119 protein-coding genes and 1 riboswitch (1 of these 120 running past the window's edge) are annotated in these 115343 nt (G+C 34.5%); of the genes, 33 read left to right on the top strand and 86 right to left on the bottom strand.

The features are described 5' to 3' along the window. The 7 genes from ABEG63_RS14390 to ABEG63_RS14360 all read left to right on the top strand — a co-directional run. A protein-coding gene (locus tag ABEG63_RS14390; protein ID WP_346585702.1) for a DUF4292 domain-containing protein crosses the window boundary here: on the top strand, nucleotides 1-19 show its end. It extends 827 nt beyond the left edge of the window; 19 of the gene's 846 nt are visible here — the last part of the coding sequence; the start codon falls outside the window, past its left edge; the stop codon is at nucleotides 17-19. Next, complete coding sequence (locus ABEG63_RS14385; RefSeq protein WP_346585700.1) at nucleotides 16-1581, top strand: peptidoglycan DD-metalloendopeptidase family protein; 1566 nt, start codon at nucleotides 16-18, stop codon at nucleotides 1579-1581. The genes ABEG63_RS14390 and ABEG63_RS14385 overlap by 4 nt, the downstream gene beginning before the upstream one ends. A gap of 31 nt (nucleotides 1582-1612) precedes the next feature. Next, a complete protein-coding gene (locus ABEG63_RS14380; RefSeq protein WP_267405869.1) occupies nucleotides 1613-1828 on the top strand; it encodes a twin-arginine translocase TatA/TatE family subunit in 216 nt (71 codons plus the stop codon). Between the two features lie 18 nt (nucleotides 1829-1846). Beyond that, nucleotides 1847-2458: a DUF4254 domain-containing protein gene (locus tag ABEG63_RS14375; protein WP_267405867.1), complete on the top strand. Its 612-nt coding sequence runs from the start codon at nucleotides 1847-1849 to the stop codon at nucleotides 2456-2458. Beyond that, on the top strand, nucleotides 2455-2907 hold the full coding sequence (locus ABEG63_RS14370; RefSeq protein ID WP_267405865.1) for a hypothetical protein: 453 nt from the start codon (nucleotides 2455-2457) through the stop codon (nucleotides 2905-2907). Before ABEG63_RS14375 ends, ABEG63_RS14370 begins: the two co-directional genes overlap by 4 nt. A 20-nt stretch (nucleotides 2908-2927) precedes the next feature. After that, complete coding sequence (ribA, locus tag ABEG63_RS14365) at nucleotides 2928-3524, top strand: GTP cyclohydrolase II (protein WP_312396610.1); 597 nt, start codon at nucleotides 2928-2930, stop codon at nucleotides 3522-3524. Nucleotides 3525-3677: 153 nt separating this feature from the next. Then, the gene (locus tag ABEG63_RS14360; protein WP_346585697.1) at nucleotides 3678-4634 is read left to right on the top strand and encodes a hypothetical protein; all 957 of its coding nucleotides are present in this window, start codon (nucleotides 3678-3680) and stop codon (nucleotides 4632-4634) included. A 67-nt stretch (nucleotides 4635-4701) separates the two neighbouring features. Here ABEG63_RS14360 and ABEG63_RS14355 read toward each other — a convergent pair whose 3' ends face one another. Next, nucleotides 4702-5223: a hypothetical protein gene (locus ABEG63_RS14355; protein WP_346585695.1), complete on the bottom strand. Its 522-nt coding sequence runs from the start codon at nucleotides 5221-5223 to the stop codon at nucleotides 4702-4704. A gap of 116 nt (nucleotides 5224-5339) precedes the next feature. On the opposite strand from ABEG63_RS14355, the gene ABEG63_RS14350 reads away from it, so the two are divergent. From ABEG63_RS14350 to ABEG63_RS14330, 5 genes are read left to right on the top strand one after another with little or no spacing between them, the layout of a single operon-like run. Then, nucleotides 5340-7031, top strand: a complete 1692-nt coding sequence (locus ABEG63_RS14350; protein ID WP_346585693.1) for a glycoside hydrolase family 3 N-terminal domain-containing protein — start codon at nucleotides 5340-5342, stop codon at nucleotides 7029-7031. A 46-nt stretch (nucleotides 7032-7077) separates the two neighbouring features. Further along, on the top strand, nucleotides 7078-8226 hold the full coding sequence (bshA, locus tag ABEG63_RS14345; RefSeq protein WP_267405861.1) for an N-acetyl-alpha-D-glucosaminyl L-malate synthase BshA: 1149 nt from the start codon (nucleotides 7078-7080) through the stop codon (nucleotides 8224-8226). Nucleotides 8227-8252: 26 nt separating this feature from the next. Further along, a complete protein-coding gene (locus ABEG63_RS14340; protein ID WP_346585690.1) occupies nucleotides 8253-9530 on the top strand; it encodes a DUF2851 family protein in 1278 nt (425 codons plus the stop codon). Beyond that, nucleotides 9520-9741 (top strand): PspC family transcriptional regulator, encoded by a 222-nt coding sequence (locus tag ABEG63_RS14335; RefSeq protein ID WP_267405859.1) that lies wholly within the window; start codon nucleotides 9520-9522, stop codon nucleotides 9739-9741. The genes ABEG63_RS14340 and ABEG63_RS14335 overlap by 11 nt, the downstream gene beginning before the upstream one ends. Nucleotides 9742-9743: 2 nt before the next feature. Continuing rightward, nucleotides 9744-10256 (top strand): GNAT family N-acetyltransferase, encoded by a 513-nt coding sequence (locus ABEG63_RS14330; RefSeq protein ID WP_346585688.1) that lies wholly within the window; start codon nucleotides 9744-9746, stop codon nucleotides 10254-10256. Between the two features lie 67 nt (nucleotides 10257-10323). On the opposite strand, the gene ABEG63_RS14325 is transcribed toward ABEG63_RS14330, so the two are convergent. The 5 genes from ABEG63_RS14325 to ABEG63_RS14305 form a co-directional block, all read right to left on the bottom strand. Next, complete coding sequence (locus ABEG63_RS14325; RefSeq protein ID WP_267405857.1) at nucleotides 10324-11058, bottom strand: SIMPL domain-containing protein; 735 nt, start codon at nucleotides 11056-11058, stop codon at nucleotides 10324-10326. A 78-nt stretch (nucleotides 11059-11136) separates the two neighbouring features. After that, nucleotides 11137-11913: a carboxypeptidase regulatory-like domain-containing protein gene (locus ABEG63_RS14320; protein WP_346585686.1), complete on the bottom strand. Its 777-nt coding sequence runs from the start codon at nucleotides 11911-11913 to the stop codon at nucleotides 11137-11139. Between the two features lie 51 nt (nucleotides 11914-11964). After that, nucleotides 11965-12774 (bottom strand): carboxypeptidase-like regulatory domain-containing protein, encoded by an 810-nt coding sequence (locus ABEG63_RS14315; RefSeq protein WP_346585684.1) that lies wholly within the window; start codon nucleotides 12772-12774, stop codon nucleotides 11965-11967. Between the two features lie 6 nt (nucleotides 12775-12780). Beyond that, complete coding sequence (locus ABEG63_RS14310) at nucleotides 12781-13572, bottom strand: hypothetical protein (protein ID WP_346585682.1); 792 nt, start codon at nucleotides 13570-13572, stop codon at nucleotides 12781-12783. 29 nt (nucleotides 13573-13601) lie between these two features. Continuing rightward, a complete protein-coding gene (locus tag ABEG63_RS14305) occupies nucleotides 13602-14345 on the bottom strand; it encodes a hypothetical protein (protein WP_346585680.1) in 744 nt (247 codons plus the stop codon). 180 nt (nucleotides 14346-14525) lie between these two features. Here ABEG63_RS14305 and ABEG63_RS14300 point away from each other — a divergent pair, with 180 nt between their 5' ends. Both ABEG63_RS14300 and ABEG63_RS14295 read left to right on the top strand, forming a co-directional pair. Continuing rightward, on the top strand, nucleotides 14526-17666 hold the full coding sequence (locus tag ABEG63_RS14300; protein ID WP_346585678.1) for a UvrD-helicase domain-containing protein: 3141 nt from the start codon (nucleotides 14526-14528) through the stop codon (nucleotides 17664-17666). 45 nt (nucleotides 17667-17711) lie between these two features. Beyond that, on the top strand, nucleotides 17712-18473 hold the full coding sequence (locus ABEG63_RS14295) for a hypothetical protein (RefSeq protein ID WP_346585676.1): 762 nt from the start codon (nucleotides 17712-17714) through the stop codon (nucleotides 18471-18473). A 66-nt stretch (nucleotides 18474-18539) separates the two neighbouring features. Here the strand turns inward: ABEG63_RS14295 and ABEG63_RS14290 are convergent, their stop codons facing one another. From ABEG63_RS14290 to folE, 8 genes are all read right to left on the bottom strand, one after another. Beyond that, nucleotides 18540-19049: a ferritin gene (locus ABEG63_RS14290; RefSeq protein ID WP_346585674.1), complete on the bottom strand. Its 510-nt coding sequence runs from the start codon at nucleotides 19047-19049 to the stop codon at nucleotides 18540-18542. 127 nt (nucleotides 19050-19176) lie between these two features. Continuing rightward, nucleotides 19177-19638, bottom strand: a complete 462-nt coding sequence (locus ABEG63_RS14285; RefSeq protein WP_267405847.1) for a hypothetical protein — start codon at nucleotides 19636-19638, stop codon at nucleotides 19177-19179. 180 nt (nucleotides 19639-19818) lie between these two features. Further along, a complete protein-coding gene (locus ABEG63_RS14280; protein WP_312396686.1) occupies nucleotides 19819-20835 on the bottom strand; it encodes a hypothetical protein in 1017 nt (338 codons plus the stop codon). 138 nt (nucleotides 20836-20973) lie between these two features. Next, nucleotides 20974-23625 carry a 4-alpha-glucanotransferase gene (locus ABEG63_RS14275; RefSeq protein WP_346585671.1) on the bottom strand — a complete coding sequence of 884 codons (2652 nt, stop codon included), beginning with the start codon at nucleotides 23623-23625 and terminating at the stop codon, nucleotides 20974-20976. Nucleotides 23626-23749: 124 nt separating this feature from the next. After that, nucleotides 23750-24916 carry a T9SS type A sorting domain-containing protein gene (locus tag ABEG63_RS14270; RefSeq protein ID WP_346585669.1) on the bottom strand — a complete coding sequence of 389 codons (1167 nt, stop codon included), beginning with the start codon at nucleotides 24914-24916 and terminating at the stop codon, nucleotides 23750-23752. 247 nt (nucleotides 24917-25163) lie between these two features. After that, nucleotides 25164-26630: a cysteine--tRNA ligase gene (gene cysS, locus ABEG63_RS14265; RefSeq protein WP_346585667.1), complete on the bottom strand. Its 1467-nt coding sequence runs from the start codon at nucleotides 26628-26630 to the stop codon at nucleotides 25164-25166. A 148-nt stretch (nucleotides 26631-26778) separates the two neighbouring features. After that, nucleotides 26779-27210 carry a DinB family protein gene (locus ABEG63_RS14260; protein WP_346585665.1) on the bottom strand — a complete coding sequence of 144 codons (432 nt, stop codon included), beginning with the start codon at nucleotides 27208-27210 and terminating at the stop codon, nucleotides 26779-26781. An 11-nt stretch (nucleotides 27211-27221) separates the two neighbouring features. Continuing rightward, a complete protein-coding gene (gene folE, locus ABEG63_RS14255) occupies nucleotides 27222-27890 on the bottom strand; it encodes a GTP cyclohydrolase I FolE (RefSeq protein ID WP_267405838.1) in 669 nt (222 codons plus the stop codon). Nucleotides 27891-27988: 98 nt separating this feature from the next. On the opposite strand from folE, the gene ABEG63_RS14250 reads away from it, so the two are divergent. After that, complete coding sequence (locus ABEG63_RS14250) at nucleotides 27989-29143, top strand: hypothetical protein (RefSeq protein WP_346585663.1); 1155 nt, start codon at nucleotides 27989-27991, stop codon at nucleotides 29141-29143. Nucleotides 29144-29209: 66 nt separating this feature from the next. Here the strand turns inward: ABEG63_RS14250 and ABEG63_RS14245 are convergent, their stop codons facing one another. From ABEG63_RS14245 to ABEG63_RS14215, 7 genes are all read right to left on the bottom strand, one after another. Further along, complete coding sequence (locus ABEG63_RS14245; protein WP_346585661.1) at nucleotides 29210-30901, bottom strand: hypothetical protein; 1692 nt, start codon at nucleotides 30899-30901, stop codon at nucleotides 29210-29212. A gap of 212 nt (nucleotides 30902-31113) precedes the next feature. Continuing rightward, a complete protein-coding gene (gene metF / locus ABEG63_RS14240; protein ID WP_267405835.1) occupies nucleotides 31114-32073 on the bottom strand; it encodes a methylenetetrahydrofolate reductase [NAD(P)H] in 960 nt (319 codons plus the stop codon). 31 nt (nucleotides 32074-32104) lie between these two features. After that, nucleotides 32105-34771 (bottom strand): methionine synthase, encoded by a 2667-nt coding sequence (gene metH / locus ABEG63_RS14235; protein WP_346585658.1) that lies wholly within the window; start codon nucleotides 34769-34771, stop codon nucleotides 32105-32107. 91 nt (nucleotides 34772-34862) lie between these two features. Next, nucleotides 34863-35873: a homocysteine S-methyltransferase family protein gene (locus tag ABEG63_RS14230; protein ID WP_346585656.1), complete on the bottom strand. Its 1011-nt coding sequence runs from the start codon at nucleotides 35871-35873 to the stop codon at nucleotides 34863-34865. Between the two features lie 64 nt (nucleotides 35874-35937). Further along, on the bottom strand, nucleotides 35938-37137 hold the full coding sequence (locus tag ABEG63_RS14225) for an O-succinylhomoserine sulfhydrylase (RefSeq protein WP_346585654.1): 1200 nt from the start codon (nucleotides 37135-37137) through the stop codon (nucleotides 35938-35940). Between the two features lie 138 nt (nucleotides 37138-37275). After that, complete coding sequence (locus tag ABEG63_RS14220) at nucleotides 37276-38814, bottom strand: ACT domain-containing protein (protein ID WP_267405831.1); 1539 nt, start codon at nucleotides 38812-38814, stop codon at nucleotides 37276-37278. Further along, complete coding sequence (locus ABEG63_RS14215; protein ID WP_346585652.1) at nucleotides 38811-39755, bottom strand: alpha/beta fold hydrolase; 945 nt, start codon at nucleotides 39753-39755, stop codon at nucleotides 38811-38813. Before ABEG63_RS14215 ends, ABEG63_RS14220 begins: the two co-directional genes overlap by 4 nt. A gap of 64 nt (nucleotides 39756-39819) precedes the next feature. Then, nucleotides 39820-39927: riboswitch (SAM riboswitch) on the bottom strand. Nucleotides 39928-40115: 188 nt separating this feature from the next. On the opposite strand from ABEG63_RS14215, the gene ABEG63_RS14210 reads away from it, so the two are divergent. Both ABEG63_RS14210 and ABEG63_RS14205 read left to right on the top strand, forming a co-directional pair. Beyond that, the gene (locus ABEG63_RS14210) at nucleotides 40116-42731 is read left to right on the top strand and encodes a glucosidase (protein WP_346585650.1); all 2616 of its coding nucleotides are present in this window, start codon (nucleotides 40116-40118) and stop codon (nucleotides 42729-42731) included. A gap of 220 nt (nucleotides 42732-42951) precedes the next feature. After that, nucleotides 42952-44640 carry a T9SS type A sorting domain-containing protein gene (locus ABEG63_RS14205; RefSeq protein ID WP_346585648.1) on the top strand — a complete coding sequence of 563 codons (1689 nt, stop codon included), beginning with the start codon at nucleotides 42952-42954 and terminating at the stop codon, nucleotides 44638-44640. A gap of 74 nt (nucleotides 44641-44714) precedes the next feature. Here ABEG63_RS14205 and ABEG63_RS14200 read toward each other — a convergent pair whose 3' ends face one another. The 8 genes from ABEG63_RS14200 to ABEG63_RS14165 all read right to left on the bottom strand — a co-directional run bounded on the left by ABEG63_RS14200 (nucleotide 44715) and on the right by ABEG63_RS14165 (nucleotide 52138). Further along, a complete protein-coding gene (locus ABEG63_RS14200) occupies nucleotides 44715-45134 on the bottom strand; it encodes an OsmC family protein (RefSeq protein ID WP_267405824.1) in 420 nt (139 codons plus the stop codon). 134 nt (nucleotides 45135-45268) lie between these two features. Beyond that, nucleotides 45269-46591 (bottom strand): DUF58 domain-containing protein, encoded by a 1323-nt coding sequence (locus ABEG63_RS14195; protein WP_346585645.1) that lies wholly within the window; start codon nucleotides 46589-46591, stop codon nucleotides 45269-45271. Between the two features lie 50 nt (nucleotides 46592-46641). Next, nucleotides 46642-46992, bottom strand: coding sequence for a four helix bundle protein (locus tag ABEG63_RS14190; RefSeq protein ID WP_346585643.1), 351 nt, complete (start codon nucleotides 46990-46992; stop codon nucleotides 46642-46644). A gap of 79 nt (nucleotides 46993-47071) precedes the next feature. After that, complete coding sequence (locus ABEG63_RS14185) at nucleotides 47072-48016, bottom strand: MoxR family ATPase (protein WP_346585812.1); 945 nt, start codon at nucleotides 48014-48016, stop codon at nucleotides 47072-47074. A gap of 232 nt (nucleotides 48017-48248) precedes the next feature. Continuing rightward, the gene (locus tag ABEG63_RS14180; RefSeq protein WP_346585641.1) at nucleotides 48249-49406 is read right to left on the bottom strand and encodes a DUF4350 domain-containing protein; all 1158 of its coding nucleotides are present in this window, start codon (nucleotides 49404-49406) and stop codon (nucleotides 48249-48251) included. 15 nt (nucleotides 49407-49421) lie between these two features. Then, nucleotides 49422-50216: a DUF4129 domain-containing protein gene (locus ABEG63_RS14175; RefSeq protein ID WP_346585639.1), complete on the bottom strand. Its 795-nt coding sequence runs from the start codon at nucleotides 50214-50216 to the stop codon at nucleotides 49422-49424. After that, nucleotides 50209-51171 (bottom strand): DUF4013 domain-containing protein, encoded by a 963-nt coding sequence (locus ABEG63_RS14170; protein ID WP_346585637.1) that lies wholly within the window; start codon nucleotides 51169-51171, stop codon nucleotides 50209-50211. The genes ABEG63_RS14175 and ABEG63_RS14170 overlap by 8 nt, the downstream gene beginning before the upstream one ends. Beyond that, nucleotides 51155-52138 (bottom strand): stage II sporulation protein M, encoded by a 984-nt coding sequence (locus tag ABEG63_RS14165; RefSeq protein ID WP_346585635.1) that lies wholly within the window; start codon nucleotides 52136-52138, stop codon nucleotides 51155-51157. The genes ABEG63_RS14170 and ABEG63_RS14165 overlap by 17 nt, the downstream gene beginning before the upstream one ends. Before the next feature lie 27 nt (nucleotides 52139-52165). Between ABEG63_RS14165 and ABEG63_RS14160 the strand changes: the two genes are divergently transcribed. Together ABEG63_RS14160 and ABEG63_RS14155 are read left to right on the top strand one after the other, a co-directional pair. Continuing rightward, complete coding sequence (locus ABEG63_RS14160) at nucleotides 52166-52918, top strand: RDD family protein (protein WP_346585633.1); 753 nt, start codon at nucleotides 52166-52168, stop codon at nucleotides 52916-52918. Nucleotides 52919-53087: 169 nt separating this feature from the next. After that, complete coding sequence (locus tag ABEG63_RS14155) at nucleotides 53088-53378, top strand: GNAT family N-acetyltransferase (RefSeq protein ID WP_346585631.1); 291 nt, start codon at nucleotides 53088-53090, stop codon at nucleotides 53376-53378. On the opposite strand, the gene ABEG63_RS14150 is transcribed toward ABEG63_RS14155, so the two are convergent. From ABEG63_RS14150 to smpB, 5 genes are all read right to left on the bottom strand, one after another. Beyond that, nucleotides 53367-54338: a glycosyltransferase family protein gene (locus ABEG63_RS14150; protein WP_346585629.1), complete on the bottom strand. Its 972-nt coding sequence runs from the start codon at nucleotides 54336-54338 to the stop codon at nucleotides 53367-53369. The genes ABEG63_RS14155 and ABEG63_RS14150 overlap by 12 nt on opposite strands. Further along, a complete protein-coding gene (locus tag ABEG63_RS14145; protein WP_346585627.1) occupies nucleotides 54335-55162 on the bottom strand; it encodes a UDP-2,3-diacylglucosamine diphosphatase in 828 nt (275 codons plus the stop codon). Before ABEG63_RS14145 ends, ABEG63_RS14150 begins: the two co-directional genes overlap by 4 nt. 281 nt (nucleotides 55163-55443) lie before the next feature. Continuing rightward, nucleotides 55444-56184, bottom strand: coding sequence for a YebC/PmpR family DNA-binding transcriptional regulator (locus tag ABEG63_RS14140; protein ID WP_312398157.1), 741 nt, complete (start codon nucleotides 56182-56184; stop codon nucleotides 55444-55446). Nucleotides 56185-56278: 94 nt separating this feature from the next. Then, nucleotides 56279-57772 carry an OmpA family protein gene (locus tag ABEG63_RS14135; protein WP_346585625.1) on the bottom strand — a complete coding sequence of 498 codons (1494 nt, stop codon included), beginning with the start codon at nucleotides 57770-57772 and terminating at the stop codon, nucleotides 56279-56281. A gap of 77 nt (nucleotides 57773-57849) precedes the next feature. Then, nucleotides 57850-58308, bottom strand: a complete 459-nt coding sequence (gene smpB / locus ABEG63_RS14130) for an SsrA-binding protein SmpB (protein ID WP_267405810.1) — start codon at nucleotides 58306-58308, stop codon at nucleotides 57850-57852. 118 nt (nucleotides 58309-58426) lie between these two features. On the opposite strand from smpB, the gene ABEG63_RS14125 reads away from it, so the two are divergent. Next, nucleotides 58427-60049 carry an ATP-binding cassette domain-containing protein gene (locus ABEG63_RS14125; protein ID WP_267405809.1) on the top strand — a complete coding sequence of 541 codons (1623 nt, stop codon included), beginning with the start codon at nucleotides 58427-58429 and terminating at the stop codon, nucleotides 60047-60049. A 91-nt stretch (nucleotides 60050-60140) separates the two neighbouring features. Here ABEG63_RS14125 and ABEG63_RS14120 read toward each other — a convergent pair whose 3' ends face one another. Further along, entirely contained in the window at nucleotides 60141-60956 is an 816-nt protein-coding gene (locus tag ABEG63_RS14120) for a M48 family metallopeptidase (protein WP_346585622.1), read from the bottom strand. A 137-nt stretch (nucleotides 60957-61093) separates the two neighbouring features. Here ABEG63_RS14120 and recJ point away from each other — a divergent pair, with 137 nt between their 5' ends. The 5 genes from recJ to ABEG63_RS14095 all read left to right on the top strand — a co-directional run bounded on the left by recJ (nucleotide 61094) and on the right by ABEG63_RS14095 (nucleotide 67411). Then, the gene (gene recJ / locus ABEG63_RS14115; protein ID WP_267405805.1) at nucleotides 61094-62806 is read left to right on the top strand and encodes a single-stranded-DNA-specific exonuclease RecJ; all 1713 of its coding nucleotides are present in this window, start codon (nucleotides 61094-61096) and stop codon (nucleotides 62804-62806) included. A 36-nt stretch (nucleotides 62807-62842) separates the two neighbouring features. Further along, entirely contained in the window at nucleotides 62843-63427 is a 585-nt protein-coding gene (gene nadD, locus ABEG63_RS14110) for a nicotinate (nicotinamide) nucleotide adenylyltransferase (protein WP_346585619.1), read from the top strand. A 100-nt stretch (nucleotides 63428-63527) separates the two neighbouring features. Further along, nucleotides 63528-63866: a DUF3817 domain-containing protein gene (locus ABEG63_RS14105; RefSeq protein WP_312398182.1), complete on the top strand. Its 339-nt coding sequence runs from the start codon at nucleotides 63528-63530 to the stop codon at nucleotides 63864-63866. A 323-nt stretch (nucleotides 63867-64189) separates the two neighbouring features. Beyond that, nucleotides 64190-66478 (top strand): TonB-dependent receptor, encoded by a 2289-nt coding sequence (locus ABEG63_RS14100; RefSeq protein WP_346585617.1) that lies wholly within the window; start codon nucleotides 64190-64192, stop codon nucleotides 66476-66478. A 147-nt stretch (nucleotides 66479-66625) separates the two neighbouring features. Next, nucleotides 66626-67411 (top strand): alpha/beta hydrolase, encoded by a 786-nt coding sequence (locus ABEG63_RS14095; protein WP_346585615.1) that lies wholly within the window; start codon nucleotides 66626-66628, stop codon nucleotides 67409-67411. Nucleotides 67412-67431: 20 nt separating this feature from the next. Here the strand turns inward: ABEG63_RS14095 and ABEG63_RS14090 are convergent, their stop codons facing one another. From ABEG63_RS14090 to ABEG63_RS14070, 5 genes are all read right to left on the bottom strand, one after another. Beyond that, on the bottom strand, nucleotides 67432-68646 hold the full coding sequence (locus ABEG63_RS14090; protein ID WP_346585614.1) for a serine hydrolase domain-containing protein: 1215 nt from the start codon (nucleotides 68644-68646) through the stop codon (nucleotides 67432-67434). Between the two features lie 245 nt (nucleotides 68647-68891). Further along, nucleotides 68892-70646, bottom strand: coding sequence for a discoidin domain-containing protein (locus ABEG63_RS14085; RefSeq protein WP_346585613.1), 1755 nt, complete (start codon nucleotides 70644-70646; stop codon nucleotides 68892-68894). A gap of 546 nt (nucleotides 70647-71192) precedes the next feature. After that, entirely contained in the window at nucleotides 71193-72116 is a 924-nt protein-coding gene (locus ABEG63_RS14080) for an arginine deiminase-related protein (protein ID WP_346585612.1), read from the bottom strand. A 103-nt stretch (nucleotides 72117-72219) separates the two neighbouring features. Next, complete coding sequence (locus ABEG63_RS14075) at nucleotides 72220-72621, bottom strand: four helix bundle protein (RefSeq protein WP_346585611.1); 402 nt, start codon at nucleotides 72619-72621, stop codon at nucleotides 72220-72222. An 89-nt stretch (nucleotides 72622-72710) separates the two neighbouring features. Further along, nucleotides 72711-73625, bottom strand: a complete 915-nt coding sequence (locus ABEG63_RS14070; protein ID WP_267405797.1) for an arginine deiminase family protein — start codon at nucleotides 73623-73625, stop codon at nucleotides 72711-72713. 313 nt (nucleotides 73626-73938) lie between these two features. Here ABEG63_RS14070 and ABEG63_RS14065 point away from each other — a divergent pair, with 313 nt between their 5' ends. Next, nucleotides 73939-74100 (top strand): hypothetical protein, encoded by a 162-nt coding sequence (locus tag ABEG63_RS14065; protein WP_267405796.1) that lies wholly within the window; start codon nucleotides 73939-73941, stop codon nucleotides 74098-74100. 62 nt (nucleotides 74101-74162) lie between these two features. Here ABEG63_RS14065 and ABEG63_RS14060 read toward each other — a convergent pair whose 3' ends face one another. The 7 genes from ABEG63_RS14060 to ABEG63_RS14030 all read right to left on the bottom strand — a co-directional run bounded on the left by ABEG63_RS14060 (nucleotide 74163) and on the right by ABEG63_RS14030 (nucleotide 82983). Beyond that, nucleotides 74163-74984 (bottom strand): hypothetical protein, encoded by an 822-nt coding sequence (locus ABEG63_RS14060; protein WP_346585610.1) that lies wholly within the window; start codon nucleotides 74982-74984, stop codon nucleotides 74163-74165. Nucleotides 74985-75250: 266 nt separating this feature from the next. Beyond that, nucleotides 75251-76537, bottom strand: coding sequence for a citrate synthase (locus tag ABEG63_RS14055; RefSeq protein WP_267405794.1), 1287 nt, complete (start codon nucleotides 76535-76537; stop codon nucleotides 75251-75253). An 89-nt stretch (nucleotides 76538-76626) separates the two neighbouring features. Next, nucleotides 76627-77919 carry a phosphopyruvate hydratase gene (gene eno / locus ABEG63_RS14050; RefSeq protein ID WP_267405793.1) on the bottom strand — a complete coding sequence of 431 codons (1293 nt, stop codon included), beginning with the start codon at nucleotides 77917-77919 and terminating at the stop codon, nucleotides 76627-76629. A 147-nt stretch (nucleotides 77920-78066) separates the two neighbouring features. Continuing rightward, nucleotides 78067-78855 carry a histidine kinase gene (locus ABEG63_RS14045; protein WP_346585608.1) on the bottom strand — a complete coding sequence of 263 codons (789 nt, stop codon included), beginning with the start codon at nucleotides 78853-78855 and terminating at the stop codon, nucleotides 78067-78069. Between the two features lie 637 nt (nucleotides 78856-79492). Further along, nucleotides 79493-80281 carry a hypothetical protein gene (locus tag ABEG63_RS14040; protein ID WP_346585606.1) on the bottom strand — a complete coding sequence of 263 codons (789 nt, stop codon included), beginning with the start codon at nucleotides 80279-80281 and terminating at the stop codon, nucleotides 79493-79495. Nucleotides 80282-80287: 6 nt separating this feature from the next. Next, a complete protein-coding gene (locus tag ABEG63_RS14035; RefSeq protein WP_267405790.1) occupies nucleotides 80288-80920 on the bottom strand; it encodes a response regulator transcription factor in 633 nt (210 codons plus the stop codon). Nucleotides 80921-81126: 206 nt separating this feature from the next. Next, on the bottom strand, nucleotides 81127-82983 hold the full coding sequence (locus ABEG63_RS14030; protein ID WP_346585604.1) for a beta-galactosidase family protein: 1857 nt from the start codon (nucleotides 82981-82983) through the stop codon (nucleotides 81127-81129). Between the two features lie 67 nt (nucleotides 82984-83050). Here ABEG63_RS14030 and ABEG63_RS14025 point away from each other — a divergent pair, with 67 nt between their 5' ends. After that, nucleotides 83051-83473, top strand: a complete 423-nt coding sequence (locus ABEG63_RS14025; RefSeq protein ID WP_346585603.1) for a hypothetical protein — start codon at nucleotides 83051-83053, stop codon at nucleotides 83471-83473. 46 nt (nucleotides 83474-83519) lie between these two features. On the opposite strand, the gene ABEG63_RS14020 is transcribed toward ABEG63_RS14025, so the two are convergent. From ABEG63_RS14020 to ABEG63_RS13875, 30 genes are all read right to left on the bottom strand, one after another. After that, on the bottom strand, nucleotides 83520-85406 hold the full coding sequence (locus tag ABEG63_RS14020; protein WP_346585601.1) for a beta-galactosidase family protein: 1887 nt from the start codon (nucleotides 85404-85406) through the stop codon (nucleotides 83520-83522). A 144-nt stretch (nucleotides 85407-85550) separates the two neighbouring features. Beyond that, complete coding sequence (rplQ, locus tag ABEG63_RS14015; RefSeq protein WP_267405786.1) at nucleotides 85551-86072, bottom strand: 50S ribosomal protein L17; 522 nt, start codon at nucleotides 86070-86072, stop codon at nucleotides 85551-85553. A 6-nt stretch (nucleotides 86073-86078) separates the two neighbouring features. Continuing rightward, a complete protein-coding gene (locus ABEG63_RS14010; RefSeq protein WP_267405785.1) occupies nucleotides 86079-87074 on the bottom strand; it encodes a DNA-directed RNA polymerase subunit alpha in 996 nt (331 codons plus the stop codon). A 33-nt stretch (nucleotides 87075-87107) separates the two neighbouring features. After that, nucleotides 87108-87716, bottom strand: a complete 609-nt coding sequence (gene rpsD, locus ABEG63_RS14005) for a 30S ribosomal protein S4 (RefSeq protein ID WP_326982010.1) — start codon at nucleotides 87714-87716, stop codon at nucleotides 87108-87110. Nucleotides 87717-87735: 19 nt separating this feature from the next. Next, nucleotides 87736-88125, bottom strand: a complete 390-nt coding sequence (gene rpsK / locus ABEG63_RS14000) for a 30S ribosomal protein S11 (RefSeq protein ID WP_034694697.1) — start codon at nucleotides 88123-88125, stop codon at nucleotides 87736-87738. Between the two features lie 12 nt (nucleotides 88126-88137). After that, entirely contained in the window at nucleotides 88138-88515 is a 378-nt protein-coding gene (gene rpsM / locus ABEG63_RS13995) for a 30S ribosomal protein S13 (protein ID WP_007839478.1), read from the bottom strand. 9 nt (nucleotides 88516-88524) lie between these two features. Then, nucleotides 88525-88641, bottom strand: coding sequence for a 50S ribosomal protein L36 (rpmJ, locus tag ABEG63_RS13990; RefSeq protein WP_007839480.1), 117 nt, complete (start codon nucleotides 88639-88641; stop codon nucleotides 88525-88527). 64 nt (nucleotides 88642-88705) lie between these two features. Continuing rightward, nucleotides 88706-88921 carry a translation initiation factor IF-1 gene (gene infA, locus ABEG63_RS13985; protein ID WP_034684855.1) on the bottom strand — a complete coding sequence of 72 codons (216 nt, stop codon included), beginning with the start codon at nucleotides 88919-88921 and terminating at the stop codon, nucleotides 88706-88708. Between the two features lie 3 nt (nucleotides 88922-88924). Continuing rightward, the gene (gene secY / locus ABEG63_RS13980; protein ID WP_267405779.1) at nucleotides 88925-90304 is read right to left on the bottom strand and encodes a preprotein translocase subunit SecY; all 1380 of its coding nucleotides are present in this window, start codon (nucleotides 90302-90304) and stop codon (nucleotides 88925-88927) included. 9 nt (nucleotides 90305-90313) lie between these two features. Next, nucleotides 90314-90763 carry a 50S ribosomal protein L15 gene (gene rplO / locus ABEG63_RS13975; RefSeq protein WP_267405778.1) on the bottom strand — a complete coding sequence of 150 codons (450 nt, stop codon included), beginning with the start codon at nucleotides 90761-90763 and terminating at the stop codon, nucleotides 90314-90316. A gap of 19 nt (nucleotides 90764-90782) precedes the next feature. After that, nucleotides 90783-90959 (bottom strand): 50S ribosomal protein L30, encoded by a 177-nt coding sequence (rpmD, locus tag ABEG63_RS13970; RefSeq protein WP_029297759.1) that lies wholly within the window; start codon nucleotides 90957-90959, stop codon nucleotides 90783-90785. Nucleotides 90960-90969: 10 nt separating this feature from the next. Then, the gene (rpsE, locus tag ABEG63_RS13965) at nucleotides 90970-91491 is read right to left on the bottom strand and encodes a 30S ribosomal protein S5 (protein WP_045491132.1); all 522 of its coding nucleotides are present in this window, start codon (nucleotides 91489-91491) and stop codon (nucleotides 90970-90972) included. A 20-nt stretch (nucleotides 91492-91511) separates the two neighbouring features. Further along, on the bottom strand, nucleotides 91512-91865 hold the full coding sequence (gene rplR, locus ABEG63_RS13960) for a 50S ribosomal protein L18 (protein WP_267405776.1): 354 nt from the start codon (nucleotides 91863-91865) through the stop codon (nucleotides 91512-91514). A 15-nt stretch (nucleotides 91866-91880) separates the two neighbouring features. After that, nucleotides 91881-92426: a 50S ribosomal protein L6 gene (gene rplF / locus ABEG63_RS13955; RefSeq protein ID WP_346585598.1), complete on the bottom strand. Its 546-nt coding sequence runs from the start codon at nucleotides 92424-92426 to the stop codon at nucleotides 91881-91883. Between the two features lie 17 nt (nucleotides 92427-92443). Beyond that, the gene (rpsH, locus tag ABEG63_RS13950; protein ID WP_039364085.1) at nucleotides 92444-92842 is read right to left on the bottom strand and encodes a 30S ribosomal protein S8; all 399 of its coding nucleotides are present in this window, start codon (nucleotides 92840-92842) and stop codon (nucleotides 92444-92446) included. Between the two features lie 151 nt (nucleotides 92843-92993). Next, nucleotides 92994-93263, bottom strand: coding sequence for a 30S ribosomal protein S14 (gene rpsN, locus ABEG63_RS13945; RefSeq protein ID WP_027387207.1), 270 nt, complete (start codon nucleotides 93261-93263; stop codon nucleotides 92994-92996). 3 nt (nucleotides 93264-93266) lie between these two features. Then, nucleotides 93267-93818: a 50S ribosomal protein L5 gene (gene rplE, locus ABEG63_RS13940; protein WP_267405768.1), complete on the bottom strand. Its 552-nt coding sequence runs from the start codon at nucleotides 93816-93818 to the stop codon at nucleotides 93267-93269. A 13-nt stretch (nucleotides 93819-93831) separates the two neighbouring features. Beyond that, a complete protein-coding gene (gene rplX / locus ABEG63_RS13935; protein ID WP_072953568.1) occupies nucleotides 93832-94158 on the bottom strand; it encodes a 50S ribosomal protein L24 in 327 nt (108 codons plus the stop codon). Nucleotides 94159-94178: 20 nt separating this feature from the next. Further along, complete coding sequence (rplN, locus tag ABEG63_RS13930; protein ID WP_007839504.1) at nucleotides 94179-94547, bottom strand: 50S ribosomal protein L14; 369 nt, start codon at nucleotides 94545-94547, stop codon at nucleotides 94179-94181. Between the two features lie 2 nt (nucleotides 94548-94549). After that, a complete protein-coding gene (rpsQ, locus tag ABEG63_RS13925) occupies nucleotides 94550-94804 on the bottom strand; it encodes a 30S ribosomal protein S17 (RefSeq protein WP_034678021.1) in 255 nt (84 codons plus the stop codon). A gap of 12 nt (nucleotides 94805-94816) precedes the next feature. Then, a complete protein-coding gene (gene rpmC / locus ABEG63_RS13920; RefSeq protein WP_027381309.1) occupies nucleotides 94817-95002 on the bottom strand; it encodes a 50S ribosomal protein L29 in 186 nt (61 codons plus the stop codon). A gap of 12 nt (nucleotides 95003-95014) precedes the next feature. Continuing rightward, nucleotides 95015-95440: a 50S ribosomal protein L16 gene (gene rplP, locus ABEG63_RS13915; RefSeq protein WP_029297776.1), complete on the bottom strand. Its 426-nt coding sequence runs from the start codon at nucleotides 95438-95440 to the stop codon at nucleotides 95015-95017. Between the two features lie 97 nt (nucleotides 95441-95537). Continuing rightward, nucleotides 95538-96287 (bottom strand): 30S ribosomal protein S3, encoded by a 750-nt coding sequence (gene rpsC / locus ABEG63_RS13910; RefSeq protein ID WP_267405757.1) that lies wholly within the window; start codon nucleotides 96285-96287, stop codon nucleotides 95538-95540. Between the two features lie 8 nt (nucleotides 96288-96295). Beyond that, nucleotides 96296-96694: a 50S ribosomal protein L22 gene (gene rplV / locus ABEG63_RS13905; protein WP_007839512.1), complete on the bottom strand. Its 399-nt coding sequence runs from the start codon at nucleotides 96692-96694 to the stop codon at nucleotides 96296-96298. A 2-nt stretch (nucleotides 96695-96696) separates the two neighbouring features. Then, nucleotides 96697-96975 (bottom strand): 30S ribosomal protein S19, encoded by a 279-nt coding sequence (gene rpsS / locus ABEG63_RS13900; protein ID WP_002983209.1) that lies wholly within the window; start codon nucleotides 96973-96975, stop codon nucleotides 96697-96699. Nucleotides 96976-96977: 2 nt separating this feature from the next. Continuing rightward, nucleotides 96978-97799, bottom strand: a complete 822-nt coding sequence (gene rplB / locus ABEG63_RS13895; protein WP_103246794.1) for a 50S ribosomal protein L2 — start codon at nucleotides 97797-97799, stop codon at nucleotides 96978-96980. A gap of 22 nt (nucleotides 97800-97821) precedes the next feature. Then, nucleotides 97822-98112, bottom strand: coding sequence for a 50S ribosomal protein L23 (gene rplW / locus ABEG63_RS13890; RefSeq protein ID WP_042720941.1), 291 nt, complete (start codon nucleotides 98110-98112; stop codon nucleotides 97822-97824). A gap of 3 nt (nucleotides 98113-98115) precedes the next feature. Further along, nucleotides 98116-98745, bottom strand: a complete 630-nt coding sequence (rplD, locus tag ABEG63_RS13885) for a 50S ribosomal protein L4 (RefSeq protein WP_172284542.1) — start codon at nucleotides 98743-98745, stop codon at nucleotides 98116-98118. Continuing rightward, nucleotides 98736-99359: a 50S ribosomal protein L3 gene (gene rplC / locus ABEG63_RS13880; RefSeq protein ID WP_267405751.1), complete on the bottom strand. Its 624-nt coding sequence runs from the start codon at nucleotides 99357-99359 to the stop codon at nucleotides 98736-98738. Before rplC ends, rplD begins: the two co-directional genes overlap by 10 nt. A 251-nt stretch (nucleotides 99360-99610) precedes the next feature. Continuing rightward, nucleotides 99611-100375 carry a DeoR/GlpR family DNA-binding transcription regulator gene (locus ABEG63_RS13875; RefSeq protein WP_267405750.1) on the bottom strand — a complete coding sequence of 255 codons (765 nt, stop codon included), beginning with the start codon at nucleotides 100373-100375 and terminating at the stop codon, nucleotides 99611-99613. 114 nt (nucleotides 100376-100489) lie between these two features. On the opposite strand from ABEG63_RS13875, the gene ABEG63_RS13870 reads away from it, so the two are divergent. The 6 genes from ABEG63_RS13870 to ABEG63_RS13845 all read left to right on the top strand — a co-directional run bounded on the left by ABEG63_RS13870 (nucleotide 100490) and on the right by ABEG63_RS13845 (nucleotide 109127). Next, nucleotides 100490-102091, top strand: coding sequence for a glycerol-3-phosphate dehydrogenase/oxidase (locus ABEG63_RS13870; RefSeq protein ID WP_346585593.1), 1602 nt, complete (start codon nucleotides 100490-100492; stop codon nucleotides 102089-102091). Nucleotides 102092-102098: 7 nt separating this feature from the next. Further along, nucleotides 102099-103595: a glycerol kinase GlpK gene (glpK, locus tag ABEG63_RS13865; protein WP_346585591.1), complete on the top strand. Its 1497-nt coding sequence runs from the start codon at nucleotides 102099-102101 to the stop codon at nucleotides 103593-103595. A gap of 23 nt (nucleotides 103596-103618) precedes the next feature. Then, a complete protein-coding gene (locus ABEG63_RS13860) occupies nucleotides 103619-104350 on the top strand; it encodes an MIP/aquaporin family protein (RefSeq protein WP_312399976.1) in 732 nt (243 codons plus the stop codon). A 443-nt stretch (nucleotides 104351-104793) separates the two neighbouring features. Beyond that, entirely contained in the window at nucleotides 104794-105216 is a 423-nt protein-coding gene (locus ABEG63_RS13855) for a hypothetical protein (RefSeq protein WP_346585589.1), read from the top strand. Next, complete coding sequence (locus tag ABEG63_RS13850; protein ID WP_346585587.1) at nucleotides 105213-106199, top strand: hypothetical protein; 987 nt, start codon at nucleotides 105213-105215, stop codon at nucleotides 106197-106199. The genes ABEG63_RS13855 and ABEG63_RS13850 overlap by 4 nt, the downstream gene beginning before the upstream one ends. A gap of 207 nt (nucleotides 106200-106406) precedes the next feature. Beyond that, the gene (locus ABEG63_RS13845) at nucleotides 106407-109127 is read left to right on the top strand and encodes a hypothetical protein (RefSeq protein ID WP_346585585.1); all 2721 of its coding nucleotides are present in this window, start codon (nucleotides 106407-106409) and stop codon (nucleotides 109125-109127) included. A gap of 130 nt (nucleotides 109128-109257) precedes the next feature. Here ABEG63_RS13845 and ABEG63_RS13840 read toward each other — a convergent pair whose 3' ends face one another. The 9 genes from ABEG63_RS13840 to ABEG63_RS13800 form a co-directional block, all read right to left on the bottom strand. Beyond that, complete coding sequence (locus ABEG63_RS13840) at nucleotides 109258-109605, bottom strand: hypothetical protein (RefSeq protein WP_346585583.1); 348 nt, start codon at nucleotides 109603-109605, stop codon at nucleotides 109258-109260. Nucleotides 109606-109645: 40 nt separating this feature from the next. Further along, complete coding sequence (locus ABEG63_RS13835) at nucleotides 109646-110281, bottom strand: RHS repeat-associated core domain-containing protein (RefSeq protein ID WP_346585581.1); 636 nt, start codon at nucleotides 110279-110281, stop codon at nucleotides 109646-109648. A 252-nt stretch (nucleotides 110282-110533) separates the two neighbouring features. Then, on the bottom strand, nucleotides 110534-111007 hold the full coding sequence (locus ABEG63_RS13830) for a hypothetical protein (protein ID WP_346585580.1): 474 nt from the start codon (nucleotides 111005-111007) through the stop codon (nucleotides 110534-110536). A 17-nt stretch (nucleotides 111008-111024) separates the two neighbouring features. Then, a complete protein-coding gene (locus ABEG63_RS13825; RefSeq protein ID WP_346585578.1) occupies nucleotides 111025-112317 on the bottom strand; it encodes an RHS repeat-associated core domain-containing protein in 1293 nt (430 codons plus the stop codon). Between the two features lie 65 nt (nucleotides 112318-112382). Continuing rightward, on the bottom strand, nucleotides 112383-112799 hold the full coding sequence (locus ABEG63_RS13820) for a hypothetical protein (RefSeq protein ID WP_346585577.1): 417 nt from the start codon (nucleotides 112797-112799) through the stop codon (nucleotides 112383-112385). 19 nt (nucleotides 112800-112818) lie between these two features. Further along, nucleotides 112819-113112 (bottom strand): hypothetical protein, encoded by a 294-nt coding sequence (locus ABEG63_RS13815; protein WP_346585575.1) that lies wholly within the window; start codon nucleotides 113110-113112, stop codon nucleotides 112819-112821. A gap of 26 nt (nucleotides 113113-113138) precedes the next feature. Then, nucleotides 113139-113924: an RHS repeat-associated core domain-containing protein gene (locus ABEG63_RS13810; protein WP_346585573.1), complete on the bottom strand. Its 786-nt coding sequence runs from the start codon at nucleotides 113922-113924 to the stop codon at nucleotides 113139-113141. 130 nt (nucleotides 113925-114054) lie between these two features. After that, nucleotides 114055-114555: a hypothetical protein gene (locus ABEG63_RS13805; RefSeq protein ID WP_346585572.1), complete on the bottom strand. Its 501-nt coding sequence runs from the start codon at nucleotides 114553-114555 to the stop codon at nucleotides 114055-114057. Nucleotides 114556-114559: 4 nt separating this feature from the next. After that, the coding region (locus ABEG63_RS13800; protein ID WP_346585570.1) for a hypothetical protein at nucleotides 114560-115343 on the bottom strand (784 nt) is incomplete at its 5' end.

The raw sequence follows: 115343 nt of genomic DNA, 5'->3' as shown, positions 1-115343 counted from the left end.
GAAAATTGAGATTAAATGATTAAAAAATTTAGCTTTTTAATAGGTATTTTATTGTTTGGACTGAACCACGCACAAAGTGGCAGGAAAGAGCAATTACAAAAACAAAATGCTGATCTTAAAAAACAAATTGCACAAATAAATACGGATTTAGCGAAAACAAGAAGCGAATCTAAACTTTCGGTTGCCTATCTTGACAATGTAAACAAGAAGTTGCAGCTTAGAGAAAAGGTATACAATAATACCCAAAAGGAAAAGAGATTTATCGAAGACGATATTTATCTTAAACAACTTGAAATCAACAAACAAAATAAAGAATTAGCGGTTCTGAGAAAGAACTACGCTGACGTTTTGGTGAAAGCATATAAAAATAAAGGGGTACAAAATAAAGTAACCTTTATTCTTTCGGCTAAAAATATGGGTGAAGCCATCAGAAGAGTACAATATCTAAAGCAATATTCTGATTATCAAGATAAAAAAGCGGCTGAAATTTCGAATGCAGCAGCTCAAATCAAGAAGACCATTGCTCAGAGACAAAACTCAATGAAGGAGAAAGAAAATCTTTTGATAAACCAACAGAAAGATTTGAAAACCATTAGTTTTGAAAGAGTTCAAAAAGAACAATTGGTCGCTGAATTCAAGAAAAACGAAACAAAATTAGCTGGAGAATTAAAGCAGAAGCAAACTCAGTCTAAAGCTTTGGAAGGACAAATCAGATCCATCATTGCTGAAGAAATCAGAATTGCAAAAGCTGAAGAAGAAGCAAGAAAAAAGGCAGAAGCTGAAAAAATTCGTTTAGCAAAAATCGCAGCTGAAAGAGAAAAAGCTAGAATTGAAGCAGAAGCAAAAGCAAGAGCGGAAGCTTTAGAAAAAGAAAGATTATTGGCAGAAGCAGAAGCGAAAAGAGCAACCGAGCTAGCAGCGAAAAGAGCTGAAGAAGAAAGAAAAAGAAATGAAGAGGCAAAAAAAGCTGAAGCAACTGCAAGAGACGAAGCAAGAAAAGTAGCCGCCAAAAAAGCATCTGATGAAGCTAACGCAAGAGCTAAAGAAGCAGCGGATAAATTGGCTTCGGCAAGAGCAGCAGAAGCGGCATTGGCTAAGAAAAAAGAAGATGATAAAAAAGTAGCAGAAACAAAAGCAATGACAAGCTACGGAGTTACAACAGTAGCAGGAAGCAACTTTGCAGATGCAAGAGGAAGATTGGGCTATCCGGCAGATAAAGTAGGGCAAATTACCCACCGTTTCGGAAGACAGCCACACCCTGTATTTAAAAATATCTACGAAGAAAATAACGGTATAAAAATATCAGTGCCTTCAGGTACACGTGCAAAGTCTGTATTCCCGGGAACAGTATCATCTGTATTAGCCAACAGCGACGGAACCAAAACGGTTATGCTAAAACATGGTAACTATTTTACCATCTATTCCAACTTGGGAAGTGTAAGCGTTTCTAAAGGTCAGCAGGTATCGGCAGGTACTCCGGTTGGGGTGATTGGTCAGGATTTCGACGGATCATATACCCTTGATTTCCAGGTATGGAACGGAACTACGCCAGTTGATCCATTAGGTTGGGTTTCTTATTAAAAAAAGGTTTAACTTTGCAAAAAAATCAGCAATGAATACATTAACAATACTTGCCTTATCTTGGCAACATATCTTAATCGTGGCAATACTTCTTGTATTACTTTTCGGAGGTAAAAAAATTCCGGAATTAATGAGAGGTGTGGGGTCTGGGATTAAAGAATTCAAAGATGCAGTAAAGGAGGAAGACAAACCTGGCGCTGAGAATAAAAATTCTTCAACGAACAATAACAATCCTACTAGCAACTAAAAAAATTCTTTTTACCCGATGAATTTTACTGAGACTGCATGGAAAGTCTTCAATCAAAGTATTGAAGATTATCACGTGTCTGATGACGTTAATACTCTAATTAATAACCCGTTCGAAAAAGACAGTTTGGAACGAATTTTGTATGCAAAGAACTGGATTGATACCGTTCAATGGCATTTGGAAGATATTATTAGAGATGAGAACATAGATCCTACTGAAGCTCTTGCATTAAAGAGAACCATTGATGCCTCTAATCAGAAAAGAACTGATTTGGTGGAATTTATAGACAGTTGGTTTCTGGAAAAATATAAAAATAGTACTCCTAAATCTGAAGCAAAGATTAATACGGAAACGCCTGCATGGGCTGTTGACAGATTATCGATACTTGCATTAAAGGTTTATCACATGTCATTAGAAGCAAATAGAGAATCTGCTTCAGAAGAACATCGTGCCAATTGCCAGGCAAAGCTCGATGTACTTTTAATGCAAAAAGAAGATCTATCAACTTCTATTAATCAGTTGCTTACTGATATTGAGAACGGTGACGTTAAGATGAAGGTATACAAACAAATGAAAATGTATAACGATGAAAGTCTTAACCCAATCCTTTATCAAAAGGGGCAAAAATGAAACGAATACTTTTTCTCGGAATATTATTAATACTCAGTTATTCTTGTGCATCGGAAAAACCAAATTTTTCTCCGTTGTCGAACAGCTTTTATAGTGAATCTAAAGGAGACTCCAACAGCGGCAAGAAAAGCATTAATATCAATATTAAAGAAAATGTAAATGCTTCTGAGATTTCTAATCTGATCTCTACTTTTCCCAAATTTAAAAATGGCGACGTAAACGAAGAAGTAACAGGCTTAAAATATAGCCTGCAAAATTATCTTTATGCAATCGATGCCGGAAACGTTTCAGGAAAAAACAGAGCAATTAAAAGTTTCGAAAAATCTTATAAAAAGATTCAAAAAATAAGACAGCGTCTTAACAAAGATGACGATGAGGTTCTTAATAGATATTTGGTGAGATTAAAAACCAATATCAATGTTATTGAAGATTCTTTAAAGGGAAATTAAAAACTAATTTAGGCTAATTAATGATTAAAATTCAGGCGGAGGCTAACGTTCCTACGGAACATGGCACTTTCCGAATGATTGCTTTTTCCGAAGACGAAACTGACTGGATGCCGCACATGGCAATTATCGCCGAAAATACAGATTTTTCTAAACCTGTAAATGTACGCTTCCATTCAGAATGTATTACCGGAGAAGTTTTCCATTCAAAAAAATGTGAATGTGGGCAGCAATTAGACGCTGCTATGAAATATATCCATGAAAATGGAGGGATTATCATCTATCTTCGTCAGGAAGGGCGAAATATCGGGATAATAAATAAATTGAAGGCGTATTCATTACAGGAAAAAGGATTTGATACTGTAGAAGCCAATTTAAAATTGGGACTTCCTGCAGATGACAGAAACTTTGGAGTAGCTATTGAAATTCTAAACCTTTTGGACGTAAAAGACATTAATCTTTTAACCAACAATCCTGAAAAGGTAAAGTATGTTACAGAAAGTAATGTACATCTTAATTCAAGAGTTCCGCTGCAAATTCCGGCTAATGAAATAAGCAAAGGATATTTACAGACAAAGAAAGATTATTTTGGTCATTTACTGGATGACAATGATAATTAAAAATAATAAAAAGCAAAAAAGCTCAAAAAGATCAACTTTTTGAGCTTTTTTATTGGAAAGGCTTAGTATAATTTCATTATCACTGCATATATCACTAAATAGTGTTTATTTTTAAATTATTAATTTTGTGCCTTAAAACATAAACGTTAAAAAATGAAGAAAACATTATTTTTATTATCAACTCTTTTAACAGTAGGCTGTTCAACTAGTGATCTAGTAAGCGCACATGAAGAAGAAGTGACTAAAGAAATCTTAACCAAAAAAGCAAAAAATAGCTCATTAAGTAAATCAACAAATGAAAATGTTGTGATGGACTTATCATTTGAAACTGGCATAATTAGTGAAGGAGGAGGGTGTTCCTTTGAATATTTATCCTCTCTTAATAGCCCTGCTCAGACTTCAACACAGTGCTATGGCCCAGATCCTATTACTCAAAACGGATACTTAATAAGAGGATATGGAAAGCCTCGAAGAGCATCAGCATTGCGCTATGATACATGGTTTGGGGTAAAACTGGAGGCTAAAAATGATTCCAAAGTAACTATAAATAGAGGTCGTGAAGAATTAAGCAATATCCAAGAATCTAATGCAATATCTATCGAGTTTCCTTTTGAAGCCAATGTAACTTATGAAATCACCCTAAAAACACAACTCACCGATTATGTTAAAGTTATAAAAAGCCCTAGTAGTGGAATGGCTAATTCAGTATTAGCTGAAAGATATAAAGGGATAGATGCAAGTGAAAAGTTTTCGAGTATAAATCTTCAATTAGTAGATTCTCCAATAATACCTGGTTCTGACCCATGCTCCACCAAACCAGTAGTATCATCTGAATTTCCAGGACCAGCTAACTATGGTAGAATGCAAAAAACTGAAAAAACTACATTTTGGGCTAGTGAAGATAAAGATTATACATTCTATTTTTCTACAAGAGAAGCTAAAAATGCATTATTAATAAAATTCTTACCTGGTATTAGTGAAGATAGAAATCCCTCTTATGCTCCAAGAAGTTGGTTTTGGCTAGATATTAGGAATATAAAAATTGTTCAAAAGCCTTTCAATCCATCATATATTGTAAATGGTCCTTGTGGATTTAGACATCCATGCTGACAAAACAAACCCCTTGAAAATAATTTTCAAGGGGTTTTAATTATAAAAAACTGAAAAGATATACTAATTAATTTGCTTTAGTAATCGGTACATTAGAATCATTTAATCCGTAGTACTTAATTACAGCATTGTAATCATTTGTATCAACTGTATTTGTGCCTTTACCAGCACTTGCAGGAACTAATACAATTCTAAAAGTCTGGTTATTTAAATATTGATTTGCCTCTGCAGAGGACATTGAAGCCTGATTAAAATTTGCTGATGTTCTAATGTTCACCTCTTGCGTATTAAAATCAAAACTATAATCTAATTCTCGTCCTGTATTAGGAGCCGTAACATTATCTAAGTAATAAGTTTTTGGAATACTTTGCCATAAATTATTTACTCTTCTATATACTAAAACAACATCATTATTTCCAATACCAATATCCATAGAAAGAGTATAACTGTCAGCGCTTGTAAATGTTCCTGTAGCATCTCTCACTTTAGAATAAGTATCACCATCTCCAACCACATTATCATCATTATCACAGCTAAATATAAATAAGCTTACAAAAGCTAGTAGTAAAACTGGAAGAAATTTTTTCATTTTATAAAAGTTTTATTTATTATTTATAAACCGTATTCAAATCATATACCAAAAGTTTCAAAAACATTGTTTTCATCAATTTTTTTAATTGTATTTTTGTTCTTATTCAAAAAATTATGAAGAAACTGGTTTATACTTCCCTCTTTATTTTCTTATTGGTAGGTTCAAAGATCAATGCTCAATATCAGCCCAAAAACATTTCTGAAGAAGATTTGAAAAAGGCCAATCAATGGGTAGATACAACATACAAAAATCTATCTCAAGACGAAAAACTGGGGCAGCTCTTCATTGTAGCTCTTTACACTAACAAAGGTGAAAATGAGATCAATACCGTAAGAAACATCGTTGTCAACGATAAAATCGGTGGATTGATTCTGATGCAGGATGATGCCGCAAGAGAAATCAATTTGGTGAATGAGTTTCAGCAAAAATCCAAAGTTCCGTTAATGATCGGGATGGATGCCGAATGGGGCGTTTTCCAGAGAATTGCAACGGCTCACAAATATCCTTGGGCAATGACGTTGGGAGCCATTCAGGATAAGAATTTAATCGAGCAGATGTCTGCCAAAATAGCAGAAGACTGCCACAGAATGGGCATCAACTGGGATTTTGCGCCAGTTGTTGATGTTAATACAAACCCCAACAACCCGATTATCGGAAACAGAAGTTTCGGTTCTCAAGTAAATAACGTGATCAGTTCTGCCCTATCCTACTCCAATGGACTTCAAAATAATAATATTTTAGCGGCAATTAAGCATTTTCCGGGACACGGTGATACAAATACAGATTCTCATTTAGATTTACCTGTAGTTTCGCATAATTTAGAAAGATTAAATGATATAGAGATTGCGCCTTTCAAAGCTTTAATGGATAAAGGCATCGGTGGTGTAATGGTTGCTCATTTATATGTTCCGACTTTGGAATCAGGAAAAGGAATTCCGGCTTCGGTTTCTAAAAATATTGTTACGGGTTTATTAAAAGATCAGTTAGGTTATAAAGGATTAATTATTACCGATGCCCTAAACATGGGCGCTGTAGCCAATAAATACAATCCGGGCGAATTGGATGCAATAGCTTTCAAAGCGGGAAATGATATTATGTTGTTCTCGCAAGGTGTAGCAAGTGGTAAAAAATTAATTCAAAAAGCAATTGACAACGGAGAAATTTCACAATCAAGAGTTGAAGAAAGTGTAAAGAAAATTCTTTTAACCAAATATTATTTAGGTTTAAATCAATACACACCGAAAAATCCTGAAAATATTAATTCAGATTTAAATAATGATTCTCATAAAGTATTGGTTCAGAACTTATATTCAAATGCTTTAACTTTATTGAAAGATGAGAAAAAACTGCTTCCATTAAAAGGAAAACAAATTTATTATGTTCCTTTGGAAGAAGCACCTTATCAAACTTTCGCGAATCAATTAGGTTCAAATATAATTATTAAAAAAGCGAATGAAATTAATACAATTCCGGCTAATTCTACGGTAATTGTAGGTTTACACAAGGATAATTCTACGGCATACAAACCTTACAAAGTCTCAGATGCTTCAAAAAAAGTTTTACGCGATTTAACCAAAAGACAAAATATTATTCTAAACGTTTTCGGCAGCGCTTATGCTTTGAAGGATATTGATATTTCAAAAATTTCAACCGTTTTGGTTTCTTATGAAAACAATGACGACTCTATGAATGCAACAGCCGATGCATTGAACGGAAAAACAAAAATCTGGGGCAGACTTCCTGTCTTGGTAAATGATAAATTAAAGGCAGGAATGGGAATCGATTTGAATCCAACTGCCAAATAACGTGTAAATTCAAAAGTATTTAACACATCAAAACAACAGTAAACTAATGAAAATAGGCATACTTTGCTATCCAACATACGGCGGAAGCGGAATTGTGGCAACCGAACTGGGAATGTCGCTGGCCAATAAAGGCTACGAAGTGCACTTCATCAGCAACGCACTTCCTGCGAGATTAGACATCACCAACCCGAATATTTTTTTCCACAGAGTAAATGTTCAGACGTATCCGCTTTTCCAATATCAGCCTTATGATATTGCGTTAAGTTCGATGATTTATCGTGTTGTGAATCTTTATAAGCTTGATTTACTTCACGCACATTACGCGATTCCTTATGCTTATGCGGCGTTTACGGCAAAGCAAATGTTGCAGGAAGACAACAACGATATTCCTTTGGTGACGACACTTCACGGAACAGACATTACCTTGGTTGGTCAACACCCAAGTTACAAACATGCAGTAGAATTCTCAATCAATCAATCAGATGCAATCACTTCTGTTTCTGAAAGTTTGAAAAGAGATACGTTGCAATTCTTTAAAATCAAGAAAGAAATTCAGGTGATTACCAATTTTATTGATAATTCTGAATTTGACGAATGCAATGAATGTCAGAGAACACAATTTGCCAATCCGGATGAAAAAATCTTAATTCACGTTTCGAATTTACGTCCGGTAAAACGTGTGGATGAAGTTTTACAGATTTTCAAAAATGTTGAGAAAAAGGTAAAATCGAAATTAATCATCATCGGTGAAGGTCCTGATATGGAAAAAATCAATCAGTTTTTGGAAGAAAATCCTGAATTGATTTCAAAAATCCGTTTGCTTGGAAAAGTAAATGATCTTTATAGAATTCTTCAGCTTTCAGATGTATTTCTATTGCCTTCTGAGCAGGAAAGTTTTGGTTTGGCGGCGTTGGAAGCGATGGCGGCAAATACTCCGGTTATCAGTTCAAATGCAGGTGGAATTCCTGAGGTAAATATCCAAGGAGAAACCGGATTTTTGGCGGAAATAGGAAACGTAGAGGCAATGAGTAATTATTGTATCAAATTATTGAGCAATGAAGAACTTTTAACCGAAATGAAGAAAAACGCGAAAGAACAAGCGATAAAATTCGATTTAAAAAACATTCTTCCTATATATGAAGAAATGTATAGAACAACGATCGAAAACTTTAAAAAAGAGTTGACAAAAGTATAGCAGTTCCGCTATATTTGTGTTAACTCATGACGGAAAAATTACTTCAATATCTTTGGAATTTTAAGATTTTCAAACATTTTGACTTCAAGGATATTGAAGGGAATTCCGTTGAAATATTAGATTTCGGCAAATGGAATACCAATTCCGGTCCGGATTTTCTATCAGCAAAAATTAAAATCAACAATATTATTTTCGCTGGTAATATTGAACTTCATGTAAAATCTTCCGACTGGATTTTTCACAATCATTCTCTCAATCCGAATTATCAAAACATTATTCTTCATGTTGTTTTTCTAAATGATTGCGAGATTGATGAACTCAACAATAAAAATATTCCTACGTTAGAATTAAAGGATCATATTGATGAAAAGGTTTTTTGGAAATATGAGAAATTGATAAGCGGAAATCAGTTTATTCCTTGTGAAAATATTTTTGAATCCAATAAAATTCCTATCAACTTTCATGAAGAAAATGTCCTGAAAAAGCTGGAAGAAAAATCGCTGGAATTTGAGAGTAATTTAAAACACTTTAAAAATAATTTTGAAGCCGTTTTGTTTCATTCTCTCGCCTACTCTTTTGGTTTAAAAGTTAACGCTTTAATTTTTAGACAAATTGCGGAAGGCATCGATTTTAATATTATTCTAAAAATTCAACAAAATCAAACTCAGCTTGAAGCTTTATTTTTCGGAATTTCCGATTGGTTGGAAAATCCTCAGGATGAACAAATGAAAATCTGGAAACGCGAATTTGATTTTATTAAAGCTAAATTCAATATTTCCGATTTAAAAATTCGTCCTAAATTTTTACGATTACGACCTCCAAATTTCCCAACAATTCGTTTGTCACAATTGGCAAATCTTTATTTTCAGCATCAGAATTTGTTCTCGAAAATTATTCATGCTAAAAATTCAGAACAATTATTTGAGATTTTTAAAGATATAAAAGCTTCAGAATATTGGGATAATCATTTTAATTTCGATAAAATTTCACCCGTCGATCAACCTAAAATTCTGACTAAAGATTTTATTGAATTAATTATTTTAAATACGATTTTACCTTTAAAATATACCTATCATAAGTATCACTACGAAGAAATCGCTGATGAAATTCTGAACTTTTATAAAAATCTTTCCGCTGAAAAAAATTCAGTTATTGATGATTGGAAAAAACTGGGTTTGAAGTTTAAGACCGCTTTGGAAAGTCAGAGCTTGATTTATCACTTCAAAAATTCATGTGAAGAAAAAAATTGCTTAAATTGCGGTATTGGATTTAAACTTTTAAAAGATTCTTCAAATGCTAGATAATATCCGCCACAAAATGGAAAGAGAATGGTTTGGTGTTCTTACAAGAACAGGCGCTAAACTGGGAATTCCTGTTTCAAAATTGAGAATATTTTTCATCTATTCTACGTTTGCAACGGCTGGTTTTTTCTTTTTAATCTATCTTGGTTTAGCGTTTACATTGTGGATCAAAGATATGTTTATCACAAGGCGCCCTAACGTTTTTGACCTTTAATCATGGAATTTTTACAAATTACTTCTCCTGACGATTACAGAGTTCAGGAAATTTTTGACTCTTATTGTTCGACTTTTCCGGAAGATGAGCGACGAGATTGGAATAAATTATCCACGCTTTTTGCAAATCCGAAAGTGAAAATAATTTCCGTTTTGCATGAAGCTCAAAACGTTGGTTACCTCATCATTTGGGAATTATCAGATTTTACTTTTGTGGAACATTTTGAAGTTTTTCCACAATTCAGAAGTCAGAAATTGGGTTCTTATATTACTGGTTATTTATTTGAAAATTATGCGAGAATTATTTTAGAAATCGAACCGGAACATTTGGGCGATGATGCGAAAAGACGATATGCTTTTTATCAACGAAATGGCTTTAATTTAATTGATGAAATGTATGTTCAACCGAGTTATGGCGAAGGTAAAAAACCTTTGGATCTTTGGTTGCTGGCCAATTATTCTCCTGAAAATTTAGAAGAAATTAAAGATGAAATCTACGATGTAGTTTATCATTAAAAATATAAATCCGAAGCGCAAAACTTCGGATTTTTTTATACTTAAATCTTTACGGTTTATAAAATCATTAATTCACTTCATACTCCAATTTAATCGTAATACTCGCTTCTTTATCTTTCGAAGCCGTATTAAAAGTTCCGCCATAAGAATAGTCTTCATTAGAATTCGGAGCAGTGATTTGGATAACCCCCATTGTTGCTTTTTTCAGATTTCCTAAGCTACTTCCAGAGTTTTCAGCAATTTTTTCAGCACGTTCTTTTGCATCCTTTGTGGCAGAAGCGATCATTTCCTGTTTTACCGTCGCCAGTTTTGTATAAAAATAACTTGGGGAAGAAGAGGTAAATTCAATTCCGCGATTGATAATTTCTGTGATATTTCTGGAAAGATTTTCTATTTTCGCGACTTCTTTACTTTCAATAGAAACTGTTTGGGTTAAATTATATCCAGAAAACTCGTTCTGAATCGTATTACCGTTAGCATCCGTACTATTTCTGAATTGTTTCTGAATGTCAACCGAAGAAAAAACAATTTCACTTTGCTTCACACCTTTTGACAGCAGGTAATCATTAATGGTTTTTCGATCTAAAGCCAACTCGTCGTAGGCAGATTTAAGGTCGTAATTATTTTTAGAGAAACTTCCAGACCACGTAATCAGATCGGAAGTAAATGGTTTGGTTCCCAAACCCGTCACAGAAATTGTATTTTCAGATTTATTTCTGTTTTTAATGGCGCTTCCTAACAGCCCCAGACCAATGACAAAGCCAAGAGCTGCGATGGCAATAGCGATGATATTTTTGTTCATTATAACTTTGTGATTTGTTTGTAATTACAAATCCATATCAATTTCTATTCCAAATTTTAAGATTTTATTAACATTTAGCTATTGGTTTGTTTTCAGTCTTTCAACAAACTTTGGAATTGTTTTGTCTATCTCAAAAATAGCGGCATTAATATTTTTCTTTTTAATATTTAACAAGATTTGAGAATTTTCACTGAAAGAATATCCTAAGAATTCTTTTATTCTTTCCTGAGGAATTCCTGCTTCCGTAAAATAATCTGCAGAAATCCTATCGGTAAGCCACTTTATATTTCTTTCTCTATCATCAAATTTATATATATTTTTCATTCTTCTGGCATCTCCGCTTATTAATTTATATATGACATCTATATCAATAGAAGCACTAAAAATATAATAGGTAAAAATATCATGAATTGTAGGAACTTTCTCCCTCATAATCTCCGGAGGTTTGGGAAGCCCAATAGCCCTTTGAATTTCCCAAGCTTTATCTTCTTTTGCAAATTTTTGCGAGTCTTTAGAAAGGTCTCCACTTAATTTTACAATTTTTACCTCTTCAATCACCTTTGGTGTTTTAGTCATCACAATATGCTGATTGATGATATTCCCATCCAGTACAACTCTTACTGAAATTCTTTCATAATTGTCTTTTATGAACCTTATTTGATCGTTTTTTGAAGCTTCAATAGAAAACTCTCCTAGAGAATTGCTATAAGATTGTTTGTTTTTAGTAATATTAACTACTAAAACAGAAGGAATCCGGAAGTCATTCTCATCCGTTATTTTTCCGGAGATTTGCTGTTGCGAAAATACGCTCTCAAAGAAAAAGAGCGCAGTTATTGCGAATAAAAGTTTCATCATTTTTTGTGTGTTTTTTTATTTCATCATATTCTAAATTTCAAAGGTTTAAAATTATTGTTTTCTGGTTTTTAATCTATCAATATATACAGGAATTACTTCTTCCATCTTTAGAAGTACTCCTGATAAATTTTTCGCTTTTACATACGTTCTTACGAAAGGTTTTTCCACAAAAGAAAACTCGATAAATTCGGAGATTTTATCCTGCGGAATTCCTGCTTTTACAAAATAATCATCATCTACCCGATCCCGAATCCATTTGATATGCTCCTGAAGATCATCATATCTGTACTGCCGTTTTTGCCGCCTTGCTTTTCCGCTGATTAAATCATAAGCACCCTGCACGTTGAGCTGACCTAAAAGAATGGGTAAAAGAACCTGTTTCACCTCCGCAGGTTTTTCACGCATTTTACCTTCCGGTTGCGGAAGTCCTACCGCATCTCGCACCGCTTCCCCTTTATTTACCCTCGCAGCAGATCTCGAATCTGTTTCCAAATCGCCTGTCGGTTTTTTGGCAACTTTTACCTCTTCAATCACTTCAGGAATTTTAATGAGAACAATCGATATGGGAGTGCTCATACCACCGACGGGAACTCTTCCCGAAACTCTTTCATAACCTTCCTTTACAAATCGAATTTCATCATTTCCTGAGGCTTTCAAAGAAAATTCTCCGGCAGCATTACTATAGGATTTGATATCTGTTTTGATATTGATCACGGTGACATTTGCAAGATTAATACCATTATCATCTGTAATTTTCCCGGTGATTGTTTGCTGACAAAAAATAAAATTGAATACAAAAAGCAGGAAAAGAAAAATAAATTTTCCTCCTAAATACGATCGATATTTTATATTAAAATTCAATTAATTTTAAACTTTATGGGTTCTGTTATACAAAGCAAACGCGGTTTTCAGCTCCGATTCAATTTCTACAATATTAAAAGTTTTCCTGTATTTTTTTGCCAATTGACGGGTATCATTTGCATAAATAAGAAAATGATCAATCTGTTCTTCGTTAAGCCCGTAAGATGTCAGAAAATTTAAATTTATTTTCTGTTTTACCTCATTAATAAAGTTCTGTGTTTCGTTATAAGTAGGTTTTGTAATTTTAGGCTCAGTAGCTTTTTTCACCAATCCTTTTGCTACTTTGAAAACTCCAAAAAGATCAACCTGTCCTGCACTGAAATCATGCCCTTTAAAAGTTTTAGAGACCTCATTTGTTGGCAAAGGCTCATTTAATGGACTTCTCATATAATCGCCTAAGCCGGCTTTTACTTTTACCAAATCTTTTGCATCACCAAATCTTTTACTATCCAATGCTAAATTTCCAGTCATTTTTTTCTCAATTTTAACCTCCTGAATTAAAGTCTCTGCACGAATCAGCAAAACATTCATTAGATTAGAAAGATTATCTTTCGTAACTTTTCTGTCGGTTCGATAATAAGAATCTTTTACAAATCGTACTTCATCATTTTCATTTGCATCAATCGTAAAATTTCCGAAACTATCCGAATAAGAATTCTGATTGGTTTTTATATTTTTAATTAAAACAGAGCTCAGTCCTATCCCGTTTTCGTCAATAATCTTTCCGGTAATTTTCTGTTGAGAAAATATATTAATACAAAACAGGAGTAATATAAATAGTATACATCTTGATTTCATGGCTATCTTTTGTCTAAACAAATATAAGTCTATTTCTGCGTTTTCGGAGCTCTGTACGAGGCAATTCTTGTTAAAACGGCTCTTTGAAATCTCATTAAATCCTGATCGCTACAAAATCCGTATTTTAAGATTTTTTTCTTTTCAAATCCTACCAAAGCATATCTTATAAAGTTTTGAATTTCTGCTTTTTCAAGCTGCAGATCGGTGAAATACTGCTCGCCAAGGCTTTCAATCAAATAATTGGTAAGGTCAATATCGTCCCATTTATTTTTAACTTTTCCGATTGAAAATCCCTGACCTTTTGGCTGAACAAACTCACCTGGTCTTGCGGCAAGAACTCTGGGATCCGACTTTTGAACGATGTACCGATCAATATCATTCCGCAGCTTTTGCACTTTCTTAGGTGCACCGTACGTTTTTGAATCTATTTTTAAATCTCCTGTTAATCCTTTTTTTACTTCAACCTCTTCTATCGTAGCCAAAGATCTTATCAGGCTAATATTCAAAGGGGAAGAAACATTTTCAGAGGTAATTTTTTTATTAAAACGTTCGTATCCTGTCTTTACAAAACGCAACTCGTCGCCAATCTTTGCAAGAATCATAAAATGACCGTCTTTATTGGTAGTCGCCCGTTCATCAGTTCGAATATTGATTACAATAACATCCGGCATTTCTATTTTTTCTTCGGTGGTCACTTTACCGAAAATATAATCCTGAGCCGAAATATTAATGAATAATATGTTAAATAAAAGAAAAAGTAGTTTATATTTCACAGATAGTTTTTATTACGCAAAACTAAAGCAATTTTCAGACGTTCATTGAAGTTTAACCACAGTTAACGCGTTTTGGCAATTCTTTTAGAAATTTACCGCTTCAACTGTTAAATAGTGAATCAAAATTGTTAAAATTTACGTCAAATTTTAGCTAACTTGCACCTTCAATTCTATCAAAAAATGCAAAATTCTTATACAGTTATCAATGCTTCCGCCGGCTCTGGGAAAACCTATGCGCTTGTGCAAAGGCTTTTGATGATCTGTCTTCGATATCCTAATCAGCAACATTCCATCAGAAATATTTTAGCGCTTACATTTACCAATAAGGCGGCGAATGAGATGAAGGAAAGAATTTTATCATGGTTAGGCAACTTTTCTGCCGATAATTTCGCTGAAAACGGAGATCTTAAGAATATTCAGAAAGCGTTTGAAGAAGAAGGTTTAAAAATTACGATTGATGAACTTCATCTGCGTTCAAAAAAAATGCTGGATTATATTCTCCACAATTATTCCACATTAAATATCGGAACGATCGACCGTTTTAATTCTCGTTTGGTAAGAAGCTTTTCTTACGAATTAGGTTTAGCGAAAAATTTTAATCTGGAAATTGAAGCAGAGCCTTTTTTGATTGAAGCTGTGGATAAAATGCTTGATCAGATTGGTGAAAATGAAACAATCTCCAATTCTTTCATGGATTATGTAGATTATAGTCTTGAAAATAATGAAAGGATAAATTTAAATAAAAACCTTTACGATTCGGCGAAAGAATTTGTAAAAGACATTCATTATGAACATCTTAAAAACAACAAAGATTTCGACAATACAAATTATGAAAACATAAAAAACCTGCTTCGAAAAGAAATTGTTTCCAATAAAAAGCAATCTGTTGAACTTTCAACAAAATCTATCGAATTATTTAAATCCAGAAATATTGAAATTGAAGATTTTGCACAGGGAAAAAACGGAATTGGAGGATTTTTTACTAAAGTTTTAGACTTTTACAATCAAAAAAGAGCGGGTTTTCCTTTCCCGACAACCGCTGAAGAATCTGTTTTAAATAATTATCGCAAAGGAACTTCTGCAAAATCTAAACATAAAGAATCTGAAGTTTTTGAAATACTTGATCAGTTGCTCGAAAACCGTATGGAATTGATTTTTTTATACATTGAAATTCAAAAACAGGAAAAGATTTTAGCCGCGCTTCTTCCTTTGAAAGTTAATAAAGACATTCAGGATGAATTAAAAAAAATTGAAGAAGAAAATGACCTTGTTTTACTTTCAAAGTTTAATATTTTAATCAATGAAAATCTAAAAAATGAACCTTCTTCTTTTATTTATGAAAAAGTAGGTGCTCAGTTTCAGCATTTTTTCTTTGATGAATTTCAGGACACCTCAGAATTACAGTGGCAAAATTTTGTTCCGTTAAGAGATCATTCTGTTTCTTCTGAAAATACATCTTTTACACTGGTTGGCGATCCAAAACAGAGTATTTACCGTTTTCGTGGCGGTGAAAGTAAATTGATGCTCGATATTATCAACAAAAAAGAATTTTCTCCAAAACAAGCCGATCTTTTAGTTTTAAAGGATAATTGGCGAAGTGCAAAGAATATTGTTCATTTTAATAATGAATTATACCAATATCATTCAGCAAAGTTAGAAGAAGAGCATAAAAATATTTTCGGTGAAGATGCCGAGCAAAATCCCAGATCCAGCATTGAAGGTCGCGTAAAAGTTAATCTTATTGAAAACTTAACCAATGAAGATTTTTACAACGACACTTCGGAAAGGATGCGAAAAGATATTCAGGAAAGTCTGGATAATGGTTTTAAATTTTCCGACATTACGATTCTTTGCCGTGGAAATTTCGACATTTTTAGTTATTCACAAAAATTAGGAAACCTGAAAGTAAATTACAGAGGCGAAGAAACCAATATCAAAACGATTTCTGATAAAGGTCTTACTCTTGAATTATCTAATACGCTGAAGGCTGTTATTGAGTTCCTTCGATGGGAAGTCAACCCAAAGAATAAACCGACTTTGATCATGATGATGTATTATCTGAACAAATTGGGCAGAATTGAGATGACAGATTTCACATTAGAAATGAAAGAAATTCTTGAAATAGAAAGTCATGAAGAAATTTTACAATTTATTCAGCAGAAATATGCTCTAAAATTAAAGCAGGAACACTTCCCGAGGTTTAATTTATACAATTCTGTAGAATATTACATCAACGAATTTTCTGTTGAAAATAAAGAAACTGATTTCCTGTTGAACTTTCTGGAAATGCTTTTTAATTTTACTCAAAATGCAGGAGCAAGTACAAAGGAATTTTTGAAATATTGGGATGAAGAAGCATCAAAATACACCATTCAGGCTTCTGAAAATATCGATGCGATACAGATTATGACGATTCACAAAGCGAAAGGTCTTGAATTCCCTATCGTTTTTATTCCGATGATCAATAAAAACCGTGACGCAGAATTTACCAATTGGTTTGAAACCAGCAGCGATGCGCCTTTGAAGTCTGTAAACATCAATCAGTTTAGTAAAAATCTCGAAGTTTACGATCCCGAAATTGAAAAATTCAACAAACAGAATTCTTATAAAAATTTTATTGATAGATTATGTCTTCAATATGTTGCAACCACGCGACCTGTTGAACAATTGTTTTTTTATATTCAAAAAGCGAATAAGACATCAAATAATCTGGAGTTGCTGGAATTTCTTCAAACTAAAAATGTGGAAAACCTTGATGAGTTTGACTTGTATGAAGTTGGCCCCGAAATGCTGAGAAAGCATACAAAAGATAAAACTTCGCATTTTGAAACGAAAGATATCCACAATCTGAAAAATAGTAATGAAAAGAATACTTCCATTAAAATTGCTACGCCTTCAAAAAACTATCAGGTTCGGAATGAAAAAGTAAGAATCGGGCTTTTTGTGCATGAATTGCTTTCGAAAATCAACACCGAAAAAGATATTAAAAAAGTGGTTGAAAGTTATGTTTTGGACGGGCAAATAACCATTGAAGAACAACATGATATTCAGGACACATTAGAGCAAATTATCACGGATTATGCTGAATTTTTCGATGAAAAGTGGGAAGTTATCAATGAAAAAGACATTATGATTTCTGAAAACGGAGAAAGTAGGATGTATCGTCCGGACAGAATTTTAAAAAGCGATGAAGGCTATATTATTGTTGATTTCAAAACGGGAGAAGAAACCGCAAAAAATGATCGCCAAATCGAAAATTATAAAAAAATTCTGGAAAGCTTAGGAAGAAAAGTTCTTAAAACGCAACTTATTTATTTGTAAAGCTGGCATTTAATTTGTTAATTCGTTGTTGTAAAAAACAAATGAATGAAAAAATTAACAAACGTATTGCTAATCGCAGTTCTAGTATCTTGTAACCAACAGAAAAACGAGACTTCAAAATCTTCAAAAGAAAACATCTCTGTATCTGAAACTCCAATTTCATCAACTGTAGAACAAATTTCCGGAAGCTGGATTTCCAAAGCTTATATGGAAAATATTCAGAAAACAAAATCTATTTATCCGCATAGAAACACTGCTATCCCTTTATTCATAACTCTTGATAAAAATGAACTGCTTAAAGGAGAGGCTAATTTACGTGGTTTTACAGCACATGAGGGCGGCTTTGATGCACCTATTAAATTTGATGAAAGCAAAAAAGAATTTTTAGCAAATGGAAAAAGTACAGATCCTAATCTAAAAGATTTTTTAGGGTTAAAATTGGGCGGTCAAAATCTGGAAATGGTTTATCAAAATAAAACCGAAACTTATCAAAAATTTGATGGAGACGTCCAGAAAGATTTAAGAAAAATACTTTTTGACGGAAACTACTCAGAGAAGGGATCTTCTTCCACAATAACGTTCAGCAATGATGGTAAAGTAAATTTTAAGGATTATACCAAATATGAAATTGTGTATGATTTTGCCGATGGAACTCAAAATTTCGACGGAATTTTGCTTGAGAAGAATTCTGTAAAAGATTTGTACCAGTTTAAAATTACCGGAAATACCATCGAACTACAAAAAATGAAGGAAAGCGAAGAAGGTTTTAAACCTGAAGGAGAAAAATATATTTTGACTAAAAAATAGTAGGTTAAAATGTTTCGGCGGTGGCTTTGCCACCGCCGAAATTATATCTTAACAATAAAATTTAAATTAAGCTGTTGGATCCGGAGTAAAAACTCTCTGCGCCAATTCCTGATCAAAAAGATATAAAGCCGATGGATTATCGCTTACCATTTTGATTTTAGTTACATATTGCGATGCGCTTGCTTCTTCTTCTACTTGCTCGTTGATGAACCATTGTAAGAAAGAAGTTGTTGCAAAATCACCTTCCTCGTTTGCATTTTTTACGATGTTAAAAATACTTTTAGTTACTTTTTTCTCGTGCTCTAGAGCCTTCTCAAAAATATCGATCGCACCTACGAATTCATGAGGTGGCTTTGCAATTTCCCCGATGATAATTTCGCCTCCTACATCATTTAAATAATCAAACATTTTATCTGCGTGCATCAATTCTTCTTTGCTTTGCACTCTGAAATAATTGGCAATTCCGTCAAGATCTTTTGCAGAAAACCATGCAGACATAGAAAGGTAATATTGGGCAGCGTATTGTTCGTGAGCTATTTGTTCGTTAATTAATTTTGCAATTTTCTCGCTAATCATAAGTAATAAATTTATAGTCAAAATTAGGGAATAAAAGCCCGAAATCAAAAGTTTTAATGAAAATTAATACAAAAAGAGCAGAAAATCATCTGCTCTTTCAACATTAAAAAATCAAAAAAATAAGCTATTAATTCGCTTGCGGAGCTGCCGTCTCCATGTGTTTCTTCATCATTTTTCCTCCCTTCATTCCTTTGTCTTTCATCGCCACCTTTCTTGCTTCCATCTTCGCTTTTCTGTCTGCCTGCCATTTATCATACTGCGCTGGCGTTAAGATCTTCTTCATATCAGCATCCATCTGCGCTCTTTTAGCTTTCATTTCTTCCATTTTAGCCTGTCTTGCTTCTTTATTTTTAGCAAAATCAGCCTTCATATCATCTTTTCTTTTTTCATGAAGAGCTTTAATCTGCGCTACCTGAGATTGATTTAAATTTAAATCTTTCTGCATCTGAGCCAAATGCTCCTGCTCTTTTTGTTGTCTTTTTTGTTGAAATTCCGCTCTTTTGGCGTCTTTATCCTGTAGAGTTGTAGTTTGTGCCATTGCAAAACTTCCCATTCCAATAAATGCTATTGCTAAAATTAACTTTTTCATCTTTTTTAAATTTTTAATTAATTGTTATACATCTTTTTGATTATTAGTTAAAACTAAAGTTAAATGATAATATTCATAAAAAATGTTAAATTTAAATATCAATATTTTAATTTTTAAAACAAAAAAGGACAGATCAAAAATGACCTGCCCTTCACACCACTTAAATATAATATATGAAAATTAATTATTCGCTAATTTGTTTCTGAATCCACCACGATTCTCGTTTCCATTTCCTCGGTTTTCCTGTCTTGGAGCAGCATTTTCACTTCTTTGTCTAAATCCACCGTTATTGCTGTTTCCACGGAAACCATTGTTATCATTTCTTTTCGGCTCCTCTCTTCTTGCTTCATTATTTCCACCTCGGAATCCTCCATTATTTCCTCTGAAACCATTGTTGTTGTCAGCTCTTTCACTTCTGAAACCGTCATTGTTTCTATTTCCTCGGAAGCCTTCATTATTATTTCTTACCGCATTATCATTGTTATTTCTGAAACCGCTGTTATTTCTCACATTGTCATTTCTGAAACCGCCAGAATTATTATTTCTGTTATTCGACTGATTTCTAAATCCTCCGGAATACGTATTATTTCTCACAATATTAATTGTCGGATTATCCATTCTGCGGAATTTCGCTCTGTCAACTCTGTAAATATTAATATTCACATTTCTGTAACGAGGCATTGGTCTGCAGATCGAAGCGTAATGCGTTCTTCTGTAATTTTGGAAATAAACAACCGGGCTGCTATATCCTCTGTAATAATTGTTTTGGAAAACAACGAAAACTCTCGGTCCCATAATTCTTTCCAGTGCATAAAAACGATCATAATACCATCTGTCTGGGTTGTATCTGTAGAAATTATTCCATGTTGAAAAACTTGAATACAGATTATTTAATTGTAAAATCTGATCTATTTGCCAACGAGACAATCTGTTTTGGGTGAAGAATACATTCCAGTTTACGTTTACAATACTGTTCCTGTAGTCGTTATAATTACTTTGGTAGTAATTGCTTGGGTAATAATCCTGAGGATAATTGTAATAATAATCATCCGGGAAATAATTCTGGTCATCCTGATCGCTGTAATATCCATTGTCATTCTGATAATATCCGTCATCATCCCAGCCATTGTTTGGATACTGCTGAGCAAACGATAAAGTCGCCATACTCAAAGCAAAACCGATTAATATTTTTTTCATTTTATAGTCGTTAATTGGTTAATATATAGTAGAATATCTTTATTCTATCTTTTGGATATAAATAAAAAAAAGAAGTTAAATCTTTCGATAAAACTTCTTTTAATTTTTTATCAAGTAATTGATAATCAAATGTTAAATTTATGCTCTTCCGCTATCTTTTACCCAGTTTGCAATTTTTTGATTGAAATTGGTCTGCGTTTTTAGATCTTCTAAATTCAAATGCATTCTGTATCTCCAATAATGCGGGAAAACCGCCGGATTATTGATTCTCTCGTTATCCATTTTCGGATTTTTAAGTGCTTTATCTGTTGCTAAAAACTCCTGAATCGGGAAAATTGCTAACATCGAATCATTGTAAAGATGCTGCTTCATAATAATTTCTGCCAGATTTTCATTCAATTCATCAGGTGCTTTTCCATACTGAACCAATTGTTGATTAAAATATTTTTGCGTCAAAGCCGGATCTTCTTTCCACCACTGTCTCAACGTCGAACTATCGTGCGAAGAAGCCGTTACCACATTCAGATAACTCGCATTTTTAGGATTATAAAACGGAATATTATCTGATGGCATTCTTTGAACTTTCAATGCAATAATCGCCAATTCATCCATCACCACAGGAACACAATCCGGAACCAGACCAAGATCTTCTCCACAAATCAACATTTCAGTGGCATTCAAGATCATTGGGAGTTTTTCCATCGCTTTTTCGTGCCAAAGACCATCTTGTCTCTTGAAGAAATAATCGTGATACAAATCGTAGATTGCCTTTCTTTCCCAATCCGAAAGATATTTGTAAGAATCTGTATTGTAAACATTAAATCTCGGATGATACACAATTTGCCCGTTTCTTTTTTCAATTAAAAATAAAACATTGGCACAAAGTGAAATTAGTTGCTTTTCAATCGAACCTCTTGGGTTTTTCTTGAAGAAATCTGATAATTTTCTTTGAGTATTAAATTCTTCTTTAAATGAATACGTTCCGTCCTGATTATTGTTGATAAATTCAAGTGCTTTACTACTGTTTTCACCAAAATATTTCCAAAGAACATGATCGTTGATAAACGGTTTGCAATATCTGTCAAAATTAAATGGAATATGCCAAGCGTTGAATTCCTCCAGTGTAATCGGAACAGCAGGATAAAAATATCCCAAAATCCCTTGTGTTGCAGAAATCGGCATTCTCCAGATTCTGAAAAAACCTAAAATATGGTCGATTCTCATGGCATCAAAATACTGTTCCAATGCCTTAAATCTATTTTTCCACCATTTATAATCGTCAGCTTTCATCGCTTCCCAATTATAGGTTGGAAATTCCCAGTTTTGTCCCAATTCTGTAAACTGATCTGGTGGTGCTCCGGCTTGGAAATCCATTCCGAATAATTCAGGTTCTGTCCATGCTTCTACCGAATATCTGTAAATTCCGATTGGCAAATCTCCTTTTACAGAAACGCCTAAGCTATGGGTATAATCAATCGCATCTTTCAACTGCTTATGAAGTTGATATTGTACCCAGGCATGAAGCATTGAAGCATCGTAATCTTTACTTTTCGCGGTAAAAAACGGAGTAATTTTTCCTGCGATATATTTTTTGTGCGTCTTCCATTCATTGAAATTCGGAGTTTTGTATTTATCTCTCAAAACACAAAACGCAGAATATGGAAGCAACCAACTTTCGTTGTCTTTTATGAACTTTTTAAAGTTTCTATCTTTATAAATTTTCTCTTTACCTTCATTAAAAACCGCTTTCAGATATTTCCATTTTCCGGAAATCATCTTTTCGTAATCGATTAATTCTAATGAATTTAATTCTGATTTTTCAGCTTTATATTCTTCAACTAAATCTTTAGGTAATTTAAAATCAAGATTTTCAAGAGAAATATATTGCGGATGCAAAGCGTAAACAGAAACCGCTGCATAAGGATAAGAATCCGTCCATGTATAATTAGCCGTTGTATCGTTGATTGGTAAAATTTGAATGATTCCTAAATTGGTTTCATTCGTCCAATCTGCCAATTTTTTCATGTCAGAAAATTCTCCTACACCGAAACCGTCTTCCGTTCTCAAAGAGAAAATCGGAACAGCAACTCCAGCGTCATGATACATCTGATACAATTTGAACTTAAAATAATGATTTGAAACAATCTGCAAAACATCTTTCAACTGATTCGGCAAAGCAAAACGGTTTTCTCCAGTTTCAACATCGATTACTTTACCTTTTTCGGTATCGTAAAGACAATATTTATATTGAATAATTTCGTTCTCAGGAATTTCAAGCGAAGTTTCCCAAATTCCAAAATCGGTCTGAGATAAATGGATCGCTTTTTCGTAATCCCAATTTCCTAAAGAAGCCGTGTTTCCAAACAAAACGATTTTCCAGCTCGGATTATAAATCGGCGCTTCAATTCGGAATAAATGCGTATGTTTTTTCAACACTGAAATTTTCTCAGGAGAGAAGGTATTCAGCTTGTTGTAAAGAATTTTATTGTTTAAATAATTTTCAGGAAAATTTTTATTATTCCACTCATCAAAAATTACAAATTCCTTGTAGTTGTGCGGAAAATTAAGATGATGCGGAACAAATTCTTCTCTTAGAACATTTCCTTTTTCATCTATCAATTGATATTGATATGAAATCGTTTTTGAAAAAAAATCAACCTCAGATTTCCACAATCCGTTTTCTGCATAAAACATTACGTGCTTTTGCGGAACAGCTCCTTCTTCATTGATAATCAACTGCAAAGATTCTCCTATTTTTGCATTGTATCCTACATTAAAGTATAGCTTCATTTATATTTTTTTATAAAAATACATTATAATCTTGAAAAACAAAACTTATTGAATATCAAATATTCATTAAAAAAACCTTCCCAAAAAATTGAAAAGGTTTCTAAGTTTTAAACAAAGTTAAAGATTATTCTGTAACTAAAATTTTCTTGTTCAATAATATTTTTCCAGATTCATCAGTAATATTTACCAAATAAGCTCCGCTCACTAAGTTTTTAAGATAAATCTGCTGATTCAAAGAACCGTCTTTTACAGATAAATTTTCCTTCATTACATTTTTACCAGATAAGTCGAAAACATTCATTTTAATGTTCCCTTTTACTGATTTATCGTTCACATTTACATTGATGAATTTTTCATCAACTCTCGTCGGATAAATATCTAAGTTGGCAAAAACGTTATTTGAAATTGTTCTATCATACGCGAAATATTTACTTGCCAAATCGTAAATGTGAAGGTTTTGTTCCCCCGGAATTTGTTTTGCCTGTAAAGTATTCAAATCAACTTCATATAAAGAAGCTCCTTTTGCACTTGCAATCACTACTTTTCCTTTTGAATTAACCGCAGAACCGTTCACTGAATAATTTTCAGGAATGCCGGAAATTTTACCCATAAATTTCGCTTTCAGTTCTTTCGTAGAAACTTTAAAAACATTTCCAGAAGTGGAAAAAACAAAGAAGTTATTCTCTGTATCGGCAATCATATCGCCTCCAAAACCAGTTTCGATTGCTGTGAAAGAATTTTTTCCGTTGGAAGCATCATCTTTAATGATTCCAAGGTCGTTTACAGTATATTGATTTCCTTTTCTGCTGATCTGCAAAAACTGAGTTCCGGAATTGTTAATGGCATAAATGTTTCCATCATAACCCGTTGTCATTCTCGTAATATGAGAATTGATGTCGCATGAAGTTACTCTTGCCACATTGTTTTCCACCAACGTGATTTCTTTAGTTTTCGCATTCAAAATGTAAATATTAGAAGAAAACATCGGCATATACACCAAATTGTTATTGAATGAATCAAAAGCCAACGTTGCCATTGTAGTTGCCTGAGCATTATTGTAGGTATTTTTATCTTCAGTTATAACTCCTCTATTTGTTTGCGAAAAAACTCTTGTAGAAGAATCGGAAGTAAAAATTTTCTCTCCGGAAATTCCATTTGCTACATCAATTGCACGGAAATCGTTGAAAGTAATACTCGGTGTATCTTTTCCTACCAAGGCGAAAAAATCTTGTTGCGCAGAAACGTTCGCTCCAATTAACAACGAAAATAAAGGGAATAAATGTTTTTTCATAGTCTGTAAATTTTATTTTTAATCATTTTATTATGACTAAGTTACATAATTTTTGAATTGGATTGTAATTTTTTTTTAGGTTGAGATTAAGGTTTAGACTAAGATTTGAAAATAAATTTCTTCTTAGAAATAATGGTTTTATGCATAAAAAACTCTCGCAGATTTTATGGATTTGGCAGATGATTGTATTTAAAAATCTGCGTAATCTGTAAAATCTGCGAGAGATATAGTAAAAGAAAACTTTATTCTAATTCAAAACGTAAGTCGTTCCGTCTCTTCCGTCTTTCAGCTCGATGCCTTCTGCAAGGAGTTTATCACGAATTTGATCTGATAAATCAAAGTTTTTAGATTTTCTTGCCTGATTTCTCAATTCAATTAAAACCTGTAAAGTCTGGTCTAATTTTTCGTTATTGTTTTCCTCAATTGCCTGAAGTCCTAAAACATCGAAAACTAAAGCATTTAAAGTAGATTTTAAATCTTCTAAATCTTTCGTTGAAATCGTTTCTTTAGCATCATTTAAAGCAAAAATATATTTTACAGCTTCAAATAAATGCGCAATCAAAACCGGAGAGTTGAAATCATCTGTTAAAGCATCATACGCTTTATTTTTCCATTCCTCAAGATTGAAGCCAGATTGTTTTTCATCATTCGGAGTAATAGAGTTTAAAACTTTAATCGCTTCCATTAATCTGATGAAACCTTTTTCACTTGCCAACATCGCATCATTCGAAATATCCAAAACACTTCTGTAATGAGCCTGCAAAAAGCAAAAACGTACAATCGATGGATGGAAAGGCTTTTCAAAGAAATCATTTTCACCAGTCATTAACTGCATTGGCAAAATATAATTCCCTGTTGATTTACTCATACGTTGAGAATTCATTGTCAGCATATTAGCATGCATCCAGTAATTTACCGGAGAAGCATCATTGCAAGCTTTCCCTTGTGCGATTTCACATTCGTGGTGCGGGAATTTCAAATCCATTCCACCTCCGTGAATGTCGAAAGTTTCACCTAAATATTTAGTGCTCATCGCAGTACATTCAAGATGCCATCCCGGGAAACCTTCTCCCCAAGGCGAATTCCATCTCATGATGTGTGCCGGGGAAGCTTTTTTCCACAATGCAAAATCCTGTGGATTTTTCTTTTCGCCTTGTCCGTCTAAATCACGGGTATTGGCGAAAAGTTCTTCGATATTTCTTTTTGACAACTCACCATAATTCAAGCCTCTTGCATTATATTCCAACACATCGAAATACACAGAACCATTGCTTTCGTAAGCGAATCCTTTTTCAATTAATTTTTGAGTTAATTCAATTTGTTCAACGATATGACCTGTTGCAGTGGGTTCGATATTTGGTGGCAATAAATTGAACATATCCAAAACTTTATGAAAATCAACCGTATATTTTTGTACGATTTCCATAGGCTCCAATTTTTCAAGACGAGTTTGCTTTACGAATCTATCGTTATTCACGTCTCCATCGTCGGTAAGGTGACCTGCATCGGTAATATTTCTTACATATCTCACCTTGTAACCTAAATGCATTAAACTTCTGTAAATGAAGTCGAAAGAAAGGAAAGTTCTTACATTTCCCAAATGCACATTGCTATAAACCGTTGGTCCACAGACGTACATTCCCACATTTCCTTCTAAAATTGGTTTAAATATTTCTTTTTCTCCCGCAAGCGAGTTGTATATTTTTAGTTGCATTTTTTTATTTTGATTTAATGATTTTAAAATTTAGTTTAAAGTTTTAATTATTAAAAGACTTTCACTTTTTAATAACAGCATTTACAGCAACAACAAATAATTGTGGCTACAAAAATTTTATCTGAAACTTTTTTAAATTTTATCATTATTAAATTGCTTTTAAATGATGTTGTAAATGACTAATGTAATCATTAATAATAAATTCTAATGTGAAAATCTGAGGTTCTGTTTTTGTCATATCACAGGTTCTTTGCAAAGCTTCATCCGGAATATTTTCAACAATATTCACAATCTGAAAATTAAGAAATTTCCAAAGATTGATAATATCCGACGTCGGAATATTCTGATAATTCTGAGCTTTTACCCACAAATTCTGATCATAAACAATATTCTCGTTTTCTTTATATTGAGTAACTACAAATCTCCTAATATTCGTGAAAGCACTATCACAAAGATGACCTAAAATTTCTTTTTTCGACCATTTTTCAGGGGAAATTTTATACGACCAATCTTCTTCATAAATTTCTTCAAATCTTAGAAGTTCTTCCTCAACAATATTTTTAAGAATCTGATAATCCACGAGTCATGACTTTAATAATCCAATTTCGCATGACTTCCTACATAATGAAGGAATTCCTGTCTTGTAATAGGATTTGTTCTGAAAATCCCACTTAATTCTGCTGTAATAGTAGAACTTGCCGTATCTTTGATTCCTCTGCAATTTACACAAAGATGCTTTGCATCGATGATACAGGCAACATTTTCTGTTCCCAAAGCTTCTTTCAAAGCATCTACAATCTGCATCGTCAATCTTTCCTGAACCTGAGGTCTTTTCGCATAATAATCAACAATTCTATTGATTTTTGAAAGACCAATCACTTCACCGTTCGAAATATAAGCAACATGTGCTCTTCCGATAATCGGTAAAAAGTGATGTTCGCAGAACGAGTATACTGTAATATCTTTTTCCACCAACATCTGGCGGTATTTATATTTGTTCGAAAAGGTAGAAATTCCCGGTTTATTTTCCGGAAGAAGTCCTCCAAAAATTTCGTTTACATACATTTTGGCAACACGTTTTGGAGAATCTTTCAACGAATCATCAGTCATATCAAGTCCCAGCGTTTCCATAATCTCACCGAATAGCTCGGTTATTTTCTCAATCTTTTCCTGTGGCGATTTTTCAAAAGCATCTTCCCTTATAGGCGTATGTTCTTTTCCAGTGAAAATATCATCGTCGTTATCAGTAAAATCAACCATTTTTATTTAATTTGCACAAAAATACGGATAAAATCTGTTCGTCATATTTAATTTGGTTGAAAAACATTATCTTTCAATCTTCACTCTCATTTTAAGTCATGATTATTGTTGAAGAAGTACAAAACGAAACCCAGAAAAAGGAATTTTTAGAATTTCCAGCCACACTTTATCAACATGACAAAAATTACATCAGACCTTTAAACAAAGATATTGAAGAGGTTTTTAATCCACAAAAAAACAAATTTTTCAGAAACGGAGAATGTGTAAGATTTCTCTTTAAGAATAAACAAAATCAATTAGTTGGGAAAGTTGCTGTTTTTGTTAACGAAACTTATCAACAAAATCAGCCAACAGGAGGAATTGGTTTTTTTGATTGTATTAACGATCAATCAACCGCAAATTTTATTTTTGATCATTGTAAAATTTGGCTTCAGCAAAGAGGAATGGATGCGATGGACGGGCCGATTAATTTCGGAGAACGCGATAAATTTTGGGGACTTTTAATTGATGGTTTTATAGAACCTTTGTACGGGATGAATTATAATTTCCCTTATTACAAAGAGCTTTTTGAGAATTATGGTTTTAAAATTTATTTTGAACAACTTTGCTTCTCAAGATCTATTTTTGCTGATGTTTCAAGAGTTTTTACCGTAATGCATGCTAAACATAAACGAAATCCTGAAATTTCCGCCATCCCGATGACGAAAGATAAACTGGAAAAATTTGCGAAAGATTTTACGGAAGTTTATAATAAAGCATGGGCTTCGCATGGTGAAGGGAAACAAATGGAAGAAGCGAAAACTTTGAAAATGTTCAAAAAAATGAAACCGATTATCAATGAACATATTTCGTGGTTCGTTTATGAAAATGAAAAGCCGATTGCGATGTGGATGAATATTCCGGATACCAACCAATGGTTTAAATATTTGAATGGAAAATTTGATTGGTTTGAAAAACTTAAATTTCTTTTGGTGAAAAGGTTTAAGAAAAATGAAAAAATGATTGGTTTGGTTTTCGGCGTTGTTCCAGAATGGCAAAGAAAAGGAATCGATGGTTTTATGATTTGGGAAGGAACTCAGCATCTAAGAAAACATACTGATTTTAGAACTACAGAGCTCCAATGGATTGGCGATTTTAATCCTAAAATGATAAAGATTGCTGAAAATCTGGATACGAATGTGACTAGAAAATTGGCAACATATCGTTATCTTTTTGATCGAAATAAAGAATTTGAAAGGCATCCGATGTTGTAAGATATAATTTCGGCGGTGGCAAAGCCACCGCCGAAACATTTTAACCTAAATAAATTGTATTGAAAATTATCTTAATCTTTGAATCAAAATCAAACTTCTGTAGGAGTTTCCAGTTCCCGGAGTTTGTTGAGATGCAGTTGTAAATGTATTTGTTCCTGGACTGATAGTAAAGTCTACTGTTTGTGCAGTTCCTGTGATATTAATAAAATCATCAAAATAATAAGTTGTTGTTTGATTGGAATTATTGGTAAAATTAACTAAAGAATATTCGCTGTTATTCACAATACTTTTTAAAAATACAGAATTCGCAGAACTCGTACTAGCAAAATTACCTACTAATCTTACTTGCACCTTGTAAGTTCCTGGCTGAAGGGTAATCTGGTCTGTTGTTCTTGCTGGTGATCCTTGGCCGGCAGCTACACTAACTCCCGAAGCAATAGTAGCCCCAATAATTGTATTAATAAAATTTGGAGCCCCATTTGGAGCATTGGCCATTAGAGCAGAAGTATTATTCTGATTTGATCTTAGCCCGGCTTCCACTCCAACAGCATAGGTAGCAGCATTTAATCCTATTCTCAAGATTTGTCCCTCTACAGATACCGTATTATTTCTATAAATATCACCATTAGCATCAATTACCAAACCTGTAGAAGCCGTATTGGTAGGAAGTGTAGCTAAACTTTCAAACCTTACAGCAGCCGAATTTGCATTTACATGAAATCTTCTTGCTGGTGCATTGGTGCCAATTCCCACATTTCCGGCAGATGTTATTCTCATGCGCTCAAGTAAAGTTCCGCCTAATGAATTTCCAAAATAGAAATCTTCTTCGGCTCCGGTTGTTACAGTTGCTCCGGTACGAATGCTTCCAATTCCCCAATTTCCTCCACCTGAGGTAGGTCCGCTATTGGTAAAATTTAATAATGAAAAATTTCCGGTTGCTAATGCTGAGGTATTTCTTAATGCTAAAACACCATACTGATTGGTAGAAGCATCAGCATCCATCAAATTAAACCGATTAGCCGCTGCGGCATCTGAAACCACATGTAACCTATGCCCAGGGGTAATGGTACCGATACCAACGTTTCCAGCGCTGGTAACCGAAACTCTTGCTGTATTATTGGTACCAAGCGTGAGAGGAGTAGTATTGGTTGTAAATAAGTTCATACCCGTAGAGGCACCGGTGGTCGTAATTTGGGCTACTCCTGCATTATCCTGAAAAAGATTCAAAATAGACGTTCCTGAAGATAAAGCTAAAGATCCTCTATTTGCACCTGAAGCCAATAAACGACCTTCAGTAGCATTAGTAACTATAGTAACACTACTGTTTGAAGCGTTATTAAAATTTAGCTGATTTCCACCAGTGGTAACTGTTCTAGGTCCGGAAAGTACTCCATTTGAATTATAAATATTAACAGCGTTGTCGTTTACGTTTTTCCAAACTGTACCGTTAAAAAAATAGTAGCCAACACCTGTAATCTCTACTGTTTGTGCTAAACTAGGCGTAGTTCCTGTCGGAGTTGTAGAATCGGTAACATATACCAAAGCTCCTACTTGTGCTGCAGCGTAATTTCCTGCGACTTTTGAAGCTAACTGTTGTCTTGTTACCCTTGGAGCCGAAATGCCATCTTTTGAGGAAGTAGAAGCTGCATTTCCGACTACATCTAATGAAGTTTGGGGAAGAGGTGTATTAATACCTACCTGCGCGTATAAGTTTACTGATAGCGCAAGAACCCCGATAAGTAATGTTATTTTTTTCATATAAAGCAGAATTTAAAATGAAAATAAAAAATAAAAATCACTAATTGTGTTAAAATATTGTTTTTAACACACTAAAATTGAAAATTTAATTCATTAACTAAATTTATTGAAAAAGAGACGAATCTATTATGGAAAATTCTTAATTTAATAAGCTTTTAATACAAAAAAAGCCCTGTCTTTCGACAAGGCCATCAAATATCACTTTTACTTTATTAGAATAGCTCTCCAGCTACTTTTTTTATGTTGTCGCTTTTTCCCATGGAATAAAAATGTAATACAGGAACTCCAAAATCAAGCAACTCTCTGCACTGATTAATAGCCCATTCAATACCAATCTGCTTTACAGCTTCGTTGTTTTTGGCATTTTCAACTTCATTGATGAGCTCTTCAGGCAAATCAATTTTAAAAATCTGAGGTAAAATTTTCAAATGCTTCTTTGTCGCAATTGGCTTAATTCCCGGAATAATCGGAACTGTAATTCCCATTTCACGGGCTTTTTTCACAAACTCAATGAACTTTTTATTATCGAAAAACATTTGCGTTACGATATAATCTGCTCCTGCATCAACTTTTTGCTTCAACCATTTTAGGTCGTAATTCATTGAAGGTGCCTCCATGTGTTTTTCAGGATAGCCAGCAACTCCGATGCAGAATTTATTATGCTCTTCACATTCTTCATCCTGATTATGAAGATATTTTCCGCGACCTAAATCATTGATCTGATGAACTAAATCCATTGCACTGGCATGACCTCCCTGAGTGGGTTCAAAATATTGGTGACCTTTCATGGCATCACCTCTCAAAGCCATGATGTTATCGATTCCCAGATACATACAATCTACCAAAAGATATTCTGTTTCCTCTTTGGTAAAACCTCCGCAAAGCAAATGCGGAACCGTATCAACATTATATTTATGCTGAATGGCTGCGCAAATACCCAATGTTCCGGGGCGCATTCTTGTGATACGACGCTCCATCAAGCCGTTTCCTTTATCAATGTAAATATATTCTTCTCTAGAAGTCGTCACATCGATAAATGGTGGTTTAAATTCCATCAAAGGATCGATATTCTTATATAAATCTTCAATCCCGATTCCTTTTTGTGGCGGAACAACTTCGAGGGAGAACAATGTTTTTCCGTTTGCGTTTTTTATATGATCAGTGATTTTCATTATTAATTATAATAGTAAGTTTTTATTTGAATTAAATTCCATCCGCTAAATTAGGATTCAACCACTTTTTGGCTTCCTGCAGAGAAATCCCTTTTCTTTTCGAATAATCCTTCAACTGGTCTTCAGCAATTTTTCCTAATCCGAAATATTTCGCGTGCGGACTTCCGAAATAATATCCGGAAACGGCTGCAGTCGGGAACATCGCTAAACTTTCCGTCAAGTAAACTCCGATTTCTTCTTCAACTTTTAACAAATTCCAAATCGCATGTTTTTCCAAATGATCTGGACAAGCAGGATAACCTGGAGCAGGACGAATTCCTTTATATTTTTCGGCAATTAATTCTTCATTGCTTAAATTTTCCTGATTCGCATAACCCCAATATTCCGTTCTTACTTTTTTATGTAAAAATTCGGCGTAGGCTTCTGCAAAACGGTCTGCCAAAGCTTTTACCATGATGGCGTTATAATCGTCATTCGCTTTTTCATATTCATCTGATAATTCATCGGTTCCGAAACCTGTAGTTACACAGAAAGCTCCCATATAATCGGTTTTTCCTGAACTTTGAGGTGCAATAAAATCACTTAAAGCCAAATAATCTTTTCCTTTTGAACGTTGAGCTTGTTGTCTTAATGTTAAGAATTTTACTTTCTGCTCATTATTTTCATCAAAGATTAAAATATCATCCGTTTCATTAGAGTTCGCTTTAAAAATTCCAAAAATGGCTTTTGCAGTTAATAATTTTTCATCTAAAATTCGATTTAAAATAATCTGCGCATCTTTAAATAATTCCTTTGCCTGAGCTCCAACAACCTCATCTTCCAAAATATTCGGATATTTTCCATGAAGATCCCAGCTTCTGAAAAAAGGCGACCAATCGATAAAAGGCAATAATTCTCTCAAATCCTGATTTTCAAAAACCTGAATTCCTAATTGATTTGGTGTAAAAATTTCTTCATTTTCCCAATCGATTTTAAATTTGTCTTTTCGGGCATCTTCAATGGGTACATAGTCTTTATCAACCTGTCTGTTCAGGAATTTTTCTCTGAAATCCGAATAGTCACTTTTTAAATCTTCAACATATTCTTTATTTCTGTCACCCAACAATGAACTCACAACGTTTACCGCTCTAGAAGCATCATTAACGTGAACAACGGCATTTTTATATTTTAAATCGATTTTCACAGCGGTATGTGCTTTTGAAGTCGTCGCACCACCAATTAACAAAGGAAAATCTAAATTTTGTCTCTCCAATTCTGAAGCGATGTATACCATTTCATCCAAACTTGGCGTGATCAATCCACTCAATCCGATAACATCTACTTTTTCTTCAATTGCTGTTTGAATGATTTTTTCGGCAGGAACCATCACCCCCAAATCAACAATTTCGTAGTTGTTACAACCCAAAACAACGCTCACAATATTTTTACCGATATCATGAACATCACCTTTTACAGTTGCCATCAAAATTTTCCCATTGGCTGGTTTAGAACCATCTTTTTCAGCTTCAATATAAGGTTGCAGATAAGCCACCGCTTTTTTCATTACCCTTGCCGATTTTACAACCTGTGGCAAGAACATTTTTCCGCTTCCGAATAGATCTCCGACAACGCCCATTCCGGTCATTAAGTTGATTTCAATAACGTGAAGTGGCTTCGCAGCCTGTTGTCTTGCTTCTTCCACGTCTTCTTCGATGAAACGGTCGATCCCTTTTACCAAAGCATGAGTGATTCTATCCTGTAATGGTTTTGTTCTCCATTCCAGATCCTCTACTTTTTCTTTTTTAACCGATTTATGTTTTTCAGAATAATCAAGAAGTCGTTCTGTGGCATCTTCTCTCTTATCAAGAATTACATCTTCAACTAATTCTAGGAGTTCTTTATTAATTTCATCATAAACCTCCAACATCGCAGGATTTACGATTCCCATATTCATTCCCGCCTGAATCGCATGATATAGGAAAACTGAGTGCATTGCCTCTCTCACCGTGTCATTTCCACGGAACGAGAACGAAACATTGGAAACTCCCCCACTCACAGACGCATACGGAAGATTTTGGCGAACCCATCTTGTCGCTTCGATAAAGTCGATGGCGTTTCTTCTGTGTTCATCCATTCCCGTAGCAACAGGGAAAATATTTAAATCGAAAATAATATCTTCCGCAGGGAAATTTAATTGATTAACCAAAAGATCATAAGAACGCTTTGAAATTTCAATTCTACGTTCATAAGTATCGGCCTGTCCTACCTCATCGAACGCCATAACGATCATCGCCGCCCCATATCTTTTAATCGCTTTTGCATGTTTGATAAATTCTTCCTCGCCTTCTTTTAAGCTGATAGAATTGACCACACATTTTCCCTGAGCTACCTGTAATCCGGCTTCCAGAATTTCCCATTTCGAAGAATCGACCATAATCGGAATTCTTGCGATATCCGGTTCGGAAGCAATTAAATTTAAAAATTTAATCATCGAAGCTTTTCCGTCAATCAATCCGTCATCGAAATTGACATCAAGAATCTGCGCCCCACCTTCAACCTGGTGACGCGCAATATCAAGAGCTTCAGAATATTTCTCCTCTTTTATTAATCTTAAAAATTTCTTTGAACCGGCAACATTGGTTCTTTCACCAACGTTGATGAAATTACTTTCCGGCGTAATAATCAAAGGCTCAAGCCCCGACAATCTTAAATACTTCATAGTTTAATTTACCAATGTATCAATGTAACAGTCTATTAATGTATTAGTTCACCAATAGATTCTTTAAGAAGATTGTTACCTTGATAAATTATTATATTGTTACATTAACCTTTCTTGGTTCATATTTTTCAACAAGATCGGCTATTGCTTTGATATGTTCCGGCGTTGTTCCGCAGCAACCTCCGATAATATTGATTAATCCTTTTTCAACATATTCCTTGATCTGGCTTGCCATATCGTCAGGAGTTTCGTCGTACTGACCGAAAGCATTCGGTAAACCCGCATTTGGATATGCCGAGACAGCAAATTCTGAATTATGAGCTAAAGTTTCCAGATACGGAGTTAATTGGTTTGCACCCAACGCACAGTTGAAACCCACACTTAATAAATTCAAATGCGAAACGGAGATTAAAAATGCTTCTGCCGTTTGTCCGCTCAATGTTCTTCCCGAAGCATCGGTAATCGTTCCTGAAACCATGATCGGGATTTTTATTCCTCTTTCATCCTGAATTTCATCAATCGCAAATAAAGCAGCTTTTGCATTTAAGGTATCAAAAATAGTTTCAACCAATAAAATATCTGAGCCTCCGTCTAATAAAGCTTCACACTGTTGTTTGTAGGCAACTCTCAATTCTTCAAACGTAATGGCTCTGTAACCCGGATCGTTTACGTCAGGACTTAAACTTGCCGTTCTGTTGGTTGGCCCGATAGAACCTGCTACAAATCTCGGCTTATCCGGATTTTGAGCGGTGAATTCATCACAGACTTTTCTTGCAATTTTCGCAGATTCATAATTCAGTTCATACACCAACTCTTCCATGTGATAATCGGCCATTGCAATCGTAGTTCCCGAAAACGTATTAGTTTCCAAAATATCAGCTCCAGCTTCTAAGTATTTTCTATGAACTTCTTCAATAGCGTGAGGCTGCGTTAAAGAAAGCAGATCGTTGTTTCCTTTTACCGGATGCTCCCAATCTTTGAAACGCCCGCCACGATAGTCTTCTTCCTCGAATTTGTATCGCTGAAGCATGGTTCCCATCGCTCCGTCGAGAATTAAAATTCTTTCGGATAATGCTTTGTATAGTTGTTCTGAATTTTTCATTTTTTATATTTTTACCCATAGGTTACACCTACGGTTATTATTATTGAACCCTTCGGGTTCGCCATTAATCCAATGCCTGTTTCAAATCTGCAATAATATCATCCACATTTTCCAAACCAACGGAGCAACGAACCAAACCTGCTGTAATTCCTACTTCATTTCTTTCTTCGTCGGATAATTTGGAATGCGTTGTAGAAGCCGGATGTGTCACAATTGTTCTCGTATCGCCAAGATTTGCAGAAAGCGAACACATTTTAATTTTATCTAAAAAGTTTCTACCGCCTTCAATTCCGCCCTTGATTTCAAATGCGACGATGTTTCCACCTAATTTCATTTGCTTTTTTGCTACTTCATAACTTGGATGAGATGGCAGGAAAGGATATTTCACCAAATCTACATTTGGATGACTTTCTAAAAACTCAGCTACCTTTAAAGCATTTTCACAATGTTTTTCAACACGGATTGCTAATGTTTCTAAACTTTTTGACAAAACCCAAGCATTAAATGGTGACATTGCAGGACCTGTATTTCTTGCGAAAAGATAAATTTCACGAATCAGATCTTCTCTTCCAACTGCTACTCCACCCAACACACGGCCCTGACCATCAATTAGTTTCGTTGCAGAATGTAAAACAATATCGGCTCCATATTTAATCGGCTGCTGCAAATATGGTGTTGCGAAACAGTTATCCACAATGAAAATTAAGTTATGCTTTTTTGCAATCTGTCCGAAAAATTCTAAATCTAAAACCTCAATCGCAGGATTTGTTGGTGTTTCCAGATATAAAATTTTCGTATTCGGTTGTATATATTTTTCAACATTTTCCGCATCTTCGGCTTTGAAATAAGTGGTTTCAATATTCCATTTCGGGAAATATTTTGTAAACAATGTATGCGTAGATCCGAAAACCGACTGACAGCTTACGATATGATCGCCAGCATTTAACAAAGTCGCAAATGTTGAATAAATCGCTGCCATTCCCGTTGCGAAAGCATAGCCTGCTTCAGCACCTTCCATTTTAGCAATTTTATCTGTGAATTCCGTTACATTTGGATTTGAAAATCGGCTGTATAAATTCTTCGGTTTTTCTTCTGCAAAGCTCGCTCTCATATCTTCCGCATCCTGAAAAATAAAACTGGATGTTAGATATAATGGCGTTGAATGCTCGTCAAACTGAGTTCTTTCGGTTTGGGTTCTGATGGCAAGCGTTTCAAAATTTGAAAGTTGCTCGTTGTTAGTTTCTGGTTGAAAATTTTCGCTCATAAACTTATTTATCTTTTTAGAAATATATTAATTTAAAATCTTATTATTCAAACTGATACATTACTTTACTGTTATATTTTTATTTTTTCCATAGGTTTCACCTACGGCTATTGATATTGAACCCTTCGGGTTCATTGATTATTTCGTTTCGCTTACTCTTAAAATATCTCCGAAAACACCTCTTGCCGTTACTTTTGCTCCGGCTCCTGCTCCCATGATGACGATTGGATTTTCACCATAACTTTCGGTATAGATCTCGAAGATAGAGTCTGAACCTTTTAACTGTCCTAAAGCAGAGGTTGCAGGTACAGAAATCAATTTTACATCCAACTCACCTTTTTCTTTCTGCAAATCTCCGTGAAGATCTCCAACATATCTTAACACATGATCCGGTTCTTGATCTTCTTTAATTTTTTGATATTCTTCGTCTAATTCTTCCAGTCTTGAAAGGAATTCTGATTTTGAAACAGAAAGTAAATTTTCAGGAACCAAATTCTGAATGTTAATATCTTCAAATTCATTGATAAGGTCTAATTCTCTGGCTAAAATCAATAATTTTCTGGCAACATCGCTTCCTGAAAGATCTTCTCTTGGATCCGGCTCTGTATATCCTTTTTCCAGCGCTTCGTTGATGATTGTGGAAAACTTATCCTCTCTCAACGAAAAATTGTTGAAAACATAGCTCAATGTTCCTGAGAAAACTCCTTTAATTCTTGTGATATTCTCTCCCGAAAGGTGTAGCAATTTAATCGTATCAATTAATGGCAAACCTGCACCAACATTGGTTTCGTATAGATATTTCTTTTTATTTTTCTCCAAAGATTTTCTTAAATTTCTATATGTGGCAATCGGCAGCGTATTATAAATTTTGTTGGAAGAAACAATATCAAAACCGTTATCCACAAATGCATCGTAATGCTTCACAAAATCTTTACTCGCCGTATTATCTACCATCACCAAATTTTCCAGATGATGTTCTTTTGCATACCCGATAAGGCTTTCAATACTGGAATCGGTTTGAGAATAATTTACTTTTTGTCTCCAGTCGCTTCCAAAACCGCCTTTGTTCAAAGCCATTTTCTTTGAATTGGCAATGGCTACGATTTTCAGCTGCAATCTTTTACGTTTCAGAATATCGTGTTCAGAATCTAAAATCTGTTCTACCAACGTTCCGCCCACATTTCCATGACCGATTAATGCTAAATGAACAACTTTCGGTTTTCCGTAAATTTCAGTTTCAACAATATTTTTTGCAATTTCTGTCTGATTATCGGTTACCACGATGTTTACTCTTCCCGCCGAAGCAATTTGATTCAACAAAAGAGGGAATATTTTATTTCTCTGAAGTTCAGAAAGTATTTTGCTATAATTTTCCGAAACGAAACCAATCACTGCAACATTACTTATATTGTAAATATTGCTTACTGCCCCGTTCGATTTTTCTTTTTTAAATTCTTCCTGCAGCACACGCACTGCATCTTCCGCATCTTTTTCATCTACCAAAACAGAAATTCCGTTTTCAATAGCCTGCTGAGAAATTACGCCAACGCTTATTCCTTCTTCATTTAATACTTTGAAAATTCTGGAATCGATGCCGATGTGTCCTAAAAAGTCTTTCCCTTCAAAGTTGACCAGCGCTTTGTTTCGATAAATGTTTATAGTATCTGATGTTGTCATATATTCAGAATAAGTTTTATGATATTATTTAATTGTTTATATTCCATTAAAAAAGCGTCGTGCCCATGAATTGAGGTGATCTCGTGATAAAAAACATTTTCCTTTTTCTTTTTCAGCTTTTCAAAACACCTTCGAATTTCAGAAGCCGGGAAAAACAAATCTGTATCTACAGAGATCATGTGCATTCGTGCCTGAATTTTTTCCAATTGAGATTCATCAACATTCAAATTCATCAGTAAATGATTCATCAGCTTGTAAGACTTTAAACTAAATCGTTCGTTTAAAGAATTTCCGTGATAAATCAGCCAATCTTCTGATTCCAATCTTTGTTTTTCCTGATTGTATTTATTTTGAAATCTATCATTTAACGATTCCGGTGTTCGGTAACACAACATGGCATGAATTCTTGCTTTTTGCAAAGGTTCATTTTCTTGATTTAATAAAAATTTCTGAACCAGACATTGTGCGTGGAGCCAATCGTGGGTTTTATAATCACAGGCAATAGGAATGAAAATTTCGGCAAGATTTGGCTTTTTCACCAGCATTTCCCAACCGATTCCTCCTCCCAAAGAGCCCCCAATAATGGCGTATAAACTTGTAATATGTAAACTTTCAAGCCCTTGTAAAAAGATATTAGCAATATCTGAAGGCGTGAAATCTTCGTATTCATCAATTAAAAAATCATCAAATCCGTTTCCGGGAATATTGAAGCACAGAATCGTATATTTATTTGTATCAATAACCTGACCTTCACCAATTAATTGTTTCCACCAGCCTTTATCACCGGAAACATTAGAATTTCCCGTTAAAGCATGATTAACTAAAATGATAGGTGACGAAAACAAGTCTTGCCCGAAAAGCTGATAGCTCAACGAGATATGATATTCCTTACCGGAATTTGTTTGATACGAAAGATTAATATAGTTTAATTCTGTTTTCAATTCTATTATACTTTTTGATAATACAATTGAAAATGCCACAGGAAATGGCTGAAAAAAGATTCAGTAGTTATCTGTCCAAAATAATTTTGGTAGAACGTAGCACCTTCTTCGCTTGCGCAAAGGGTTGCTAAGGTTTCACAGGGTCTAATCCCTCAACCTTTCTTGATAACATTTTCAATATTTGAATGATCGAATGGTGCAAAGATAAAACATTTCTTTTAAATATTTATAAAAATTTAATTTAATATTCGAAACACTGATAAACAAAAGGTTTCCACTCCAATATTAACTATTTTTCAGATTAGGGAAGTTGGAATTTTTTATCAAAAAAACTAACTTCGTATGGAAAATTGATGAAATATGATTGCCGAAAAACAAAGATTACAAGATAAAAACTGGAAAAACTGGGGACCTTACGTAAGCAACCGCCAATGGGGAAATGTACGGGAAGACTACAGCTCCAACGGCGATGCATGGAATTTCGCCAATCATAATACTGCCGAAAGCTATGCCTATCGTTGGGGTGAAGAAGGCATTGCCGGAATCTCTGATGTGAAGCAGCTTTTCTGTTTTGCCCTTTCCTTCTGGAATAAGAAAGATAAAAGGGTAAAAGAGCGATTCTTCGGGCTGAGTAACCCTCAGGGAAATCACGGAGAAGACATTAAGGAAATTTTTTATTATCTGGATAATACGCCTACCCATAGCTATATGAAGCTGGTGTACAAATATCCTATCAACGCATTTCCCTATGATGACATTCGTGCCGAAAATGCCAGAAGAAGCAAAAAAGAACCTGAATACGAGATCATCGACACAGGAATTTTTGATAACGATGAATATTTTGATATTTTTATTGAATATGCCAAGGCTGAACATAATGATATTTTAGTTCGCGTTACGGTTTGTAACAGAAGCCAAATTGATGCACCTATTGTGGTGATCCCGACGATTTGGTTCAGAAATAACTGGAAATGGGGCTATAACACGTACAAAGGGCAAACCAATGCTGCTCAGGAAGGTTGTATCAATATTAATCACGACAGTATTTCCATCAAAAAACTGTATTCGCGAAATATGAATGCGGAAAGTGTTTTCTGTGATAATGAAACCAATGCTCCGAAATTATATGGTTCCCCGTATCCCGGAAATACCTATTATAAAGACGGAATTAACGATTATATCACTTACGGAAGCAATACCGTAAATCCTGAAAAAAGAGGTTCCAAAGCTTCATTTATAGTAGATGAAATAATTGCTGCAGGAGCATCTAAAACTTTTGATTTCAGATTGTCGCCCGACGAGCTGGATGATCCTTTTTCTCAGTTTGATGAAATTTTAAACAACAGAATTGATGAAGCCAATGAATTTTATAATGAAATTCAGAATGATGTAACGAACGACGATGAAAAAAATGTACAAAGACAGGCTTTTGCAGGTTTACTTTGGAACAAACAGTTTTATCATTACAACGTAGGAAAATGGCTGAAAGGTGACCCAAATTACGAAGCTCCGAGAGATTTCAACAATTATGTAAGAAATACAGAATGGAATCATCTTCACAATAAAGATATCATCTCAATGCCCGATAAGTGGGAATATCCTTGGTATGCTACCTGGGATTTGGCATTCCACTGTGTTCCGTTTGCGATTATTGATGCTGAATTTGCGAAAGGACAGCTCCTTTTATTAACAAAGGAATGGTATATGCACCCGAACGGGCAGCTTCCGGCTTACGAGTGGAATTTGAGTGATGTCAATCCGCCAGTTCATGCTTGGTCTTGCTTCAGAGTTTTTAAAATTGACGAAAAGCAAAACGGAAAGCCCGATCTTTTATTCTTAGAAAAAGTTTTCCAAAAATTATTGCTGAATTTCACTTGGTGGGTCAACCGAAAAGATAAAAACGGCAAAAATATTTTTGGTGGAGGCTTTCTTGGGCTTGATAATATCGGTGCATTTGACCGAAATACAGTTTTACAGGACGGACAACACCTTGAGCAAGCCGACGGAACGAGTTGGATGGCCATGTACGCGCTGAATATGATGCGAATTGCAATGGAACTAGCTCAATATTATCAGGTGTATGAAGATATGGCGATCAAATTTTTTGAGCACTATCTTTATATTGCCGAAGCGATGGAAAATCTGGGTGATGGAAAAGAGGGTCTTTGGAACGAAGAAGACGGATTTTTCTATGACGTTCTTCAGCTTGGGAATGGAGATAGCGTTTCCTTACGATTGAGAAGTATTGTAGGATTAATTCCAATGTTTGCAGTAGAAATTGTAGACCATCATTTATTGGAAAAAATGCCGAATTTCCAAGCAAGAATGGAATGGGTGTTAAAGAATAAGCCTGAACTAACAAAGCTTGTTTCGCACTGGGATGAAGAAGGCCATGGAAGAAAACACCTGATGAGCATTCTTCGTAAAACACGTTTAACCAAAGTATTAACAAGAATGCTTGACGAAAACGAGTTTTTAAGTCAATATGGAATTCGTGCGATGTCGAAGGTGTATGAAGAAAATCCGTTTGTATTTTCAGTTCATGGTAATGAAAATGTGGTTTATTACACGCCTGCAGAAAGTGACAGCCGAATGTTTGGCGGAAATAGCAATTGGCGCGGGCCGATTTGGTTCCCAATCAACTTTTTAATTGTTGAAAGTTTGCAGCGTTTTCATTTTTATTACGGAAACAGCCTAAAGGTGGAATTACCAACCGGAAGTGGTGATAAGAGAAATCTTGATGAGGTTGCTCACAATATCAGCAACAGATTGTGTTCTATTTTCTTAAAAGACGAATTTGGACAAAGACCTTTCAATGGTGGAAATGCTAAATTTAATTATGATGAAAATTTTAAAGATTACATTACTTTCTTTGAATACTTTCATGGAGATAACGGTCGCGGGGTCGGCGCTTCCCATCAAACAGGATGGACGGCAACGGTCGCCAAATTGATGAAACCAAGATTAACAGTATAAGTATGAGCCTCTTTTTAAAGGGGCTTTTTTTTATATCGAATTTTAAAATTTAAATCGAGTTATTATAACATTGTTTGACTTTACAATAATTCAATAAAATACAAATGATTTATTAGCCATTCAGCTTATATAATTAAAATTTAACATCAATTTAAGTTATATATTGAAATATTTACATGAAAACGCTTATATTAGCGCTATAAAACTAAAAAAGTATTTTATGAAAGGAAAATTACTACCTCTTTCAGGCTTACTTCTTACCAGCCTGTTTATCAACACCATGAAAGCTCAGGAATATCAACCCATCGGAATCCAGTCAGGATTTAATGCTGATGTGATTGCTAACGGTGTTGGAGCCGCTTCTACTTCAACAAGTACCGATGTAGATGGTGTGAGCTACGCCTTTATTTCAAGAGATTTTCAACTTACTTCAAGCAGTACTGCACTTACGTACGGTCTTCCTATAAGCGGAAACTTTACTTCCGCAGTAGCTTCAACACCGGGATTGACTTATCAGTTAGCTTCTTACAGCTCAAACAATTCTCTAAGATTAGAGGCATCAGGTGATTCAGGAACATTAATATTTGCAACTCCTCTTAAAGCGATAAGCCTTTATATGTTGGCAACAGGAGGAAGTGGTGCTTGTACGGTAGACGTTACGGTAAACTTTACCGATAATACCACACAAACCCTTAGCGGAAATAGTATTGCAGACTGGTACGGAGGCACCAACTATGCTATTCAGGGAATTGGCAGAATTAACTTAAACAACAATGTACTTGAATCAGGAAGCGGAACGAATCCTAGATTATATCAAATTCCTTTAGCAATTGACGCTGCAAACCAAAACAAGGAAATACAAAGTGTTACGGTAACAAAATCCGGAACAGGAGGAATTCCTAATATTTTTGCGTTTTCGGCAGACGCTTTCAACCCTTGTCTCGCGCCTACCAATATTTCAGCAACCACAACGCCTACAAGTGCTACCGTAAACTGGACGGCGTCTGCGAGTAATCCATCTTCAGGATATCAGTACTATTACAGCACTTCGCCAACTCCACCTACAACTACAACGAATCCTTCTGGAAGTGTAGCAGCAGGAACTACGTCTGTTACTTTAGATAACTTAACAACAGGGCAAACCTATTATTTTTGGATAAGATCAAATTGTGGAGGTTCATCATATGGATTCTGGAAGTCACAATCATTTACAACTGGTGAAGTTCCTGTAACATTTACATTAGGAGACATTAATACAGAATATGTTGGTGATAATAATCCTACCAATACTTCTACATCCAGTTGCCCAGGAACTCTTACGGTTAACGTACCGACAGGTTATAAAATAAAATCTACAAAAGTTTCATATACCATGACCGCGCAATCTGGAGCATGGATGTCTGAACAAAGAAGTCTTTTGGTATGTACTACCAACGGTACAGCAGAAACAGATGTGGCAGCGGGGGTAAGCAGCAACGCAGGAACATATTCTTACAATAGATCAGATTTAACATTGGCAAATGGTCTTACAGGAGCTGTTAATTTTGAATTGAGAGCATGGAGAAAATGGGGTGGAGAAAACCTTGGCTGTGATGCATCTTATAATAAAGTAAATGATGGCAGCTGGAAGGTAACTGTCATTTTAGAACCTCTTAATTTATCTACAAACGAAGCAAAAGCAGAGAAGAAAATTGCAGCATTCCCTAATCCTTTCACAGATGTTTTACGCATCGAAAAATCTGAAAATGTAAAACGTGCAACGCTTACAGATCTTTCGGGAGTAACCGTAAAAGTAATCGACAAACCTTCTTCAACATTACAATTAGACGGAATAAAAACAGGCGTTTATATTCTATCATTGAATTTGAAAGACGGTTCTGTTCAAACACAAAAAGTAATCAAAAAATAACCATAAACTTTATAATTAAACAGAAATGCCGGACAGTAATTGTCCGGCATTTTTTTATATTGAATTTAAAAAAATTAAACTTTTTCTCCGTTCACAAAAACTTCGTACCCAATTTCTACATTCGGTTCTAAAGTTTTAGAAACAGAACAATATTTTTCGAAAGACAACTGAGCGGCTTTCTGGGCTTTTTTAGGATCAATATTTCCTTCCAGAAGAAATTTTACATTAATTGCCTTGAAAGGCTTTGCATCTTCCACCTGCACTCTCTCCCCTTCAACCTCAGCTTTGAAATCTGTAATTTCCTGTCTTTGCTTTTTCAAAATAGAAACCACATCTATCCCACTGCATCCTGCAACTGCCATCATCACACTTTCCATTGGTGAAACACCTTTAGCTCCCGGCTGCGAAGTATTATCTAAAAGAATTGAATTTCCCTGAGAATTGGTACATTCAAACAAAAAATCATCGTTGATTCTATTAAGTGTTATTTTCATTTTTGAAATTATATTTAAAGTGCTTCGACAGACTCAGCATGACATTCTAATTAACAGTTTTTAAACAGCAAATTTTTAGCGATGTCATGCTGAGCTGAGTCGAAGCATTTATTGTTAATAAACCTTTTGCAAAATTATAAAATTCCTCTCGCTTTTATCTCCAGATATTTATTGATAACGTCGATATTTAAATTTTCAGGGAGCGTATACACCGTATAAATACCGTATTTACGAAGTTCCTGAATAATGAGTTTCTTTTCAAATTCAAATTTTTCAGCAATAATTTCATCATAAATTTCCTGCATACTTTCAGAGTTTTGATGAATCAACGTTTGCAATTCCGCATTTTTAAAGAAAACAACCACCAGCAAATGATTTTTGGCAATTCCGCGAAGATATTTTAGCTGACGGTTTAATCCGTCCAGTGTTTCAAAATTGGTAAAAAGTAAAATCAAACTTCTCTGATTGATGGAATATTTCACATCCTGATACAATCTGTTGAAATCACTTTCAAAAAAATTGGTATTGATATTATAAAGCGCCTCAGAAATTTTCTTCAATTGTCCCGATTTGTTTTCCGCCGCAATTTTATTCTCCGTTTTCTTTGAGAAAGTCATCATTCCTGCACGATCTCCTTTTTTCAGGATAATATGTGATAAAGCCATTGCTGCATTGATGGAATAATCGAGCAAACTCAATCCTTTAAAAGGCATTTTCATCGTTCTTCCCGTATCGATCAACATAAAAATACGTTGTGATTTTTCATCCTGAAACTGATTTACCATCAAACGATTCGTCTTGGAAGTCGCTTTCCAATTGATGGTTCGGATGTCGTCGCCCGGAACATATTCTTTGATCTGTTCAAATTCCATCGTGTGACCCAATTTGCGGATTTTTTTGATTCCGCCTAATAGAAATTCACTCTGAACAGCCATCAATTCATACTTTCGAAGATGAATAAAAGACGGATAAGAAGCTAAGCTTGCATCTTTCTGAAACCTGAATCTTTTAGAGACCAATCCAATCGGCGATTCCACATAAATATTGAGGCTTCCGAAACTGTATTCTCCTCTTTCTTTCGGTTCTAAAATATATTGGAAATACGTATTTTTTCCGGAATCGATTTGTTTTGAAATGACAAAATCCCTTTTCTGAAACTGAAACGGAATTTCATCAATAATTTTAACATTAATCTTAAACCCGTAATTATTTTTAACATCAACTTTCACCGGATTTTCATCCCCATTTGATAATTTTTCAGGTAAAATTCGCTGCGCTAACACCGCATCTTTCGGTCTAAACAACAGTAAATAATCTACCATCGCCGCCAAAAAGCACAACAGCAAAACGATATGAGCGACCCACATCAAAAAAGAAAAGAAAAATGCAAAGACATATAAAATCCCCACTCCGATGAGTGTGAAGAAAAAACGGGTATTGATGTATAAGTTTTTCATTTATATAGGTTGCAGGTAGAAGATTTTAGGTTGCAGTTTTTATGAGCGTTTTATTTTAGAGAGTTAATAAGTCCGTTTAACATTTTCGAAATTTCGATAATATCATTATTTAATTTTAAACATTCTTCTTCATTTAAAAATTTGAGGTTCTTAGAAATAATTAATTGAGTTTCAACTTCCGCACAGCTTCCTCTTGAAATTTTTAAAAACTGTAAATAATCAGGTTTACTTCTTCTGGAATTTCCTTCAGCAATATTGGATGGAATCGAAACGGAAGCTCTTCTTACTTGAGATTTTAAACCAAAGGTTTCATCTTTAGGAAAGGTATCAGTTATCTTGTAGATTTCGGTTACAAAATCAATAGATTTTTGCCAAACTAAAAGTTCTTTAAAATTAGCCATATATAAAATTTTTAAACACAGAATTGCAAACTATAACCTAACACCTCTAAACTGCTACCTGCAATCTAATAACTGCAACCTACCTCGGAATCTCTATTCCCTCTAAAATTTGTCTGATAATTTCGTCTGCGGTTAAGCCTTCCATTTCTCTTTCCGGCGATACAATTACTCTGTGTCTTAAAACCGCGTAACTTGCCTCTTTGATGTCTTCCGGCGTAACAAAATCTCTTCCTCTTAATGCCGCAAAAGCTTTCGATGCCGTTAATAATGCCAAACTTGCTCTTGGTGAAGCCCCTAAATATAAGAACTGATTTTCTCTGGTGTTAATGATGATTTTTGCAATATATTCCATCAACTGAGCTTCAACAATGATTTCTTTTACCAATTGTTGATAACTTTTAAGTTGCTGTGAAGAGATCACACGATTCACCACTTCTGTTTTATCCTCTTTTTTACTTTCGTGTTGATTTTTGATGATGGCAATTTCCTGCTCAAGATTAGGATAGCCAACATTTATTTTAAACAAAAAACGGTCAAGCTGAGCCTCAGGAAGTCTGTATGTTCCTTCATGTTCGATTGGGTTTTGTGTTGCCACCACTAGAAAAGGCTCTTCCATGATATAACGCGTTCCATCCATCGTGATCTGGCGTTCTTCCATCACTTCAAATAAGGCTGCCTGCGTTTTTGCAGGCGATCTGTTAATTTCATCAATCAAAATAAAATTTGAGAAAATCGGACCTTTTTTAAACTCAAATTCAGAATTTTTTACGTTAAAAATTGAGGTTCCCAGAATATCAGAAGGCATCAAATCTGGTGTAAACTGTATCCTGCTGAAGCCTACATCAATTGTTTTCGCGAGTAACTTCGCCGTAATCGTCTTTGCAACTCCCGGAACGCCTTCAATCAAAACATGACCGTTGGATAAAAGAGCTGCCAAAAGATGTTCGACCATATTTTCCTGACCGACAATTACTTTTGCAATTTCCGTTTTTACTTTATCCAAACTCGTACGAAGTTCGATCATATCAATCCTTGACTGAAATTCGTCTTCTTTTTTATTGAATTGAATAGAATTTTGATCTTCTATATTTGGGTTATCAAAGTTTTCCATATAATATAATTTAACAATTTATCAATGTAACATTTTACCAATTAACAGAGAATTATTACAATGATATTTTTAAATACTACCTATTCATATAATTGGACTTTCATCCAATTCTTTTTTTAAGTCGTCCCTTCGGGACTCTCCTTTATTATTTTAGAATCTCATCTAAAATTTTATTCATTCGAACCAGATCTTCCTGCATTACATTTGCATAACGATCCTGACCTTTTTTAATCAGATCAATCGCTTCCTGAATAAGTTCGATTGGTTTTCCTGTTTTCAGCTGAAGTTTTTTCACAAACTCTTCATCTAAATTTTGGGTATCAATCAGCAAATCCATTCTCACTTTATTAAGGAAATATTGCGCTTTTTTCGCCATCATATCATGAAAATCGCCTTCCTGAAGATAGAGATTGCCAATACTTTTCACAAAATCTACCGAGGTATTTTTCAGCGGTTCTATCTTTGGAACAATACGCTGCTTTCGTTTCGCATTAAAGAAAATAAACAGCAATAATCCACCTAAAAACACCCACCAAGCATACTTTAGCGCTGGATTTGAAAGAATAAACCGCATGAAAAATCGCGATTCACTTGTTTTACCTTTTACAAACCAAAGCGTTTCTTTATCGTCAAGATACGAAAAAACATCCTGCGTATATTTTATATTTCCGGGCTTCAGCAAATAATAATTGGTGATGAAAAGCGGTTCGCTGTGAACATAAATCTTCCCTTTTCCGAATTTCACTTTTATAAAATTAGCCTGATCCTGATTATTTTTTTCAACTGCTTTTCCTAAGACTTCAACATTGGGCTTAATATAAGTAAAACCTCTTCCTGAAGGAAATTTATCGAGTTTTATAAAATCATTCCGGAATTTTTTATCCGTAAGTTTTAAAACATTTTGCTCTTCAAACGAAATTTCAGAATCATAATATCCGATGCTGTCTGAGATCTCTTTCGGAATATCAGAAACCATTATCATCGCATCCGAACCTTTTGAAACTTCACTTAAAATTTTCGACCAAGATTCGCTGTCAATATCGCTTTCAATAACTAGAATATTATGCTTTTCTTTTGTATGCTCGTTATAATAATCAAATGGCGATTGATCTATTTTTACGATTTTATTCTTAAAAAGCCCTTTCACTTCTTCATTAAAAACAAAGAGTCCGAAAGGAGATTTTTGAGTAACATTAAAGTTTTTTCGCCAATCTACAACCTCCTTTTTATTAACTTCAAGCAATGCCAGAATCACCATAACGATGATGAAAATTGCAGCATATATTTTGAAAGTTTTGTTCATTTTGAAAAAATTTAATTACGGTTGAAAAGATTGAAACTGATTTTTAAATTTAAGATAACTCTGCTGATCGATCTTGAACTCCCCATACCATACATAATCGAAAATATAGGCAAGATTGGAAAAATCGTTCTTCAGATGAGCTGCTTTTAATTCAACAATATAATCTTTATTGGTTTTTTCGGGATTCCAGTTGATTACCTTTTTATCACTTAATTTTTTCAGGATAAATAAAAACTGATACCGAACTGCTGAACGGTAATCTCCAGAATTTTCAAATTGAGCAATACTTTGAGGAAAATTGATTTCATGGATATTTTCATGAAGTTCCTGCTCGTTAATAACCACTTTTTTATTCTTTTTGCCAAAGAAAAAACCACCATTTTTATTCATTAAAAATTTAATGATAACATACAGCAGAAAACCGACAAGAAGAATACCCAACAAACGAACTACCAGCCAAGCGACATTTGATGAAGTATTGAAAACAGACGTTCCGAAAATAGTCTGCATGATCTTCGATATTTTACGCTGAAGCTTCTGAAGAAAAGACTCTCTAGGTTTTGACGTAGAATAATCAAATTCTTTGTCTTTATATTTTGAGTTAAAATTTTCCTTGAATTTTTTCGGATAGGTTGAATTTTCCGTCACCGGATTTTTAAGTAAAACAGAATCTGCACGAAGCATATTTCTGTAATGTCCCGTGTTCAGCGTATCTACATATTCTTCCACAACGGGCTCATCATAGCCGTTCTGTGCAAAGGTAGATCCTACAGAAAAAAAGATCAGAAAAAAAATAAGAATTTTATTCATTGATGCCGATGGTATCTATTTCTGCCAGTTCAACTTTTTGGTGAAGGTCTGTTCTGCTGTCGTAATACATTAATCCAGCATTAATGTACATTAAATTGGAAAGTAATAACGAAACCAACATGGAAACTCCGTACATCACGAAAAATAAAATCCCGACAGTTCCCGTAAAAGGATTTTCTTCATATTGCGCCGATGACGGAGAAGTGAGTAATGATCCGTAAAAAAACAGCATCGGAATCATCGTAAAAATCGTGGTGATAACATACATAATGACGAAAATCACCAATGATGATCCCCAATATTTCCAATATGGAGAATTTTCTCTCCCATTGGGATAAGAAAACTGCGCGCGCATCGCATAGCTAAGGCTTTCAAAGAATCCTCTTTCGGTGTTGAAATAATCAAACATTAAGAAAGTAACCACATTAAAAACCGTGGGATACACTAAAAAAATCAATACAATTCCTATAAAAATTAAAATAAGCGCATAGGAAATTCCAAGAACAATTAATGCTAAAGGAGTGACCAAAAATGTCATTCCCAGACAAAGAATGGCTATTCTTCCTAAATTATTTTTAAGATCGCTAAAAATTTCGTCTGTCTTTACTTTTGTACTTCCCTGTGCCACTCTTTTTATGTAAAATACCGGATACAGGTAATTGATGATCATTAAAACGATGAAAAGCAGAAATGTTAAGATGCCGACTGTAATCAGCATTCCTAAATTATCTTCAAAATAACTATCGAGATAATTGGCCTGTCCACTCATATTAGAACCGAACATCGTGGAGAATAATTCTTTAAAACCGAAAATAAAGATCGCCACCATCAAAATCAACAGCAAACCGTTGATAAAAAGGTAATTCTTAAAGTAATTTTTTCCGTATAATTTGAAAAAAGCGAAACTGTCACTTATAAAAGTTCCAAAATCTCTTTTTTTATAAAACTGCATCATTGATTTGGCTATTAATGTTTTTATTGACAATATAAGGATAAACAAAATAATAAAATCCGATAATTCCCAGACATCCGAAGATGATTATTAAATTTAAAATTAAAGGCATTTTTAAGGCATGTCTAGTGACATAACCTTCTATAATTCCTGCACAGATTGTAAATGGAATGGTGCTTAAAAATATTTTGAATGAATTTTTGAATCCGCTTTTAAAAGATTCAAACCTTGAATAGGTTCTTGGAAATAAAATGGAAGCCCCCAAAATCAATCCGCACATGGCTTCTACCACCATCGCAAAGATTTCAAAAACACCATGAAGCCAGATTCCTCTTGCGCTGTCTTTCAAAGCTCCGTAATCATAGAAAAAGTACTGAAAAGATCCCAACATCACAGAATTGGAAAGCAAAGCATACAAAGTGCCAACACCACCAAAAATTCCGTAAATATAAAGTTTGGCACCTACTCCGATATTGTTGAAAATAATCCCAATCGTGCTTCCCCAAGTTGAACCGCTTTGGTAAACACCAACCGCATTTCCTTTTTTAATATTATCGATGGTATCATTTACATAACCTTCGCCGAGAATAATATTGGCAAAACCTTTATCATAAATCCCTGAAAGGACGCCAATAGAGGTAAAAAGAATGAAAAACAAAAAGGCATACAGTAAATATCTTCTGTATTCATACACCAACATCGGGACTTCCGTTTTGAAGAAATAAAGCAGTCTGTTCTGCTCTACCCTTTTGGTTTTATAAATTTTCTGGAAAATCTGAGAAGATAAATGATTCAGGTAAACCGTTGTATTACTTTTCGGATAATAGGTCTGGGCAAAGGCAAGATCGTTGACAAGATTAATATACAACGAAGACAGGTCATCAGGATTTTTTTTAATTTTCCCTTGAATAACCTGTTCAATTCCCAACCATTTTTCTTTATTTTGTTTAATGAAATAAACTTCTCTCATAATTGTAAGGCTAAAATAATAAAAATTATGTCTCAAATTGCGATTAATACCTCACAAAATGTAAATATTAACTTCAACATTGCCAGTGTGGGAGACAGGATACTTGCTTTTTTTATTGATCTGGCGATCAAGATCGCTTACGTCATTGTTACGCTTTACATTTGTTTTAAATTTCTCGGATTGGGACTGATTATGAACGGGCTTGATCAATGGTCGCAAATGGCAATTTATATTGCGATCACATTTCCTATTCATATTTATACTTTAGTTCTGGAAAGCCTGATGGAAGGGCAAACGCCCGGAAAAAAAGTCATGAAAATACGTGTGGTGAAAATTGATGGTTATCAGGCGAGTTTTGGGGATTATCTTATCCGTTGGATCTTTCGATTAATTGATATTTTGATGATGAGCGGCATTATCGGACTTATCTCAATGATTGCTTCTAAAAACAACCAACGTTTAGGAGACATCGCATCCGGAACGGCAGTTATTTCGTTAAAAAATAATATCAATATTTCCCATACGATTCTTGAAAATATTCACGACGATTATATACCGACTTTTCCACAAGTTATTGCTTTAAGTGATAATGACATGCGAATTATCAAAGACAATTATATAAAAGCTTTACGCGTTGATGACCGACAGATTATTACCAAACTTTCTAACAAGATCAAAAGTATTTTAAAGCTCGACATAGAACATACAAAAATGACGGAAAGGCAATTTATTGGGGTGGTGATTAAAGATTATAATTATTACACGGGGAAAGATATTTAAAGCGAATGGTCAATTTTGCTTTGCAAGTTAATGGTGAGTTTAAGTGCTTCCAAAATTCACGAATGAAATGAATTGACTATTTCACTATTCATCAATTCCCTTTCTTGATGTACATCAAAATTGCTGCGGTGTGGTTTTTGTATTTTTACTAATCATTAAAACTTAAATTATGAGATTCGAAAATAATAAATCAGGAAACGGCGGAGTCATTACTTTAAATAACGAAATCAAAGAAATTGGCAGATTGACATACACAATTTTTCCTGATGACAATAAATATATTATTTCCTTCGTGTTGGTACATCCCGAATTCGAAGGTCGCGGAATGGGTAAATATCTGGTTGAAGAAGCCATAAAATTTGCACGAGAAAACAAATGGAAAGTGTATCCTCACTGTTCTTATGCAAGAGCCGTTATGACAAGAATGAATGATGTTGATGATATTTTTCTAAAGAATTAATACCTCGTTTATTAAAATTTCTTCAATATCATCAGGGTAGTTTACTTGAAGATGATGATCAGAAGCTACCCAATCCTGAATTTCTTTTAGTTCTAAAATTTTAGAATTCGGAATTCCCATTTTGTCTAAAGCACATGCGTTACATTCCTGCTCGTATTGATTATGAATAGGAATCACGAACAATTTTTTATCCATAAAAAGTGCTTCGGCGGGTGTTTCAAAACCGGCATTGCACAAAATTCCGTCACAATTTTCAAAAGATTTTAGATATTGAATTTCATCAATTGGAAAAATTTCAACATTGCTTTCTTTATGCTGAAGCTTGCTGTATTTTGAAAACACTTTCCATTCGACAGGGATTTGTTTTAACACTTTAATAATATTTTCATCTGAAAAACTCGGAAGATAAACGACATAATATCCTTTTTTATCAGGATTTAAATCTCTTATTTTTTTTCTGATCACCGGCTTTTTAATCTGAGAATGATAATTTTCAAAATGAAAACCAATCTTTCGGTCGCTCGGAACATAATATTTCAAAATCATCTCTCCGAAAATATCTTTCTTTTCAGGTTTTGGTGTTTCCTTAAACAACATCGAAGCCTGATGGCTCAGCTCAATCATCGGAAGCTTTCTCATTTTACATGCCCAACCCGTCAATGGTTCATAATCATTAATAATGAGATCGTATTTTGATAAATCTAAATTGTTAATGTTTTTGATGGCTTCAAGAAATTTATTCTCCGTAAATGTTTTCCAATAGGATAATCCACCAGTTTTATCGTAAAGCAGCGAAATACCTTTATATTGATAATCAAGGTCAAAAGTGGCTTTTAACTGCGACTGGTGACCGCTGATAAGGGTATCAACAGAAACATGTTTTTTAAGAATAGGAATAATCTCCTGCGCTCGTGCAATATGACCATTTCCTGTTCCCTGAAAGGCGTATAGGATTTTCATTTCGTGAAGTTGGTTACAATTTTCAGCAGCTCAGAGTTGTCGATATCCTGAATTTCTTCCGCTTCATCATCTTTCAGCAAATGTTTATGCTCATCATAATAAAAAATTTTCCATTCATTATTATGATATTCCAGAGCAGAAAGATTTTCAATCCAGTCGCCGGAATTCATATACATACAAGAACCTTTTTTATTGACGACTTCACGAATCTGCGGTTGATGGATATGCCCGCAAATTACATAGTCGTAATGATTATCAATCGCCAGTTCAGAAGCCGTTAATTCAAAATCACCGATATACTTTACCGCTTTTTTTACGTTGTTTTTAATTTTTTTTGAAAATGAATATTTCTCTCTACCCATTTTTTCTAAAAACCAATTTACAACATTATTTATTACAATTAATAAATCGTAACCCTTTCCACCCAATTTGGCAATCCATTTTGAATGTTGAACAGATGCATCGAAAACATCCCCGTGAAAAATCCAGGTTTTCTTTTGATTAAGATCGAGGCAAATTTTATTACAAACCTTCAGCTTACCCAGTTCGAAGTCGGTAAACTTTCGGAACATTTCGTCGTGATTTCCGGTAATATAGTAAACATCTGTATTTTTGGTCGCCAGCGAAAGAATCTTTTTAATTACTTTCAAATGAGGTTTAGGGAAATAAGACTTTTTAAATTGCCAGATATCGATAATATCACCATTCAGCACCAAGGTTTTTGGCTGAATGGAATTGAGATATCTTAATAATTCTTTGGCCTTACATCCATAAGTTCCCAAGTGAACATCCGAAATGACAACCAATTCAACGTTTCTTTTCATTTGCAGATATTTATCTTACCAAGATCAAATGTGATCGCCATTACTGTAAGTATTTTAATTTACCACTGATGGCGATTTCACAATTGATTCTTATGCAAAGAAACTAATTGAAAATAAACTATATATGAATGGAATGTTATTTTTGTTACTATTATAATTTGTAAACATAAAATAGCCACGAATACTCGAATGAATTACCAAAGTTTCTTTAAAAAACTTCTTTGATAAAGTTCGTGAATTCGTGGCGAAGTATTGTAAATACTGTAAACAGCTACCTATTTTTATAAAGAATTTAAAAGCTCTTCCGTGATTTCCATATTGTGATAAACGTTTTGCACATCATCATCCTCTTCGAAGCGCTCAAGCATTTTCATATTTGCTTTAAACTGATCCTGCGTAACTTCTTTTGTATTGTTTGGAATTCTCTGAAGTTCGGCACTTTTAGCTTCGATTTTAAGTTCATCTAATTTGTGAGATAAAGAACCGAAATCTTCAAAAGCCGTTGTGATCATCACCTCCTCATCATCTTTTTCTACATCTTCAGCACCACCATCGATCATTTCCATTTCAAAATCATCCCAATCCATTTTAATTTGAGCTAAGTCGATTGTGAAAATTCCCTTTCTATCGAAGATAAATGCCAATTCACCATTTTTACCAAGGTTACCATCAAACTTGTTGAAAACAGCTCTTACGTTCGCAACAGTTCTTGTGGTATTATTTGTCGTACATTCCACGAAAAAAGCAACACCACCTTGTCCGTACCCTTCATAAGTGATCTCTTCATAGTTTTCCGCATCCGCACCACTTGCTTTTTTGATCGCTCTTTCCACATTATCTTTTGGCATGTTTGCTCCTTTAGCATTCTGGATACATCTTCTCAACGCAGGATTGGATTCAGGATCTGGTCCGCCGGCTTTTACTGCTAAGGCAATATCCTTTCCTATTTTAGAGAATGTTTTGGCCATCTTATCCCATCTGGCCATTTTAGAAGCTTTTCTATATTCAAATGCTCTTCCCATTTTTATTTTTAAATTTTCAACAAAATTACTTAAAAGTCCACAAAAAAAAAATACCCCCAGAAAACTGGAGGTATTTATATTTAGAAAAATTTAATTATTTTTTCTTTTTAACTACTTTTTTAGCAGGAGCTTTTTTCTTAGTAGCTTTTTTAACTTTTACTGGAGTTGGATCTGCATAATCTCTTTTTTGAATAGCACTCCACTGAGCAGCGTCAGTAATAGCAGTTACAACAACTTTTCTATCAACTTGTCTTTCAGCATCAGAAGCAGTTGCAGGAATTTTAGCTTTAGCAGCACCTACACCAATAGATTTAAGAGCATTAGCATCTACACCTCTAGCATCTAAAGCAGCAACTACAGCAGCAGCTCTTTCTCTAGATAATTTCAAGTTGTAAGCAGCAGCACCTTTAGCATCAGTTCTACCTTCTAATAGATAGTTACCTCCATCTTTCTTAATGATCTCAGCAGCTTCGTCCAATGCAGTTTTAGATTCTGCTTTGATAGTAGCTTTGTTGAAGTCAAAGAATACGCTTCCTAATTTAGTTTCAACGTCAATTGCAGTTTGTTCTTTAGGCTTAGGACATCCATTATATTCAGGAAGACCTGGAACTGTAGGACAAGCATCATCTTTATCTAAGATACCGTCACCATCTGTATCTGGCCAAGGACAACCATTGTTTTCAGCAGGACCTGCAACAGTAGGACAAGCATCATCTTTGTCGATTACACCGTCACCGTCTGTATCTGGCCAAGGACAACCGTTGTTTTCAACTGGACCAGCAACATCTGGACATTGATCGTCTTTATCTGGAACTCCATCACCGTCAGTATCAGGACATCCTTGGAATTCTGGTAGACCTGGAGTATCTGGACATAAATCGTCTTTATCTAAGATACCATCCTTATCTCTATCTCTGTTACCAAATCTGAAGTTCAATGAAGCTGAAGCTTGCCAGAAGTTAGCAACTGTAGATTTATCACCAGGAGTTGATACATAATCTCCTTGAACACCAAAACCGAAGTTTTTAGTCAACCAGAAGTTAACACCAGCACCTGTAGAAACTGTAAAGAAGTTAGCTTTACCATTTTCGTTACCATTTTCACCGTTACTTACTACTTCCCCATTAACATCAGTTCTTGGGAATGTAAGTGCAGTATAATCATGTCTTAAATAGTTAGCACCAACTCTCAAATATGGATCAAACCAAGATTCTTCGTTCCATAAAAGACCAGCAGCTTTAACTTGTAAACCAAGACCAGTCATTAAGAAGAACTCTTTCCCCATATCAAATCTCTTGTTAGCAACATTACCAACAGAAGTTTGCCAATCTACTACAAAACCTTTCGCTACGTTTCTAGCAACTGTAAGTTTAGATAGTGGAGGTGTAATAGAGAAGTTGTTCATATTGAACATATTCTTCGTCAAATTTTTTGCAGCAAAAGTATTACTGAAGTTGTTTCTCTGAGCTGTGTGGTTCTCAGCGTGAGCACCAACTCCGATCATCCACGGATTGTTGGTAGTCTGAGCGAACACAGTAGAAGCAACAGTAAGTGCCAATGCTGAAATTCCTAATTTTAGATTTTTCATAGAATTAAATGATTAAATAATTGATAATGCAAAATAAATATAATTTTTCTTTATATACAAAGTTTTTCAAATGATTTTTAACTTTTCTTTAATATTCTGTCCAGGTTTCGTTTATTTTCTCTATCTTTTATGCTCTCCCTTTTATCGAAAAGCTTTTTACCTCTACCCAGCGCAATTAAAACCTTTGCTTTCCCTCTGTCATTAATATATAGTTTTAAAGGTATTACAGTATTACCTGCATCTTTTAACTTTTTTTCGAGTTTTTGCAATTCTTTTTTGTGCAAGAGCAATTTCCGTTCCCTTTTTGTTTTGTGATTATAAAATGTTCCCAATTTATATTCATCAATTGTCATATTAATAATGTATAATTCCCCATCAATAAACTGACAGAACGATTCTGTAATAGATGCTTTTGAAGAACGTAAAGATTTTATTTCTGTACCCGTTAAAACCATTCCTGCTTCATATTCTTCAAGAATTTCATACTCAAATCTGGCTCTTTTGTTAAATATATTGACTGTCTTTTCAATCTTCATTGTAAAATTTCTTTAATGAAATATATAAAAAATACCCCACATTTAAAAACCTGACTATTACATTATTGCGAAATACCCAAATTCTTTTCGTATTTTTGCGCCAAATTTACAAAACTATATGTTAACAGTATCTAACTTATCTTTACAATTCGGGAAAAGAGTTCTTTTTGACGAAGTAAACATTATGTTTACGAAAGGAAACTGCTACGGGATTATCGGAGCAAATGGTGCAGGAAAGTCTACATTCCTTAAAATATTGACTGGAAAACAAGACCCAACCACAGGACACGTATCTTTGGAACCTGGAAAAAGAATGTCTGTTCTTGAGCAGGATCACTTTGCTTACGATCAATTTACGGTACTTGAAGCGGTTTTGAGAGGTAACAAAAAATTATTCGAGATAAAAGAAGAGATGGACGCGCTTTATGCAAAAGAAGACTTCTCTGACGAAGACGGAATTAAAGCAGGAGAACTAGGTGTAATCTACGACGAAATGGGTGGTTGGACTGCAGAATCTGATGCACAGACCATGCTTTCAAACGTTGGTATTAAAGACGATATGCACTGGCAAATGATGAGCGAGCTTGAAAATAAGGACAAAGTAAAAGTTCTATTGGCTCAGGCGCTTTTCGGTAACCCAGATGTATTAATCTTAGATGAACCTACGAATGACCTTGATATTGATACAATTTCTTGGTTAGAAGATTTCTTGGCAGACTACGAAAACACGGTAATCGTTGTATCTCACGACCGTCACTTCTTGGATACAGTTTGTACGCACATCGGTGACCTTGATTATGCTAAACTAAACCTTTACACAGGTAACTACTCTTTCTGGTATCAGGCTTCTCAATTAGCGACAAGACAAAGAGCTCAGGCTAACAAGAAAGCGGAAGAAAAGAAGAAAGAACTTCAGGATTTCATCGCAAGATTTAGTTCAAACGTTGCAAAAGCTAAACAAGCAACTGCAAGAAAGAAAATGATCGATAAATTAAACATCGATGATATTAAGCCATCTTCAAGAAGATATCCGGCAATCATTTTCGAAATGGAAAGAGAAGCGGGAGATCAGATCTTAGATGTTAAAGGTTTAGAAAAAACAAAAGACGGAGAATTATTATTTTCAAACATCGATTTAAACCTTAAAAAGGGAGATAAAGTTGCTGTTTTGTCTAAAAACTCATTGGCGATTACAGAATTTTTCGAAATTTTAGCTGGAAATGTTGAAGCAGACAAAGGAACTGTTGCTTGGGGAGTTACTACCAACCAGTCTCACATGCCTTTAGACAACACAAACTTCTTCCAAGAAGATCTAAGTTTGGTTGATTGGTTGAGACAATTCACTAAAAATGACGAAGAGCGTCACGAAGAATTCGTAAGAGGATTCTTAGGAAGAATGCTTTTCTCGGGTGATGAAGCGTTGAAATCTTGTAAAGTACTTTCAGGAGGTGAAAAAATGAGATGTATGTTCAGCAGAATGATGCTTCAGAAAGCGAACATTCTTTTATTAGACGAACCTACGAACCACTTAGACCTTGAAAGTATCACAACTTTGAACAACTCATTGTCTAACTTCAAAGGAAATCTTTTATTGGCATCTCATGACCACGAAATGCTTTCAACTGTCTGTAACAGAATCATCGAGTTGACTCCAAACGGAATCATCGATAGAGAAATGACTTACGATGAATATCTTGCTGACAAAAAAGTGAAAGAATTAAGAGAAAAGATGTATTCTTAATCTCAAGACAACATTAAAATTCACATAAAAAAATTCCTCAAATTTGATTTGAGGAATTTTTATTTTCAATTATTTATTATTTAGCCTAAAACTATTTCGTTAATTTAGATGTTGGCAAAGCAACCGTTCCCGGATCTTTCCACAAACCGTCTTTCTCAGCTCTTTTCTTAACAGCTTCAGCCCTTTTATTGCTATCCGGATGAGAATTAAACATCTTTTGGAATCCAGACTGAGCCGCGCCACCTTCGGAAAGTAACGCTAGTTTTTTAAATGCTGTATAAGCACCCACCACATTATATCCGTTGGATTTCATAAAATCATAAGAATACGTGTCTGCTTCAGATTCCTGCTTTTTGCTGTGAGAAGCATCAAGAAAAGCATTCGCCATTTTTCCGACTTGGCTGTCATTCAAAGTTGCAACAGTATTTGAAGCCGAAGAAGCCGCATCCAAAGCCGCCGCTTTTAAATAAGCCGACTTCATGGCATCTTTCGTATCCTGATTTTTAACGTGACCAATTTCATGACCAATTACCGCCAGTAATTCATCATCCGTCATAATATCCATCAACGATGAAAATACACGAACACTCCCGTCAGCACAAGCAAAAGCATTGATATCTTTTACCAAATATACCTTGTAATTAAGGTTAAGACCGTCCTGAGATTTGTGTTTCCCGAAAAGTTTGTTCAGTCGAACCGTGTAAGGATCTTTTGGGCCAGCCACTTTATTATTTTTATCCATCCATTCTACAGATTCTTTGGATAATTTAATGGCATCTTCATTGGTGAAAGATAAAGCTTTTGCACCGCTAGAAACTACGCTAGCAGCTTTTCCAAGATTGATTTTCTGTGCATTCACAACATGCATCGCGCCTAATAGAATAAGGCAAACAGTAATTTTTTTCATACTATAATATTTAAAATGATTTGGATCGCGAAGATAATAATTTTGAAAATAATTTTAAAGTTAAAATTTTGAAACAATGATTTGAAAGGGATTTTTTTATCTTAGGCTTTTAGAAACTTTTTCCCTATTTTTGTGAAATGAGTCAAAAATGGATTTACAAGCCCGAACCCGATGAAGAAATTGTGGATGGATTAAGTTCGTCTCTTGGTTTTGGAACTTTTGAATCTAAACTCCTCGTTTTGAGAGGAATTGACAATTATCAAAAGGCCAGAGAATTTTTCAAACCCAACCTTAACGATATACACAATCCTTTTTTAATGGCAGATATGCAAAAAGCTGTAGAGCGAATTGCCACTGCGATTGAAAACGGAGAAAAAATATTGGTTTACGGCGATTACGATGTAGACGGAACTACTGCGGTAGCCTTAATGTACCTTTACCTCAGCAAAATTGTTGAAAAAAAATATTTAGATTACTATATTCCGGATCGAAATTCTGAAGGATACGGAATTTCAACAGAAGGAATCGACTTTGCCAAAGAAAATGATTTTTCGTTAATCATTGCCTTAGACTGCGGAATTAAGTCACTCGATATGATTAATTACGCCAAAAGTTTAGACGTTGATTTTATCATTTGTGATCACCATTTACCTGGAGATGAAATTCCTGATGCCATTGCTGTCCTTGATCCCAAGAGAAGCGATTGCCGATATCCTTTTAAAGAACTTTCGGGTTGTGGCGTTGGCTTCAAACTTTGCCAAGGTTTAAATACCATTTACAAACTTCCCGATGCCGAGTTGTTTGAACTCACAGATTTGCTGGCGATTTCTATTGCAGCTGATATTGTTTCGATGACTGGCGAAAACAGAGTTTTGGCTAAAATGGGACTTAAAATTTTAAGAAAAACTAGAAATCTAGGTTTAAGATTATTAATTCCTGAAGATAAACTTTCTCATTTTGAAATTTCAAACATCGTTTTTGAAATTGCTCCTAAAATAAATGCTGCCGGAAGAATTTCTCATGGTAAAGCTGCGGTTGAATTGATGGTTTCAGACAACCTGAAGCACGCCAATCAAATTGTAAGCGACATCATGAATCTTAATGACGAAAGACGGGAGCTTGATATGAACTCTACCCTTTCTGCATTAAACCAAATTATTGAATCTCAACAGGAAACAAAGTTTTCAACCATTGTTTATCATCCTGAATGGAACAAAGGTGTAATTGGAATTGTGGCTTCAAGATTAATTGAAACGTATTACAAACCAACTTTGGTTTTCACCGACGGAAATAATGGTGAAATGGTAGCTTCTGCAAGATCTGTTTCAGATTTTGATGTGCATGAGGCGCTCGATATGTGTTCGGAATATTTCCTGAAATTTGGAGGACACCACGCTGCTGCCGGACTTTCCATGGAGAAAGACAAGTTTGCAGCTTTCAAAGAAAAGTTTGAAAGAGTAGTTTCTGAAAAAATAAAAGAACATCAAAAAGAACCTTCCATAACGATAGATTCTGAAATTGAAATTGAAGAAATTAATCGTGAATTTATCAACTTTCACAGAAAATTAGCACCCTTCGGGCCGCATAATATGAAGCCTATTTTTGTATTGAAAAATCAAAAGTTGGCGGGCTATGTAAAAACGATGGGGAAAGATAATAATCATCTTAAATTCTACATCAAGCAGGAATCTACTGGACGAAATATTGAATGTGTTGGCTTTAAACTCGGTCAGTTTTCCGAAGATTTTAAAAATAAAAACTTTGATTTAGCCTTTACTTTAGAGGAAAATCATTGGAAAGGAAATGTGACACATTATCTGAATATTAAGGATGTGAAATTTAGTGAGTAAAACTGCAACCTTGCCCCTACAATCTGCTACCTCAACATGAAAAAAATAGGTCTCTTCTTCGGTTCTTTTAACCCAATTCATATCGGACATCTTATTTTAGCGAATTATATTCTTGAAAATTCGGATATGGATGAATTATGGTTTGTGGTAAGTCCGCAGAATCCTTTTAAAGATAAAAAATCATTGCTGAACGATCATAACCGATTGGATATGGTAGAACTTGCCGTGAAAAACTATCCGGGAATGCGCGCTTCTAATGTAGAATTTTCTTTGCCTAAGCCAAGTTATACGATTGACACATTGACGTATCTTCACGAAAAACACCTTGATTATTCGTTTAGTTTAATTATGGGCGAAGACAACCTAAGCAATCTTCATAAATGGAAAAATGCTGATCTTTTGATTAAAAATCATCACATTATTGTTTATCCGCGAGTTTTTGAAGGTGAGAAAAAAGAGTCGGAATATCTTCAGCATGAAAATATTTCTCTGATAAAGGCACCTATCATTGAGCTTTCTGCAACTGAGATCCGAAACATGATAAAAGACAGTAAGAATGTGCGCCCGATGTTGCCGCCGGAAGTCTTTGAATATTTGGATGGAAGTAGTTTTTATAAGTAAATTTGGGCATATTTTTTGGGTTGGAAGCTAGAAGATGGGAGCTGGAAGTTTTTATTAGTTCTACTTTTAACATAAGCTTGAAAATGACAACTTGACAATTATGGATTTCATCTACAAATTTTTCTCAAAATATTCTCAGGAAAAAATCATCAAATGGTTTAAACAAATCTGTTTGGCAGAAGCGATTTCCTGGTTTTTTCTTTTTACAGCGATGACCTGGATTCGTATTGATCCCGAAGGTGTTTTACCCATCGTTTACATCAGTACTATCGGAAGTATTCACGGATTTTTTTTCACACTATATCTTTTGTTTCTTCCTTCCATCAGAAAAATTTATGTTTGGGACGATGAAGACAGTGTTTTTGCACTCATCGCTGCATTTTTTCCTTTTGCAACAATCTGGATTGATAAAAAACTTGCTCGTTTCGACAGAGAATAAAATATAAGAACCTTTTTCAAGGTTCTTTTTTTTACCTAAAATTTCGAATAAATTACCTTTTTCAAATTTCAATTGATATTAAATTTAAATATTTGATGTAACATATTTTGGGTTACGGTTGTCTTATTATTGTAGAAAATCAAAATACATAAAAAATTAATTAAAATTTTAATCTCTGATAATCAATTGATTAAAATCAATTCAAAAATATTTTAAGTACTTTGTATTGCATAATACTAATTATATTATATATCTTTGCAATGTTAAATAATAACAAATACAAGCTATTAAATAAAAAAAAATCCACTCTAAATACTAAAGTCATGAAAACTCAAATTCTTATAGCAGCCCTTTTCTTCAGCGGATTCACTTTTGCACAACAAAAAAAATCTGATTCAGTAAAAACTCAAAGCATAGAAGGTGTAACCTTAACCAAGCAGGTTTTCAAAAAACAAAGCGACCGTTTTGTGTATGACGTTGCTGCTTCGCCCGTTACAAAAGGAAATACAACATTTGATATTTTGAAGCAAACTCCCCTACTTTCGACAACTGACGATAAAACGTTGAAAATTGCAGGAAAAAATAATGCTCTGATCTACATCAATGGTAGAAAAACGAATATGGATTCGGAATCTTTAACGCAGTTTTTGAAAAACACACCGGCAGAAAATATTCAGAAAATTGAAGTGATTACGGTTCCGGGAAGTGAATTTCAGGTAGAATCGTCAGACGGAATCATCAACATTATTCTGAAGAAAAAAATGAGCGACGGAACCAGCGGAAACATGAGAATGTCTAATACTCAGAATAAATACAACGCAAGCAATGCAAGCTTCTCTGTAAATTACAGAAAAAATAAACTGGGAATCAGTGCTAATTTGAGCGGTGGGGAAAATATTCAGCCACAGAGTTATGTTTTAAGAAACGGAACTGATTTGGTTAAAAATGAATCTGTGGGAGACATCGATGATCCAAATAAAAACATTGGAGGTTATTTAAATATTGATTATCAATTAAATGACAAAAGCAATTTAGCTTTATCTTGGAATTCTTGGGCCAATAAAAGCTATAATTCAACCATTAATCTTTTCAATACATTAACAGAATATAATACAGACGGAAGCCTGAAAAAGACAACTTACACCAGAACGAGCAACAAAGAAGATGCGAGAAATTATAACAACTCGGTGAATTTGAATTATGAAATTAAGCTGGATTCTTTGGGAAGTAAATTGAATGCCAATGCAGCGTATTTAAATTACAGAAGATTCCAGTATTCTGATAACAGAACTCTAGTTCCGGGTGATTTTAATGATTACTCAACCATTGGGAAACAGATTATTCAAAATATTCCTCAGGTAATCAATAATTTTTCGGGAACGGTAGATTATATTCAGAAATTTAAAAATGACTTCACGGTTTCTATCGGAGGAAATTATAACAAAACAAAAACAGATAACGATACCAAAAACTTTACTACCGTATTCACAGGTGAAGATCAAAAACCTCTTCCTACTGCGATATATTCAGCAAGTCCTAACCACTTTATCTACGATGAGAATATTTATGGAGCTTACTTAACGCTTGAAAAGAAATTTTCAGATAAATTTTCAGGAAAAATAGGGGCAAGATATGAGATTACCAACAGCTTAGGAACTTCGGACAATGCTTCTCCGGAATACAGCAGAATTGAAAGAAATTATAATAATTTACTTCCTTATTTAAGCTTAAATTATGCAATTAATGATAAGAATAATATTTCTTACTCATTTTCAAGCAGAATGAGAAGACCAAGTTTCTGGGAACTAAATCCGGTAAGAAACTATATTTCTGAATACAATTATACACAGAACAATCCGTTCGTAAAGGCTTCTTCTACTTACAATCAGGAATTGACGTATATGTATAAAAATTCTTATTTCCTTATTTTGAATCACTCTTATGTAAAAGATCAAATCACTCAGGTTCCTTTGCAGGGATATGTGAAATCTTTGGACGGAACAGTAAGCGAGCAGAATATGCTTCGTTACATCAGAACCAATTTTGGAGATAAACAGGAAATGTCTGCAATGGTTGGAGTTCAGAGAACTTTCTTCAAGCAATATTTAACATTGAATTTCAATGCAGGTTTTCAGCACAATATCAACAACGGAACATTGGCTGTAGACCCAACAACAGGAGATACTTTTGTAGATATTGACGGCAAAGAATTGGTATACACCAACAAAGTAAAATCTACCAGTTTGGTGATTACAAGTAACAATACTTTACGTCTTGATAAAAAGAAAACTTGGTTTTTAGGTGCTAATTTTTTCTATGTTGATAAGCAGCAAATCGAGCTTGGAATGTTGAAAAACCTAATGAGTTTAGACCTAAGCATCAAGAAAAACTGGAACGACTGGACGTTTGCTGTGAATGTAAACGACGTACTAAGAACCAATGTTGTGGAAATTGAAGATTACCAAGCCAACGGAAATTACAATTATGTAAAAAATGACATGTACAGAAGAAGTGTAACCGTGAGTCTTACTTACAATTTCGGAAACCAAAAAGTGAAAAAAGTAAGAGACATCGAAGGTGCTTCAGATGCTATAAAAAACAGAACGAGATAACATCTCCTTCTTCATATTTAATTATTTTTGTACAAACTCATCGATGTATCGGTGAGTTTTTTATCTTTATTATCTATGAAAAAACTACCTCTTCTTTTTCTGTTTTTGATTCTTTTTCTTTCAGGTTGTAAAGAAAAAACGTTGAATTTGAAAAACAATATCACATTCGATTTTCAAAATGATATTTATTATGGCAAATATGCTGAAGAAAAACTAGATTTATATATTCCTAAAAATGTAAAGCAAAATCAGGAGGTTTTTATCATCATTCATGGTGGTGGATGGCGGGCAGGAAGCAAATCAGACCTTACTTTTTTCACAAGAAATCTGATGGAAAAATTTCCCAACAGTATTTTTGCTAATATCGAATATCGATTGGCTTCCAAAGATCGTTTTGCGATTCCGAATCAGACAGAAGACCTTCATAATGCGATGGAATTTTTAGAAAAAGAACTGAAGTACAAACCACAGTTTATTTTATTGGGAAACAGCGCGGGCGGACATTTATCGATGTTGTATGCTTATCAATTTAATAAAAATAAAACAATAAAAGCGGTGGTGAACATTGTAGGGCCTGCTGATCTTTCCGATAAAAGTTTTAAAACATACACCGACTATTCGTTTGTGGAAAACCATTTAATCGACCCAAAAATCATCAACAATCATCTTCCGAAAGAAAAATTTGTAAGCCCAGTGTATTGGATCAACGAAACCTCATCTCCCACTCTGTCTTTTTATGGAACTCAGGATTATGTGGTTCCTATTTCACAGATGAAAATATTAGATTCAACTCTCAATCAATATAAAGTCAATCATCAGTCTTATGAATTTAACGGCGATCACATGGGCTGGATGAGAGAACCAAACGATCAGTTTTTAATTCAAAAAATTGTTGATTTTATTAAAAATTTAAATCATAAAAAAGCTCATTGATTTCTCAATGAGCCTGATTTTTAATATCCTAACGCTTTCTTGGCTTCCAGACCTGTTGTATTTAAAGTCATAATACATTTCTCAAAATTGGCATCGCTTCGCAAATCCCAGAACGGAAGCAAAACAATGATGGAAACATCTGTATCAGGATCATAAGTCATTGACGAAAGATAGCCTTCGGTAGCACCATTGTGACCATATCCAATTCCAGGGAAATAACCGCATCCCAAGCCGTAGTTATTTGTGGTTGCAGGGCCTTTGCTTGTTCTCATCAGCTGAGCACTTGCTGAAGTCAGCACATTTTCACCTTTCATTACACTTCTGATATATTGAGAAAGCATTTCCATAGAACCTACTCCATTTCCTTCCCCAATGTGTGCGCTGGCATTTTTCTTATCTGTAATTTCAGAGTGGTCGGTGTATTTTATAAAACCGTTAATATACGACACTGGCAATTGCTGTTCAGTTCCCAGTTCAGGAAATTTAATATCCAAAGGAACTTTGGAAGATGGACCTACAATTCTATCATACATATAATTGCCGTAAGTTTTTGTAGTACCTGATTTCTGAGTATAAATTCTAGCAATGATCTCGCTTAAAATTGTAAATCCCGTATTTGAATAATGATAAACCGTATTTGGCGGACCGTAAGAAAGATTGTTATTCGCCAACACTTTCACATAATCTGCCGCGGAAAACTGGAAATTAGGCGAAATTTCCAATTTATTGTCTGCATACGTTTTTCCTCCTACACTGTATTGCGAAGTATCGTTGGTGAGATCATAAATCCCTGCATTATGCTGCAATAGCTGGCGAATTGTAATATCATTTTTATATTTGATTTCCCAATCTGCTCCTGTCGGAAGATACGGAACACTCGTTCCCGGAATATTGGCAGTGATTTTATCATCAAGATTCAGCCATCCGTCCTCCATCATGTTTAAAATAGCAGTTGATGTGAAATTTTTGGTATTACTCGCAAATCGGAAATACGTTTTTTTATTCACCGCAGTACCGTTGGAGCCCATTACGGAACTGAAAAAAGTACCTTTTGGCGAAACCAAATACACACTCAGCGAAGGAATATCGGTATTTAATTCTTTCTGAAGATTGGTATGGATATTTTTAATCGAATTATCAAGATTGTTCTGATAATCGTCTGCCTCGTTATTATTCTTGCAGCTTAAAGAAAGCAGCAAGGCCAGAGATAGGGTTATAAATTTAAGTTTTTGCATGGCTGTTCAGTTATTTATTCGGTGAGGTAAATTTCGTTAAATTTTATCAATTATTTTAAATAAAAAACAAACCCTTCAGAAATTCTGAAAGGTTCGATTATATTTTAATAAACTTCAATTTATCGGTTGGAGGAAAGAAGCTTGAGGATGGAGGTTTTTCACATTATAAAATTCAATGATGTTGAATTTAAAATAATGGCTTCACCAACCTTGGCTCATTTTACTTTTTACCTTTAACTTAAAAATTACTCCGCTTTAGAAATCTCCGTTCTTTCTGAAATTCCGTTGGCATTGAAAGCTTCAATCTGGAAATAATAAGGATCCGTTCTGTCGGCTCCGGTGAAATAATATTCATTTTTACCATAGACCATAATACTTCCATACAATTTATCCGGAGATTTTCCCCAATAGATCACATATCCATCGGCATCCGAATTCTGTTGCCATTTCATCCAAATACTTCTTCTTTCTCCATATTTTTTAGCATCAGCTCTCAGCGGAACGAAATTCTGAACTTTTGCAGGAACATTTCCCGCTCCTTTTCCGAATACTCTGAAACCGCTCAGCGCAAATTTTCCTGTCGGCATTTTCAGATTTTCCATTTTCAGGAATCTTGCTTTTGCAGGTTTTTCCAATTCTACATAATCGTGAGGAACGTCTTTTGTATTTTTACTTTTATCCACAATTACGTTCCATTTTTTACCATCGTTGGAACCATAGATTTTATACTGATGCATTTTGCCTAAAGTTTTTCCCATAAATTCTACATCCTGATCCGCATAATTGATTTGGATGGCATTGATGGTTGAAACTTCGCCTAAATCTGTCTGAAACCACTCACCAGAATTCCCTGTTTTAGCACTCCAATACGTTTTAATGTCTTCATCTACCGCCAAATTGGGTTGATAACCTCCCAATGTTGACGAAACCTGAACCGGCTTATTATAATTCAGCAACATCCAACCGGAGAATAAACCTTTTGTGAAGTCTTTTCCCTGCGCATATTGCGGAAGATAAGTCGGATAATCGCCATAAGCCGTATTACAATACATCACATCATCTTTATCAAACCCAGCAGGCCAGATTCCCAGTCTTCTTTCAAAATTATTTTTTGTGGAAATAAATATCGTCGAAACGTGCCACCAGTTTTTATAATTATCTTCGAAAGTTGCTCCATGTCCAGCTCCTCTTGCAAAACCTCCCGGCTTATAAGAAAACGGATTGTGCTGCTGATATTCAAAACCTTCCAAAGGATCTTTGCTTACGTACACACCATCCGAATATCCGCTGAATTCTGTTGCCGGAGCACCATATTGCATATAGTATTTTCCGTTATGCTTCGTCATCCACGCGCCTTCTACAAAAGGCTGCAGGAAAACGTTATCATTATATTCTCCAAACCTTTCCCAACCGTGATCTTCAGGTTTTAACCTTAAAATAGGCTTTACAAAACCTTCAGACTGCAATGTTTTAGTTTTTATTTCTGTTCCTAATAAAGGCCATTCATTGCTCGACCCCCAATACAGATATAGTTTATTTTTATCTTCATCATAATGAAAAGCAGGATCCCAAGCGCCAACCTTTAAAGTATCAACGGCAATTTTCCAGTCGTCTTTTGTGGGGTTTGTACTTTTCCAGATCGGGAAATCCTGTTCCCAGGTAGAACCAAAAACATATAGCGTATCTTTCATCGCCCAAACAGCAGGCGCATTCAGATCATGGATATATTTGTTGTCTCTTAAGAATTTTCTCTTCACAAATTTCCAGTCCAGCATATCATCACTATACCAATATCCTTCCTGATTGGTGGAAAACAAAAACATTTTGTTCTGAAAATTCACAATCACCGGATCGGCTGTAGCACGGTGTTTTCCCTGTTTTGAAAAAACCTCAAACGGGGTGTACCCATAATCGATATTAATGGGGTTACAAAATGTTTTTTGCTGTGCCTGCACACTAAGCCCAAACAAAATAGCTACCCAGAAAAAGTACTTCTGCATCTTCATATTTTTTACTTTAAAGGCAAATTTAGTTAACTTTTTAAGAAAGTTTTATATAAAAACTGTTTTTCCAGATTTGATTAAAAAGTTATTCTTAAAATTTGAATTAATATTTTTATTTAGGCGAAACACTTCGACTTCGCTCAGTGTGACAATGCTACTACTAAATGTATCCTAATCATTACTAGCAAGCTGAAAACACAACGAACTTGCTGAATGTGACGGCGGAAAGTAAAACATTTAGTATTAGAATTGTCGGGCTGAGCCTGTAAAAGCCTTAAGTATAAAAAGACATTCCAGTCTAAGCATGTCACTCAATAATTTGTGTGTAGAACACAAGTTTTCGAGTAAAAGACTCAATGATCGGAGCTTTTTGCTCAATAATTTGAGTTCAGAGGTCAAAATTTTACCCTTTTAGGTCAAACATTCGAGTATTTCGCTCAAAAATTTGACCTCAACACTCACAATTTGGAGCATTGAGGTCAAATGGTTGAGTTTTACACTCTTTATTTTTTATTTTCTGTGGAAACCTTCTCTTTATATCAATTATTTTTTTGGTAAGAAAACCTCAGCCAGCATACAACGTGCACTTCCGCCGCCGTTTACTTCAATTGTATTTAAATCTGAGTAAATTATTTCACAGTATTTTTCTATCGCAAAAACCTGATCTTGATGTAAAGATTTATAAGCTGTCTGGCTCATTACTAAAAACTTTTCACCTTCTTTATTCTGAACCTGAAGCATATTTCCTGCAAATTGCTGCATTTGCGCTTCTGAAATTTCAATGATTTCTTTTCCTGAATTTTGAATAGTTTCAACCACGTGAGCTCTTTCTGTTTCATTATCGATACAGTCTAGACAAATCACGACAAATTTATCTGCGACACACATCATGACATTCGTATGATAAATCGGAAGTCTTTCTTCCCCAACCGTCTGGAAAGAGTGAAAAACGACTGGCGTAAAACCATATTTCTCACAAAATTGTCTGAATAAATTTTCATTCAATCTCAAAGAAACAGATCCATAAGCGATTTTATTATCGTGATCGAAAATCATACTTCCTGTTCCTTCCAAAAAATGCCCTTGAATTTCAGGAAGTGACCAGTCATCAATCTCATCAACTTCAAATCCCTGATTTTTAATGGTTTCGATAATATCTTCTCTTCTTTCGACTCTTCTATTAGAGGCAAACATCGGATATAAAACCACTTTTCCGTCTTTGTGAAAACTCACCCAGTTATTTGGAAAAATGGAATCCGGCGTATGAGGGTCGATCGTATCTTTAACGGTTATCACATTGATACCTTTGCTTCTTAGTTTTTCAACAAAAATCTTGAATTCTGCCAATGCTTTAGACTGAATATCTGCTCCTTTTTGTTCAATCTGAAAATAATTATTCTTCGCCGTCTCTGCATTGTATCCGAATGCAATCGGCTCTATCATTAATACTGTATCTGTTGTTTGCATAGTTTTGAATTTTAGTGGTGTTGGGTTTGAGAGTCTGAGTGTTTTAGTGTTTTTAGTGTTTTAGTGTTTTAGTGTTTTAGTGTTTTAGTGTTTTAGTGCAAAATTAATTTTCATCTTTATTATTCGATAAAAAATTGCACCAACTTTGCGACTGACTCATCATGTTGACCAACATCCCGATTATTTGATTGTATTGATTGTTTAAACTAATAAACTGTTCTTCATTTATATAATTACATTTCCAAGAGTATAGAAGCCAAGTTTGGGTTTCTCTTGCTTGCCCTTCAGAATCTGTAAGCTTAGCTACAAAAGATTTTTCGTATTTCCTTCTTCCCCAAGCTTCGCTGATGTTTGCCGAAACCGATCTGGATGATCTCCTGATTTGATCTGTAAGTGAATTGCATTCTTCTTTGGGAAAAGATTTTGTGAGTTCGAAAATCATCATAGAAAATTCTACGGACTTTTGAAACACCTTTAAGTCTTGGTGAAATTTAATTGTTGACATCTTTGTATTTTTAAACTAAAATAGAAAAAATAACAACAACTCCACATCAAAACTCTCAGACACTCAAACTCTATTACTCTCCCATTCAATTACTCTCTAATAAGCGGCATCGTAGAACACCTCAGCAAACCTCCCATTTTGGAAATTTCTCGGTAAGGAATTTCTTCCACGGTCATTCCCCATTCGTTTCTCAGGTGATTGTTCATTCTGGTGAACGCTTTATCGGAAACTACGACTTCTGGAGAAATAGAGAAAATATTCGGGAACATTTCAAACATTTCTTCTGCATTGACGTGGAAACAGTTTTCCTCACCAAAAATATCAATGATTAAACGATAATCACTCTCATCCACAAAACCATCTTTATAAATGATACATTTATCTTTACCAATTGGGTTAAATGTGCAGTCCAAATGCAAAATCCCTTCATACGGAATCTTATCATTTTTCTTTAATTCAAGATCTATAATTCTTTTCTTTGGAAAATATTCTTTCAGAATTTCTATCGCGTATTCGTTAGTTCTTGCCGTTTTATAGCTTCTGTAATCTTCACTAAAGCAAGTTCCGATAAAAATAAAATCGTCCCAAACAATAACATCACCACCTTCAATATGAGCTGTTTCGGGAAGATTGATGATATTTCTCCAGGCAACCTCTTTAAAAACTGTTTTATAAGCTTCCTGCTCGTCGGCTCTGTCTGCAATTACATTCGAGATAATCATTTTATCATCAATCACAAAAGCGACATCTCTTGCAAAAACCTGATTATAATCTTTAATAATATCAGGACGAAGAACTTCTACATCATACTTTTTCAACACTTCCTCAAAAGCATTCATCTCATTGATGATGTCTGATTCTTTTGGATAAATATTGTGTTCTATTGAGTAATACGACTTTGCGTCATAGCTTTCTTCCAGCGTAGGAACCGCTCCTATAGAATTGGGCTGCCCTAAAACCACTGATCTCAGCCTTCCCGTTTCATTTTTAATGTTTAGTTTCATAAAGATTTATGCAATGCTACAAATATAAGTAAAGGGCGTTATTTGGGAAACTTTTAACGGTTTTTTAGCAGCAAACAGCAGTTTTCTTCTAGAGAAATCACTTTAGGCAGTTGTTCGCTTATTCTTTATTTTTCATTCATAAATTTAATTACTGAAAAACATCGATTTTAAAGATATTTTTAAATACAATCTATTGTTTATGATTAATTTACAATTAAAATTTGATTAACATTAAAATAATATTCATATATTAGTGATATAAATTTTAGCTAAAATTTAAACTTAACTATTAACAAATCAAATCACAAGAATCATGAACAAGAAAAATCCGGTGCTGAAAAACGCACAAAAATTAGGAAGAGAAGAGCAAAAAACTATTCAAGGAGGTATTGGAGTTGTCAACAGACGTTGCTGCGAATGGGACGATTCCGGAAAATGCTTTATCTGGACTTGCGACAGATGTCAATGTCCTTAAATAAACGGAAAAACCTGCTTTTATAGGCAGGTTTTTTTTTTAGCTGTTATTTTTATAATTCATCATTTAACATATACATCTGCTTTACCTTGTACTCCCCAAACTGCAATACCACCACCATTCCTCTCTCCTTCTCTATGCATCTTTAACTTGAATGTATACGTTCCGGCTGGAAGATCGCTTATGGTATAAGCTACCGGAGCATTCCATCTGGGTGACTCCGTTTCATCAAATGCATTCGTCCAGCCACTCATCATTATACTTGGAACTTCAGTTGTAGTACCGCCAAATTCCCGTTGTACCGCGTAACGTAAACTTCCTTGTGAAGATCCAGTTGCTGCCTTAGACGAGCTTCCCCATATATCCCATCTAAGAATAACTTTATTTTGAGTATAGTTTGCCGGAATGGTAACAATTAGCGTAGTATTATTAACTTCTTCGTAAGGGCCAGTACCTGGCTGCGCTGGCAACGTGAGAATTTGAAGAGAATTAATACTTGAGCTTAGTGCTGTATCTGCGAGCATCCAACTATTATTGGCAATTGTCGTGAGCATTCTTTTCCAAATAGTGCCATCGAAATAATAATATCCAGCACTACTGACATTAATTGTTTGACCAGTGAGTGTAGCCGTAGCATCAGTAATGTAAACGATTGCACCTGTCTGCGCCGCTGTATAGGTTTTAGCAGAAAGCTGACTTCCTAATAATCTTGGTGCAATTACTCCTTCCAAAGATTGTGCATTTGTCGCATTTTTTGCCTGTATATCAAGCGTTACAGATGGTGATGGTACATTGATACCTACTTGCCCAAAAGTAAAAGGGCTCAATAATAGAATGCCAAGCGTAAAATAATTTCGCTTCGCAACAAATAATTTTTTAACCATGTGATTTAATTTTATGTTCCCACAAATGTATAAAAAAAACATACAATTAATCAAAATAACATAAAAATTTAAACAAATATTAAATTATTCAATAAATAATACTTAAATAAAAAATATTATTCGTAATTGTAAATAAAATATTCACAAATAATCTCAAACATATTAATAATATTTACACAGAAAACTCAATCATATAAAATTATATTTTTTCCAACAAAAAATCCCAAAGCTATTCACTTTGGGATTCTATTATGATAAGATAATGATTATCTGTTCAGCAAATCAACATAGTCTCTTTGTTGAGCACCTTGATAAACCTGTCTTGGTCTTCCTATTGGATCTCCTTTCAGTCTCATTTCTTTCCACTGAGCAATCCATCCCGGAAGTCTTCCTAATGCAAACATTACTGTAAACATTTCTGTAGGAATTCCTAATGCTCTGTAGATGATTCCTGAATAGAAATCTACGTTTGGATATAGTTTTCTTTCTACGAAGTACTCATCTTCCAATGCTACTTTTTCTAACTGCATTGCAATATCAAGCGCTTTGTCTTGAATTCCAAGTGCGTTCAATAAATCGTCAGCCGCTTTTTTAATGATTTTTGCTCTCGGGTCGAAGTTTTTGTACACTCTGTGTCCGAATCCCATTAGACGGAAGCTATCGTTTTTGTCTTTAGCTTTAGCAACATATTTAGATACATCACCACCATCTTTTTCAATTAATTCAAGCATTTCGATTACTGCCTGATTTGCACCACCGTGAAGTGGCCCCCAAAGTGCAGAAATACCCGCAGATACTGAAGAGAAAAGACCTGTATGAGCAGAACCTACCATTCTTACTGTAGAAGTAGAACAGTTTTGCTCGTGATCTGCGTGAAGAATTAATAATTTATCTAAAGCATCAATTACCACAGGATTCATATGGAATTCTTCATTTGGTAATCTGAAAGCCATTTTGTAGAAGTTTTCTACGTAGTTTAGGCTGTTATCTCCGTGATTAAGCGGAAGACCTAATGTTTTTCTGTACGTCCAAGCCGCAAGGTGAGCAAATTTAGCGATAAGCAATTCAGCTGCTATATCCATTTCCTCTTTAGAGTTTACGTTAACCGCTTTAGGGTTGAATGCCGTTAAAGCTGAAGTTAAAGTAGATAAAACTCCCATAGGGTGAGCAGAACGAGGGAAAGCATCGATGATTTTTTTCATCTCCTCTGCTACGAAGTTATATTTTTTGATATTACCGTTGAAGGTATTGAATTGATCTGAAGTTGGTAATTCACCGTGTAATAAAAGGTACATTACTTCTGTGAAGTTAGATTTCTCAGCAATCTGCTCGATTGGGTAACCTCTGTAGAATAATTCTCCTTTATCTCCGTCTAAGTAAGTGATGTCACTAAGTGTAGCTCCGGTGTTCTTGTACCCTAAATCTAGAGTGATTAAACCTGTTTGGTCTCTTAATTTTGAAATATCGATTCCTCTGTCTCCGATAGTACTATCCACGATAGGATATTCATACGAATTACCTGCGTAATTCAATATTACTTTGTTGTCTGACATTATTTATTTATTTTTTCTTAAATATACTACATTATATAAAATACGGCAAACAAAAAAATTCGCTTGCCGTAATTTATAATTTCAATTAATTATCTCTTGATTTTAAAAGTATCCAACCCTGGGAAAATTGCAGTTTCGCCTAAAGCTTCTTCAATTCTCAACAATTGGTTGTACTTCGCCATTCTGTCTGATCTTGAAGCAGATCCGGTCTTAATTTGACCACAATTCATTGCTACTGCAAGGTCAGCGATCGTAGAATCTTCAGTTTCTCCTGATCTGTGAGACATTACTGAAGTAAACTTGTTGTGCTGAGCCATTTGTACTGCAGCCATCGTTTCAGAAAGAGATCCGATTTGGTTTACTTTCACCAAAATTGAGTTAGCAATACCCTCCTGAACTCCTCTAGACAATCTTTCTACGTTGGTTACGAACAAATCGTCACCTACTAACTGTACTCTGTCTCCGATTTTATCAGTAAGCATTTTCCAACCCTCCCAGTCATTTTCCTGCATACCATCTTCGATAGAAATGATTGGATATTTGTTTGCCAATTCAGCTAGGTAAGAAACCTGCTCACTGCTTGAGAATTGCGCTGCATCCGGAGTCTGGAATTTTCTGTAGTCATAAATTCCGTCTTTATAGAATTCAGAAGCTGCACAGTCTAACGCGATCATGATATCATCACCAGGCTTGTAACCTGCTTTTTCGATAGCCTGAAGCAAAGTATCCAAAGCATCCTCAGTTCCAGCAAAAGTTGGTGCGAAACCACCTTCATCACCTACCGCAGTAGATAAGCCTCTTGAATGAAGAATAGATTTTAAGTTGTGGAAGATCTCAGTTCCTTTTCTCAACGCGTGAGAGAAAGAATCTGCCTTTACCGGCATAATCATAAATTCCTGGAAAGCGATAGGCGCGTCAGAGTGAGAACCACCGTTGATAACGTTCATCATCGGAACAGGAAGTGTATTTGCATTTACACCACCCACATATTTGTATAATGGCATTCTAAGTTCCGTAGCAGCAGCTTTTGCAGCAGCTAAAGAAACACCAAGAATAGCATTTGCTCCTAGATTTCCTTTATTTTTAGTTCCGTCTAGATCGATCATGATCTGATCTAAAAGGTTTTGGTCATACACTGGAAGACCTACCAATTCCGGCGCGATTACTTCTCTTACATTTTCAACAGCTTTCAGAACACCTTTCCCCATGTATTCCGAACCACCGTCACGTAATTCCACTGCTTCATGTTCTCCTGTAGATGCTCCAGAAGGTACCGCTGCACGTCCCATTGCTCCGCTTTCTGTAAATACATCTACTTCAACTGTAGGATTTCCTCTAGAATCCAAAATTTGTCTCGCTTCTATGTAAGAAATGTAACTCATTGTTCTTTTTTTATAGTTTATACAAATTTAATCAAAATTTCACTTTTTAACCTAATTTTAGGCTATTTTATAGGGTAATTTCAAGTTAAATTTTAGTTAATTTTAAAAATGTGTCAATTTGTCTTTTCTGTAAATATTTAAAACAAATTAAAATATTACTTCAAAAAGAAGCGTTGTTCCTTTTTTTATAGGTAATATTTTCAGCGAACCATTACATTCCTGCATTCTGCGGTGCATATTACGAAGCCCGTTACCTTCTTTATTCTCATGATTAAGTCCAATTCCGTTATCTGAAATCTGAATTAAAAATTTTCCATGAGTTTGTTTAAACGATATTTTTAGTTGATCTGATTTGCTATGCTTATAAGCATTGTTTAAAGCTTCTTTCAAACATAAAAATAAATTTCTCCTCCATTCGGTAGAAATCGGGAAATGATCAACAATATTTTCTTCTTCAAAATCAATTTGAATTGTTGTTTTTTTAAGGAAGTTTCCGGCGTATATTTTAGCATAATTAATAAAACTTCCAATGGTATCATTTCCTGAATGTAAACTCCACAGCATTTCCCGCATGGAAAGATTCATCTCTTCCGAAGTTTTCAACAATTCATCAATATCCGTCTTAAATTCTTCATCTTGTAATCTTTGCTTTAAAAATTCTGCCTGAAGTTTCAAGGCGGAAATTCCGGCGCCCAAATCATCGTGCATATCGTGAGAAATTCGTTCACGTTCTTTTTCGATTAGCTTTTGTTTTTCGAGTTCTTTTTGAAGAAGCTGATTTTGGTGTTCGGATTGTTGGAGTTGTTTTTCTTTTAAATAAAGTAATTGTCTGCGATTGTACATGAGAACGACGAATATGATGAAGCAGACGAAAAACATCATTACTCCAATAGCAATAATATAAGCCAGCTTTATCTCGTCTTGAAGTTGATTCATCCTAACTTTCTTTCATATTTGATCAATGAAATATAGAACATAAGATACATCAAAATATTGACTATGTTTTGAGTTGTTCGTAAAAATTCGAGAAACGCTTTGTCATGCGCGTCAAGGAAAAACATTGGAGTTACTCTGAATATAAAGAAGCAGCTCCACAGTAATAATGCTGTAGAAACCCAAAACACCGGATCGTCTGTGATTTTGGATTCGTCAAATGTTATAATTTTTTGGTAGAACCAAAGTAGCGAAATTGAAATATAATAAAGTGAAATCAAGATACCGATTGAAATATCAAATTGTGAAAGGTAAAATTTTGTTAACAGAAAATAATAAATGATAATTGAAGCAAAAATAAATTGAAAAATAAATTTTTGTACTTTTTGAAATATTTTTATAAAATAGATGTAAAACAGAAAAATACTGAAAATACAATAAAAATTATATATCATTCCTGTAGAACTATTTTCATCAATCAATAGTTTTACATAAGAATATAACTCTAAAGCTGCTGTGAAAACGATATATATACTCAAAAAGTTCCTGGCTATAAAACCATACTTTACAATTAGTAAAATAGACTTAATAGCCAAAAACAATAAAATTAAATAATATATTATTTCAATAATTTTTGGAATCATGGTCTTAATCCACCCATATCGTAATATTCGGTATCAGTTGTAAAAACAAGGGTTATTTGTTTTTCACGTCCTTGAAAATGCTCTCTGTATTGATCTTCATTTAGTATATCACGAAGATTATGATCTGAAATTATTTTCATCACATTACTGATTTGACAAAGATGAATAATATATTTTTCACAAGTATCTTTTGCCAATGTAGTCCTTAAATCCTTAATATGGTAACTAATTGTTCGTGTATTTTCTTTTTTAAAATACTTGTTTAAGACTATATGACCGTTAGATTGGAATTTACTTCGAAAAACTTCCAATTCTTCATCTGAAATTTTTAATGTCTCAAGCGGAAAGTTTGGGTTTGCGTTAACTAACAGATAATTATTTTCATCAATGGTTCTTTCATTTTTGTTTTGTAAAGATGCTACCATATAGATCATTTCTTTTTGAGAATAGGGTGAAACTCGTAACCTTTGATCATTTGAATCAATTTCTACAAAAGTGAAAGTTAAAAATGTAGCCTTAATAGCTTCCATTATTTCACAAATTTCATTTAAGTATGAATAACTTACTTCGTAAAGACCTCCATTATTGAAGTTAATGTTTTGACTTGCCATAAAAGGAAAAACCCCAATCCTTGCGTTATCAAAAAAACTTTCTGCAATAATTTTGTGAATATTTATTAATGGTATTGCATTAAATAAATTCTCAAGTTTATTCCCAATTCTTCCATCTTCGTAAGTTATTTCGTTATTAATAACTTGCGACATTGTTGCGTTTAAGTTTTCCATGATTTCTTAGTTTTTAAAATGGTTAAATTTATTTATCGCTTCTACCTTATTATTCACTTGAAGTTTTCGGTAGATGTTTCCAACGTGTTTTTTTACGGTATCGAGGGTGATGAATTTTTGGTCGGCAATTTCTTTGTATAGCAAACCTTGAGAAAGAAGTTCAAGAATTTCTTTTTCGCGTTGCGTTAATTCATCGAAACCTTTTATTTCAGGAAGTTTTCTTTCAAAATGTTGTAAAACGCGTCTGGCAATAGAAAAGCTCATTGGCGCACCGCCATTATAGACATCACGAATCGATGCCAGAATTTTATCCATGCTTTCACCTTTGATGAGATACCCCATCGCTCCCGCCTTTAAAGAATGGAAAATTTTTTCATCATCTTCAAAACTGGTACACATAATAAATTGTGTATTGGGCAATTCTTTTTTGAGCTTTTCAATGATTTCAATACCCAACATATCCTGTAGCTGAATATCCATCATCACAACATCCGGAGAAAAGTCTGATAAATTTTGGAGCGCATCCTTCCCATCAAAAAACTGAGCGACAACTTTCATGTCTTTTTGGTAATCGATCACCTTCTTCAACGCGTTGTTGTAGTTTTTCTCGTCTTCTACTATGGCTATGGAAATACTCATGCTCTTTTGTTTAAGACAAATCTCGACAGAAAACAAAGCAGAGACAATTACACCTTTGTGTAATCTTACGTTTTGAGTTCTAGGTTATTATTATATTTTAGTTTTGATTAAATTTAATCAATTTTTCATTTACAATTATCAATTATGAAGAATAATTTACAATTAATTTTAGTTAATATTAAAATAATGACAATTCGAAACTGCATTTATAGATTTAATTGATCTAAAATCGGATGATCTAAAGTTTTTACACTTGTGTTCGAGTTTAGCTGTTCAAGAATCTGAATTATATTTTTACTTTTTTTCAACCAAACTCCGGGAACATATAATGTTTGCTGCGGACCCACTTTCCAGTATCGTCCAAGATTTTTACCGTTGATAAAAACAATTCCTTTTCCGAAATTTCGGGTGTCTAAAAATGTATCTCCCGTTTCATTCAAATTAAATTCGGCTTCCTGAATTACAGGTGAGTTTAAAGCAATATCTTTTTGCTTGTAATGATGTTTCGGGAATTGATCAAACGATAAAGGAAACATTTCCCAATTTCCTAAAATTTCACTGTCATTGATTTTTACCGGACTAATAATTCCTTTTAAATTGTGATTAATTTCTGCTCCGTAATTTATTCTTCCCATATTTTCAACCAAAATATCCAGCTGGTCTCCTTTTTTAATGTCAATGTCGAGATCATACTTTTTATTCATTCGGTTCAGTTCGCCAATTCTATTTTTATTGATATAAATTGTAGCATAATCCCGCAGACCTTTTATTTCTAATTTTCCGTTGTGATCTTTATCAAATATTCTTCGGTACAAAACGTAACCATTGCCACTATTTAAATCTTCAAAAGTCAAAGGCTGATTATTGATAATGGGTTTCATTCCGTCAATTACATCAAACAAAGAAGCCGTTTTAGCTATTTTAAATTCAGGAATGGTAATCGCTTTTATGGGTTTTGGAACTTCAGGAAGCTTACTTTTTGTATTTCTCTGAAAAACTTCTCGCAATGCCTTATATTTTGGAGTTGCCCATCCCGCTTCGCTGATCGGAGCATCATAATCGTAACTCGTGAGATCGGGCTGAATATCGTGGTCTTTATCGTAATTGGCACCGCTTGTAAAAGCGAAATTGGTTCCGCCATGAATCATATAATAATTAAATGAGACTCCGTTTTTAATATACAGCTCAGTTTGTTTTACCACATCTTCGGTGGCCACTTTCACAAAAGGCTCAGCCCAATGATCCAGCCATCCAGGATAATATTCGGCAACCATATAAGGACCTTTGCCGTCGTGATAATCCTTCACACTTTTTTTAAGAACATCAATATCACTTTCACCATTTGCTGTCGGAAGCGCCCCCTCAATAGAACCACCCTTGAAAAGACTGCTAGCGTCAGAAGTAAATAACGGAACGGTAATTCCGTGTTTTAAAAGCATATCTTTTATTTTATGACTGTACTTTCTGTGGTTTTCCAATGAAATGTCTTTCCGCTGGTTCACATAAGATCCAAATTCGTTTTCCGCCTGAACCATAATGACGGAACCACCGCGATCAATCTGTAAAGGGACAATCTGTTTTGCTAATTGAGCTATATATTTCTCACACTCCTCAAGAAAAGCTTTATTATCTGTTCGGATTTCTACATCTTTATTTTTCTGAAGCCACCATGGATAGCCACCGAATTCCCATTCGGCACAAACATAAGGTCCCGGACGAATAATGACATAAAAACCGACTTCCTGAGCCGTTTTAATAAATTTCTTCAGATCTTTTTCTCCTGAAAAGTTCCATTTTCCGGGCGATTCTTCATGATAATTCCAAAAAACATAGGTTGTAACGGTATTTAAACCCATTGCCTTCATCATTTGCAAGCGGTGTTTCCAATATTCTTGTGGCACTCTCGGATAGTGCATTTCGCCAGAATAAATAGTAAAAGGTTTTCCGTTTAAAAGAAAACTGCCGTTCTTTATTTCAAATGTTGAAGCTGCATGCTGAGAAAATGCAAGACTGCTCAAAAAAATCAAAAGAATTGTACTGAATTTTTGGAATATTTTTTTCATATTGTATGGTGTAATTCAGATAAAATTAAAGAATAAAAATCAATCAAAATATCAAACTGTAAGAATCATGAAAAAAACTGTATTAGTGCTAAATGCCATCCTTACATTAGCGGTAGTTAGCTGTAAAAAATCAACAGAAAGCGGAAATAAAAGTGTGATGAAATCTGATGGTTCGGAGCCTGTATTAGCCGATAACGGCAAAGTAGATTCCACCATTCAGTACAATATGGATGTTAACGGTAAAAAATCTGTAAAAACAGATTATGTTTACAAAGCTACGGACGGCAATCTGGTAAAAGTTACTTTCAATTATGATGAAAATACGATGAGCGTGAGAAGTAACAATAAAACTTTCATTTTAAATAAAATCGAATCTAAAGGTAATGAAACCACGTATGAAAAGATGGATATGAAAGCTACCGTAAAAGGTGACAGCCTGATTCTGGATCAGGGAAATAATCTGATACAACTTGTAAAAACAAAAATTTAATTCAACATAAATCCTGCTATTTTTCAACAGCAGGATTTTTTATGAGTTATCGTGTTAAATAATTTAGAATTGGTTTATCTAAAGTATTGACAGAATTCTGCACTCGCCCGTTCAGCTGATCAAAAATCACAATTTCATTCTTTCCCTGCTTCAGCCAAACTCCGGGAATGTATAAGGTTTGCTGAGGTCCCACTTTCCAGAATCTTCCCAGATTTTTACCGTTAATAAAAACGATTCCTTTTCCCCAATTCTGCATATCAATAAAAGTATCTCCGGCTTCCTTCAAATTAAATTCTCCCTGATAAATGGTCGGCATATCCTTCAATGTGTGATATTCTTCCTGAGATAAAGGTTTTGTTTTCATGTTTAACGAAAACTGATCCGGAAAAGGAAGCTTTATCATTTCCCAAGTTCCGGTAATATTTTTATCATTGATTTTAACAGCTGAGATAATTCCTTTTGTGTTTTGATTGATTTGAGCATCATAATTAATTCTTCCCCAGTTTTCAACTAAGATTCTTAAATCAGAATTTTTAGGAATATCAATTGGCAACGTATAGCTGTTGTAAAATCTATTAAGCTCACCGACTTTTTTGCCATTTACATATACTGTGGCAAAATCTCTCAACCCAGTAACATCCAATTTTCCTTTAACGGCTTCATCAAAATGATGTTGATACAAAACGTATCCATATCCTTGATCCAATTCTTCAAATGTAAGAGGTTTTTCTGCCTTTACTTTCTCTTGAGTTTGAGCATAACTAAAAACATTATATAGTTTATTAAATCTGATATTCTCTATCTTAATAACTTTTATTGGGGCCGGAACATCAGGAAGTTTCTCTTTAGTATACTTGGCCATCACCAGACGGAGCGAATCGTATTTTGGAGTTCGCCATCCCGCTTCGGAAATAGGGGCATCGTAATCATAGGACGTTAAATCGGGAAGAATATCATGTTCTTTATTGTAATTGGCTCCAGAAGTAAAGCCAAAATTAGTTCCACCGTGAATCATGTAATAATTGAAAGATATTCCATTGCTCAAAAAATCTTTGGTTAATTTTACAATATCTTCCGTTCTGGTTCTGGGGAAACCTTCGCCCCAATGTGTCAACCATCCCGGATAAAATTCAGCAATCATGTAAGGCCCCTGATTATTGTGAAACCTATCCACAACCATTTTCAGTTTGTTGATATCTTTTTCACCATTTCCTCCAGGTAAAGCATCTTCCACATGACCGCCACCAAAAAAGTCAGTCACATCGGAAGTATACATCGGAACATCAAACCCAGCATCTTTTATCTGCTTGACGATTTTACCTAAATAAGATTGATGAGATTGATCCGAAATATCTTTTCGCTGGAAAGCAAAAAGCCCGAACTCATTCTCAGCCTGAACCATAATAATAGGACCTCCTTTTGTAATTTGCAAATCTTTTACCTGATTGTACAATTCCGTAAGATACTTTTTATTGGCAGATAAAAACGGTTCATTATCTTCCCGAATTTTCAATCCTTTAATATTTTGAAGCCACCAAGGATAGCCACCAAATTCCCATTCAGCACAAACATAAGGACCTGGTCGTAAAATAACATATAACCCTACCTCTTCAGCAGTTTTGATAAAAGCTTTAAGATCTTTCTGACCAGACCAATCCCATTTTCCGGGAGTCTCTTCATGATAATTCCAAAAGACATAAGTAGCAACGGCATTCAGTCCCATAGCTTTCATCATTAATAAACGATGCTTCCAATATTCTTTGGGCACTCTGGGGTAATGCATTTCTCCAGATCGGATTTCAATAGATTTTCCGTTAAGTAAAAACTGACCATCTTTAACTTCAAAACTTTTCTTTTGATTTTGTTGGGCAGATAACATCGCACAAAAGAATACAATAACGGAACAAAATAATTTTATTTGTAATTTAATCATCGTAATGTTGTTTTATTGCTAATTTAAAAAATAAAATACATAAATAATTCAACAAACAAATAAAATTAAACAATTAAGAATAACATTCATAAAACAAAAAACCGTTCAGAAATCTGAACGGTTTTTTTATATATCTGATGAATATTATTCTTCAGTTTTTTCCTCTGTAGAATCTGCAGCTTCAGCCGTTGGCTCAGCAGCTTTTTCTTCTACTACAGGAGCTTCAGCAGCTACAGCAGTTTTAGCTGTTGTAGATCTTCTGCTTCTTCTTGTAGTTTTCTTCTCTTCAGCATTAGGATTGTAAAGCTCGTTGAAGTCTACTAATTCGATAAGAGCAGTATCAGCAGCATCACCTGGTCTGAAACCTGTTTTGATGATTCTTGTATAACCACCGTTTCTCTCAGCGATTTTAGGAGCTACAGTTCTGAATAATTCAGTAACTGCCTCTTTGTTTTGAAGATATGAAAAAACAATTCTTCTATTGTGTGTAGTATCTTCTTTTGCTTTTGTTAATAGAGGCTCAACATATACTCTCAAAGCCTTAGCTTTAGCTACAGTAGTGTTGATTCTTTTATGCTCAATTAGAGAACAAGCCATATTAGAAAGCATAGCGCTTCTGTGAGAAGCTGTTCTTCCTAAGTGATTGAATTTTTTACCGTGTCTCATTATTAATTAATTATCAGCGTCTAATTTATATTTTGCAACGTCGAAACCGAAGTTAAGACCTTTTGAATGCACTAATTCTTCTAGTTCTGTCAAAGATTTTTTACCAAAATTTCTGAATTTCATCAAATCAGACTTACTGTAAGAAACCAATTCTCCAAGAGTTTCTACTTCAGCAGCTTTAAGACAGTTAAGGGCTCTTACAGAAAGATCCATATCTGCTAATTTAGACTTAAGTAGTTGTCTTGTATGAAGAGTTTCCTCGTCATATTGGATAGATGCTTTCACCGCTTCCGTTTCAAGAGTGATTCTCTCATCAGAGAACAACATGAAGTGATAAATTAATATCTTAGAAGCTTCAGTTAAAGCGTTTTGAGGGCTGATAGAACCATCAGTCTCTATATCTAATACAAGTTTTTCGTAGTCTGTTTTTTGCTCTACACGATAATTTTCAATGCTGTATTGAACTTTCTTGATCGGCGTGAAAATAGAGTCGATAGCAATAGTACCTACTGGTGCATTGTTCGACTTATTTTGTTCTGAAGGAACATATCCTCTACCTTTTTCAATGTTGAAAGTAATTTCGAAAGTTACATCACTGTTTAGGTTACAAATCACTAAATCAGGGTTTAGAACCTCAAATCCGTTGATAGATTTACCTAAATCACCAGCAGTAATAACCGTTTGTCCCGAAACTTTAGCAACAACCTGCTCGTTAGATTGGTTTTCTGCCGTAGCTTTTAATCTTACCTGCTTAAGGTTAAGAATAATTTCGGTAACATCTTCGATTACTCCTGGAATAGTTGAAAATTCGTGCTCTACACCTTCTATTTTGATAGATGAAATAGCGTATCCTTCCAGAGAAGAAAGCAACACTCTTCTCAAAGCATTACCGATTGTAAGCCCGAAACCTGGTTCTAGTGGTCTGAATTCGAACTGACCTCTAAAATCATCAGAGTTAAGTAAAATTACCTTATCGGGTTTTATGAATTGTAAAATTGCCATATTATTGGGTTGAGCAAAAATTTGATTAAAAAATTATTTAGAGTAAAGTTCGACGATAAGGTTCTCCTTGATATCTTCCGGAATTTGGATTCTTTCAGGAGCAGAAATGAAGGTACCCTCTTTCTTCTCATCGTTGAATTGTAACCACTCATAATTTGCTTTAGAAGCCAATGCATTAGTAACAACTTCAAGAGACTTAGATTTTTCTCTTACAGCGATTACATCACCAGCTTTTACCAAATACGAAGGGATGTTAAGAATTTCTCCGTTCACAGTGATGTGTCTGTGAGAAACCAATTGTCTAGCTCCAGATCTAGTTTTAGCAAAACCTAATCTGTAAACAACGTTATCTAATCTAGACTCGCAAAGTTGCAATAGAACTTCACCAGTTACACCTTTACTTCTGTGTGCTTTATCGAATAAGTTAGCAAACTGTCTTTCTAAAATACCATAAGTATATTTAGCTTTTTGTTTTTCAGCCAACTGAACTGCGTATTCAGATTTTTTAGCACCTCTTCTTTTGTTAGGACCGTGTTGTCCTGGCGGTTGGTTCTTTCTTTTTTCGAAGTTTTTATCATCTCCGTAGATTGCAGCACCAAACTTTCTAGCAATCTTAGTTTTAGGTCCAATATATCTTGCCATAATGGGTAAATTCTAAAAATTAAACTCTTCTTCTTTTTGGTGGTCTACATCCGTTGTGTGGCATAGGCGTCACGTCAACGATTTCTGAAACTTCAATTCCTGAATTGTGGATAGATCTGATCGCAGATTCTCTACCTGCACCAGGACCTTTCACAAACACCTTTACTCTTCTTAAACCAGCTTCGTGAGCTACAGCAGAGCAATTTTCAGCTGCCATCTGAGCAGCAAATGGAGTATTCTTTTTAGAACCTCTGAAACCCATTTTACCGGCAGAAGCCCAAGAGATAACCTCTCCGTTTTTATTTGTTAAAGAAATGATGATGTTATTGAAAGAAGCCTGAATATGAGCTTCACCAATAGCTTCAACTTTTACTTTTCTTTTCTTAACTACTTTAGTTTGTTTTGCCATAATTCCTAACGATTATTTACTAGCTTTTTTCTTGTTAGCAACAGTTTTTCTCTTTCCTTTTCTAGTTCTAGAGTTGTTTTTCGTTCTCTGGCCTCTTAAAGGTAATCCAAGTCTGTGACGTATTCCTCGTTGGCATCCTATGTCCATCAATCTCTTGATGTTCAATTGCACTTCAGATCTTAATTCTCCTTCTACTTTTACGTTTTCTGAGATATACGTTCTGATTGCAGCCAATTCATCGTCATTCCATTCGTTGACTTTTTTGTCTTCGCTGATACCGGCAGCCTTAAGGATTTCAGAAGAAGTACTTCTTCCAACACCATAAATATAAGTTAAACCGATAACTCCTCTTTTGTTTTTTGGTAAATCAATACCTGAAATTCTCGCCATAATTTAATTTTAGCCTTGTCTTTGTTTAAATTTTGGGTTCTTCTTGTTGATTACGAACAGTACACCTTTTCTGCGTACGATTTTGCAATCAGCACTTCTTTTTTTAATTGATGCTCTTACTTTCATTTTGATAGTATTTATTTTTTAACAATAGCCAAATGGAACGAGTGCTCCATTTGGCAGATTGTTTTTAATATCTAAATGTAATTCTCCCTTTCGTTAAATCGTAAGGAGACATTTCTAATTTTACCTTATCTCCGGGTAAAAGTTTAATATAATGCATTCGCATTTTACCAGAAATATGAGCGATAAGAATATGCCCATTTTCTAGTTCTACACGGAACTGAGCGTTCGAAAGTGCTTCCGTTATAACGCCGTCTTGTTCAATATGTTTTTGTTTCGCCATAAATTAATATCCAGTCGTTCTTGATAATTTAGACTGCATTAAGCCATCATAATGATGGTTCAGCAGATATGTATTAATCTGTTGAACGGTATCTAAAATAACACCCACCATAATCAATAGTGATGTTCCCCCGAAAAATAGGGCGAACGCATCTGTCTGAACAAAGGTTCCATGCACAATTGCCGGAAGGATTGCAAAGATAGATAAAAATATTGCACCAGGCAAGGTAATTTTTGATAAAATATCATCTAAATAATCAGCGGTTTCTTTCCCTGGTCTTACTTTCGGTACTAAACCTCCGTTTCTCTTCAAGTCATCAGCCATTTGGTTCACCGGAATTGTAATCGCAGTATAGAAAAACGAGAAGATAATAATTAGTAGCGCAAACAATACATTGTATTGCCAGCTAAAAACATTCTTGAAACCTGCAAGAAAAGTATTAGACTCATCGAACTTTGTTAATAATCCAGGAACGAACATCAATGCCTGAGCAAAGATAATTGGCATTACACCTGCAGCATTAACTTTCAACGGAATCCATTGTCTTGCTCCTTGCATAAGATTTCTGTTTACACCTCCTCTTGCTTGAGCTCTGCTTACATACTGAATAGGAATTTTTCTAACGGCAACCGATAAGATTACTGCTAAAAGAACTACCAACATCCAGAATATCACTTCAATAAGGATCATGATTGATCCCATTCCTCCTTTTCCGTTCTGCACGGCCATTTCCTGAACGAATGCTTCTGGTAATCTTGAAAGAATCCCCACCATAATAAGGATAGAGATACCGTTCCCGATACCTTTGTCGGTGATTTTTTCACCTAACCACATTGCGAATACTGATCCTGCCACCAAAATAACAATACTTGGTAACCAGAACATAATAGAATTTGGCTCTACATAGTATGCAGACTGGAATTGAGCATATGGTAAGAATAATTGAGTAATAGAAGTTAAATAAGAAGGTGCCTGTACTAAACAAACTCCGATAGTTAACCATCTTGTAATTTGGTTCAATGTATTTCTACCTGACTCTCCATCTTTCTGAAGCTTCTGAAGATAAGGGATAGCCATCCCCATCAACTGAACAATAATAGAAGCAGAAATATAAGGCATGATACCCAACGCCATTACGGAAGCGTGGCTGAAAGCTCCCCCCGTAAACGACGAAAGCAAGCCAAGGAGACCTGCTCCTTGCTTGTTACCGCCTTGATTTTTATAATGCTCTAAGAGATCTCCCACCTCTGCAAGGTTAATTGCGGGAAGTGAGATATAAGATGCGAATCTATACACAAGGATAATACCTAAAGTAAAGAGAATTTTATCTCTAAGTTCTTTAAGACTCCAAATATTTTTAAGTGTTTGTATAAATTCTTTCATTAGTTACTATTATAAGGTAATTGCTTTTCCACCTGCTTTAGCAATAAGCTCTTCAGCAGATTTAGTGAATTTGTCAGCAGAGATTGAAACCGCAGATTTCAATTCTCCTCTACCCATAATTTTCACTAATTCGTTTTTAGTAATTAAACCGTTTTCAATTAGAACTTCTCTTGTAATATCTCCAGTGATAGATTTATTCTCGATTAAAGTTTGAATTGTATCAAGGTTAATTCCTCTAAACTCTTTTCTGTTTACGTTTTTGAATCCGAATTTCGGTAATCTTCTTTGTAAAGGCATCTGACCTCCTTCAAAACCGATTTTCTGAGAATAACCAGCTCTTGCTTTTTGTCCTTTGTGACCTTTCGTAGAAGTACCACCTTTTCCAGTACCCTGACCTCTACCAATTCTTTTTGAATTGAAAGTAGATCCTGCAGCTGGTTTTATGTTGTTTAAATTCATTTTAAAATTATTTTAAAAATTATTTTTGAACTTCAAGTAAATGACTAACTGCAGCTATCATTCCTAAGATAGAAGGAGTAGCTTCGTGTTCTACAACTTGGTGAAGTTTCTTTAATCCTAATGCTTCAAGCGTTCTCTTTTGGGTTTTTGTTCTTCCAATAGCGCTTCTTACTTGCTTTACTTTGATTGTTGCCATTGTATATATATTAACCGTTAAACACTTTACTTAGTGAAACTCCTCTCATTCTAGCAATTTCTTCAGGTCTTCTGATGTCTAATAACGCTTTGAAAGTAGCTTTCACCACGTTGTGAGGGTTAGAAGATCCTTTAGATTTTGAAAGGATATCGTGAATACCAGCAGACTCCAATACCGCTCTTACCGCACCACCGGCGATAAGCCCTGTACCGTGAGAAGCAGGTCTCAAGAAGATATCTGCACCACCGTATCTAGCAGTAGTTTGGTGAGGAATAGTGTGGTTCATTACAGGAACTTTCACAAGGTTTTTCTTAGCGTCTTCAACTGCTTTAGCAATTGCAGAAGCAACCTCTTTAGATTTTCCTAATCCGAAACCGATGATACCTTCTTCGTTACCTACTACAACAATAGCAGAAAATCCGAAAGCTCTACCCCCTTTTGTTACTTTTGTTACTCTGTTAACAGCTACGAGACGATCTTTAAGTTCTAATCCTCCCGGTTTTACTCTTTCTATATTATCTAGTCCTAACATATTTTCCGAAATTTAAATGATTAGAATTTAAGTCCTCCTTCTCTCGCACCATCAGCTAGAGCCTTAACTCTTCCGTGATATACGAATCCGTTTCTATCAAAAACAATAGTTTCGATTCCTGCAGCGATAGCTTTAGCAGCAATAGCTTTACCTACAGCAGCAGAAACTTCAGTTTTAGTTCCATTTGCGTCTACTCCTTTCTCTCTAGAAGAAGCAGAAGCTAAAGTTTTTCCACTGATATCGTCGATTAACTGAGCGTAAATTTCCTTATTACTTTTGTATACAGATAATCTTGGCAATTCAGAAGATCCAGAGATTTTTCCTCTTACTCTTCTTTTGATTCTTATTCTTTTTTCTACTTTACTTAATGCCATAATACTTATAATTTATTAAGCAGATTTACCAGCTTTACGTCTAACAATTTCTCCTACGAATCTTACACCTTTTCCTTTGTATGGTTCAGGCTTTCTGAAAGATCTGATCTTTGCAGCTACCATCCCTAGAAGTTGGTTATCGTGAGACGTTAAAGTAATAATTGGGTTTTTACCTTTTTCAGTCAATGTATCTACTTTTACTTCACCTGGAAGCTCTAGTACAATACCGTGAGAGAATCCTAAAGCCAACTCAAGTTTTTGACCTGCGTGAGAAGCTCTGTATCCTACCCCTACTAATTCTAGTTTCTTTTCGAAACCTTGAGATACACCAACAATCATGTTGTTGATCAACGCTCTGTATAAACCGTGAAGCGCTTTGTGTTGTTTAGCATCAGATGGTCTGTTTACGTTCAGTTCTCCATCTTTTTGTTCAATAGTAATTCCTGCTGTAAGCTCCTGAGAAAGTTCTCCTTTAGGACCTTTTACAGTTACCACACCGTTGTTTTCAGTGATTGTAACTCCTGCTGGAACTGTTATAATTGCTTTACCAATTCTTGACATTTTCCTTTGATTAAAAATTAATAAACATAGCAGATTACTTCACCACCTACTTTTTCTTCTCTAGCTTTCTTGTCAGTCATTACTCCTTTAGAAGTAGAGATGATAGAAATACCCAAACCGTTTAGTACTCTTGGAAGCTCAGCTGAACCTTTGTACTGTCTCAAACCTGGTCTAGAAGCTCTTTGGATAGACTTGATAGCCGGTTTGTTAGTTTGCTTATCGTACTTCAAAGCGATTTTGATCGTACCTTGAACAGCGCTATCTTCAAACTTGTAGTTTAAGATATACCCTTGATCAAATAAGATCTTAGTAATCTCCTTTTTGATTTTCGATGCAGGAATTTCCACCACTTTGTGGCCTGCGCTTTGTGCGTTCCTTACTCTAGTTAGGAAATCTGAAATTGGATCTGTTACCATTTTTATTTTATAAATTATTGGTTAAAGAACAATCAGTTTTGTAAAGACTTGAAGAATAAAATATCAGACTTCAGAAATCTTCGGTCTGATATTTTTTATCTTTAGTTTCTGAACAACTTAATTGTCCCGAATTTTTTAATTAGTAATTAAATTACCAACTCGCTTTTTTAACACCCGGGATAAGACCGTTGTTTGCCATTTCTCTGAAAGTTACTCTGGAAATACCAAACGTTCTCATGTATCCTCTTGGTCTACCTGTTAGTTTACATCTGTTGTGTAATCTTACAGGAGAAGCATTTTTAGGTAATTTCTGAAGACCTTCATAATCACCAGCTTCTTTTAAAGCTTTTCTTTTGTCAGCGTATTTAGCAACTAGTGCTTCTCTTTTGCGCTCACGCGCTTTCATTGATTCTTTAGCCATTTCTTAGTTCTTTTTAAATGGTAAACCGAAGTGAGTTAATAATGCTTTAGCTTCTTTATCTGTTTTCGCAGTTGTAACGAAAGTGATGTCCATCCCTTGGATTTTTTTCACTTTGTCAATCACGATCTCAGGGAAGATAATTTGCTCAGTAATACCTAAGTTATAATTACCTCTACCATCGAAACCATCAGCCTTAATACCAGAAAAATCTCTAATACGTGGTAAAGCAGAAGCAGTAAGTCTGTCTAAGAACTCATACATTTTATCAGCTCTTAAAGTAACTCTAGCACCTACAGGCATACCTTTTCTCAATTTGAAAGCAGCTTCGTCTTTCTTAGAGATAGTACCCACAGCCTTTTGGCCAGTGATGTTTGTAAGTTCTTCTACAGCATAATCGATGATTTTTTTATCAGCAGTAGCATCTCCTAAACCTTGAGATAAAATGATTTTCTCAAGCTTTGGTACCTGCATTACTGATTTGTATCCGAATTCTTCCATCATTGCAGGAACAATCGTTTCTTTATATGCTTTTTTGGGTCTTGCTATATATTCCATGTGTTATTTAAAATTATAAAGTTTCACCCGTTTTTTTGTTGATTCTTACTTTCTTATCTCCTTCGATTTTGTAACCTACTTTGATAGCTTTTCCGTCTTTACCAACTAAAGCTACGTTTGAGATATGAATAGAAGCTTCCTTCTCAGTGATTCCTCCTTGAGGGTTAGAAGCTGAAGGCTTAACGTGTTTTTTAACGATGTTAAGTCCTGCAACGATAACTCTAGGGTCTCTTCCTTCTTTTTTGATCACTTCAATAACTTCACCAGTACTACCTTTAAGACCTTTCTTACCTGTAGTTACGATTACGTTATCTCCTCTTTTTATTTTTAACTTTGACATTTTTTTTAAAATTTTAAATATTAAAGTACTTCAGGAGCTAATGAAATGATTTTCATATATTCTTTGTCTCTCAACTCACGAGCAACTGGTCCGAAAACACGTGTTCCTCTCATTTCTCCCGCTGCGTTTAGTAATACACAAGCATTGTCTTCGAATTTGATGTATGAACCATCTTTTCTTCTAACTGCTTTTTTAGTTCTTACTACTACAGCTTTAGATACCTGACCTTTTTTAGCGTTTCCTGATGGTGTAGAATCCTTGATAGTAACAACGATTTTATCACCAACTGAAGCATATCTTCTTCTGGTTCCTCCCAGAACTCTAATAACTAGTACTTCTTTAGCACCTGTGTTATCAGCAACTTTTAATCTTGATTCTGTTTGTAACATTATTACTTAGCTTTTTCAATGATTCTTACTAATCTCCATCTCTTGCTCTTGCTCAAAGGTCTAGTTTCAGAAATTAAAACTGTATCTCCTTCGTTGCACTCGTTGTTCTCGTCATGTGCAGTATATTTTTTCGTTTTCAAAACGAATTTACCGTACATCGGGTGCTTTACTCTTGTAGTTTCGCTAACAACAATAGTTTTTTCCATTTTATTACTGGAAACCACTCCGATTCTTTCTTTTCTTAAATTTCTATCCATTGTAAAATGAAATTATTGTTTGTTAGTTAACTCAGTATTTAGTCTAGCGATTGTTTTTCTCAAATCTCTGATTTGGATCGGGTTTTCAATTGGGCTGATTGCATGAGCCAATTTCAATTTAGAATATTGAGCTTTTGCTTCAGTTAATTGAGCTTGAATATCACCCGCGCTTAAATTTTTAATATCAGCTTTTTTCATTGTATTCAAAGATTAAAGAGGTTTAACGAAATCGTTAGCAACGATGAATTTAGTAACTACTGGTAATTTTTGTGCCGCAAGTCTTAATGCTTCCTTAGCGATATCGTAAGGTACACCACCGATTTCGAACATAATTTTACCTGGCTTTACTACAGCTACCCAATATTCCACAGCACCTTTACCTTTACCCATACGTACTTCCGCAGGTTTTTTAGTAATTGGCTTATCTGGGAAGATTTTGATCCATAGTTGACCTTCTCTCTTCATATATCTTGTCGCAGCGATACGAGCAGCTTCAATTTGTCTTGCAGTGATCCAAGCACCTTCTGTCGCCTTAATCCCGAAAGTTCCATAAGCAAGTTGACTACCTCTTTGGGCATTCCCCTTCATTTTCATCTTATGAACTCTACGGAATTTGGTTCTTTTTGGTTGTAACATAATTTCTAAATTTTAGATTTTAGATTTTAGATTTTAGATTTTTTTTATTTTAAAAAAGTAACGGTAATTTAAAATTCAAAATTTCTAATCTAAAATTTTAATTATTATTGTTATTGTTGTTGTTTTTTCTAGGTCTTCTGTTGTCTCTGTCTCCTCCTCTGTTTCCTCTGTCTGACTGACCTCCTTTTTTCTGTTGTCCCACTAGTGGAGAAAGTTCTCTTTTACCGTAAACTTCACCTTTCATGATCCAAACTTTTACACCTAATTTTCCGTACTGAGTAAGTGCTTCACCGATGTGGTAATCGATATCTGCTCTGAAAGTAGACAATGGAATTCTCCCGTCTTTGAAAGATTCTGATCTTGCCATTTCAGCACCGTTCAATCTCCCAGAGATTTGAACTTTGATACCTTCTGCACCCATTCTCATTGTACCTGCCATCGCCATCTTCACAGCTCTTCTGTAAGAGATTCTGTTTTCGATTTGTTTAGCAATGCTATCAGCAACTAATACTGCATCAAGCTCAGGTCTTTTGATTTCGAAGATGTTGATTTGAATATCCTTTTTAGTCAATTTTTTCAACTCTTCTTTCAGTTTATCAACTTCCTGACCTCCTTTACCGATGATAAGTCCCGGTCTAGCAGTAGTAATTGTAACTGTTACTAATTTTAATGTTCTTTCAATATAAATTCTTGAAATCCCACCTTTAGATAATCTAGCCTCAAGGTATCTTCTGATTTTGTAGTCTTCAGCGATTCTGTCTCCATAATCGTTTCCACCAAACCAGTTAGAATCCCATCCTCTGATGATACCTAATCTGTTACCAATTGGATTTGTCTTCTGTCCCATACCTTGATTTAGTTTTCTTTATTACCTAAGATTAATGTAACGTGGTTAGATCTTTTTCTGATTCTATACCCTCTACCTTGCGGAGCTGGTCTTAGTCTCTTCAATTGTCTTGCGCTATCCACGAAGATTTCTTTAACGATAAGGTTTGCTTCTTCGATATCCGCCCCTTCGTTTTTAGTCTGCCAGTTTGCCATAGCAGAAAGAAGTAATTTCTCTAACTTGTTAGATGCTTCTTTTTTAGAATATTTTAGGATATAAAGAGCTTTATCTACCTGCTCTCCTCTAATGATATCAGCAACTAATCTCATTTTTCTCGGAGATGATGGGCAGTTATTTAATGAAGCTTTAACAACGTCTTTGTTAGCTTCTTTTCTTGCGATTGAACTATCTTGTTTTCTAGATCCCATGATTATCTGCTTCCTTTGTTTTTGTTACCACCATGACCTCTGAAAGATCTTGTTGGAGAAAATTCGCCTAACTTGTGACCAACCATGTTTTCTGTAACATAAACAGGGATAAAAGATTTCCCGTTGTGTACAGCAATAGTTTGTCCTACGAAGTCCGGAGAGATCATAGATGCTCTAGACCAAGTTTTGATAACTGTCTTCTTACCAGACTCTATATTTGCCTGAACCTTCTTATCTAAAGTATGATGAATGAACGGTCCTTTTTTAAGTGATCTTGCCATAATTATTTTCTTTTAGATACGATGTAACGGTTAGACACTTTGTTTTTCTTTCTAGTTTTGTAACCTTTAGACGGCTTACCGTTTCTAGATCTTGGGTGACCTCCTGAAGAACGTCCTTCACCACCTCCCATTGGGTGATCTACTGGGTTCATTACTACCGCTCTTGTTCTTGGTCTTCTACCTAACCATCTGCTTCTACCAGCCTTACCTGATACAGTTAACTGGTGGTCAGAGTTAGAAACTGATCCAATCATTGCATAACATTCAGTAAGGATCATTCTAGATTCTCCTGAAGGCAATTTAATAATTGCATATTTTCCGTCTCTTGAAGTTAATTGAGCTGAAGAACCAGCACTTCTTGCTAAAATTGCACCTTGACCAGGCTTCATTTCAACACAAGAAATTACAGTACCTAACGGAATGTTTTTCAACTTCATTGCGTTCCCTACATTTGGTTCTACGCTTTCACCAGAAATTACTTTCTGATCTACTTTGATACCGTTTGGAGCGATGATATATCTCTTCTCTCCATCCGCGTACTCTAGTAACGCGATAAATGCAGTTCTGTTTGGATCGTATTCTACAGATTTTACAGTTGCTTCAACGTTTGCTTTGTTTCTTTTGAAGTCAATAATTCTGTATTTCTTTTTGTGTCCACCTCCGGTGTAACGCATGGTCATTTTACCTGTTTGGTTACGTCCACCTGACTTTTTAATACCAACTGTTAGAGATTTCTCTGGTTTGTTGGTAGTAATTTCCTCAAAATTGTTTACAATTCTGAATCTCTGTCCCGGGGTGATAGGTTTTAATTTTCTAACAGACATTACTATTATTTATAATTAATAATTAATTTACAGCAAAAATATCGATAACCTCACCTTCAGCAAGTTTAATTACCGCTTTTTTCAATTTGTTTGTCTTTCCTACTTGAAGACCTTTTTTAGTGTACTTTGAAGAAACCTTCGGAGCATAAATCATTGTGTTAACGTCTGCTACTTTTACACCGTAAGCTGCTTCAACAGCTTTTTTAATCTGGATTTTATTCGCCTTAGTATCAACTAAGAAAGAATAAGAACCTCTTAAATCTGTAAGGTAATTAGCCTTTTCTGAGATAACTGGTTTAATAATAATAGACATGACTTATTTCTTTAAATTTTCTTGGAATTTCTCGATAGCACCTTCTAAGAATACGATCTCACCTGCGTTGATTAGGTCATAAGAGCTAATTTCGTTGTAAGCAAGAACTTTAGTCTTAGGTAGGTTTCTTGAAGACAAATAAACATTTTTGTTTGCTTCATCTAAGATGTAAAGAGATTTTTTACCTTCGAATCCTAAAGCGTTATTAATGTTGATAAACTCTTTAGTTTTAGGAGTTTCGAAATTGAAAGCCTCTAATACTTTAATGCTGTTATCTCTCAATTTCTGAGATAAAACAGATTTTTTAGCTAATCTCTTAAGAGCTTTGTTCAATTTGAACCTGTAGTCCCTTGGTTTTGGTCCAAATACTCTACCTCCACCTCTGAAAGTTGGAGATTTAATATCACCATATCTAGCAGATCCAGATCCTTTTTGCTTCTTAAGTTTTTTAGTAGAAGCAGTAATTTCGCTTCTTTCTTTTGATTTATGAGTTCCTTGTCTTTGTGCAGCAAGGTACTGTTTAACTTCTAAGTAAACCGCGTGCTGATTTGGCTCAATTCCGAATACTGTTTCGTCTAGAGTTACTTTTCTTCCGGTCTCTTTTCCTGATGTATTTAATACTACTAGTTCCATTTTCTGATAATTACATAAGAATTTTTAGCTCCCGGAACAGCACCTTTTACTACTAAAAGATTTTGTTCTTGATCCACTTTTAATACTTGAAGGTTTTGTACAGTTACCTGCTCACCTCCCATTCTTCCAGCCATTCTCATCCCTTTGAATACTCTTGAAGGGTCAGATCCAGCACCGATAGAACCTGGAGCTCTAAGTCTGTTGTGCTGACCATGAGTTGCCTGCATTACACCTCCAAATCCGTGTCTTTTAACAACACCTTGGAAACCTTTACCTTTAGAAGTACCAGTTACATCTACATATTCACCTTCGATGAATAGATCAACTTTCACTTCCTCTCCTACTTTAGCATCTGTGAATCCGTCGTGGAATTCAACTAATTTAGCTTTAGGAGCAGAACCAGCCTTTTTGAAATGACCAGCTAACGCTTTACCAACGTTCTTCTCACTCTTGTCATCGAAACCCAATTGAACGGCAGAATAACCGTCAACCTCTAAGGTTCTGACCTGTAAAATCGCACATGGACCTGCTTGAATAACTGTACAAGGAATATTTTTCCCTGCTTCGTCAAACAAAGACGTCATACCGATTTTTTTACCAATAATACCTGACATTGTTTATGTTATAATAAAATTTATCCTTTATTTATCGTCATTTTTCGGAAGTCTGAAGCAATTTCTACTTTTGATATAGGCATACTACGCCCCTAAAATGAGTGTGCAAATGTATGAATAATTTTCTAACTGACAAATATTTCAAGCAAAATATTTTGATTTTTAATCATTTAGATAATTTTGGAAAAATTCGGGCGAAATTTCAGGTAAAATATTTTGGAATTACAGATAATTTAAAAATGAGTTGATTTTTACTTAATAATTACACTCACTCCAATTTCCTCCAGATTATTTTTGTCTTCTTCTAAAATATCCTGATCCGTAATCAAGTAATCTATTTTATCTAAAGAAGCAATTTTTCCGAAGCCTTTTTTATTGAGTTTGGAAGAATCGGCAAGAATAACAACTTTGTCAGAACATTCAATCATCAATTGATTTAAATGAGCCTCTGCTGCATTCGACGTACTGATCCCAAAATCCATATCGATTCCGTCTACACCAAGAAATAATTTATTACAAGAAAACTGTTTCAGAATACCTTCAGAAATAGAACCTACAATAGAAGTTGAGCTTTTCCTCACCTCTCCTCCTAACTGTATAATATTAATGTTAGGATTATTGCAAAGCTCAATCGCAACACGTAAAGAAGAAGTAAGCACCGTCAACGGCCCAAAGTTTACCAGCATTCTTGCCAGATAATGCATCGTTGTTCCAGAGGCCAGAATAATACAGTCGTTTTCCTGAATTAAAGACAAAGCCGCTTTTGCAATCCGTTGCTTGGCTTCTACATTTATGCTTTCCTTTTCATCCACATTTTTTTCGTACGCATAACGAACATGCTTACTCGCACCACCGTGATTTCGGAAAAGCAAACCCAAACTTTCAAGATAATTCAGGTCTTTTCGGATTGTAACCGAAGAAACATTGAATTTTTCACACAAATCCTGAACAAGAACATGATCTTTCTCTTCGATCTCCTTTAAAATATCATTATGTCTTGTCAATAATTTTTCCATGCGAAATTAATTTCACCAAAATTACTATTTTTTTTTATATTAAAAATTTTATTTAATTTCTTTTTAGTTTCATTTTTAATTTTTACATTTGAAAACGAAACATAACGAAATATTATGAAACGAAACGAAGAACTCAGCAAACTCACCACCGTAAAAGAATGGGACTTTATTGTCATTGGTGGCGGAGCAAGTGGCTTAGGTTCGGCATTGGATGCAACCAGCAGAGGATTTAAAACGTTATTACTCGAATCTCATGATTTTGCTAAAGCCACTTCCAGCCGAAGTACAAAGCTCGTACACGGCGGTGTAAGATATTTGGCGCAGGGCGATATTGGTTTAGTTAAAGAAGCTTTGAAAGAAAGAGGCTTGTTGGCTAAGAACGCAGCTCATGTGGTAAAAAATCAGTCTTTTATTATTCCGAATTATACTTGGTGGGGCGGAATCTACTATAAAATAGGACTTTCGATATATGATTTTCTTGCAGGAAAATTAAGCTTAGGTAAAACAAAATACATCAGCAAAGCAAAAACAGTTGAAAAACTTCCGACTATTGAACAAAAAGATCTGGCGAGCGGTGTTGTTTATCAGGACGGACAATTTGATGATGCCCGATTAGCCATTAATTTAACTCAAACAATTATTGAAAAAGGCGGAACTGCAGTTAATTATATCAAGGTCATTAATTTAATTAAAAATGATTCCGGAAAAATCTTAGGTGTAATTGCTGAAGATCAATTCTCGAAACAACAATTTGAACTTAAAGCGAAAGTAGTTATCAACGCGACCGGAATTTTCACCAACGACATATTAAATATGAATAACCCAAAACATGGAAAACTTGTTGTTCCAAGTCAGGGAATTCATTTGGTTTTAGATAAATCTTTTTTAAAAAGTGATGACGCGATCATGATCCCTAAAACATCCGACGGAAGAGTTCTATTTGTCGTTCCGTGGCATGACAGAGCTTTAGTTGGAACCACAGACACGCTTTTGGAAAACGAAAGTTTTGAACCGAGAGCATTGGAAGATGAAATTAAATTTGTTTTAACCACTGCAAGACAATATTTAGCTAAAAAACCAACACGTGAAGATGTAAAATCAGTTTTCGCAGGGCTTCGACCGCTAGCCGCTCCCAAAGATGGCGCAAAAAGCACCAAAGAAGTTTCCCGAAGTCATAAAGTGATTACTTCTGAAACCGGATTGATTTCCATCATTGGCGGAAAATGGACAACCTACAGAAAAATGGCCGAAGATACCGTTGATGAAGCGATGAAAGTTCACAAACTAGGAATTACCACTTCAAAAACCGAGAACCTTTCAATCCATGGAAATGTGAAACCTGAAACTGTAGACAGAACTAATCATTTATATGTATACGGTTCAGATATTCCTAAAATTAAAAAATTACAGCAAAGCAATTCTGAATTTGCCGAAAAAATACATCCAGAACATCCTTTCACAATAGCAGAATCGGTTTGGGCAGTACGAAATGAAATGGCAGAAACCGTTGAAGATATTTTGACAAGACGCGTAAGATTATTATTTTTAGACGCGAGAGCTGCCATCGATAGTGCCGAAAAAATCGCTACAATTATCGCAAGAGAAAATGGGCATTCCCAAGAATGGATCAACGAACAAACTAATGAATTTATAGAATTGGCAAAAGGATATTTGCTGACACCTTATTCTCCAAAAACAATCAACCTTAATAAATAGACACAACATGAGCGAAAAATTAATTCTTGCTTTAGATCAGGGAACCACTTCGTCCAGAGCAATCCTATTTAATCACAAAGGGGAAATTAAATACATTTCCCAAAAGAGTTTTGAACAAATCTTCCCGACGCCAGGTTGGGTAGAACATGATCCGAACGAAATCTGGTCATCGCAAATTTCTGTAGCCGCAGAAATTATCGCCAAAGCTGGAATTTCTGGTTTGGAAGTAGCCGCAATCGGAATTACGAATCAACGAGAAACAACTGTCGTTTGGGACAGAGAAACGGGCGAACCTATATATAATGCAATCGTTTGGCAAGACAGAAGAACGTCTAAATATTGTGACGAATTAAAAGAACAGGGACATACAGAAATCATCAAGGAAAAAACAGGTTTGGTATTGGATGCTTATTTTTCTGCCACAAAACTGAAATGGACTTTAGATAATGTAGAAGGAGCAAGAGAAAAAGCCGAAGCTGGAAAACTGTGTTTCGGAACTGTTGATACCTGGCTGATCTGGAAACTTACCCGTGGAAAAATGTTCATCACCGATGTTTCGAATGCAAGCAGAACGATGCTTTTAAATATTCATACTTTAGAATGGGATGAAGACCTTCTGAAATTATTTAATATTCCTAAAAATATATTGCCCGCCGTAAAGCAAAGCAGCGAAGTGTATGGTGAAACTGCCACTACTCTATTTTCAACCAAAATTCCTATTGCGGGAATTGCAGGAGATCAGCAGGCCGCTTTATTCGGGCAAATGTGTACCAAACCCGCAATGGTAAAAAACACTTACGGAACAGGATGTTTCCTTTTAATGAATACCGGAACTGAAGCCGTTTTATCAAAAAACAATCTGCTAACAACTGTTGCTTGGAAAATTAATGATGAAGTGAATTATGCCTTGGAAGGAAGTGTTTTCGTAGGCGGTGCGGCAATTCAGTGGTTGAGAGATGGGTTGAAACTTATCAATTCTGCAGAAGAGATCAATATTTTAGCTAAAACTGTCGAAGATAATGGCGGCGTGTATTTCGTTCCTGCCTTAACTGGATTGGGTGCGCCTTACTGGGATCAGTATGCCCGTGGAACTATTGTCGGCGTTACCCGCGGAACAACCAACGGACATATTGCAAGGGCTACTTTAGAAGGTATTGCTTTTCAGGTATATGATATTGTGAAAGCAATGGAAGCTGATTCTGGAAGAGAAAGTTTGGAATTGAGAGTAGATGGCGGTGCTTCGGCGAGTGATTTATTGATGCAGATTCAATCGGATTTATTTGGTTTTAAAATTACCAGACCAAAAACATTAGAAACAACCGCTTTAGGTGCCGCTTATCTTGCCGGATTGGCGGTTGGTTACTGGAAAAGCATTGATGAAATTCAATCGCAATGGATTGTTGATAAAGATTTTCATCCGCAGCTCGAGCAGGAAAAAGTGGAGAAAATGGTAACGACATGGAATAAAGCCGTGCAACGTTCTCAAAGCTGGATCGAAGATTAATTTCACCTTATAAAAACTAAGATATGACTCCATTTATAGCAGAACTTATCGGAACCATGCTGATGATCTTATTAGGAAACGGCGTGGTGGCCAACGTAGTTTTAAAAGGTACGAAAGGAAATAATTCTGGCTGGATTGTGATTACGACCGCTTGGGCATTAGCTGTTTTTGTCGGAGTAACCGTTGCAGGCCCGGTGAGCGGTGCCCATTTGAATCCCGCAGTAACCTTAGGATTAGCCTTCGCAGGAAAATTTTCGTGGGATCTCGTTCCAACGTATATTGCCGGAGAAATGATCGGGGCAATGTTAGGCGCTTTTCTTGTATGGCTTTTTAATAAAGATCATTTTGAAATCACTGAAGATGAAGGTGCTAAACTCGCTTGTTTCAGCACAGGTCCGGCTATCAGAAAACCTTTATCAAATTTAATCAGTGAAATTATCGGAACCTTCGTTTTGGTATTTGTGATCTTCAATTTTGTGGATGCCAGCATTTATGTAAACGATGCTTCCGAAGCCAAAATAGGTTTGGGAACCGTTGGCGCATTGCCGGTAACTCTATTGGTTTGGGCAATCGGATTGTCTTTAGGCGGAACCACTGGTTATGCCATCAATCCTGCCCGTGACTTGGGACCGAGAATCATCCACTCCATTTTACCTATCAAAGGAAGCAGCGACTGGAGCTATGCATGGATTCCTATTTTGGGACCTGTTATTGGTGCTGGTCTTGCTGCCTTATTACATGTAAGCTTAAACTAAAATTTTAAAACTATATGAAAGAGCCATTCCAACTTTGGGATGGTTCTTTTTTTAAACACAAATTACATGAATACTTTTTCCATATGAAAATCCTTAGAATGTAAAATAATTCTAATATTTTAAACCATTAAGATAGGGTTAAGAAGTTGAGACAAATTAAGTTAACTTCATTATTAGGGATGATATTTATCCAAAATTAATTTAAACGTTTTTGCTTTTTATCGGCAGAATTCAATTTTATCAACGATAAAATCTTTGTGCTTTAAAAACATTCATTATTTAAAAACATCTTTGCGACTTTGCGATTAACCAACAAACAACAATTCTTCCCAAATTAAAATTAAGTTCAAATTTTTCATTAAATCGCAAAAACTCATTAATCACCGTGATTTTACGGTTTAATTTTTGCTGGGATATTTTTACTTTTGAAAAAAATTTTAATTATGAAAAAGCTTTTTTGTTTATTGATTCTATGCATCGGCTTCTTATCTTTTGCACAGTCGAAAGTACCGTTTGTCGGGAAAAGATTTTATGATATTGTAGAAGGCTTCAGCGGAAGCGGAACTCCAGCGTATTATGTAGACATCAAGAAAAACGGAGATGTACATTTCGGATATGTTCAGATGAATCAGGCAGACGGAACAGAAACGGCAGAAGACATTAACGTAGGAAAATATAATCCTAAAGTAATGACCGTACATTTTAAAAAGTTCAACGAAACTTTTAATCTTAAGCTTGAAAAAGATAAAATTTATTTAACCGATAAAAACGGAAATATTCAAAAAACTTCAGACTGCTGCTCAGTAGCAGAAAGCACAGATCCTGACACAAAATGTTCTTGTGAAAGCGAACTTTTTAAACCATGAGGTATATAAGACCATTTCTTTTTCTAATCCTCTTATCTTTTATTTCGTGTGGAAAAAAAGACAATCATCTCTACACATTTTATTACTGGAAAACGAAACTGGCTTTAGACAAAACCGAAAAAGATGCTTTGCAAAAAGCCAGCGATCCCGTTTTATACACGCGTTTTTTTGATGTTGATAAAGTAGATGGAAAGTTTCAACCCGTTGGGGTTATTACAAAAGATAAAAGTTTTGAAACCGATAAGCAAATCGCGCCCACCGTTTTTATTACCAACCGTACTTTTCTTTATATTAAAAAAGACGACATTCCATTTTTAGCGGAAAAAGTTCATCAATTGATTCAGAAAAAAACAGATGAATATCATTTAAAAACAAATAATGAAATTCAGATTGATTGTGATTGGACAGCCGGAACACGAGATGATTATTTTACTTTTTTAAAAGAATTAAAAAAAATTTCGGGAAAAGAAATTACCTGTACGCTTCGGCTTCATCAGGTAAAAGATAAGGCACAAACAGGAATTCCGCCTGTTGCAAAAGTTTTTCTGATGTGCTATTCCACTTCTTCGCCGTTGGAAAATTCAGATAAAAATTCAATTCTGGATGTTAATATTCTGAAAAGCTATCTTTCGAAACTTGAAGAGTACCCAATTAAAAAAATTGAAGTAGCACTTCCCATTTATTCATGGGGAATTGTGACAAATCATCTGGGGAAACACCGATTAATTAATGCGTTATCTCAAAAAGATCTGGATAATCTTAATTTCAGAAAAATCTCGGAGAACGAAATTGAAATTCAGAAAGACGGATTTTATTTCGGTAATTTCCTGAATAAAGGCTTTAAAATTAAGATTGAAGAGATTTCCGATCAACAGCTTCAGGACGTCATTCATTTCCTTGATAAAAAAATTCCACAATACAATATTATTTATTATCAATTAGATAGTAAATTTGTTAGCAACCAAAATTTTAATTTAAACTAAATTTATAATACAATTGATTTTTTAAAATCATAATTGCTTCGAATAGGTTTTGAAAAGCTGTATTGAGAAATTATCATTAATTATGAAAGGTTCTCGATACATTTTTCTCCGCTTTGCTGCGAAAAACACTCGAACTGACGGAAAGGTTTCAAAATTAATTGAGGGTAAATTACATTCATTTAAAAAATTAAAAACACCACAGCTAATATGAAAAAGTACCTACTTTCATTTGCCGTACTATCACTTTTTTACACAAAATCTGATGCCTGTGCATGGGCTGATCCTGATTATGATTATTTCAATCTTTTCACGCAGACCATTATAAAAGATAAATCTTACCTGCCGTTTTTACACAGCTATTCCACAAGATTTTATACCGATTACAGCCCTTCGCTTCTGGCTCAAATTCCTGATGAGAATATTGAAGCGTGGAGAAAATATTTTAACAATCAGCTCAGTTACTCCGAAACGTTGTTTTTGGTGAATAAAATGAGCATGAACGATTTAAATGAATTAAAAAAAGGAAATCCAAATAACCAACTGCTTAAAAAACTGGGAACGGGTTTCTACACCAAATATACAGAAGGAATTGATTATCTGATTGAGGCTAAATATCTTGAGCCTTATATGAAAATCAATTATATTGAAAGTACGGATTCTTTTTATTATCGCGAAAATCAGAAAGATGTAAATGCTACCAATCTTGATTACAATAAAACGATTGCTGCATTAACGTCACTTTATAACGCTGCCAAAAATCCGGAAATCAAACAACGTTACGGTTTCCAGCTCGTGCGTTTTAATCATTACACCCGAAATTACGATGCCGCGGCTCAGGCTTTTAAAACCTATGTCGCTCCCATCAAACTGAAAGGTGCACCTTATATTATGGCACTCGATCAGCTTGCCGGCTCACAACGCGGGATGGATATGAATAGCGAAGCCAACTGGAACTTCTTTCAGGTTTTTAAAGACAGTAAAAGCCGTAAGGAGTCTGCCTTTGTTTCGATGCAGCTTTCGGATACCGCTTCATTTAATAATATTTTAAAAAGAGCGAATACGAACGACGAAAAAAATATGGCGTATTTCCTTTTAGGCTATCAGGATTTTACCAATCCGATTCCTTTGATGGAAAAAATGTATGACATTAACCCTGATTCGGAAATCCTGAAAGTAATGGCGGCAAGGAGCATTAATGAAATTGAAAGAAGTTATCTTCCGACCTACTATTATGCTTCAACAGAAAATGGAACTGTCGTTAAAAATTCCACACAAAACAATTCAGATACAACAAATACTGAAAATACAGAACCTAAAAAAGAAGAATTATCTTTTTGGCAGAAAATTGTGAGATTCTTTAAAAACCTTTTCGGAGGATCAAAATCGAAAAGTGAAACCGAAAATAAAGCTGATCAAAGTGATGATGAATTGCTGGATAACCCGAACAGAATTCCGGTATATTCTAAAAACGATTCATATTACGGGTCTGAAAATGATCAGCAAAAAGACTTTTTGGATGATTTGCAGAAATTTGCTTCTAAAACAAAAGAAAAATCGAAGGATGAATATTGGCAGATCGCCGATGCTTACCTGATGTTTTTGAAAAAAGACTATAAAGCGAGCACTGAAATTTTAGAAGATATTAAAACCACCAATCCGGAATATCTTGAGGAAATTAAAAGAATGAAAGTGCTAAATGATATTGTTTCTCAGCCTAAAATTGATGCAAAATATGAAGATCATCTCATGAAAGATTATGCCGAATATTTTGTGGAAAAATCGGTAAAAAAAGACAGTACGAATCAGTATGATGAATATGGAACTGCACCGTCAACCGCAGATTTCTTAAAGGATGTTTTGGCTAACCGTTATTTCTTACAAGGTGAAGATGGAAAATCTTACCTGATGAATAATAAGCTGTCGTATCTTCAGTACAATCCGAACTCCAGCTTGGTTAAAAGTGTGGAAGAATTTTACAGAAAATCGAATAAGACCCAGTTTGAGCAACAGATTATTTCTAAAAACATGGATAATGTAGGGAATGTGGATGCGTTTTTCAGTGTGATCTATGGTGACAGAGCGATGAGAACGGCCGACTTTGCCAAAGCGAAATCGTATTATGAAAAAGCGCAGACCTTCGCCGGAATTCCAAGAGAAAACTATGAGCGCTATAATCCACTAACCGGAAATTATGAAAAACTGGTTTATGACGGCAAAAATTATGACGGTTTTCATAATATTTCAAATCTGATTTTCGGGCACAATACCTGGGAAAGTTTTGAAAGTCCGCAAGACCAAAGTATGAAAGCAGAAGATTACAGCCTCTTCCCTTTCATCAAACCCAACATGAATAAACTAGAACTTGCAAATGCCCTTGTTCAACTTAAACAAATCGGAAACGGGAAGGATGAAAAGTCGGCCAAAGCCAATCAGCTGATTGGAAATGTTTTGTATAACACTTCTGTTTTAGGGTATTTCAGACAGGTTTTCGTGATGGATGTCGACAACAGCAACGGTGGAAAGTATGATTTCTGGCGAACTGATCGAAAAAATCCGTACCAATATTACTATAAAAACTTTTTAGACACTACGTATATTGAGCCTGATAATTTTGACTTGTCGATTAATTATTATCAAAAGGCACTTAACACGTCAAACAATAAAGAGGAAAAAGCAAGAATCTTATTCCAGATGGCCAGCGCCGAGCAAGGAAAGTATTATCAGTATGAGGCAAAAAATCCGGCCAATATTGATTATTCTGATCCTAAATGGTCTGAGAAAAATGCCGCTCACGACCTACAAATGACCACCACCAAGCATGAAAAATACAAAACGTATTTTGCCATTTTAAAGAATCAGTACTCGGATACTGAAACGGCAAAAGGGCTGATGGGTAGCTGTATTTATTTTGAGTATTTTATGAAGTAGTAGATTATTTTGTTTTAAGGAAAACAAATAGGTATAAAACAACCCATCGTTAAAGCGATGGGTTGTTTTGTTATTATCACGGATTATAAATCCGCGAGAGTGGAAGTTATAAATCTCTGAGATCGGGAATCTATTTATATACCTTTTGATCACATTTCCAAAAATGTGTTATTACAGTATCTGTCTTATGTATTTGAAAAAATAAATCTCCTTTCTTTTTTACTATTGTATCCCCTATATCCATTTCGTCATAGTAAATTCTCATCCATCTATCATTTTCTTCACAATTACATTCTTTTTTTGTATAAGGATTATAACCATTTTTTAAAAATACATTCGAATGAACAGGTTTTGAAACTACAACAGCTAAACATTCAATAGACTTGTTAAGTTTTTTATTATAATCACAATTAGGTCCTAACTCACAACCTATTATAAGTAACATCAAGGCAAATAAATAAAAATACATTTTAATCATAGTTATTTAATATTAATTAAATTCAGGACTATATTTAAACTTACCAGACCACCCTTAAATTTAATATAATCCCCCCTCTTATACTAAAATTAGAATTTGTCCCTGGAATACCATAAGAAATGGAAGGACTATAACTTATTGCATCTGGTTTTGCCCCCCAAAATGCATCTTCTGCAGCTCCTAATCTAGTTCTTGCCGCTTGAAGGTTTTTTTGAGCAATAAGACCTGGAGAATCCATGACAACTTCTTGAATATTTCCTGTTTTACCATTTTCTACAGGATTACCTCCTCCAGAAGGTGAATCATCATATTTATTTCCATTAGGAGCATAATATATTCCTTTATCAGTAAATGAATTCTCTTTTCTTGTATAACCAGCTTTGTCTGCACTTCCTTCAAACCATTCAATATCATGAGTTTCATTATTCTCGTACCAATCTTCCAATCTCCCATCGGGATCAATAAATCTCAAAGGATTATTAAAGGCATAACGATAAGGCGACCACGCTCTATTCACTTCCGCCAACGGATCCACAACACCCCATCTGCCAATATCCGGCATGTAAAATCTTGCACCATAATCATACATACCAGTTTCCTGAAGCTCTTTTCCGTTGTATTTGTAAGAATACAAGCTTCCGAAATTAGAAGCATTAGCTCCCCCGATATGATTCAACCCAAAAGGATAATAATTGTTGGTATCTCTTACCTGAACGCCTTCGCTGGTTTTCGAGAAGCTTATTCTCGTATTTCCTAAATGATTTAATAGTAGTTAATATAATAATTTCTATAAAACTGTAAAATTCTTCGGATGTAACAATAAAATTAAAAATAAAACGGATAACCATTTAGATTACCCGTTTTTTTATTAATTTATTATGTTTTTAATTGTATAACCTCATTCATAAAAACCTGCATATCTAGGATATTACCACTTTTTTTTGAAAATTTTCCCAACTAATTTTTGAAAAACTGTATGATATATTCCTAAGTTTTTTACATGCAATTCATCGATAAAATCATCAAAATTTGAATAAAAATCTGTTCTTATTACAAATAATCGTTTCTCATTTTTATTATAAAGTACAAAAAATTCATAATCTTCATTTCCTATTTTAAATCCCTTTATATCTTCTATTTTAATTGTTTTTTCTAAGAAAAATAATCTTTTATAATACAATTTTCCATTTTCTATTTTTGCAAAAATAATCTCATAATAAATTTTATACCACAAGAAAAAAATTGTAAATAAAAATAATAATTCAAAATATATAAACCATATATATTGTCCTTTATCTATCATCTTTGTTCTAGTAAAAAATAAATAGGGGATACTTAGCATACAAATTCCCAAAATAAGTATTAATGGAGCTTTATTAGCTTTTTTAAATATTAATTTCATTTATTATAATTTTTTAATTATGGATTTCCAAATAATTTATCACCTGTTTGATATTCATATAGAGTCTTTCCTCCAAAATAGATTAGTGAAATCGCAGCTCCTGCAGGTCCTGCAAAGCCAATTGCAGTAAAGGCCATGTCAACACCAAACTCAGTTTTTGAAATTTGTCCAGTTGTAACTTGATATACGCTTACTGCTATACCTGTAACTGCTAACACGTTTCCTGCTACTTTTAATCCCTTTGCAAGATTTGAAACTTTAGAGGTTTGAAGCATAGAACCTGCTACATTTGTTTTAAAAGTAGGTTTTCCAAATCGATTTAAAATAGTAAAATTCACAGTTGATTTTGTTTCCAAAGCTGTGGTAAGATATGAACCAGCTTTTGCAACTGCTTGATCTAAACCTAACGAACCTGCACCAAAATAAGGATGATTAATAATTCTAATTCTATCAATAGTTTCATTACTTTCTAAAGTCCCATTCCATATTTTATTCATATAAGAATTAAAATGATTCTGTAACAAATTACCCCATCCTGCCTTTTTAGTTAAAGTTACACCTGGAATATCTATTATTGCATCTCCAATTCCACCCTCAGAAAAGCCAGTATTGAGACTTAAAAAATTACCACTATACCCTAAACTAATATTTCCAGAGCTGGTAAATCCGTTTCCTGTATTACTCCAAGTGGTATCCCAATTACCTCCTAATCCATACATCTTATCTATAAGATCATTTAAAGAACCTGTAGATCCCGATCCAGCCTGCCCACCACCAGCATCCTGAGCGAAATACATTCCATGAGAGCTTCCCATTCCATTATAACTCGACAAGGTAGAATTAGGATCAAAATCTCCATTAAAGGCAGAATGCTCTCCATAAATAGATCTTGGATCATACGCTGCATTTCCATCAGGATCAATATAGCTAATAGGATTATTAAATGCATAATTATATGGAGAATATCTTCTCATTTGTTCTGCCAAGGCATCTACCACACCCCATCTTCCCAGATCCGGCATATACATTCTCGCTCCAAAATCATACATTCCCGTTTCCTGAAGCTCTTTTCCGTTGTATTTGTAAGAATACAAGCTTCCGAAATTAGAAGCATTAGATCCCCCGATATGATTCAATCCAAAAGGATAATAATTGTTGGTATCTCTTACCTGAACGCCTTCGCTGGTTTTTGAGAAGCTTATTCTCGTATTTCCAAAATGATCTTGATACTGGTAAATATAACGGTTTTCTACAAAACTGTAAAATCCTGCAGAGGTAGCTACAAATATTAAAACAAAACGGATAACCATTTAGATTATCCGCTTTTTTATTAATTTATTGTAAAAATGTAACTTAACTTATATTATTTTTTCTTCTAGTTCATTGAACCATTGCTAATACTAACAATACTCCAAATATCTTGTGGATTTTTCCGTTTTAAAGTATAAGTTATATATTTTTTACGATTAGAAGTTGCAAATGAAATCAGAGCTAAATTAGCATTTATAATATAGTCTGATAATAATAAATAATTTTCTACACTAGGTATAATATGTACAATTTGAAGAAGTTTTTTAACTGAGCTATCTGAAGATATATACATTAAATCTTCATTACCTAGTTGCTTTTTTTCATCATAAATTATAACCTTATCACTACCAATAAATTTCCCTAATGAGTAATGTACAATATAATCATTAAAATAGTAATCGTTAAATTCTTTATTTTGAGCATTTATATTAGAGATAAACGATAGAATAAAAAGAATAAACATTAATAATAAATTTTTCATTATTTTGAATTAAAAATATTTAGTAATAATTTAAAGTTTTTTTCCATATATATATATCAAAAGCTGTAGTAAATTTCCCTGGATCACCAATTCCTCTTTTATAATAAGTATCTTTTAATAACTTATTTTCAAAATAGTCTCCAGCATCATTATATCCAAGAGAACCTAAACTAGTTTTTTCAAACCTAACTCTTGTTCCTGCTGACTCTCCCCAGTGATTTATTTCATGCCCTACTAATGTACTCATATAAAATATATTTTTAAGACCATCTACAGAAGTAGTATCATGATTTGCTTTTTCAAACCAATCCAAAACGTCTCTGTTTATTCTAACCAAATTTATTGGATAGGAGTTATTATTTGCATGGGGATAATCTGCCTTAGAATATCCTTCATCATTATGAAGATTATTCCATAATTTGTTTGGCTGGAAAACATTTTTGTTAGCTCCTCAATTGAAAACCCACTTGTTTCGCTCAAAACACTCATGAAATTAATATCATTTATTATATTAGGCAAAATATTCATCACAAAATCATAAAAAGCAGGATAGTTCTTCTTATAATATTCTTCCTTATTTTTTGGAAATTGGAAAGAAGGATTTTCCCAAGCTCCTCCAGATAAAGATCCGGAACCTTCTTGCCCACCACCTGCATCTGGAGCAAAATAATTTGCCAATGAATTACTCATTCCTGAAAAGCTCGACAAGGTAGAATTAGGATCAAAATCTCCATTAAATGCAGAATGCTCTCCATAAATAGATCTTGGATCATAAGCTGCATTTCCATCAGGATCTATAAATCTTAGCGGATTATTAAACGCATAATTATACGGAGAATATCTTCTCATCTGTTCTGCCAAAGCATCTACAACACCCCATCTTGCCAGGTCAGGCATATACATTCTCGCTCCAAAATCATACATTCCTGTTTCCTGAAGCTCTTTTCCGTTGTATTTGTAAGAATACAAGCTTCCGAAATTAGAAGCGTTAGATCCCCCGATATGATTCAATCCAAAAGGATAGTAATTGTTGGTATCTCTTACCTGAACGCCTTCGCTGGTTTTCGAGAAGCTTATTCTCGTATTTACTAGATAGTCTTTTTTTTGGTACAAAAATATTGACATTTTACTGTCAAATAAAACGGATAATCATTTAGATTACCCGTTTAAAAAAATTATTGGATTTTAATTGTTTAATCTCATTCATAAAGTAAACCAGCATATTTGGAATATTAAAACATTTCCATCTTTATTTTCACTCACAATAAACTGAAGGTGATTTTGGAATTTTTTTTCCTTTTTCTAAATAAATATATTTTACCGATTCTTTTGCTCCTCTCTGTCCTAGTTCATATGCTTTTAATATTGAGTAATTACCATATTTACTTTTATATTTATCAAATAATGGACTATCTTCTTCAATACTTAAAATATTAGAAATATCCCAATATGCATCGCTAAAATTATTCTTTTCTGCCATTAAGATTGCATAATATAAAAACTCCTTATATCTTCCATTGTTTGAATATTGCTTACATGCCTTATTATACGCTATGGTATCGCCCTCATATATTGCTTTGTGTATATTTTCCTTTAATTTTTTATCATTAAAATCAAAATCTTTATCAACATAAGGAATATAGTCATTAGGTTGATTATCATTTAATACATTTTTAAGTTGTACATTTTCTTTTGATGTTGTTTTATTACAATGAAATAATGATAATAAAACAAAAAGCATGAATAAATTTTTCATTTGATTATTTAAAATTTTTATATTTTTTTAGGAATTCTCTATAATAATATCCGCTAAGAGCCTGGCCATTTTTATAAAAAACAATAAGTCCATTTTCATCTCCTGAACCTTGCTGTCTATTAACATTTTTAATACCTTTTACGCTTAAGTCATATTCCACAAATCCTCTAAATCCAATAACTGTAAGGTTTGGATGTGCTTTAGATATTTGTTTTGCTATAGATCCATTATTTCCGACATCAGAAGCAGAAAGACAAGCAAACAAAATTAGGATAGGGCTTTTATATTTATCAATATTTGCCCAGTTTTTATTTTTTGCTGACATAGCCTTGTCAAAATCTTTTGCACTAAAAAGTCTTTCATCTTCATTCCATAACATATTTAAATTTCCATGTCCATATACTCTAAAAATACCATCTCCTTTGGTATTTTTAAAAAAATCATGCATCTCTTTAAATTTTTTATGAAAAACAGGTTTATCATCCTTCCCAAAAAAGTTGACGGGCTCTTCATCACTTACATTTTCAAACTGCGAACTATCTGTCCCATACTTAGAAAAATCAAACTGATCAAAATTAGGAGTATACTGTGGGTTTAAATAACTCTGTAATATATCATAGGCTTCTTTTCCATAGTAAGTTTCTCCTCCAGAGCCCTCCTGTCCACCACCAGCGTCCTGAGCGAAATACATTCCATGAGCACTTGAACTTCCCATTCCATTATAACTCGATAACGTAGAATTAGGATCAAAATCTCCATTAAATGCAGAATGTTCTCCATAGGTATCC

It is taken from the genome of Chryseobacterium sp. C39-AII1, from assembly GCF_039672645.1.
Lineage (GTDB): Bacteria > Bacteroidota > Bacteroidia > Flavobacteriales > Weeksellaceae > Chryseobacterium.
The sequence above is the reverse complement of the archived record's forward strand: the minus strand, read 5'-3'. Positions and strand labels throughout refer to the sequence as shown.

Excerpts from the sequence above, each read along its gene's own strand:
- ABEG63_RS14380 (WP_267405869.1), top strand. The coding sequence starts at position 1,613 with ATGAATACATTAACAATACTTGCCTTATCTTGGCAACATATCTTAATC.
- rpsS (WP_002983209.1), bottom strand. The coding sequence starts at position 96,975 with ATGGCAAGATCACTTAAAAAAGGACCGTTCATTCATCATACTTTAGAT.
- ABEG63_RS14055 (WP_267405794.1), bottom strand. The coding sequence starts at position 76,537 with ATGTCAGACAACAAAGTAATATTGAATTACGCAGGTAATTCGTATGAA.
- rplW (WP_042720941.1), bottom strand. The coding sequence starts at position 98,112 with ATGTCTATTATTATTAAACCAGTTATCTCAGAAAAGGCTAATTACCTT.
- ABEG63_RS14090 (WP_346585614.1), bottom strand. The coding sequence starts at position 68,646 with ATGCAAAAACTTAAATTTATAACCCTATCTCTGGCCTTGCTGCTTTCT.
- ABEG63_RS14065 (WP_267405796.1), top strand. The coding sequence starts at position 73,939 with ATGAACAAGAAAAATCCGGTGCTGAAAAACGCACAAAAATTAGGAAGA.
- ABEG63_RS14200 (WP_267405824.1), bottom strand. The coding sequence starts at position 45,134 with ATGAAAATAACACTTAATAGAATCAACGATGATTTTTTGTTTGAATGT.
- ABEG63_RS14040 (WP_346585606.1), bottom strand. The coding sequence starts at position 80,281 with ATGGAAAACTTAAACGCAACAATGTCGCAAGTTATTAATAACGAAATA.
- glpK (WP_346585591.1), top strand. The coding sequence starts at position 102,099 with ATGAGCGAAAAATTAATTCTTGCTTTAGATCAGGGAACCACTTCGTCC.
- ABEG63_RS14165 (WP_346585635.1), bottom strand. The coding sequence starts at position 52,138 with ATGAGAGAAGTTTATTTCATTAAACAAAATAAAGAAAAATGGTTGGGA.
- ABEG63_RS14170 (WP_346585637.1), bottom strand. The coding sequence starts at position 51,171 with ATGATGCAGTTTTATAAAAAAAGAGATTTTGGAACTTTTATAAGTGAC.
- ABEG63_RS14245 (WP_346585661.1), bottom strand. The coding sequence starts at position 30,901 with ATGAAAAAAATAACATTACTTATCGGGGTTCTTGCGCTATCAGTAAAC.
- rplV (WP_007839512.1), bottom strand. The coding sequence starts at position 96,694 with ATGGGATCTAGAAAACAAGATAGTTCAATCGCAAGAAAAGAAGCTAAC.
- ABEG63_RS14070 (WP_267405797.1), bottom strand. The coding sequence starts at position 73,625 with ATGAAACTAAACATTAAAAATGAAACGGGAAGGCTGAGATCAGTGGTT.
- ABEG63_RS14150 (WP_346585629.1), bottom strand. The coding sequence starts at position 54,338 with ATGAAAATCCTATACGCCTTTCAGGGAACAGGAAATGGTCATATTGCA.
- ABEG63_RS14340 (WP_346585690.1), top strand. The coding sequence starts at position 8,253 with ATGACGGAAAAATTACTTCAATATCTTTGGAATTTTAAGATTTTCAAA.
- ABEG63_RS13820 (WP_346585577.1), bottom strand. The coding sequence starts at position 112,799 with ATGAAAAATTTATTATTAATGTTTATTCTTTTTATTCTATCGTTTATC.
- ABEG63_RS14350 (WP_346585693.1), top strand. The coding sequence starts at position 5,340 with ATGAAGAAACTGGTTTATACTTCCCTCTTTATTTTCTTATTGGTAGGT.
- ABEG63_RS14275 (WP_346585671.1), bottom strand. The coding sequence starts at position 23,625 with ATGAAGCTATACTTTAATGTAGGATACAATGCAAAAATAGGAGAATCT.
- rplF (WP_346585598.1), bottom strand. The coding sequence starts at position 92,426 with ATGTCAAGAATTGGTAAAGCAATTATAACAGTTCCAGCAGGAGTTACA.
- ABEG63_RS14105 (WP_312398182.1), top strand. The coding sequence starts at position 63,528 with ATGGATTTCATCTACAAATTTTTCTCAAAATATTCTCAGGAAAAAATC.
- rpsN (WP_027387207.1), bottom strand. The coding sequence starts at position 93,263 with ATGGCTAAAGAATCAATGAAAGCGCGTGAGCGCAAAAGAGAAGCACTA.
- ABEG63_RS13810 (WP_346585573.1), bottom strand. The coding sequence starts at position 113,924 with ATGTCAATATTTTTGTACCAAAAAAAAGACTATCTAGTAAATACGAGA.
- ABEG63_RS14290 (WP_346585674.1), bottom strand. The coding sequence starts at position 19,049 with ATGATTAGCGAGAAAATTGCAAAATTAATTAACGAACAAATAGCTCAC.
- ABEG63_RS14140 (WP_312398157.1), bottom strand. The coding sequence starts at position 56,184 with ATGGGAAGAGCATTTGAATATAGAAAAGCTTCTAAAATGGCCAGATGG.
- ABEG63_RS14085 (WP_346585613.1), bottom strand. The coding sequence starts at position 70,646 with ATGCAGAAGTACTTTTTCTGGGTAGCTATTTTGTTTGGGCTTAGTGTG.
- rpmD (WP_029297759.1), bottom strand. The coding sequence starts at position 90,959 with ATGGCAACAATCAAAGTAAAGCAAGTAAGAAGCGCTATTGGAAGAACA.
- infA (WP_034684855.1), bottom strand. The coding sequence starts at position 88,921 with ATGGCGAAACAAAAACATATTGAACAAGACGGCGTTATAACGGAAGCA.
- ABEG63_RS13830 (WP_346585580.1), bottom strand. The coding sequence starts at position 111,007 with ATGAAATTAATATTTAAAAAAGCTAATAAAGCTCCATTAATACTTATT.
- ABEG63_RS14190 (WP_346585643.1), bottom strand. The coding sequence starts at position 46,992 with ATGGCTAATTTTAAAGAACTTTTAGTTTGGCAAAAATCTATTGATTTT.
- ABEG63_RS14125 (WP_267405809.1), top strand. The coding sequence starts at position 58,427 with ATGTTAACAGTATCTAACTTATCTTTACAATTCGGGAAAAGAGTTCTT.
- folE (WP_267405838.1), bottom strand. The coding sequence starts at position 27,890 with ATGGTTGATTTTACTGATAACGACGATGATATTTTCACTGGAAAAGAA.
- ABEG63_RS14210 (WP_346585650.1), top strand. The coding sequence starts at position 40,116 with ATGATTGCCGAAAAACAAAGATTACAAGATAAAAACTGGAAAAACTGG.
- ABEG63_RS14335 (WP_267405859.1), top strand. The coding sequence starts at position 9,520 with ATGCTAGATAATATCCGCCACAAAATGGAAAGAGAATGGTTTGGTGTT.
- ABEG63_RS14285 (WP_267405847.1), bottom strand. The coding sequence starts at position 19,638 with ATGAAAAAGTTAATTTTAGCAATAGCATTTATTGGAATGGGAAGTTTT.
- ABEG63_RS14310 (WP_346585682.1), bottom strand. The coding sequence starts at position 13,572 with ATGAAATCAAGATGTATACTATTTATATTACTCCTGTTTTGTATTAAT.
- ABEG63_RS14180 (WP_346585641.1), bottom strand. The coding sequence starts at position 49,406 with ATGAACAAAACTTTCAAAATATATGCTGCAATTTTCATCATCGTTATG.
- rplX (WP_072953568.1), bottom strand. The coding sequence starts at position 94,158 with ATGTCAAAGTTAAAAATAAAAAGAGGAGATAACGTAATCGTAACTACA.
- ABEG63_RS14135 (WP_346585625.1), bottom strand. The coding sequence starts at position 57,772 with ATGAAAAATCTAAAATTAGGAATTTCAGCATTGGCACTTACTGTTGCT.
- bshA (WP_267405861.1), top strand. The coding sequence starts at position 7,078 with ATGAAAATAGGCATACTTTGCTATCCAACATACGGCGGAAGCGGAATT.
- ABEG63_RS14045 (WP_346585608.1), bottom strand. The coding sequence starts at position 78,855 with ATGAATCAACTTCAAGACGAGATAAAGCTGGCTTATATTATTGCTATT.
- ABEG63_RS13870 (WP_346585593.1), top strand. The coding sequence starts at position 100,490 with ATGAAACGAAACGAAGAACTCAGCAAACTCACCACCGTAAAAGAATGG.
- rpsM (WP_007839478.1), bottom strand. The coding sequence starts at position 88,515 with ATGGCGAGAATTTCAGGTATTGATTTACCAAAAAACAAAAGAGGAGTT.
- rplR (WP_267405776.1), bottom strand. The coding sequence starts at position 91,865 with ATGGCATTAAGTAAAGTAGAAAAAAGAATAAGAATCAAAAGAAGAGTA.
- ABEG63_RS14195 (WP_346585645.1), bottom strand. The coding sequence starts at position 46,591 with ATGAAAAACTTATACATCAATACCCGTTTTTTCTTCACACTCATCGGA.
- ABEG63_RS13845 (WP_346585585.1), top strand. The coding sequence starts at position 106,407 with ATGAAAAAGTACCTACTTTCATTTGCCGTACTATCACTTTTTTACACA.
- rpmC (WP_027381309.1), bottom strand. The coding sequence starts at position 95,002 with ATGAAAAAAGCTGATATTAAAAATTTAAGCGCGGGTGATATTCAAGCT.
- ABEG63_RS14185 (WP_346585812.1), bottom strand. The coding sequence starts at position 48,016 with ATGATCGAACTTCGTACGAGTTTGGATAAAGTAAAAACGGAAATTGCA.
- ABEG63_RS14300 (WP_346585678.1), top strand. The coding sequence starts at position 14,526 with ATGCAAAATTCTTATACAGTTATCAATGCTTCCGCCGGCTCTGGGAAA.
- ABEG63_RS14230 (WP_346585656.1), bottom strand. The coding sequence starts at position 35,873 with ATGAAAAATTCAGAACAACTATACAAAGCATTATCCGAAAGAATTTTA.
- smpB (WP_267405810.1), bottom strand. The coding sequence starts at position 58,308 with ATGAAGATTGAAAAGACAGTCAATATATTTAACAAAAGAGCCAGATTT.
- ABEG63_RS14355 (WP_346585695.1), bottom strand. The coding sequence starts at position 5,223 with ATGAAAAAATTTCTTCCAGTTTTACTACTAGCTTTTGTAAGCTTATTT.
- metF (WP_267405835.1), bottom strand. The coding sequence starts at position 32,073 with ATGAAAATCACTGATCATATAAAAAACGCAAACGGAAAAACATTGTTC.
- recJ (WP_267405805.1), top strand. The coding sequence starts at position 61,094 with ATGAGTCAAAAATGGATTTACAAGCCCGAACCCGATGAAGAAATTGTG.
- ABEG63_RS14280 (WP_312396686.1), bottom strand. The coding sequence starts at position 20,835 with ATGAAAAAAATATTAATCGGTTTTGCTTTGAGTATGGCGACTTTATCG.
- rpsE (WP_045491132.1), bottom strand. The coding sequence starts at position 91,491 with ATGTTAGGACTAGATAATATAGAAAGAGTAAAACCGGGAGGATTAGAA.
- rplD (WP_172284542.1), bottom strand. The coding sequence starts at position 98,745 with ATGGAACTAGTAGTATTAAATACATCAGGAAAAGAGACCGGAAGAAAA.
- rplE (WP_267405768.1), bottom strand. The coding sequence starts at position 93,818 with ATGGAATATATAGCAAGACCCAAAAAAGCATATAAAGAAACGATTGTT.
- ABEG63_RS14330 (WP_346585688.1), top strand. The coding sequence starts at position 9,744 with ATGGAATTTTTACAAATTACTTCTCCTGACGATTACAGAGTTCAGGAA.
- eno (WP_267405793.1), bottom strand. The coding sequence starts at position 77,919 with ATGAGTTACATTTCTTACATAGAAGCGAGACAAATTTTGGATTCTAGA.
- ABEG63_RS14295 (WP_346585676.1), top strand. The coding sequence starts at position 17,712 with ATGAAAAAATTAACAAACGTATTGCTAATCGCAGTTCTAGTATCTTGT.
- ABEG63_RS13840 (WP_346585583.1), bottom strand. The coding sequence starts at position 109,605 with ATGATTAAAATGTATTTTTATTTATTTGCCTTGATGTTACTTATAATA.
- ABEG63_RS14100 (WP_346585617.1), top strand. The coding sequence starts at position 64,190 with ATGAAAACTCAAATTCTTATAGCAGCCCTTTTCTTCAGCGGATTCACT.
- ABEG63_RS14175 (WP_346585639.1), bottom strand. The coding sequence starts at position 50,216 with ATGAATAAAATTCTTATTTTTTTTCTGATCTTTTTTTCTGTAGGATCT.
- ABEG63_RS14020 (WP_346585601.1), bottom strand. The coding sequence starts at position 85,406 with ATGATTAAATTACAAATAAAATTATTTTGTTCCGTTATTGTATTCTTT.
- ABEG63_RS14220 (WP_267405831.1), bottom strand. The coding sequence starts at position 38,814 with ATGACAACATCAGATACTATAAACATTTATCGAAACAAAGCGCTGGTC.
- ABEG63_RS13855 (WP_346585589.1), top strand. The coding sequence starts at position 104,794 with ATGAAAAAGCTTTTTTGTTTATTGATTCTATGCATCGGCTTCTTATCT.
- ABEG63_RS14025 (WP_346585603.1), top strand. The coding sequence starts at position 83,051 with ATGAAAAAAACTGTATTAGTGCTAAATGCCATCCTTACATTAGCGGTA.
- ABEG63_RS13875 (WP_267405750.1), bottom strand. The coding sequence starts at position 100,375 with ATGGAAAAATTATTGACAAGACATAATGATATTTTAAAGGAGATCGAA.
- ABEG63_RS14160 (WP_346585633.1), top strand. The coding sequence starts at position 52,166 with ATGTCTCAAATTGCGATTAATACCTCACAAAATGTAAATATTAACTTC.
- ABEG63_RS13805 (WP_346585572.1), bottom strand. The coding sequence starts at position 114,555 with ATGAAAAATTTATTCATGCTTTTTGTTTTATTATCATTATTTCATTGT.
- ABEG63_RS14030 (WP_346585604.1), bottom strand. The coding sequence starts at position 82,983 with ATGAAAAAAATATTCCAAAAATTCAGTACAATTCTTTTGATTTTTTTG.
- ABEG63_RS14325 (WP_267405857.1), bottom strand. The coding sequence starts at position 11,058 with ATGAACAAAAATATCATCGCTATTGCCATCGCAGCTCTTGGCTTTGTC.
- ABEG63_RS13860 (WP_312399976.1), top strand. The coding sequence starts at position 103,619 with ATGACTCCATTTATAGCAGAACTTATCGGAACCATGCTGATGATCTTA.
- rpsH (WP_039364085.1), bottom strand. The coding sequence starts at position 92,842 with ATGGTAACAGATCCAATTTCAGATTTCCTAACTAGAGTAAGGAACGCA.
- ABEG63_RS13850 (WP_346585587.1), top strand. The coding sequence starts at position 105,213 with ATGAGGTATATAAGACCATTTCTTTTTCTAATCCTCTTATCTTTTATT.
- rplQ (WP_267405786.1), bottom strand. The coding sequence starts at position 86,072 with ATGAGACACGGTAAAAAATTCAATCACTTAGGAAGAACAGCTTCTCAC.
- ABEG63_RS14075 (WP_346585611.1), bottom strand. The coding sequence starts at position 72,621 with ATGTCAACAATTAAATTTCACCAAGACTTAAAGGTGTTTCAAAAGTCC.
- ABEG63_RS14010 (WP_267405785.1), bottom strand. The coding sequence starts at position 87,074 with ATGGCAATTTTACAATTCATAAAACCCGATAAGGTAATTTTACTTAAC.
- ribA (WP_312396610.1), top strand. The coding sequence starts at position 2,928 with ATGATTAAAATTCAGGCGGAGGCTAACGTTCCTACGGAACATGGCACT.
- ABEG63_RS14270 (WP_346585669.1), bottom strand. The coding sequence starts at position 24,916 with ATGAAAAAACATTTATTCCCTTTATTTTCGTTGTTAATTGGAGCGAAC.
- ABEG63_RS14155 (WP_346585631.1), top strand. The coding sequence starts at position 53,088 with ATGAGATTCGAAAATAATAAATCAGGAAACGGCGGAGTCATTACTTTA.
- cysS (WP_346585667.1), bottom strand. The coding sequence starts at position 26,630 with ATGCAACTAAAAATATACAACTCGCTTGCGGGAGAAAAAGAAATATTT.
- ABEG63_RS14225 (WP_346585654.1), bottom strand. The coding sequence starts at position 37,137 with ATGAGCGAAAATTTTCAACCAGAAACTAACAACGAGCAACTTTCAAAT.
- ABEG63_RS13825 (WP_346585578.1), bottom strand. The coding sequence starts at position 112,317 with ATGGTTATCCGTTTTGTTTTAATATTTGTAGCTACCTCTGCAGGATTT.
- rpsD (WP_326982010.1), bottom strand. The coding sequence starts at position 87,716 with ATGGCAAGATATATTGGACCTAAAACTAAGATTGCTAGAAAGTTTGGT.
- rpsC (WP_267405757.1), bottom strand. The coding sequence starts at position 96,287 with ATGGGACAGAAGACAAATCCAATTGGTAACAGATTAGGTATCATCAGA.
- secY (WP_267405779.1), bottom strand. The coding sequence starts at position 90,304 with ATGAAAGAATTTATACAAACACTTAAAAATATTTGGAGTCTTAAAGAA.
- ABEG63_RS14250 (WP_346585663.1), top strand. The coding sequence starts at position 27,989 with ATGATTATTGTTGAAGAAGTACAAAACGAAACCCAGAAAAAGGAATTT.
- rplN (WP_007839504.1), bottom strand. The coding sequence starts at position 94,547 with ATGTTACAAACAGAATCAAGATTAAAAGTTGCTGATAACACAGGTGCT.
- ABEG63_RS14205 (WP_346585648.1), top strand. The coding sequence starts at position 42,952 with ATGAAAGGAAAATTACTACCTCTTTCAGGCTTACTTCTTACCAGCCTG.
- ABEG63_RS14120 (WP_346585622.1), bottom strand. The coding sequence starts at position 60,956 with ATGAAAAAAATTACTGTTTGCCTTATTCTATTAGGCGCGATGCATGTT.
- rplO (WP_267405778.1), bottom strand. The coding sequence starts at position 90,763 with ATGAATTTAAACAACATAAAACCAGCTGCAGGATCTACTTTCAATTCA.
- ABEG63_RS14385 (WP_346585700.1), top strand. The coding sequence starts at position 16 with ATGATTAAAAAATTTAGCTTTTTAATAGGTATTTTATTGTTTGGACTG.
- ABEG63_RS14375 (WP_267405867.1), top strand. The coding sequence starts at position 1,847 with ATGAATTTTACTGAGACTGCATGGAAAGTCTTCAATCAAAGTATTGAA.
- ABEG63_RS14060 (WP_346585610.1), bottom strand. The coding sequence starts at position 74,984 with ATGGTTAAAAAATTATTTGTTGCGAAGCGAAATTATTTTACGCTTGGC.
- rplP (WP_029297776.1), bottom strand. The coding sequence starts at position 95,440 with ATGTTACAACCAAAAAGAACCAAATTCCGTAGAGTTCATAAGATGAAA.
- nadD (WP_346585619.1), top strand. The coding sequence starts at position 62,843 with ATGAAAAAAATAGGTCTCTTCTTCGGTTCTTTTAACCCAATTCATATC.
- rpmJ (WP_007839480.1), bottom strand. The coding sequence starts at position 88,641 with ATGAAAGTAAGAGCATCAATTAAAAAAAGAAGTGCTGATTGCAAAATC.
- ABEG63_RS14360 (WP_346585697.1), top strand. The coding sequence starts at position 3,678 with ATGAAGAAAACATTATTTTTATTATCAACTCTTTTAACAGTAGGCTGT.
- ABEG63_RS14320 (WP_346585686.1), bottom strand. The coding sequence starts at position 11,913 with ATGATGAAACTTTTATTCGCAATAACTGCGCTCTTTTTCTTTGAGAGC.
- rplB (WP_103246794.1), bottom strand. The coding sequence starts at position 97,799 with ATGTCTGTTAGAAAATTAAAACCTATCACCCCGGGACAGAGATTCAGA.
- metH (WP_346585658.1), bottom strand. The coding sequence starts at position 34,771 with ATGAAGTATTTAAGATTGTCGGGGCTTGAGCCTTTGATTATTACGCCG.
- ABEG63_RS14145 (WP_346585627.1), bottom strand. The coding sequence starts at position 55,162 with ATGAAAAGAAACGTTGAATTGGTTGTCATTTCGGATGTTCACTTGGGA.
- rpsK (WP_034694697.1), bottom strand. The coding sequence starts at position 88,125 with ATGGCAAAACAAACTAAAGTAGTTAAGAAAAGAAAAGTAAAAGTTGAA.
- ABEG63_RS14370 (WP_267405865.1), top strand. The coding sequence starts at position 2,455 with ATGAAACGAATACTTTTTCTCGGAATATTATTAATACTCAGTTATTCT.
- ABEG63_RS14080 (WP_346585612.1), bottom strand. The coding sequence starts at position 72,116 with ATGCAAACAACAGATACAGTATTAATGATAGAGCCGATTGCATTCGGA.
- ABEG63_RS14035 (WP_267405790.1), bottom strand. The coding sequence starts at position 80,920 with ATGAGTATTTCCATAGCCATAGTAGAAGACGAGAAAAACTACAACAAC.
- rpsQ (WP_034678021.1), bottom strand. The coding sequence starts at position 94,804 with ATGGATAGAAATTTAAGAAAAGAAAGAATCGGAGTGGTTTCCAGTAAT.
- rplC (WP_267405751.1), bottom strand. The coding sequence starts at position 99,359 with ATGTCAGGTATTATTGGTAAAAAAATCGGTATGACGTCTTTGTTTGAC.